110 protein-coding genes, 2 tRNA genes and 3 pseudogenes (2 of these 115 only partly in view) are annotated in these 110,509 nt (G+C 68.4%); 75 read left to right on the top strand and 40 right to left on the bottom strand.

All coding sequences use genetic code 11. From position 1 onward, the window contains the following. Nucleotides 1–504: the 3' portion of an ADP-glyceromanno-heptose 6-epimerase gene (gene rfaD / locus ACLQ7T_RS00600; protein ID WP_420477644.1), read on the top strand. Its footprint begins 498 nt before the window's first position; the window shows 504 of its 1,002 coding nt (coding positions 499–1,002); the start codon falls outside the window, past its left edge; it ends in the stop codon at nucleotides 502–504. Further along, nucleotides 501–1,625, top strand: coding sequence for a DUF3089 domain-containing protein (locus ACLQ7T_RS00605; protein WP_420477645.1), 1,125 nt, complete (start codon nucleotides 501–503; stop codon nucleotides 1,623–1,625). The genes rfaD and ACLQ7T_RS00605 overlap by 4 nt, the downstream gene beginning before the upstream one ends. 16 nt (nucleotides 1,626–1,641) lie before the next feature. On the opposite strand, the gene ACLQ7T_RS00610 is transcribed toward ACLQ7T_RS00605, so the two are convergent. The 7 genes from ACLQ7T_RS00610 to ACLQ7T_RS00640 all read right to left on the bottom strand — a co-directional run bounded on the left by ACLQ7T_RS00610 (nucleotide 1,642) and on the right by ACLQ7T_RS00640 (nucleotide 7,266). Then, complete coding sequence (locus ACLQ7T_RS00610) at nucleotides 1,642–2,226, bottom strand: hypothetical protein (protein WP_420477646.1); 585 nt, start codon at nucleotides 2,224–2,226, stop codon at nucleotides 1,642–1,644. A 175-nt stretch (nucleotides 2,227–2,401) separates the two neighbouring features. Beyond that, entirely contained in the window at nucleotides 2,402–3,034 is a 633-nt protein-coding gene (locus ACLQ7T_RS00615) for a methyltransferase family protein (protein WP_420477647.1), read from the bottom strand. 11 nt (nucleotides 3,035–3,045) lie between these two features. Further along, on the bottom strand, nucleotides 3,046–3,693 hold the full coding sequence (locus ACLQ7T_RS00620) for a tetratricopeptide repeat protein (protein ID WP_420477648.1): 648 nt from the start codon (nucleotides 3,691–3,693) through the stop codon (nucleotides 3,046–3,048). Nucleotides 3,694–3,715: 22 nt separating this feature from the next. After that, the gene (locus tag ACLQ7T_RS00625) at nucleotides 3,716–4,468 is read right to left on the bottom strand and encodes an SDR family NAD(P)-dependent oxidoreductase (protein WP_420477649.1); all 753 of its coding nucleotides are present in this window, start codon (nucleotides 4,466–4,468) and stop codon (nucleotides 3,716–3,718) included. Beyond that, a complete protein-coding gene (locus tag ACLQ7T_RS00630) occupies nucleotides 4,458–5,135 on the bottom strand; it encodes an iron-containing redox enzyme family protein (RefSeq protein WP_420477650.1) in 678 nt (225 codons plus the stop codon). Before ACLQ7T_RS00630 ends, ACLQ7T_RS00625 begins: the two co-directional genes overlap by 11 nt. An 8-nt stretch (nucleotides 5,136–5,143) precedes the next feature. Then, nucleotides 5,144–6,580 (bottom strand): AMP-binding protein, encoded by a 1,437-nt coding sequence (locus tag ACLQ7T_RS00635; protein WP_420477651.1) that lies wholly within the window; start codon nucleotides 6,578–6,580, stop codon nucleotides 5,144–5,146. After that, the gene (locus tag ACLQ7T_RS00640) at nucleotides 6,577–7,266 is read right to left on the bottom strand and encodes a thermostable hemolysin (RefSeq protein ID WP_420477652.1); all 690 of its coding nucleotides are present in this window, start codon (nucleotides 7,264–7,266) and stop codon (nucleotides 6,577–6,579) included. The genes ACLQ7T_RS00635 and ACLQ7T_RS00640 overlap by 4 nt, the downstream gene beginning before the upstream one ends. 119 nt (nucleotides 7,267–7,385) lie before the next feature. Here ACLQ7T_RS00640 and ACLQ7T_RS00645 point away from each other — a divergent pair, with 119 nt between their 5' ends. From ACLQ7T_RS00645 to ACLQ7T_RS00695, 11 genes are all read left to right on the top strand, one after another. After that, the gene (locus tag ACLQ7T_RS00645; protein ID WP_420477653.1) at nucleotides 7,386–7,949 is read left to right on the top strand and encodes an RNA polymerase sigma factor; all 564 of its coding nucleotides are present in this window, start codon (nucleotides 7,386–7,388) and stop codon (nucleotides 7,947–7,949) included. Nucleotides 7,950–8,034: 85 nt separating this feature from the next. Further along, nucleotides 8,035–9,006, top strand: a complete 972-nt coding sequence (locus ACLQ7T_RS00650; RefSeq protein WP_420477654.1) for a FecR family protein — start codon at nucleotides 8,035–8,037, stop codon at nucleotides 9,004–9,006. A 22-nt stretch (nucleotides 9,007–9,028) separates the two neighbouring features. Then, entirely contained in the window at nucleotides 9,029–11,401 is a 2,373-nt protein-coding gene (locus tag ACLQ7T_RS00655; protein WP_420477655.1) for a TonB-dependent receptor, read from the top strand. A gap of 363 nt (nucleotides 11,402–11,764) precedes the next feature. Then, entirely contained in the window at nucleotides 11,765–12,496 is a 732-nt protein-coding gene (locus tag ACLQ7T_RS00660; RefSeq protein WP_420477656.1) for a helix-turn-helix domain-containing protein, read from the top strand. Between the two features lie 11 nt (nucleotides 12,497–12,507). Next, nucleotides 12,508–12,804: a nucleotidyltransferase family protein gene (locus ACLQ7T_RS00665; RefSeq protein ID WP_420477657.1), complete on the top strand. Its 297-nt coding sequence runs from the start codon at nucleotides 12,508–12,510 to the stop codon at nucleotides 12,802–12,804. Nucleotides 12,805–13,154: 350 nt separating this feature from the next. Continuing rightward, entirely contained in the window at nucleotides 13,155–14,561 is a 1,407-nt protein-coding gene (locus tag ACLQ7T_RS00670; protein ID WP_420477658.1) for an SEL1-like repeat protein, read from the top strand. A gap of 267 nt (nucleotides 14,562–14,828) precedes the next feature. Next, entirely contained in the window at nucleotides 14,829–15,209 is a 381-nt protein-coding gene (locus tag ACLQ7T_RS00675) for a hypothetical protein (protein ID WP_420477659.1), read from the top strand. Nucleotides 15,210–15,513: 304 nt separating this feature from the next. Beyond that, nucleotides 15,514–15,981 carry a peptidase S1 gene (locus ACLQ7T_RS00680; protein WP_420477660.1) on the top strand — a complete coding sequence of 156 codons (468 nt, stop codon included), beginning with the start codon at nucleotides 15,514–15,516 and terminating at the stop codon, nucleotides 15,979–15,981. A 123-nt stretch (nucleotides 15,982–16,104) separates the two neighbouring features. Beyond that, nucleotides 16,105–17,088, top strand: a complete 984-nt coding sequence (locus tag ACLQ7T_RS00685) for a hypothetical protein (RefSeq protein WP_420477661.1) — start codon at nucleotides 16,105–16,107, stop codon at nucleotides 17,086–17,088. A gap of 52 nt (nucleotides 17,089–17,140) precedes the next feature. Next, nucleotides 17,141–17,581 (top strand): hypothetical protein, encoded by a 441-nt coding sequence (locus ACLQ7T_RS00690; protein ID WP_420477662.1) that lies wholly within the window; start codon nucleotides 17,141–17,143, stop codon nucleotides 17,579–17,581. 2 nt (nucleotides 17,582–17,583) lie between these two features. After that, nucleotides 17,584–17,787 (top strand): hypothetical protein, encoded by a 204-nt coding sequence (locus ACLQ7T_RS00695; protein ID WP_420477663.1) that lies wholly within the window; start codon nucleotides 17,584–17,586, stop codon nucleotides 17,785–17,787. A gap of 429 nt (nucleotides 17,788–18,216) precedes the next feature. Here the strand turns inward: ACLQ7T_RS00695 and ACLQ7T_RS00700 are convergent, their stop codons facing one another. After that, nucleotides 18,217–19,548: an MFS transporter gene (locus ACLQ7T_RS00700; RefSeq protein ID WP_420477664.1), complete on the bottom strand. Its 1,332-nt coding sequence runs from the start codon at nucleotides 19,546–19,548 to the stop codon at nucleotides 18,217–18,219. A gap of 199 nt (nucleotides 19,549–19,747) precedes the next feature. Here ACLQ7T_RS00700 and cyoA point away from each other — a divergent pair, with 199 nt between their 5' ends. The 6 genes from cyoA to ACLQ7T_RS00730 are packed head-to-tail and all read left to right on the top strand — an operon-like array spanning nucleotide 19,748 to nucleotide 25,064. Beyond that, entirely contained in the window at nucleotides 19,748–20,794 is a 1,047-nt protein-coding gene (cyoA, locus tag ACLQ7T_RS00705) for a ubiquinol oxidase subunit II (protein WP_420477665.1), read from the top strand. A gap of 15 nt (nucleotides 20,795–20,809) precedes the next feature. Then, a complete protein-coding gene (gene cyoB / locus ACLQ7T_RS00710) occupies nucleotides 20,810–22,816 on the top strand; it encodes a cytochrome o ubiquinol oxidase subunit I (protein ID WP_420477666.1) in 2,007 nt (668 codons plus the stop codon). Further along, the gene (gene cyoC, locus ACLQ7T_RS00715) at nucleotides 22,813–23,505 is read left to right on the top strand and encodes a cytochrome o ubiquinol oxidase subunit III (RefSeq protein WP_420477667.1); all 693 of its coding nucleotides are present in this window, start codon (nucleotides 22,813–22,815) and stop codon (nucleotides 23,503–23,505) included. The genes cyoB and cyoC overlap by 4 nt, the downstream gene beginning before the upstream one ends. Further along, on the top strand, nucleotides 23,502–23,876 hold the full coding sequence (gene cyoD, locus ACLQ7T_RS00720; RefSeq protein WP_420477668.1) for a cytochrome o ubiquinol oxidase subunit IV: 375 nt from the start codon (nucleotides 23,502–23,504) through the stop codon (nucleotides 23,874–23,876). Before cyoC ends, cyoD begins: the two co-directional genes overlap by 4 nt. Continuing rightward, nucleotides 23,804–24,589, top strand: a complete 786-nt coding sequence (locus ACLQ7T_RS00725; protein ID WP_420477669.1) for an SURF1 family protein — start codon at nucleotides 23,804–23,806, stop codon at nucleotides 24,587–24,589. The genes cyoD and ACLQ7T_RS00725 overlap by 73 nt, the downstream gene beginning before the upstream one ends. After that, entirely contained in the window at nucleotides 24,579–25,064 is a 486-nt protein-coding gene (locus ACLQ7T_RS00730; protein ID WP_420477670.1) for a group III truncated hemoglobin, read from the top strand. Before ACLQ7T_RS00725 ends, ACLQ7T_RS00730 begins: the two co-directional genes overlap by 11 nt. Nucleotides 25,065–25,459: 395 nt before the next feature. Here the strand turns inward: ACLQ7T_RS00730 and mobA are convergent, their stop codons facing one another. The 6 genes and pseudogenes from mobA to ACLQ7T_RS00760 form a co-directional block, all read right to left on the bottom strand. Beyond that, entirely contained in the window at nucleotides 25,460–25,888 is a 429-nt protein-coding gene (mobA, locus tag ACLQ7T_RS00735; protein ID WP_420477671.1) for a molybdenum cofactor guanylyltransferase, read from the bottom strand. Nucleotides 25,889–26,321: 433 nt separating this feature from the next. Continuing rightward, nucleotides 26,322–26,974: pseudogene (locus tag ACLQ7T_RS00740) on the bottom strand (IS6 family transposase). Nucleotides 26,975–27,050: 76 nt separating this feature from the next. After that, a complete protein-coding gene (locus tag ACLQ7T_RS00745) occupies nucleotides 27,051–29,354 on the bottom strand; it encodes an ABC transporter permease (RefSeq protein ID WP_420477672.1) in 2,304 nt (767 codons plus the stop codon). Further along, nucleotides 29,351–30,301, bottom strand: coding sequence for an HlyD family secretion protein (locus tag ACLQ7T_RS00750; protein ID WP_420477673.1), 951 nt, complete (start codon nucleotides 30,299–30,301; stop codon nucleotides 29,351–29,353). The genes ACLQ7T_RS00745 and ACLQ7T_RS00750 overlap by 4 nt, the downstream gene beginning before the upstream one ends. Before the next feature lie 104 nt (nucleotides 30,302–30,405). Next, nucleotides 30,406–31,932: a TolC family protein gene (locus tag ACLQ7T_RS00755; protein ID WP_420477674.1), complete on the bottom strand. Its 1,527-nt coding sequence runs from the start codon at nucleotides 31,930–31,932 to the stop codon at nucleotides 30,406–30,408. Between the two features lie 178 nt (nucleotides 31,933–32,110). Next, nucleotides 32,111–32,446: pseudogene (locus ACLQ7T_RS00760) on the bottom strand (transposase); the annotation flags it as partial. Between the two features lie 749 nt (nucleotides 32,447–33,195). Between ACLQ7T_RS00760 and ACLQ7T_RS00765 the strand changes: the two are divergent. Then, nucleotides 33,196–33,879: a hypothetical protein gene (locus ACLQ7T_RS00765; protein WP_420477675.1), complete on the top strand. Its 684-nt coding sequence runs from the start codon at nucleotides 33,196–33,198 to the stop codon at nucleotides 33,877–33,879. Nucleotides 33,880–34,109: 230 nt separating this feature from the next. After that, on the top strand, nucleotides 34,110–34,736 hold the full coding sequence (locus tag ACLQ7T_RS00770; RefSeq protein WP_420477676.1) for a site-specific integrase: 627 nt from the start codon (nucleotides 34,110–34,112) through the stop codon (nucleotides 34,734–34,736). 4,467 nt (nucleotides 34,737–39,203) lie between these two features. On the opposite strand, the pseudogene ACLQ7T_RS00775 reads toward ACLQ7T_RS00770, so the two are convergent. From ACLQ7T_RS00775 to ACLQ7T_RS00805, 7 genes and pseudogenes are all read right to left on the bottom strand, one after another. Beyond that, nucleotides 39,204–40,364, bottom strand: a pseudogene (locus ACLQ7T_RS00775) (AAA family ATPase); the annotation flags it as partial. Between the two features lie 203 nt (nucleotides 40,365–40,567). Continuing rightward, nucleotides 40,568–42,076 carry a type IV secretory system conjugative DNA transfer family protein gene (locus tag ACLQ7T_RS00780; RefSeq protein ID WP_331047261.1) on the bottom strand — a complete coding sequence of 503 codons (1,509 nt, stop codon included), beginning with the start codon at nucleotides 42,074–42,076 and terminating at the stop codon, nucleotides 40,568–40,570. Beyond that, a complete protein-coding gene (locus ACLQ7T_RS00785; protein ID WP_420477677.1) occupies nucleotides 42,067–43,497 on the bottom strand; it encodes a hypothetical protein in 1,431 nt (476 codons plus the stop codon). Before ACLQ7T_RS00785 ends, ACLQ7T_RS00780 begins: the two co-directional genes overlap by 10 nt. Before the next feature lie 129 nt (nucleotides 43,498–43,626). Then, on the bottom strand, nucleotides 43,627–44,361 hold the full coding sequence (locus ACLQ7T_RS00790) for a hypothetical protein (RefSeq protein WP_420477678.1): 735 nt from the start codon (nucleotides 44,359–44,361) through the stop codon (nucleotides 43,627–43,629). Between the two features lie 14 nt (nucleotides 44,362–44,375). Further along, nucleotides 44,376–45,341 carry a hypothetical protein gene (locus ACLQ7T_RS00795; RefSeq protein ID WP_420477679.1) on the bottom strand — a complete coding sequence of 322 codons (966 nt, stop codon included), beginning with the start codon at nucleotides 45,339–45,341 and terminating at the stop codon, nucleotides 44,376–44,378. Nucleotides 45,342–45,450: 109 nt separating this feature from the next. Further along, nucleotides 45,451–46,209 (bottom strand): hypothetical protein, encoded by a 759-nt coding sequence (locus tag ACLQ7T_RS00800; protein ID WP_420477680.1) that lies wholly within the window; start codon nucleotides 46,207–46,209, stop codon nucleotides 45,451–45,453. 114 nt (nucleotides 46,210–46,323) lie between these two features. Then, nucleotides 46,324–48,984, bottom strand: coding sequence for a protein kinase domain-containing protein (locus tag ACLQ7T_RS00805; RefSeq protein WP_420477681.1), 2,661 nt, complete (start codon nucleotides 48,982–48,984; stop codon nucleotides 46,324–46,326). A 559-nt stretch (nucleotides 48,985–49,543) separates the two neighbouring features. Here ACLQ7T_RS00805 and ACLQ7T_RS00810 point away from each other — a divergent pair. Next, on the top strand, nucleotides 49,544–49,924 hold the full coding sequence (locus tag ACLQ7T_RS00810; protein WP_420477682.1) for a hypothetical protein: 381 nt from the start codon (nucleotides 49,544–49,546) through the stop codon (nucleotides 49,922–49,924). Nucleotides 49,925–50,633: 709 nt separating this feature from the next. Here ACLQ7T_RS00810 and ACLQ7T_RS00815 read toward each other — a convergent pair. The 4 genes from ACLQ7T_RS00815 to ACLQ7T_RS00830 all read right to left on the bottom strand — a co-directional run bounded on the left by ACLQ7T_RS00815 (nucleotide 50,634) and on the right by ACLQ7T_RS00830 (nucleotide 52,953). Beyond that, a complete protein-coding gene (locus tag ACLQ7T_RS00815; RefSeq protein WP_420477683.1) occupies nucleotides 50,634–51,065 on the bottom strand; it encodes a flavodoxin family protein in 432 nt (143 codons plus the stop codon). Beyond that, on the bottom strand, nucleotides 51,062–51,727 hold the full coding sequence (locus ACLQ7T_RS00820; protein WP_420477684.1) for a flavodoxin family protein: 666 nt from the start codon (nucleotides 51,725–51,727) through the stop codon (nucleotides 51,062–51,064). The genes ACLQ7T_RS00815 and ACLQ7T_RS00820 overlap by 4 nt, the downstream gene beginning before the upstream one ends. 3 nt (nucleotides 51,728–51,730) lie before the next feature. Next, nucleotides 51,731–52,624: an SDR family oxidoreductase gene (locus ACLQ7T_RS00825; protein ID WP_420477685.1), complete on the bottom strand. Its 894-nt coding sequence runs from the start codon at nucleotides 52,622–52,624 to the stop codon at nucleotides 51,731–51,733. 65 nt (nucleotides 52,625–52,689) lie between these two features. After that, a complete protein-coding gene (locus ACLQ7T_RS00830) occupies nucleotides 52,690–52,953 on the bottom strand; it encodes a SemiSWEET family sugar transporter (RefSeq protein ID WP_420477686.1) in 264 nt (87 codons plus the stop codon). Between the two features lie 111 nt (nucleotides 52,954–53,064). Between ACLQ7T_RS00830 and ligD the strand changes: the two genes are divergently transcribed. Continuing rightward, nucleotides 53,065–55,650 carry a DNA ligase D gene (gene ligD / locus ACLQ7T_RS00835; protein ID WP_420477687.1) on the top strand — a complete coding sequence of 862 codons (2,586 nt, stop codon included), beginning with the start codon at nucleotides 53,065–53,067 and terminating at the stop codon, nucleotides 55,648–55,650. 3 nt (nucleotides 55,651–55,653) lie between these two features. Here the strand turns inward: ligD and ku are convergent, their stop codons facing one another. From ku to ACLQ7T_RS00850, 3 genes are all read right to left on the bottom strand, one after another. Then, on the bottom strand, nucleotides 55,654–56,556 hold the full coding sequence (gene ku, locus ACLQ7T_RS00840) for a non-homologous end joining protein Ku (RefSeq protein ID WP_420477688.1): 903 nt from the start codon (nucleotides 56,554–56,556) through the stop codon (nucleotides 55,654–55,656). Between the two features lie 149 nt (nucleotides 56,557–56,705). After that, nucleotides 56,706–58,853: an amylo-alpha-1,6-glucosidase gene (locus tag ACLQ7T_RS00845; protein ID WP_420477689.1), complete on the bottom strand. Its 2,148-nt coding sequence runs from the start codon at nucleotides 58,851–58,853 to the stop codon at nucleotides 56,706–56,708. A gap of 64 nt (nucleotides 58,854–58,917) precedes the next feature. Continuing rightward, complete coding sequence (locus ACLQ7T_RS00850; RefSeq protein WP_420477690.1) at nucleotides 58,918–60,033, bottom strand: glycosyltransferase family 4 protein; 1,116 nt, start codon at nucleotides 60,031–60,033, stop codon at nucleotides 58,918–58,920. A 1,228-nt stretch (nucleotides 60,034–61,261) separates the two neighbouring features. On the opposite strand from ACLQ7T_RS00850, the gene ACLQ7T_RS00855 reads away from it, so the two are divergent. Further along, nucleotides 61,262–61,414: a hypothetical protein gene (locus ACLQ7T_RS00855; protein ID WP_291836039.1), complete on the top strand. Its 153-nt coding sequence runs from the start codon at nucleotides 61,262–61,264 to the stop codon at nucleotides 61,412–61,414. After that, entirely contained in the window at nucleotides 61,393–62,487 is a 1,095-nt protein-coding gene (locus tag ACLQ7T_RS00860; protein WP_420477691.1) for a tyrosine-type recombinase/integrase, read from the top strand. Before ACLQ7T_RS00855 ends, ACLQ7T_RS00860 begins: the two co-directional genes overlap by 22 nt. A 28-nt stretch (nucleotides 62,488–62,515) precedes the next feature. Here ACLQ7T_RS00860 and ACLQ7T_RS00865 read toward each other — a convergent pair. Then, nucleotides 62,516–62,605, bottom strand: a tRNA-Ser gene (locus ACLQ7T_RS00865). A gap of 97 nt (nucleotides 62,606–62,702) precedes the next feature. On the opposite strand from ACLQ7T_RS00865, the gene ACLQ7T_RS00870 reads away from it, so the two are divergent. From ACLQ7T_RS00870 to ACLQ7T_RS00890, 5 genes are read left to right on the top strand one after another with little or no spacing between them, the layout of a single operon-like run. Beyond that, nucleotides 62,703–63,503 carry a septal ring lytic transglycosylase RlpA family protein gene (locus ACLQ7T_RS00870; protein ID WP_420477692.1) on the top strand — a complete coding sequence of 267 codons (801 nt, stop codon included), beginning with the start codon at nucleotides 62,703–62,705 and terminating at the stop codon, nucleotides 63,501–63,503. A 37-nt stretch (nucleotides 63,504–63,540) separates the two neighbouring features. Beyond that, a complete protein-coding gene (gene tmk / locus ACLQ7T_RS00875) occupies nucleotides 63,541–64,167 on the top strand; it encodes a dTMP kinase (protein WP_420477693.1) in 627 nt (208 codons plus the stop codon). Continuing rightward, nucleotides 64,164–65,144, top strand: a complete 981-nt coding sequence (locus ACLQ7T_RS00880; RefSeq protein ID WP_420477694.1) for a DNA polymerase III subunit delta' — start codon at nucleotides 64,164–64,166, stop codon at nucleotides 65,142–65,144. Before tmk ends, ACLQ7T_RS00880 begins: the two co-directional genes overlap by 4 nt. Beyond that, nucleotides 65,141–65,929 carry a TatD family hydrolase gene (locus ACLQ7T_RS00885; protein WP_420477695.1) on the top strand — a complete coding sequence of 263 codons (789 nt, stop codon included), beginning with the start codon at nucleotides 65,141–65,143 and terminating at the stop codon, nucleotides 65,927–65,929. Before ACLQ7T_RS00880 ends, ACLQ7T_RS00885 begins: the two co-directional genes overlap by 4 nt. Further along, nucleotides 65,929–66,729: an MBL fold metallo-hydrolase gene (locus tag ACLQ7T_RS00890; protein WP_420477696.1), complete on the top strand. Its 801-nt coding sequence runs from the start codon at nucleotides 65,929–65,931 to the stop codon at nucleotides 66,727–66,729. The genes ACLQ7T_RS00885 and ACLQ7T_RS00890 overlap by 1 nt, the downstream gene beginning before the upstream one ends. 11 nt (nucleotides 66,730–66,740) lie before the next feature. Here the strand turns inward: ACLQ7T_RS00890 and ACLQ7T_RS00895 are convergent, their stop codons facing one another. After that, nucleotides 66,741–67,583 (bottom strand): carbonic anhydrase, encoded by an 843-nt coding sequence (locus ACLQ7T_RS00895; RefSeq protein ID WP_420477697.1) that lies wholly within the window; start codon nucleotides 67,581–67,583, stop codon nucleotides 66,741–66,743. Nucleotides 67,584–67,669: 86 nt separating this feature from the next. Further along, nucleotides 67,670–68,674, bottom strand: a complete 1,005-nt coding sequence (gene hemB, locus ACLQ7T_RS00900; protein ID WP_420477698.1) for a porphobilinogen synthase — start codon at nucleotides 68,672–68,674, stop codon at nucleotides 67,670–67,672. 238 nt (nucleotides 68,675–68,912) lie between these two features. Here hemB and ACLQ7T_RS00905 point away from each other — a divergent pair, with 238 nt between their 5' ends. The 21 genes from ACLQ7T_RS00905 to ACLQ7T_RS01005 all read left to right on the top strand — a co-directional run bounded on the left by ACLQ7T_RS00905 (nucleotide 68,913) and on the right by ACLQ7T_RS01005 (nucleotide 86,094). Further along, nucleotides 68,913–70,052 (top strand): isobutyryl-CoA dehydrogenase, encoded by a 1,140-nt coding sequence (locus tag ACLQ7T_RS00905; RefSeq protein ID WP_420477699.1) that lies wholly within the window; start codon nucleotides 68,913–68,915, stop codon nucleotides 70,050–70,052. Beyond that, nucleotides 70,049–70,339, top strand: a complete 291-nt coding sequence (locus tag ACLQ7T_RS00910) for a hypothetical protein (protein WP_420477700.1) — start codon at nucleotides 70,049–70,051, stop codon at nucleotides 70,337–70,339. Before ACLQ7T_RS00905 ends, ACLQ7T_RS00910 begins: the two co-directional genes overlap by 4 nt. A 73-nt stretch (nucleotides 70,340–70,412) precedes the next feature. Beyond that, entirely contained in the window at nucleotides 70,413–70,679 is a 267-nt protein-coding gene (locus tag ACLQ7T_RS00915; protein WP_420477701.1) for a type II toxin-antitoxin system Phd/YefM family antitoxin, read from the top strand. Next, nucleotides 70,660–71,076, top strand: a complete 417-nt coding sequence (locus ACLQ7T_RS00920; RefSeq protein WP_420477702.1) for a PIN domain-containing protein — start codon at nucleotides 70,660–70,662, stop codon at nucleotides 71,074–71,076. The genes ACLQ7T_RS00915 and ACLQ7T_RS00920 overlap by 20 nt, the downstream gene beginning before the upstream one ends. Before the next feature lie 9 nt (nucleotides 71,077–71,085). After that, nucleotides 71,086–72,138 carry an enoyl-CoA hydratase/isomerase family protein gene (locus ACLQ7T_RS00925; protein WP_420477703.1) on the top strand — a complete coding sequence of 351 codons (1,053 nt, stop codon included), beginning with the start codon at nucleotides 71,086–71,088 and terminating at the stop codon, nucleotides 72,136–72,138. 66 nt (nucleotides 72,139–72,204) lie between these two features. Continuing rightward, nucleotides 72,205–72,993: a class I SAM-dependent methyltransferase gene (locus ACLQ7T_RS00930; RefSeq protein ID WP_420477704.1), complete on the top strand. Its 789-nt coding sequence runs from the start codon at nucleotides 72,205–72,207 to the stop codon at nucleotides 72,991–72,993. A gap of 25 nt (nucleotides 72,994–73,018) precedes the next feature. Further along, a complete protein-coding gene (locus ACLQ7T_RS00935) occupies nucleotides 73,019–73,807 on the top strand; it encodes a class I SAM-dependent methyltransferase (protein WP_420477705.1) in 789 nt (262 codons plus the stop codon). Nucleotides 73,808–73,854: 47 nt separating this feature from the next. Continuing rightward, entirely contained in the window at nucleotides 73,855–74,778 is a 924-nt protein-coding gene (gene mmsB, locus ACLQ7T_RS00940) for a 3-hydroxyisobutyrate dehydrogenase (protein WP_420477795.1), read from the top strand. Nucleotides 74,779–74,953: 175 nt separating this feature from the next. Beyond that, nucleotides 74,954–76,180, top strand: a complete 1,227-nt coding sequence (gene hemA / locus ACLQ7T_RS00945; RefSeq protein WP_420477706.1) for a 5-aminolevulinate synthase — start codon at nucleotides 74,954–74,956, stop codon at nucleotides 76,178–76,180. A gap of 115 nt (nucleotides 76,181–76,295) precedes the next feature. Then, nucleotides 76,296–76,814, top strand: a complete 519-nt coding sequence (locus ACLQ7T_RS00950; RefSeq protein ID WP_420477796.1) for a class I SAM-dependent methyltransferase — start codon at nucleotides 76,296–76,298, stop codon at nucleotides 76,812–76,814. Between the two features lie 48 nt (nucleotides 76,815–76,862). Continuing rightward, nucleotides 76,863–77,042, top strand: coding sequence for a DUF6898 family protein (locus ACLQ7T_RS00955; protein ID WP_420477707.1), 180 nt, complete (start codon nucleotides 76,863–76,865; stop codon nucleotides 77,040–77,042). 100 nt (nucleotides 77,043–77,142) lie between these two features. Then, on the top strand, nucleotides 77,143–78,426 hold the full coding sequence (glyA, locus tag ACLQ7T_RS00960) for a serine hydroxymethyltransferase (protein WP_420477708.1): 1,284 nt from the start codon (nucleotides 77,143–77,145) through the stop codon (nucleotides 78,424–78,426). A 7-nt stretch (nucleotides 78,427–78,433) separates the two neighbouring features. Then, complete coding sequence (gene nrdR, locus ACLQ7T_RS00965) at nucleotides 78,434–78,904, top strand: transcriptional regulator NrdR (protein ID WP_420469826.1); 471 nt, start codon at nucleotides 78,434–78,436, stop codon at nucleotides 78,902–78,904. Continuing rightward, entirely contained in the window at nucleotides 78,904–79,542 is a 639-nt protein-coding gene (locus ACLQ7T_RS00970; RefSeq protein ID WP_420477709.1) for a RibD family protein, read from the top strand. Before nrdR ends, ACLQ7T_RS00970 begins: the two co-directional genes overlap by 1 nt. Before the next feature lie 43 nt (nucleotides 79,543–79,585). After that, nucleotides 79,586–80,176: a riboflavin synthase gene (locus tag ACLQ7T_RS00975; protein WP_420477710.1), complete on the top strand. Its 591-nt coding sequence runs from the start codon at nucleotides 79,586–79,588 to the stop codon at nucleotides 80,174–80,176. Continuing rightward, complete coding sequence (gene ribB / locus ACLQ7T_RS00980) at nucleotides 80,176–81,312, top strand: 3,4-dihydroxy-2-butanone-4-phosphate synthase (RefSeq protein WP_420469823.1); 1,137 nt, start codon at nucleotides 80,176–80,178, stop codon at nucleotides 81,310–81,312. The genes ACLQ7T_RS00975 and ribB overlap by 1 nt, the downstream gene beginning before the upstream one ends. Next, nucleotides 81,306–81,770 carry a 6,7-dimethyl-8-ribityllumazine synthase gene (gene ribH, locus ACLQ7T_RS00985; RefSeq protein WP_420477797.1) on the top strand — a complete coding sequence of 155 codons (465 nt, stop codon included), beginning with the start codon at nucleotides 81,306–81,308 and terminating at the stop codon, nucleotides 81,768–81,770. Before ribB ends, ribH begins: the two co-directional genes overlap by 7 nt. Beyond that, the gene (nusB, locus tag ACLQ7T_RS00990; protein WP_420469822.1) at nucleotides 81,767–82,291 is read left to right on the top strand and encodes a transcription antitermination factor NusB; all 525 of its coding nucleotides are present in this window, start codon (nucleotides 81,767–81,769) and stop codon (nucleotides 82,289–82,291) included. The genes ribH and nusB overlap by 4 nt, the downstream gene beginning before the upstream one ends. 5 nt (nucleotides 82,292–82,296) lie before the next feature. Further along, nucleotides 82,297–83,286: a thiamine-phosphate kinase gene (thiL, locus tag ACLQ7T_RS00995; protein WP_420477711.1), complete on the top strand. Its 990-nt coding sequence runs from the start codon at nucleotides 82,297–82,299 to the stop codon at nucleotides 83,284–83,286. Nucleotides 83,287–83,335: 49 nt separating this feature from the next. Continuing rightward, complete coding sequence (locus ACLQ7T_RS01000) at nucleotides 83,336–83,761, top strand: hypothetical protein (protein ID WP_420477712.1); 426 nt, start codon at nucleotides 83,336–83,338, stop codon at nucleotides 83,759–83,761. 179 nt (nucleotides 83,762–83,940) lie between these two features. Beyond that, on the top strand, nucleotides 83,941–86,094 hold the full coding sequence (locus ACLQ7T_RS01005) for a sodium-translocating pyrophosphatase (RefSeq protein WP_420477713.1): 2,154 nt from the start codon (nucleotides 83,941–83,943) through the stop codon (nucleotides 86,092–86,094). A 231-nt stretch (nucleotides 86,095–86,325) separates the two neighbouring features. On the opposite strand, the gene ACLQ7T_RS01010 is transcribed toward ACLQ7T_RS01005, so the two are convergent. Next, nucleotides 86,326–86,802: an outer membrane protein assembly factor BamE gene (locus ACLQ7T_RS01010; RefSeq protein ID WP_420477714.1), complete on the bottom strand. Its 477-nt coding sequence runs from the start codon at nucleotides 86,800–86,802 to the stop codon at nucleotides 86,326–86,328. An 87-nt stretch (nucleotides 86,803–86,889) separates the two neighbouring features. On the opposite strand from ACLQ7T_RS01010, the gene ACLQ7T_RS01015 reads away from it, so the two are divergent. From ACLQ7T_RS01015 to ACLQ7T_RS01045, 7 genes are all read left to right on the top strand, one after another. Continuing rightward, nucleotides 86,890–87,420, top strand: coding sequence for a ubiquinol-cytochrome C chaperone family protein (locus tag ACLQ7T_RS01015; protein WP_420477715.1), 531 nt, complete (start codon nucleotides 86,890–86,892; stop codon nucleotides 87,418–87,420). Continuing rightward, nucleotides 87,417–87,929: a YceD family protein gene (locus ACLQ7T_RS01020; protein ID WP_420477716.1), complete on the top strand. Its 513-nt coding sequence runs from the start codon at nucleotides 87,417–87,419 to the stop codon at nucleotides 87,927–87,929. Before ACLQ7T_RS01015 ends, ACLQ7T_RS01020 begins: the two co-directional genes overlap by 4 nt. 92 nt (nucleotides 87,930–88,021) lie before the next feature. Then, a complete protein-coding gene (gene plsX, locus ACLQ7T_RS01025; RefSeq protein WP_420477717.1) occupies nucleotides 88,022–89,101 on the top strand; it encodes a phosphate acyltransferase PlsX in 1,080 nt (359 codons plus the stop codon). Beyond that, nucleotides 89,098–90,075 carry a beta-ketoacyl-ACP synthase III gene (locus ACLQ7T_RS01030; protein ID WP_420477718.1) on the top strand — a complete coding sequence of 326 codons (978 nt, stop codon included), beginning with the start codon at nucleotides 89,098–89,100 and terminating at the stop codon, nucleotides 90,073–90,075. Before plsX ends, ACLQ7T_RS01030 begins: the two co-directional genes overlap by 4 nt. A gap of 72 nt (nucleotides 90,076–90,147) precedes the next feature. Next, entirely contained in the window at nucleotides 90,148–90,450 is a 303-nt protein-coding gene (locus ACLQ7T_RS01035; RefSeq protein ID WP_420469813.1) for an integration host factor subunit alpha, read from the top strand. A gap of 8 nt (nucleotides 90,451–90,458) precedes the next feature. Beyond that, complete coding sequence (locus ACLQ7T_RS01040; RefSeq protein WP_420477719.1) at nucleotides 90,459–90,899, top strand: MerR family transcriptional regulator; 441 nt, start codon at nucleotides 90,459–90,461, stop codon at nucleotides 90,897–90,899. A gap of 55 nt (nucleotides 90,900–90,954) precedes the next feature. Beyond that, nucleotides 90,955–91,031 (top strand) — tRNA-Pro (locus ACLQ7T_RS01045). A gap of 106 nt (nucleotides 91,032–91,137) precedes the next feature. On the opposite strand, the gene ACLQ7T_RS01050 is transcribed toward ACLQ7T_RS01045, so the two are convergent. Further along, complete coding sequence (locus ACLQ7T_RS01050) at nucleotides 91,138–91,338, bottom strand: DUF2842 domain-containing protein (protein ID WP_420477720.1); 201 nt, start codon at nucleotides 91,336–91,338, stop codon at nucleotides 91,138–91,140. Then, nucleotides 91,338–91,589, bottom strand: a complete 252-nt coding sequence (locus ACLQ7T_RS01055; RefSeq protein ID WP_420469810.1) for a transglycosylase — start codon at nucleotides 91,587–91,589, stop codon at nucleotides 91,338–91,340. Before ACLQ7T_RS01055 ends, ACLQ7T_RS01050 begins: the two co-directional genes overlap by 1 nt. Nucleotides 91,590–91,723: 134 nt before the next feature. On the opposite strand from ACLQ7T_RS01055, the gene ACLQ7T_RS01060 reads away from it, so the two are divergent. After that, nucleotides 91,724–92,794, top strand: a complete 1,071-nt coding sequence (locus ACLQ7T_RS01060; RefSeq protein ID WP_420477721.1) for a COX15/CtaA family protein — start codon at nucleotides 91,724–91,726, stop codon at nucleotides 92,792–92,794. A gap of 62 nt (nucleotides 92,795–92,856) precedes the next feature. Here ACLQ7T_RS01060 and ACLQ7T_RS01065 read toward each other — a convergent pair whose 3' ends face one another. Together ACLQ7T_RS01065 and ACLQ7T_RS01070 are read right to left on the bottom strand one after the other, a co-directional pair. After that, nucleotides 92,857–94,251 (bottom strand): alkaline phosphatase PhoX, encoded by a 1,395-nt coding sequence (locus ACLQ7T_RS01065; protein ID WP_420477722.1) that lies wholly within the window; start codon nucleotides 94,249–94,251, stop codon nucleotides 92,857–92,859. Between the two features lie 158 nt (nucleotides 94,252–94,409). Next, complete coding sequence (locus ACLQ7T_RS01070; protein ID WP_420477723.1) at nucleotides 94,410–95,072, bottom strand: hypothetical protein; 663 nt, start codon at nucleotides 95,070–95,072, stop codon at nucleotides 94,410–94,412. A gap of 362 nt (nucleotides 95,073–95,434) precedes the next feature. Between ACLQ7T_RS01070 and rplM the strand changes: the two genes are divergently transcribed. From rplM to ACLQ7T_RS01090, 4 genes are all read left to right on the top strand, one after another. Continuing rightward, the gene (rplM, locus tag ACLQ7T_RS01075; RefSeq protein WP_420477798.1) at nucleotides 95,435–95,908 is read left to right on the top strand and encodes a 50S ribosomal protein L13; all 474 of its coding nucleotides are present in this window, start codon (nucleotides 95,435–95,437) and stop codon (nucleotides 95,906–95,908) included. A 2-nt stretch (nucleotides 95,909–95,910) separates the two neighbouring features. After that, complete coding sequence (gene rpsI / locus ACLQ7T_RS01080; RefSeq protein ID WP_420469806.1) at nucleotides 95,911–96,396, top strand: 30S ribosomal protein S9; 486 nt, start codon at nucleotides 95,911–95,913, stop codon at nucleotides 96,394–96,396. Nucleotides 96,397–96,479: 83 nt separating this feature from the next. Next, entirely contained in the window at nucleotides 96,480–97,103 is a 624-nt protein-coding gene (locus tag ACLQ7T_RS01085) for a 2'-5' RNA ligase family protein (protein WP_420477724.1), read from the top strand. Nucleotides 97,104–97,157: 54 nt separating this feature from the next. Continuing rightward, nucleotides 97,158–97,505 carry an arsenate reductase gene (locus tag ACLQ7T_RS01090; protein ID WP_420477725.1) on the top strand — a complete coding sequence of 116 codons (348 nt, stop codon included), beginning with the start codon at nucleotides 97,158–97,160 and terminating at the stop codon, nucleotides 97,503–97,505. A 3-nt stretch (nucleotides 97,506–97,508) separates the two neighbouring features. Here ACLQ7T_RS01090 and ACLQ7T_RS01095 read toward each other — a convergent pair whose 3' ends face one another. Both ACLQ7T_RS01095 and ACLQ7T_RS01100 read right to left on the bottom strand, forming a co-directional pair. Then, nucleotides 97,509–99,728 carry a glycoside hydrolase family 3 N-terminal domain-containing protein gene (locus ACLQ7T_RS01095; RefSeq protein WP_420477726.1) on the bottom strand — a complete coding sequence of 740 codons (2,220 nt, stop codon included), beginning with the start codon at nucleotides 99,726–99,728 and terminating at the stop codon, nucleotides 97,509–97,511. 146 nt (nucleotides 99,729–99,874) lie between these two features. After that, entirely contained in the window at nucleotides 99,875–100,114 is a 240-nt protein-coding gene (locus tag ACLQ7T_RS01100; RefSeq protein WP_420477727.1) for a DUF2188 domain-containing protein, read from the bottom strand. A 227-nt stretch (nucleotides 100,115–100,341) separates the two neighbouring features. Between ACLQ7T_RS01100 and ACLQ7T_RS01105 the strand changes: the two genes are divergently transcribed. The 3 genes from ACLQ7T_RS01105 to ACLQ7T_RS01115 are packed head-to-tail and all read left to right on the top strand — an operon-like array spanning nucleotide 100,342 to nucleotide 101,626. Then, nucleotides 100,342–100,746 (top strand): hypothetical protein, encoded by a 405-nt coding sequence (locus tag ACLQ7T_RS01105; RefSeq protein WP_420477728.1) that lies wholly within the window; start codon nucleotides 100,342–100,344, stop codon nucleotides 100,744–100,746. A 27-nt stretch (nucleotides 100,747–100,773) separates the two neighbouring features. Next, entirely contained in the window at nucleotides 100,774–101,313 is a 540-nt protein-coding gene (locus ACLQ7T_RS01110) for an RNA polymerase sigma factor (protein WP_420477729.1), read from the top strand. Continuing rightward, entirely contained in the window at nucleotides 101,303–101,626 is a 324-nt protein-coding gene (locus ACLQ7T_RS01115) for a hypothetical protein (protein WP_420477730.1), read from the top strand. Before ACLQ7T_RS01110 ends, ACLQ7T_RS01115 begins: the two co-directional genes overlap by 11 nt. Here the strand turns inward: ACLQ7T_RS01115 and ACLQ7T_RS01120 are convergent. Then, the gene (locus ACLQ7T_RS01120) at nucleotides 101,590–102,411 is read right to left on the bottom strand and encodes an endonuclease/exonuclease/phosphatase family protein (RefSeq protein WP_420477731.1); all 822 of its coding nucleotides are present in this window, start codon (nucleotides 102,409–102,411) and stop codon (nucleotides 101,590–101,592) included. The genes ACLQ7T_RS01115 and ACLQ7T_RS01120 overlap by 37 nt on opposite strands. Nucleotides 102,412–102,577: 166 nt before the next feature. On the opposite strand from ACLQ7T_RS01120, the gene ACLQ7T_RS01125 reads away from it, so the two are divergent. The 9 genes from ACLQ7T_RS01125 to ACLQ7T_RS01165 all read left to right on the top strand — a co-directional run bounded on the left by ACLQ7T_RS01125 (nucleotide 102,578) and on the right by ACLQ7T_RS01165 (nucleotide 110,319). Continuing rightward, a complete protein-coding gene (locus ACLQ7T_RS01125) occupies nucleotides 102,578–102,955 on the top strand; it encodes a hypothetical protein (RefSeq protein WP_420477732.1) in 378 nt (125 codons plus the stop codon). Nucleotides 102,956–102,980: 25 nt separating this feature from the next. Beyond that, nucleotides 102,981–103,535: an RNA polymerase sigma factor gene (locus ACLQ7T_RS01130; protein WP_420477733.1), complete on the top strand. Its 555-nt coding sequence runs from the start codon at nucleotides 102,981–102,983 to the stop codon at nucleotides 103,533–103,535. Then, on the top strand, nucleotides 103,525–103,935 hold the full coding sequence (locus ACLQ7T_RS01135) for a hypothetical protein (RefSeq protein WP_420477734.1): 411 nt from the start codon (nucleotides 103,525–103,527) through the stop codon (nucleotides 103,933–103,935). Before ACLQ7T_RS01130 ends, ACLQ7T_RS01135 begins: the two co-directional genes overlap by 11 nt. A 57-nt stretch (nucleotides 103,936–103,992) precedes the next feature. Next, nucleotides 103,993–104,829, top strand: coding sequence for a 3-methyl-2-oxobutanoate hydroxymethyltransferase (gene panB, locus ACLQ7T_RS01140; RefSeq protein ID WP_420477735.1), 837 nt, complete (start codon nucleotides 103,993–103,995; stop codon nucleotides 104,827–104,829). Between the two features lie 94 nt (nucleotides 104,830–104,923). After that, the gene (locus ACLQ7T_RS01145) at nucleotides 104,924–105,694 is read left to right on the top strand and encodes a hypothetical protein (RefSeq protein WP_420477736.1); all 771 of its coding nucleotides are present in this window, start codon (nucleotides 104,924–104,926) and stop codon (nucleotides 105,692–105,694) included. Between the two features lie 23 nt (nucleotides 105,695–105,717). After that, nucleotides 105,718–107,133 (top strand): PQQ-like beta-propeller repeat protein, encoded by a 1,416-nt coding sequence (locus ACLQ7T_RS01150; protein ID WP_420477737.1) that lies wholly within the window; start codon nucleotides 105,718–105,720, stop codon nucleotides 107,131–107,133. 32 nt (nucleotides 107,134–107,165) lie between these two features. After that, a complete protein-coding gene (gene der, locus ACLQ7T_RS01155) occupies nucleotides 107,166–108,788 on the top strand; it encodes a ribosome biogenesis GTPase Der (RefSeq protein WP_420477738.1) in 1,623 nt (540 codons plus the stop codon). Nucleotides 108,789–108,799: 11 nt separating this feature from the next. Further along, a complete protein-coding gene (locus ACLQ7T_RS01160; protein ID WP_420477739.1) occupies nucleotides 108,800–109,666 on the top strand; it encodes a DUF2071 domain-containing protein in 867 nt (288 codons plus the stop codon). 95 nt (nucleotides 109,667–109,761) lie between these two features. Continuing rightward, nucleotides 109,762–110,319 carry a lysozyme inhibitor LprI family protein gene (locus ACLQ7T_RS01165; RefSeq protein ID WP_420477740.1) on the top strand — a complete coding sequence of 186 codons (558 nt, stop codon included), beginning with the start codon at nucleotides 109,762–109,764 and terminating at the stop codon, nucleotides 110,317–110,319. Here ACLQ7T_RS01165 and ACLQ7T_RS01170 read toward each other — a convergent pair. Then, nucleotides 110,243–110,509 carry the 3' portion of a LytTR family DNA-binding domain-containing protein gene (locus ACLQ7T_RS01170; RefSeq protein WP_420477741.1) on the bottom strand. It continues 576 nt past the right edge of the window, so the window shows 267 of its 843 coding nt (coding positions 577–843); its start codon lies beyond the right edge, outside the window — the gene reads right to left on this strand; its stop codon occupies nucleotides 110,243–110,245. The genes ACLQ7T_RS01165 and ACLQ7T_RS01170 overlap by 77 nt on opposite strands.

Consider the following 110,509-nt stretch of genomic DNA (forward strand, 5'->3'; position numbering starts at 1 on the left):
GGCCATGCGCCGGGCCAGTGGGCGGGTCTGAAATTCTTCAACGTCTACGGCCCCAACGAGTACCACAAGGGCGGGATGAAGTCGGTCGTGGCCCAGATCTGGCCCAAGGTGCAGGCGGGTGAGCCGGTCACCCTGTTCCGGTCGCACAATCCGAACTACGCCGACGGCGGCCAGATGCGGGACTTCGTCTTCGTCGAGGACGTGGTCGACATCATCGCCTGGCTGCTGGAGACGCCGTCGGTGTCGGGCGTGTTCAACGCCGGCTCCGGGCAGGCGCGGTCCTTCCTGGATCTGGCCAGCGCCACCTTCGCGGCGGCGGGCAAGGCCCCGCAGGTCGAATACGTCGATACCCCGCTGTCGATCCGGGACAAGTACCAGTACTTCACCGAGGCCCGGATGGAGCGTCTCCGCGCCGCCGGCTATCCGGGGCAGTCCACGCCGCTGGAGGAGGGGGTCCGCCGGTATGTGCAGGACTTCCTGATGACCCCGGACGCCTACCGGTGAGACCGGGGACGCTGACAGCCCGCCAGTGGGTCGGCGTCGTCGGCCTTGCCCTGGTTCTGCTCGTCGTGACGGCCGTGGCGGTGTGGCGGGGCGACATCCTGCGCGCCGGGCTCGATCCCCAGGTGCCGTTCCAGACCTATTCGCCGCCGCCGGCCCCGGACTATGCCGGGGCGGACGACTGGGCCCTGCTCGACGCCCGCGCGCCGGAGGCGGGAGACGCCTCGGTCTTCTTCGTCCATTCCACCACCTATGACGGCGGCCGGGACTGGAACGGTCCGATCGGCGAACGCAAGGGCGAACGCTGGCTGCAGGAAGTGGTGCTCCCCAACTACGCCGGCCCCTTCGCCCGGGCCGGGGCGGTGAGCGCGCCGCGCTACCGGCAGGCCAGCCTCTACACCCGGCTGACCCTGCGCGAGGATGCGCGGGAGGCGCGGGCCTTCGCCTATGCCGACATCGCGGCGGCCTTCGAGGTCTGGCTGGCCCGGCATCCGGCGGGGCCGCTCGTCTTGGCGGGCACTGAACAGGGCGGGGAGCTGGTCGAGCGTCTGGTCCGGGAGAGGGTGGCGCCCGACGCCGCGCTGCGCGCGCGGGTGGCGGCGGTCTATCTGGTCGATGTCCTCGTCCCGGTGGACCGGCTGTCCATCGCCATGCCCGCCTGCGCCCGGCGGGACCAGACCGGCTGCATCGTCGCCTGGTCGCCCGTGGACGACGGCAATGACGGCGCGGCCCGCCGGCGGCTCCGACGGGCCCTGGTCTGGGACGACCGTGGACGGCTGGTCGAGCTGGACGGGCGTCCGGCCCTGTGTGTGAACCCGTTGACCGGTTCGACCGACGGGGCCCCGGTCCCCGCGCGGGCCCAGCGCGGCGCCACCAACGCCACCGGTCTGGAGTGGGGTGCGCGTCCCGCCCTGATGGCCCGCGAGGTCGGCGCCCAGTGCCGCGACGGCCTGCTGCGCCACACCGCGCCCCGGCTGGAGTCCCTGCAGCCCACCGGCAGCTGGGCCGACCGCCGCAAGGCCCGGCCCTACAATCTGTTCTACGGGGACACCGAAGCCGACGTCGAGGCCCGCCTCGCCGCCTGGCGCGTGGCCCATCCCGCCGCCGGAAGCGCCGCGGTCTAGGCCGCGAATGGGCGCCTCAGGCGGGGCTGTCCGCGCGACGCCAGCGCCGGTCGATCGTCCGCGTCACGCCGCAGAGCTGGAGGAAGCCGACCACTTCCGGCCTGCGCCCCGCGATCTCGTCGACGTCGGCCAGGAGAGGAATGACGGTCCACATCGCCGGGAACCTGCGGACATGGACATCCGGGCTGGCGCGAAGGTGAGGGCAATGGCGGAGGGAGCGGTCCACGCAGCGCCTGTGCAGCGGCGCGATGCCGCCGGCGTCCAACAGGACGGTGTCGTCCCCGATGTCGGCCGGAAGCGCGAGCCCCTTCCGACGCAGCGCGCCCGCCGCGACAGGTTTGGCGACCTGGGTCCAGCGATCGTCCTCGCGGGTCGGGTCGCCGCACATCGGGCACAGCATCCGCATGACCGAGAGGCGCTGCCGGACGAGATGGTTTTTGGAGTATTGCGGCTTGCCCCGCCCGGCCGCGTCAGCCTGACAGAGAGCCGGGCGCCCGTTGACCGTGAAGCAGCGGCCGATCCCGAGGTGTTCCTCTCCGGTCCAACTCGTCACCCAGGGCACATCCTGCCCTACCTTCAAAGCCGAGAGCGTACCGGACATTCCTGACCTCCGGACCGGGGCCTGCCCCGGCCTTGAATACAGACCGCTGACGCCGATCCGAGACCGGTTTCAGGCGCGACGCAAGGGCCGGAGGCGCCGCGGTGGCCGGCTGTTGCAAGGCTGCAGCGCGGGGCGGGTCCCGCCCGGCCGGTTCCCCCCTCCCGCTGAAGGTCGGTCAGAACAGTCCGATCCTGAAGCCGATCAGCCCGGTCGATTGAAGATGTTCGATCCCTTCCATGACGGGGATGGCCGCGAGGAAGGTCAGGCCGTCCCGCAAGGTGCGGAGAAAGAAGGCGGGACGGACGGTCAGCTCCTCGGCGTCGCGCCAGCGCGAGACATCGGGCCAGAACCGCGGCGTGCGGGCGCGATAGGCGTCATAGGTTTCGCCGAAATGCTCCGCCAGCCAGGCCTCCTCCCGACCGACCGTCCGGACGAAGACGAGGAAGGTCGCCAGCGCGAAAACGGCGCCCACGACCAGGCTGCCGGTCTGCGCGCCGATCCCGAAGGCGCCGATGAAGCTGAACACATAGAGCGGGTTACGGGTGATGGAATAGGGGCCGCGATCCACGATCTCGGCCTTCTTCCGCCCCCCGATGTAGAGCGAGCACCAGCCGCGACCGACGATCGCGAGGACGATGAGCGCCAGCCCCAGGGCCTCGACGCCCTCGTGCCATTCACCGTCGAAGGCGGTGACGGAGCGCACGCTGGCGGTAACAGCCAGAAGGGCGAGGAGAACGAGGCCGGCGAACCATTTCCGGCGCCGTTGGACGACGTCGAGCGACAGGGCGACAGGTGGATGCATGGTCATTGCGGCTCCGTTCAGTGGTGCTGCTGGGCGCGGGCGAGCAGGGCGCGGGCCTCGGCCTTGCGGCCCCGGTCGGCGACGGCGCGTCCGGGGCGGGCCGGGGCGTCGATGGCCTTCTGCAGGTAACGGGCGGCGCCGTCCCAGTCGTGTTCGCGGACCAGCAGATCGCCCATGAAGAAGTTGGCGTCGATGTCATTGGGCGCCAGGGCCAGACCACGCTGCAGATACTCGCGGGCCCGCTGGCGATTGCCGAAGCCGAGCGGGGCGCCGGGCACCTGGGCGTAGAGCGAGCCGAGGCTGACGTAGGCGGCGCCGTTGAGCGCGCGGGGGTTGATCCGCTCGGCCCGTTCCAGTTCCGAACGGGCGTCACGCACCAGACCGAGGGCGCCGATGCCGCCGCGCAGGCCGGCTTCGGACGCGGTGATGATGGCGTCCCAGATCAGCGGTTCAGCCCTGTTCGGGCACTGGGCGACCACGGCGTCAGCCTGGGTGTTCAGGCGGGCCATCTCGGCGGTGCGGACACCCTCCGGAACCTCGAAATTCACATGGTCCCAGGACTGCTGGAGGGCGCGGACGCGATCGTCGCAGGCGTCGGCATGGGCGGCGGAGGCCACCATCAGCGGGGCGACCATCGCGGCCAGGGCGAGCAGGGCGGGTTTCATGGGCGGTTTCCTCCTTTGATGATCAGCCCGCGAAAAGCGCGCGGGCCTTCAGGTCGTTGGACTTCAGGGCGCCGTCGATCAGGCCGGGCGCAACGGCGTTGAGCCGGACGAAAAGGGCCTCGGGGAAGCCGAGATAGACGTCGCGGCGGTTCTTCCGGATCGCGGCCACGATCCGGCGGGCGATGCGGTCGGGATCGTCAACGGCCATGCCGGTGAGACGGGCGAACTCATTGACCCTGTCCGAGTTGAAGGGCGTCGCCACGGCGCGCGGAGCCACATAGGTGACGTCGATCCCCGTACCGGTCAGCTCTCGCCGAAGGGACTGGCTGAGCGCCCTCATCCCGGCCTTCGCGCTGGAGTAGGTGGCGAAATGGGCGAAGTTGATGGAGCCGAAGATCGAGCCGACGTTGGCGATCTGGCCCCGCCCACGCCCCTTCATGCCGGGCAGAACCGCCTGCGCCAGTCGGGCGGGAGCGATCAGGTTGACCATGTAGCTGGCGAGCAGATGTTCGGGCGTCTGCTGCTCCAGCGGCCCGAAATGCTGGATCCCGGCGATGTTGACCAGCAGGTCCCACGGACGCCCGGCGACCGCCGCGGCCACGGTCTCGAGACCGTGCGCGGTCGACAGGTCGCCGACGAGGGTGTTCCGGCCGTCCACGGGGGCGCGGGCGATGACGGTCACGCGGCCGCCCTCCCGTTGCATCTGTTCCAAGACGCGGCGTCCGAGCGCGCCCGAGCCTCCGGTGACGAGGATGTCGCGATCCTTAAAGCGCATCGGCCGTCTCCCGCGTGGCGACATGGGGGATGGAGGCGAAGACGCCGCCGAACAGGCCGAACATCACCCTGGCCATATGGACGATGGCCGCACGGTCGTCGGGGCTGGAGACGCCGTCGAGCAGTTGTTTGAGGAACAGGATGTGGTCCTGGTCCAGCGCGCCGTGAGAGACGAGATATGAAAACGCGGCGGGGGGCAGGCCGAGGCTTTTCTGAACCGCGTCCGCGCCGACGCTGGCCAGCTGGATGCTGGTGCCCTCCAGCACATAGACCATGCCGAAGAAGGCCATGGGGTTGATCCGCTGGATGGTGTCGTAGGCGTAGGCGACCATGACCTCCGTCGCGACGTTGGGGCCGTCGCGGACCGTCCGGTCGGGATCGCCGCCTGCGGCGCGGATGTCGTTCAGGATCCACCTCTCGTGGCCGGTCTCCTCGGCGATGTAGTCGTCCAGGGCGCTTTTGAAGACCGCGTGGTCGTCATCAAGCCCGGCCCGGGCCGCCTGCATCAGGGGCACGGTGTGCCGGACGTGGTGATAGGCCTGGGCCAGGTAGGCGACGTAGGTGTCGCGGCTGATACGGCCGGCCAGACCGTCACGGATTTGCGGGATGGCGGCGAAGGCCGCGCGTTCCGCAGCGGTCGCGGCGACCAGCTCATCGAAAAAGGACATGCGAACTCTCAGGCGGCTTGGGAGGGAGAAGGAGGCGGGGCGTAGGTCCGGCGCAGGACCTCGCGACGCGGACGGCCGTTGGCGGTGACCTGTCCGGCGGCCGGATCAAACGGGGCGACCAGCCGCCAGTCGGCGATGCGGGCGTAGTCCGGCAGGCGGCTGTTGGCGCGGGCGACGGCGGCCTGGACCTGTGAGGGATCGGCGCCCGGCATGGGCACGAGGAGGGCCGACAGGGTCGCCGCGGCTTCGCCCATCACCATGGCCTGCAGTATCTGGGGTTCGGCCAGAAGCTCGCTCTCGACCCATTCAGGGGCGACGTTGCGGCCGAAGGCGGTGATCAGGGTGTTGGACTTGCGGCCCTCGACCTTGAGGCGGCCCTCGCTGTCGAAGACGCCGATGTCCCCGGTCGCCACGACATCCGGGCCGCCTTGTCCGCCCACGTAGCCGAGGAAGGGGCGCGGCGAGACGAGAATTTCACCATCGTCGGCCAGGGTGACCGTCAGATGCGGCAGGGGGCGGCCGACCGTTCCGGGGCGGGCGTCGTCCGGCGTGTTCAGGGCGACGACGGAGGCGCATTCGCTCAACCCGTAGCCCTCGACGACGGGAAGGCCCGCGGCGGCGGCGGCGGCGAGCAGGGCCGGGGCGACGCGCGCGCCGCCGACCGCGATCATCTCCAGCCGATGATCCAGCTTCAGGGCCGCCTGCGCCGCGATCAGTCCTCGCAGCAGCTCCGGCACCAGGATCAGGGTCGTGACACCGGTCGCGGCGACGGCGGTCAACAGGCGGGCGAAGTCCGGACGGAAGGCCTCGCCCATGCCCGCTTCAGCGAGGCCGACGGCATGGTAGCGCCCGCCCGCCAGAAGCGTCGCGTACAGGCCGGCCACATTCTCGAGCAGCACGGCGAGGGGCAGAACCGGCATGTGCAGTCCGGCGCGGTCACGGCCCAGCACGCTGACGAGCGAACCCGCAACGGCGTCCATCTGCGCCTGCGACAGACAGACGCCCTTGGGGGCGCCGGTGGAGCCGGACGTATAGGTGATCTTGGCCGTGCCCGGGTGAAGGGGGCGCGCGGCGATGCCGGTGCTGTTGAGACGGATACGCCCGCCGCCCGGGACACACGGGTCGTCATCGCTGTCTCCGGCGCCCACCAGCAGGCCGGCGCCGGCGTCCGCAAGCGCGTGGTCGCGCTGGGAGGCGGTGAAGAACGGCGGGATCGGCACGGACGGCCGACCCGCCAGGATCAGCGCCAGATCGGTGACGACCCAGGCCGGGCCGTTGTCGAGCGCGACGCCGACCGGCGAGACGTCGCCGGCGAACCGGGCGGCGAGGCCGGACACCGCGGCCGCCAGCCCGGCGGCGGTGAGCGCGCCGTCCGTCCAGCTCAGCACGATCTCGTCAGGCGTCGCCCGGGCGCGCTGCATCAGCGCGTCGATGACGGCGCTCATCGGCGATCCTCGTAGTGCAGGCGGGTGCGAACGGCGCGGCCGACGGACGCGGTTCGGGAGAACTGGTCGAGGGGGGCCGTCGCCGCGGAGATACAGCCCGCCAGAACCACCGGATCGGTCTGGTAGTAGGCGCCCCAGGCCCCGCCGCCGTCGTCCAGGCGTCCCGGATCGGCCTTGGCCAGTTCGAGAGCGCCCAGACCCGCGCGACTGAAGATCCGGCGCAACTCACCGGTCGCGGTCGCCACCGCGAAACCCAGACCTTCGCGCTGAAGGTGATGCGCCATGGCGGCGAACAGGAAGACGGTCGCACCCTGGCCGCTGGAGGCCAGGCCGCCGATCTCCACGATCTGCGCGCGGGCGACCGTCGCGCCTATTGCACGGCCCAGTACATCCTCGACGGGCGCCGTGAGATACTGTTCGAGGAACAACCGCTCCTCGGCCGCCGGGCGGAAGCCGACGACGGCATAGATGACCCCGGCCTCGTCCTGCACGCTCATCAGGGTCGGATAGTGGCCGGGGATGCGGCTGCCGTAGGCGTCGGCGTAGGCGTCCTCGATGAAGCGCTCCACGCGCCGTCGCTCGGCCTGACGGGGGTCGTCGAAACGGATGATGCTGGAGGACAGGGTCCGGCGCTCGCGCGAGGACGGCGGAGCGGGGTCGGGGAGGGTGAGCCGGGCAGGAAACATGAGCGCCTCAGGAACAGTCTGTGGGCCTGAGACGACACGGCGTGTCCGGCCCCACAAAAAAATCTTCGGGAGAGGCGAACCCCGTTGCCCGGGGGCGCGGCGCGACCCACGATGCGCCGGTGATCCCGCCGCCCGAGCTCTCGCAGGACGACCCCGACGCTGTCGCTCGACAGGCGCTTGTCGATGTCTGGCTGGAGGTGCGGCCGGCCCTCCTGCGGTTCCTGACCGCCCGCACGGGCTCATCGGCGACTGCGGAGGACCTTGTTCAGGATGTCTGGCTGCGGCTGCAGGCGCTCACGGGGGAGGCGGCGGCCCAGGTGCGCCATCCGCAAGCCTTCCTGTACCGGATGGCGGCGAACCTGGCGCTGGACGGTTCGAAGGCGCAGCGGCGGGCGGGGGCGCGTGATCTGGAGTGGCGCCGGGCGCAGGGCGCCGATGCGGCGGGAGACGCGGCCGACGCGCCGTCGGCCGAGGACGCGACCTGGGCCCGGCTGAAACTTGAGAAGGTGATGACGGCGATCGGTCGGATGCCCCCGAAGGCCGCCGAGGCGTTTCGCCTGCACAAGCTGGCCGGTCTGAGCCAGGCCGAGGTCGCCGACCGGATGGGCGTCTCGCGCAGCGCGGTGGAGAAGTACATCTCCGGCGCCCTGAAGGAGCTGTTGCTCAAGGTGGGCTGGCCATGATGACGCGGTTTCGCCTTTTTTTGTTGAGGATGGGACGCGTCCGCGTCGTCTCTCCCTCAAGGCCCCCCGGGGCGCGGACAGGACCATGACCCGAAACGACATCATCAGGGACGAGCAGATCGCTGCCCAGGCCGCCGCCTGGGTCGTGCGTCTGCGCGCCGACGATGTCACGGTCGCGGACTGGGATGCGGCGGCGGTCTGGCTGGACGCGGACCCCGCGCACCGGCGCGCCTTCGACGAGGCGGAAGGTCTCTGGAGCGCGGCCGACGCGCTCTCGTCCGTTCAACGCGCGCCGGTGTTCGATCTGGCCGCGCACCGCGAACGGCGCAGGGGGAAGGACCGCCGATGGCTGATCGCCGCGCCGGCCATGGCGGCGGCCGTCGCCGCGGCGGTGCTGCTGGCGCCCCTGCTCCGATCGTCGCCTGACGTGGTCTATCAGACCGCTCCGGGAGAAACCCGCACGGTGGTGCTGGAGGACGGCTCGAAGCTGCAGATCAACGGCGGATCCACCCTGTCCGTAAGGATGGAGCGGGGGCGGCGACGGGTTCGCATGGATCAGGCCGAGGCCGTATTCGACGTCGCGCATGACGCCGGGCGGCCCTTCCTGATCGATGTCGGCGAAAGTCAGGTCCGCGTCGTCGGCACGGCCTTCAACATCCGCCGCTCCGGGGGCGAAACCGCGGTGTCGGTCCTGCGCGGCGTGGTGGAGGTTTCCGATCTCGACGCCCCGGCCCGACGGGTGCGGCTGACGGTCGGGCAGGCGGTCCGCCGCGCCGATGCTGACGACCGGATGGCCGTGACGTCGGTCGATACGCGCAACGCGGCCGCCTGGACGGAGGGGCGGCGGGCGTATGACGATCGGCCTCTGAGCGAGATCGCCGCTGATCTCAGCCGCGCCTTCGCCGTCCCGGTGACCGTGACGCCGGACGCCGCGAACCTGCGCTTCTCCGGCGTTCTGCTGCTCGACGACGAGTCCGCCGTCATCGACCGGCTTGAGCGCTTCCTGCCGATCAAGGCCACTCGCGGGCCGCAGGGGGTTCGGCTAGAACGGCGCTGAACCTGCTTCGGACGTCGCCCTCTTGGTAAGAGCTTCCCTCAGCGCCCTGGCCGCCGTCCTGACCGCTTCGGTCCCTGTGGCGGCCGAAGCCCAGGACCGGTCGGTCGTGGATGTCTCCGTCGCCCCGCAACCCCTGCGGAGCGCCCTGCTCGATTTCGGGCTGCAGGCCGGCGTCACCATCGACGCGGCCGGGAGCGAGCGGTGCGGCCCTACCCGGGGTGTTCGGGGGCGAATGCCGGTCGAGAGCGCCCTGTCCCGCCTGACCCTGGGCACGCATTGCGCCGCCCGTCCGATCGGCGGCGGCGCCTGGCGGATCGTGCGCCTCGCTCCGCCCGCGCCCGTGGCGGCTCCGGTCGCGCCGGAGCGGGAGACAACGCGCCCGACCGTCCTCGACGAGGTCGTCGTGACGGCCGCGCGCTCGGACAATCTTCTGTTGTCGCGCGCGCCCTACGGCCTGTCCTCGCTGGACGGCCTGACGCTGGACCGGGCCGGTGTGACGGACCTGCAGGGCGTGGCCGGCCGGGTCGCGGGCCTGACGATGACCAATCTCGGTCCCGGACGCGACAAGCTGTTCATTCGCGGCCTGGCCGACGGCCCCGTGGCCGGTCAGGCCCAGGCGCTGATCGGCCTCTATCTGGACGATGTCCGCCTGACCTACGACGCCCCGGACCCGGCGCTGCGGCTGGCCGATATCGAGCGGGTCGAGGTGCTGCGGGGGCCCCAGGGCGCTCTGTATGGCGCGGGCTCGATGGGCGGGGTGGTGCAGGTCGTGACGCGCGCACCCGATCCGACGGGCTTCTACGGCCGCGCCATGGTGGAGGCGACCGCGACGGACGGAGGCGGGCCCGGCCATGCGGCCGAACTGATCCTCAACCTGCCCGTTCTGACCGACCGGCTCGCCGTGCGGCTGGTCGGCTATGACGAGACCGCTGGCGGATACGTCGATGATACGGCGCTGAACCTTGAGGACAGCGGAGACATGCGCCGTCAGGGGCTGAGGCTCTCCACCCTGTGGCGCGTCAATCCGGCCTGGACCCTGAGGGCGGGCTTCCTCGCCCAGACCATCAGCGTCGACGACACCCAATATGCGACCCTGGGTCCGGATGCCCCCTACGCGCGACGCCGCAGCCTGAGCGAGCCCAGCCGGAACGACTTCGACGGCTTCTGGGCCGCGGTTGACGGCGATCTGGGCTGGGCGCGGATACGGGCGTCGTCGAGCATCCAGTCCCACGGTCTCGACGCCCGGTATGACGCCACGCCCTCGGCGGGCGTGTTCGGCCTGGCCGGCACGGCCGCGCTGGACCAGTCCGACGACCTGTCCGCCGCGGTGCATGAGATCCGCCTGAACGGCGCGCTCGGGAGCCGGTTCAGCTGGAGCGCCGGCCTGTTCTTCTCCGAGTACACGCACAACCGGACCGTCGCGGTCTCGGACGGGCAGGGCGGGGCGGCCGCGCTTTTCCGGCGCCGCCGCGACCATGTCGATGAGGCCGCCCTGTTCGGCGAAGGCGTCTATGCCCCCGACGACCGGCTGAGGATCACCCTGGGCGCGCGCCTGTTCCGCATCGGCGTGGAGCACCGCAGCGAAGCCGGCGGTTCTCCGGACGTCGTCGCGGGAGACGACGCCCTGGTGGGCGTCGCGCCGCGTCTGGTCGTGGAGTACGATCGGGGGCCCTTCGTCTTCTATGCATTGGCGACCGAGGGCTATCGCGGACCGGGCTTCAACGCCGGAACGACCGGGGTCGGCGGGGCGCAGCCGTATCGCGCCGTCCGCCCGGACGAGATCGTGGCCGGCGAGCTCGGGGCGAGGTTCAGCCTGCGCGATGGCGCGCTGCGGGGTCGCGTCGCCGTCTTCGTGGCGGACTGGAGCGACATCCAGTCCGACCGGTTCGACGCGCGCGGCCTGCCGTTCACCGCCAATCTCGGCGACGGCCGGAACCGCGGGGTCGAAGGCGAGGTGGAGTGGCGGCTCGGACACTGGACCCTCGACGGCCATGCGGTCGTCAACGACCCCGAACTCTCGCGTCCCGATCCCGGATTCGCCCTGGGGGCGGACAGCCGTCTGCCCGGGGTGGCGGACTTCAGCCTCCAGGGCGGACTGGTGCATGAAGCCCGGCTGGCGCAGGCGGTGGTGCGCTCCGAACTCCGCCTCGGCTATGTCGGGCCGACGGACATCGCCCTGTCCCCGACCTCGAACAGCGCGTCCGCCGGCTATCTCACCAGCCAGATCGGCGTCAGCGCGGAAGTCGGCCGATGGAGCGTCCGGGCGTCCATCGACAATCTGTTCAACCGGGATGACGACACCTTCAGCTTCGGCAACCCCTTCTACGCCCCGGCCGACATCAGTACGCCGCAACGCCCGATCAGCGGCCGCCTGGCGCTGACGGCCCGTTTCTGAACACCTCTGCCGATCGGCCGGACAGGCCGGGTCCGGGGCGCCGGTTCGCCCCTCTTCCGCTGGCTCCGGGACCGGTCCGTCCATGGCGCGGGCCCGGGGCTTCACCATGAAGGTGGCGGACAGGGTGGGGCTCGGCTCCATCCGTATTCTCAGAGACTTGGGCTGTCTAACCGGGTGTCGGACGCCGATTGAAATCCCTGGAGATTTCGGGCGTTTGGCTACCCGGTTCCGTCGGAAACCCGAAACGAAAAACCCCGCCGGCGTTGCAGCGCGCGGCGGGGTTCAAATGGGCTTGGTTCAGCAAACAAGGCCGACGCCTTTCTACCGCCTCACGGACTCTGCTGCAACGCGGGAGGCGCTGGCATGAGCCGCTTGCTCGATCCTGAAAACTTCGTCGCTGATAAGCTGGCCTGGCATCAGCGCATCGTCACCGACCCGACGCTGTCTGTCGGCGCCAAGGCCGTCGCCGGGCTCCTGCTGCACGACCTGAACAGCGCTGCCGGGGGCGCGTGGCGCGGGCAGGGGAGCATGGCCGCCAATCTCGGACAAAGTGATCGCCAGCTCCGCCGTCACCTCGCTGATCTTCAGGAGGCCGGGTACCTCGAGATCGACGTCCGCAAAGGGCGTTCCCGCACCAACATGTATCGTGCGATGGTCCCCGAGGTCGTGGCCGAGGTCGCCGAAAAGCGGACACCCACGACCGCTCAAACGGTGCAAAACAGGACGCCCGCGTCCGGTCAAACTCCGAAAAACCGGACATCAGCGGCCGGAAAACCGGACATGGGTGTCCGACAATTCCTTTATGACCCCATTAGAAAATTTCCCGCGCCCGCGCCGCGCTCGACTGGGCCGTCGATGCGACCTCGCTTTCCGTGCGCCGATCTGCGGCGCCTCGTGGTCTCACTGGGCGGGGAGGGGGCGGCCGTGAGCTACCTCGATCAGGCCGGCTGGGACCCGGTCGATAACCGGATCCTCTGCGCCAGCGACACAGCCGTAACCCGCTTGACTGAGCTCGCCGGCAGGCTGCTCCGCGAGCGAGGGGTGTCGCTGGCGAGACGCGCCGCCGAGCCTTCCCAACACCGGATGGCGGCGTAGGATCGGGTCACATGCGCCGTGATGACGCCCTCGCGAAACTGCGAAGCCTCGAGCCTTTCCTGAGAGCCCGAGGCCTGGCGCACGTCTACCTGTTCGGATCGGTGGCGCGCGACGAAGCCGGGCTGGGTTCTGACGTCGATGTGGCGTTCGACATCGCCCCGGGCGCTGATTTCGACGCGTTTGATATGGGCGGGGCCTATCTCGACCTTGTCGATGCGCTGGGCGTGGAAGTCGATTTCATCGAAAGGCGTAGCCTCCTCAGTGGGAGGGGCCTCCGTGTTGAGAAGGATTTGATCAGGGTGTTCTGACGGCTGCTTCTGACTCATTGCGGCTGTTGGGGAAGGTCTGCTCTCAGGCGTGCTGCCAAGCAGCGCGGCTCCGCCCAGATCTCACCCGCCAGCTGCACTGGGAACGGGGCTTTTCGGCCGGCGTCGAAGCGAAGGCGGCGCCGCGGCCCCGAGGAGGGCGGAAACCGACCTTGGCGAAGCCGCCCATGACGCATGTTGGCGAGCCTCGAAGCGCCTATGGCGTCGCAGGTCTCGTTTTTTGTCGGAATGTAACTGGTCGCACCCGAAGGCGGCGCGCCGATGAAAGCAATTGCTCCACCCGCGGTTATGCGCCAGCTTCACGTTACACCGTTTTGGGAGAGGGTTTTGGTATGCGCGCATGGCGTTCGACAGTGGCGTTTCTAGCTATGGTGGCCGGGTTTGCGGCCGGTGCGGCACAGGCCGATCCCGCGACAGACGAACGCAATCGCCAGGCGATGATGGCGTCGATGCGGGCACAGGATGCGAGCAACGATCGCGCCGCAGCTGATCGCGCGTTCCAGGCCGGACTGGCGCAGCAGCGTTCGCTAGGCGGCAGCAGCGGCTCACCCGCTCCTTCCTCGGCTGGGTTGGACGCCATGGGCACCCCGTTGGACGGGCTGGCGGCTGCGCTGGGCAGCGGCGGTCAGTCGATCGGGGGGCCGCAGTCCGTCGTCGATCGCCGCAGTTACATCATCAATCGGCAGGAAACGGCTGAGCAGGTGGTTGCCCGGCTATTCGCCGAGGCGGAAGAGGGCAATCCCGAAAGTGCATGGAACCTGGGCCGGCTTTATTACACCGGGTATGCCGGGGTCCGACGGGATGACGCCGAGGCGCGCCGCTGGTTTGCTACGGCCGGTGAGCGCGGTCACGCCGACGCGCTCGCAAACCTGGGCTATTTCGCGCACGAGGGGATCGGCGGTCCGCAGGATGAGGCGCTAGCGCTCGACGCTACGGCCCGGGCGGCGGCGGCAGGCAGCACCTACGGCGCGGGGCTGAACGGGCTCTATCGACTCAGCCGCCTGGCTGACGGGCAGCACGATCCTGATGCCGTAGCGAATCTGGAGCGAGCGGCCGATGCGGGCGAACTGTTTGCCCAGGCCGCTCTCGGCACGATCGTTTACGAACTGGGCGTCGGCGCCGCGGAGAACTGGGAACGCGCGGCGCATTACGCCCGCCTCGCTGCCGACCAGGGCCACGGTCCATCAATGACCGAACTGGCGCGCATGATGTTCGTCGGCCGGGGTGTGGCGCAGGATGAACGCGGCGCCGTTGCCATGTTCCGCCGTGCGGCCGAAGCCGGTGACCCTGCAGGCATGTCGTTTCTGGGGCAACTGTACATGACCGGCCAAGGGGTCCCCCGCGACATCGCTGCGGGCATGGACTTATTCCGGCGTGCAGCCGACCTGGGCCATCCCGAGGCGCAGGGCGTCTACGGCCTTTCGCTGGTGCTGGGCCAGGGCGTGGAAGAAAACGTTTCCGAAGGGCTGCGCTACATCCGCCTCGGAGCCGCCCGCAACGATCCGCAAGCCTTGACCGTGCTCGGCAAGATGACCTTTGTGGGCGAAGGCGGCATCACCACCGATGAGCGGCAAGGGATCGAACTGTTGCAGGCGGCCGCAGCGCTGGGCTACCAGGACGCCATCGAAACCCTGGCCATGGACGAGGTGCAGGACGCGATGACCCGCCTCGGCTTGGCATCGACGAGGGCGCCGGCGTCCGGCAAGGGCGTGGACACGGTGGCAAGGTCCAAGGGGTGACGACCTGGTCAGGCAAACACCTGGCTCGTCGCTTGCCAATCGGAAGGTGTCGGTTCTATTGCTGATCTGCTGAAACGGCAGACGGCATCCAGTTCAAATCCTGGAAGTTGCCCGATAGGCGGGGAGGCAGCCGATAGCGCTGCCGAGGCTCTCCTGAGGCTCCGGTTGCAGTGCACAGCCAGGTTGAGCTGATGGGTGCATCTCGGCTCCGGACTGTTGTTTCCGACGGCTTGGGGCGGTCGGGTCGTGAGGAAATCAGGAACGAATATGCTCGCAACAGTCTTCGCTGCGGCCGCCCTCCTCCAGTACGGCTCTTGTCAGAGCAGTGGCCCCGATCGGTCGCGCACAGCGGCGGAGGCCGCCGAAGCTTATGTTCAGGGAGTGGCGGCGCGCGACCCCGGCGCGATCAGATGGGTGACCCGGCCCGGAACACTCTGGCGTTCGCCCACCGAAACCATGACGGACGCAGAGTTCTACGAACGTCTTCAACCGAGCGATCTCCCGAACCAGCACCTCGTGATCACCGGACTCATCGGGACCGCGAGACAGGTCGCGATCGCCTCCCGGGTGAAGGGGATCGAGGGCAGCGAAGCCTTAACGGTGCTGACCGTTGAAGACGGATGCATAGTGAACGTCCAGCTTTTCTGAACTTCTGGACCGAGGGGCGCGGACGTGTACAGCCGCGCTGTCGACCTCTTGGGACGGTCTCTGCGCCAATGGCTCGTGGCAACCGTGCAGGTCTCGGGCGCACCGGGTCGAAATAGCGCCTTCATGGCGCATCCGGTCGCGGGCTGATGTCCCTTGTTCGAAGCGCATCAGTCGAAAGGCATCCGGCGCTGTCCATTCGGCAACGCGGCCAGATAAGGCGACCGCGGTCGACCAACTCTATTGACGACCGATGTTTTGCGGGTAAAACGCTATAAATCCGGCGCTTTGGCTGGGGGGAACCATCATGAAGTCCGTCGTTTGCGGCCTCGCCCTCGCGGCCGCCGCCCTGTCTCCGGCCGTCGCCCACGCCCAGAATGCCGGCCTGACCGCCAACTTCGGCGAGATCCGCCTGAACGCCGGCTTCACGCCGGACCCGTATCGCGTCTCGATCACCGCCGGCGGTTCGATCGACGCCTACACCGACACGGACCTGCCCGGCGCCTGCGTCGGGAAGATCAGCGCCGCGCCGGACTTCGAGGTGACCTATAGCGCCGGCGGCCTGCCGCTGGTGTTCCGCACCCGCTCCTCGACGGACACCACCCTGATCATCAACGGCCCGGACGGCCGCTGGTACTGTGACGACGACAGCTGGGGCGACGGCGACGCCGAGGTGCGCTTCAACCGTCCGCAGAGCGGGACCTATGACGTCTGGGTCGGCACGTTCGGCGGCGGCACCGCGGCCGCGAACCTCCTGATCACCGAGACGCCTTAGGCGCTGACTGCCGCAGGGAGACTACAGCATTCCGGGAGCTGAGCAGCGCCGTTTGATCGCCGCATGCCGGCGTCTGCGGCGTCTCCTCTCATGGAACCTCGGAGGCCGGATTGGGAGGGGGCGATGTTCGCCAGATTACGTGAGACAGGACCAGGAGTGCTGGTCGGCCTCTGCCTTGTCTTGTCGCCCGGCGCTGTTGCCGCACAGGAGCCCCCTTCAGGATTCGTCTGGTATGTCCTGGACGAACTCAATCGGGTGTCCTTTGACATCGAGGACCCCACCAATCGCCCGGTCAGGCTGACGGAACCGCCTCCCGGCGTGCTGATACCCGTCGACGTCAGCAGGGATGGCGTCGAGGACTGGCTGATCCGCTGGCCGGAAGGCGGAAACTTCTGCGGGACCGGAGGCTGTCGCCTCAGCCTGTACGTCAGCGAGGCCGACCATTACCGGCGCGTATTCGACCGTCAGGCTTGGGACATGGATATTCGTCCAGTCGGAGGCGAAGTACGCCTGGAGGCGTCGTTTCACCACCTGAACTGCCCGTCCGCCCGGGAGGTCTGTCGCCTTGCATGGGCCTGGGACACGGTATCCGGTAGCCTCACCGAGCGTCCGAGCGCAGATGGTGAAGCTGTGATAAGCGGCTTCGGCGAGGCGACCGTGGACCTTGGCGACAGCGAGGGGCGGCCCGTACTACCGGCCGGCATTCCGGCAGCCGTCCTTGACCGCTATCTTGCCGGCCGCCGCGCCTGCGGTTCCCCCGATGAGGCCGACGATTTCACCGTATCCTACCCCGCCGTGGCCTCGACGCCCGATGTGAACGGCGATGGAAAGCGGGACTGGGTTCTTGAGGCGCCGAGCGCCTGCGAAGGCTTTCCGGAGTATGGCTACGAGGTCTGGGTCACCAACGAAACGCAAGATGCGACGCGAGCCTTCGTTTCGGCGCCCGGTCGATGGCCGCGGTTGAAGGTTGACCACGCGCCTGCGCAGCTTCTGGACGGTCCTGCATGTGTTCCGGGCGCTGCGTGCGAAACCGTTATTCTCGAATGGGACGGAGCCGCCGGAGCGTTCCGACCCGCCCCATCCCAGGGCACGCCATCACAACCCTGAGGCCTTTGGCCACCTCGACCGGCGGTCGCCGAGCCGCAGCATGGAGCGAACGATGATCTCGACTCTGGCCCTTGCCATGGCGCTCCTGATCCCTGTTGGGCAGCAGTCGGCGCCGCTTGGCGGGAGGGTGTATATTCTCAGTCAGAGTGAAGGCCGGGGAGATTATCTCTCGGCGCCAAGCCAGACCGGGCCGAACACAAGAACCGCCTGGTCATGGTCGGTCTCCGCGACACGGGACGGCCCCGCGCTGATTGACGCCTTTCTCAACGAGTACGATTGCGAGACATCCCAATTCCGGCGAATCCGCCAGGAGCGATACCGGGCTGACCACCTCTACGACACTCGGGTATCGGACGCGGGTTTCCGGTCGCCGCACTTGCTCGAGATGGAGGGCCGGATCGTGGGAGAGATTTGTCGACGCGGGTACCAAGCCTTGCCACAGGCGGAGAACATTCTCGTCGCAGCAGCCCGGCTGTCCTCCGAACGTCCCTGACCATGAAGTTTCTGCTCGGGGTGCTGTCCCTCGCCATCGGACTGGAAGGCCTGTGGTCGGCGATCCGGCACAGGCGACTGCGGGACAAGTCCGGGTGGATATACGCCCGGGTGGAGAGGCAGCCGCTCTATTTCTGGGTGATGACGGCCGTCTTTGTCCTGATGGTCGGGACCGGCTGTTTGCTCCTGTTCGCGGCGATTATGTAAACTTCGTGATTTCTCGGAAGTAATCTCGGCTTGCTGCGTGGACGACCATCGGGGTCAATGCCTCCAGGCGGATATCGTTTTCGAGAAAGCTCCGGTCGCTCGGGGTCACGTAGCCCCCGGTCATCTTGGAGGCAGACCGATGCAGCCCATAAGCCCGGTCACGAACTCCTTGCTATCGTCCGCAACAGGGCCAGCGCAATCACTCAGCGCGACACCCTCGAAAGCTCGGATTCCATGGAGGCATCAATGACCGCTAGTGGCGCGAAACGGCCGCTCGAATTTCGCACAAGCTCCGCGAGGCGCAACATGGAGCGGCCGCGCTCGGAATGAGCGCCAATCTGCGATGCCCCCACGGGGCGCGCAGCGCCATGTCGACAGCTTGGTGCCGCGGGAATAGCGCAGATGTCCGCTACTTTCCGATGCAGGGGACTAAACTTCCCTGCGGCCCCACTCACGATTGATCCCCAATGCCGCGAGCGTGCAGAGTACGCCCGACAGCAAGTACAGTCCGACTGACCACAGACCAAACTGGTGCGCCAGGAAAAGTGCGACGAGAGGCGCGAAACCGGCGCCCACGAGCCATGCTGTGTTTGCCACAATCGCTGCGCCTGTATAGCGATACTGGATGGGCAGGCGGTCGTCGATCAGGCCGCTGGATTGGCCGAAGGCCAGACCGAGAAGGGCGAACCCAACCAACATGTACGTCGTCTCGCCCACGGTCCCGGCGTTCAGGAGCTGCGGGGCAAACCCGCTATAGGCGCCAATCATCACAGCCGAGACCGCCAGGAGGGCGCGCCGTCCGATCCGGTCGGCCAGAACGCCTGACCCCATCATCGCCAAGATCCCAACCCCGGCCCCGATGAACTCAATGATAAGGAAGCGAACCGGCTCTTCATGCGCGGTTAGCGTCACCCACGAGAGGGGGAATACCGTGACGATATGGAAGAGGGCGAAGCTTGCCAGCGGGGCCAGAGCTCCCAGTGCAATGGTGCGCCAGTGTCGGAATACCGTCTCAAAGGGAGGAGAGGGCTGCAGCTCCTGGTTCTCGAACAGGCGGCCGTACTCAGGCGTCGCAACGATCCTGAGTCGGGCAAACAGGGCGACCACATTTATGGCGAGGGCCACGAAGAAGGGATAACGCCAGCCCCAACTCAGAAAATCGGCCGGCGATAGGACAATCAGGAAATAGGCAAAGAGAGCAGCGGCGACCGCCAGCCCAATCGGCGCGCCTAGCTGTGGAATCATAGCGTACCAGCCCCGGCGATCACGGGGGGAGGTTAGGGCCAGCAGGGTAGGCAAGCCATCCCATGCTCCTCCCCAAGCGACCCCTTGGCCGATCCGAAACGCTGCTAGGAACCAGACTGACAGGGCCCCAATCTGAGCGTGGCTCGGCAGCAGAGCGATGGCGATCGTGGATCCGCCGAGAAGAAAGAGTGCGATGGTCAGCTTGACGCCGCGGCCGTGGTTCCGGTCGATCCACATGAACAGGAGCGTGCCAAACGGCCGCGCCACGAACGCCAGGGAGAAGACGGCGAACGACATCAGAGTGGCGGTGACGGGATCCAGATAGGGAAACACCACAGCCGGGAAGACCAGCACCGAGGCCAGCGCGTAGACGAAAAAGTCGAAGAACTCGGATGTCCGACCGATGATCACTCCGATGGCGATCTCGCCGGGCTTAGCCCCGTGGTCATCAGCGTGGATGAGACGAGCGTCCTTTTCCAGCGGCGTCGAGGTGGAAGCGCCCTTGGTCGCGCGCATGGCTCAGCTCCTGGTGCCAATAGGCCGGCGGCCGGTTAGTCTTGGTCGTCTTTCTGCGACACCCCCCGCTCCGTGACAAGGCCGCTGGGCTTACGTAGTATCTCGGACCTGCCTTTTGCGCGCGCGCCGCCCTAGGGTAGAAGACGTATCGGGCAAGACGTCCGTGCGACCTCAATGAAACGCAGAATTCGGGCGGAACATGCGTGAAGAACCCTCCCAAATAGGACGCCTCTCGAGGGTCGTGGCGCTATGTCTCACTGGGCTTCTTGTGGGATGCGAGCGCGCGGTCCTAAATCCCGCTGGCGACGTCGCCCTTCAGCAGCGCGATCTGATCTACTTCTCGACTGGGATCATGCTCCTGGTGATCGTACCGGTCATCATCATGGTGATCCTGTTCGCGTGGAAGTACCGCGCCTCCAACAAGAGCGCCCGGTACGACCCCAAATTCCATCATTCGACGGCGCTCGAGCTCGCTATCTGGTCCATTCCGCTGCTTGTGATCATTTGCTTGGGTGCGGTTACGTGGTCGAGCACTCACCTTCTGGATCCCTTCCGCCGGCTCGACCGCATCGCCGAGGGGCAGCCTGTCAACACCACCGAGGCGCCGATGGTGGTTCAGGTCGTGGCGATGGACTGGAAGTGGCTGTTCATCTACCCTGAACTCGACATCGCAACCGTCAACGAACTGGTCCTGCCGGTGGACCGCGAGGTGCGGTTCGACATCACCTCGACCAACATGATGAACACCTTCTACGCGCCGACCATGGCCGGGATGATCTACGCCATGCCCGGCATGCGCAGCCAACTGCACGCGGTGCTCAATCGTCCCGGTGAGTTCGAGGGCTTCTCGGCCAACTACAGCGGAGCCGGCTTCTCGCACATGCGCTTCCAGCTCCGCGCGGTCGGGTCGGGTGAATTCGATCAATGGGTGCGGCAGGTCCAGGCCGTCGGCAGTCCGCTCACCACGCCCGGCTATCTGGAGTTGGAACATCCGACCGAGCGACACCCGGTCGAACTCTACAGCTCGGCGCCGGCCGGTCTGTTCGAGCGCGTGGTCAACCGGTGTGTCGCGCCGGGGACTGTCTGCATCTCCGACCACATGGCCCAGGCTGGCCACGTCATGCCCGTGAACGATGAGCAGGCGCGATCCGGGGAGCGCGGACCGCAGGGTGACGCTCACGCCCCTGCGCCGTCCGCGCACGCCGCGCCGGTCACCGGCAGTACCACCCACGGCGGCCATCAATAGGTTCAGCGAAGACCCATGTCCCACGCATCCTCACCCGCAGCGCTGAATCCCGTTTTCGGGCGCCTGAGCCTCGAGTCCTTCCCGATCCACGAGCCCATCCTGATCGGCACCTTCGCCGTGGTGGCGCTGCTGGGCGTGGGAATCCTCGGCCTGATGTTCCGCTTCCGGCTGTGGGGCTGGCTCTGGCGCGAATGGCTGACTAGCGTCGACCACAAGAAGATTGGGATCATGTACATGATCCTGGGCATCGTGATGCTGCTGCGCGGGTTCGCCGACGCTCTCATGATGCGGCTGCAGCAGGCCATCGCCTTCGGTGGGGCCGAGGGCTATCTCAACGCCCACCACTACGATCAGATCTTCACCGCCCACGGCACGATCATGATCTTCTTCGTGGCGATCCCGCTGATCGTGGGCCTCGTGAACTACGTCATGCCGCTGCAGATCGGCGCGCGTGATGTCGCCTTCCCCTTCCTGAACAGCCTCAGCCTGTGGCTCACCGTGGCCGGCGCACTGCTGGTCATGGCGTCGCTGTTCATCGGCGAGTTCTCGACCGCCGGCTGGCTGAACTATGTGCCGGTCGCCAACATAGAGAACAGTCCGGGCGTCGGGCCGGACTATTACCTATGGGCGCTCCAGATCGCCGGGGTCGGCACGACCCTGTCGTCGATCAACATGGTCACGACCATCTTCAAGATGCGCGCCCCGGGCATGACCTTGATGAAGATGCCGGTCTTCGTCTGGACTGCCTTGTGCTCGAACGTCCTGGCCCTGGCGATCTTTCCGGTCCTAACCGGCGCCTTCGCGCTGCTGATGCTCGACCGCTACGTCGGCACCAACTTCTTCACCAACGACCTTGGCGGCAACGCCATGATGTACTGGAACCTGGTCTGGATCTGGGGCCATCCCGAGGTCTATGTCCTGATCCTTCCGGTGTTCGGAATCTACTCGGAAATCACCTCGACCTTCTCGGGCAAGCGGCTGTTCGGCTACTCGTCGATGGTCTACGCGACGGTCGTCATCACCATCCTCAGCTACCTCGTATGGCTGCACCACTTCTTCACGATGGGGGCGGGCGCCAGCGTCAACAGCTTCTTCGGCATCGCGACGATGGTCATCGCCATCCCGACCGGCGCCAAGATCTTCAACTGGCTGTTCACGATGTACCGGGGCCGCATCCGTTTCGAACTGCCGATGGCCTGGGTGGTCGCCTTCATGATCACCTTCGTGGTCGGCGGGATGACCGGGGTGCTCCTGGCTGTGCCGCCGGCCGACTTCGTTCTGCACAACTCGCTGTTCCTGGTGGCGCACTTCCACAACGTCATCATCGGCGGCGTGGTGTTCGGCCTGTTCGCTGGCATGACCTACTGGTTCCCCAAGGCCTTCGGCTTCAAGCTGGACGGGTTCTGGGGCTGGGTGTCGTTCTGGGGCTGGGTGATCGGCTACTGGGTCGCCTGGACGCCGATCTACATCGTCGGCCTGATGGGCACGACGCGCCGGGTGCGCCTGTTCGAGGATCCCACCCTGCAGCCGTGGTTCATCGTCGCGGGCATCGGGGCTCTCATCATCCTGGTCGGGATCCTCGCCTTCGTCATCCAGATCGCGGTCAGCATCAAGAACCGCGACAAGCTGAGCGACACCACGGGCGACCCGTGGGAGGGCCGGACGCTGGAATGGTCCACCGCCTCGCCGCCGCCCTTCTACAACTTCGCCTTCACCCCGGTCGTGCATGACCTGGACGCCTGGTACGACATGAAGGACCGGGGTCACGAGCGGCCGGCGAAGGGCTTCAGGCCCATCCACATGCCCAAGAACACCGGGGCGGGGGTCATCATGTCGGCCCTGTCCATGATCCTGGGCTTCGCCATGATCTGGTACATCTGGTGGCTCGCGGCCGTCAGCTTCCTGGCCCTGATCGCCTATGTGATCTGGTTCACGTTCGACTACGACCGGGAGTATTACGTTCCGGCCGACATGGTGGCGGCCGACGAGGCCGCGCGTCGCGCTCTGGAGGCTCGGGCATGACCAAGGCTCTCGGCAAGGCGACCCGCACGGTTCGTAAGCCCCGCACGTCCCAGAGCGTCGCGGCTGCGCCCGCGTCCCCGACCTTCTATCTGGTCGAACAGGAAGAGGGCGCGCACGGCCACGGCGCGGCTCACGCCAGCCCGACGCCGCTCGGCTTCTGGATCTATCTGATGACCGACGCGCTCATCTTCGCGACTCTGTTCGCGACGTACGGCGTGCTAGCCACGGCCCATGCGGGCGGCCCGACCCAGCTGGAGTTGTTCGACCTTCCGCTGGTGGCGCTGAACACAGCCTTCCTGCTGATCTCCTCCATCACCTTCGGCATGGCCATGCTGGACATGTACGAGGGCAGGAAGCGGGGGACCCTGGGCTGGCTGGTCGTGACGGCGCTGCTCGGCATGGCGTTTGTGGGGGTTGAACTCTACGAATTCGGCCACCTGATCCATGAGGGCGCCACGCCCCAGAGAAGCGCCTTCCTGTCGGCCTTCTTCACGCTGGTCGGCACGCACGGCCTTCACGTCACCTTCGGCATCCTCTGGATCGGGGTGATGGTGGTCCAGGTCGCCCAGCGCGGCCTGATCGAGGCCAATCGCAGGCGTCTCATGTGCCTGGCCATGTTCTGGCACCTGCTCGATGTCGTCTGGATCGGCGTGTTCACCTTTGTCTATCTGCTGGGAGCTCTCCAGTGAGCGCACATGACACGGATCCGGGCGCCCACCCGGTCGCCCACGACCACGGCACACGGCGCAGCTATCTGATCGGCTTCCTGATCGCGGCGGTCCTGACCGCCGTTCCCTTCTGGCTGGTGATGTCGGGCGTGCTTGCCCCGACGACGACGGCTGTCGTGGTCACCTTACTCGCCGTCCTTCAGATTGTCGTTCACACGATCTACTTCCTGCATGTGAACACCCGATCGGAAGGAGGCTGGACGCTCGTCGCCCTGGTGTTCACCGCCATCATGGTGCTGATCGTGATCTTCGGATCGCTGTGGATCATGTTCCATCTGCACGGGAACATGATGCCCATGGCGCCGCCGCCGGTGGAGGCCGGCGGGGTCTGATCCGCGCCGCTTTCCTCGGACTCTGTCTCGCCCTGGCCGCGGGCTTCGCGGCGCTGGGCGTCTGGCAGGTCGAGCGGCTGCAATGGAAGCGGAACCTGATCGCCACGGTGGAGGAACGTCTCGCGCGGACTCCCGTGGAGGCCCCGGCGGTATCGGTCTGGTCCGCGGAAGACGCCTATACGCGCGTGACCGCAGAAGGCGTATTTCGCCATGACCGGGAGGTCCTGGTCCAGGCAGTCACTGAAGAAGGGGCGGGCTTCTGGGTCATGACTCCGCTCGAGACAAGCCAGGGCGTCATCCTGATCAACCGCGGATTTGTCCCACCCGAACGCCGCACGCCCTCCACTCGCATGGCCGGACAGACGACTGGCCTGGTTCGTGTGACAGGTCTCTTGAGAATCAGCGAACCGGACGGCGGCTTCCTGCGGGCCAACGCACCCGACGAGGGGCGTTGGTATTCGCGCGATGTGTCGGCGATCGCTGAAAACCGCGCGTTGGGTGATGCCATCGCACCGTATTTCATCGATGCGGATGCCGCCCTGAACGAGGGCGGCTACCCCATCGGGGGCTTGACCGTCGTTCGCTTCCGCAACAGCCATTTCAGCTACGCCCTGACGTGGTTTGGGTTGAGCATCCTTTCATTGTTGGGCGGGGCGATCGTTCTGAGAAACCGGCGCGGACCCGGCGTCGCAGAGGCGCGTCATGACAGTTGATGCGCGGCGGGCCGATATCATCTCGGCCATCCAGGCCGAGACCGGTATCGACGACCAGATGATCCAGACTCTGGTCCATGGCTTCTATGGGCGGGTTCGGCAGGATCCGCTGCTCGCGCCAATTTTTACGGCCCATGTCGCTGACTGGGAAATCCATCTGAAGACGATGTGTGAGTTCTGGTCTTCGGTCGCGCTGATGAGTGGCCGGTATCACGGCCGCCCAATGGCCAAGCACTCACCGCTCGAGATCGACGCTCGACATTTCGATCGGTGGCTTCACCTATTTGAAGAGTCGGCTGCAGACCTATGCCCCCCGGCCGCGGCGACCCATTTCATTGAACGCGCCAGGCGGATCGCCGAAAGCCTGGAGCTGGGAGTCGCGGCGGCCGGGGGCTTGATCCTACCCAAGGGAAGTCGGCTGCACCGGCCCGAACTCGATCCGAGTATGCGCGATGGGGCCGGGACCTCCTTGTGAATTCCGTCGCCCCGATCAGAGGCTCAGAGCTCATCTTTCCTCCTCTTCAGTGAGGCTGCCGCAACAACTTCGTCCGGTCAGAAAACAATGATCAAGGGGGATGGGCCCTCGCCGTGCCAAGCTCCTACATCGTGGACACCGACTCATCATTGAAACAAAGCGCCTCGCGGCTGCGGGAGTTGGCGGCCGGTGAGCACCCGACGCTAGCGCAAAGCCTGCTGGAGTTGGCGGACCTATTCGAGGCTCAGGCTTCCGAACTCGGCTGTGGGCTTTCCTGGTCCGAACGGGGCCGCTTGGCGCTGTGCAATCCACGGATGACTTGCGAGGCCTGTTTGGCATCGCGTCCCAACGGTTCCTGATCATACTTCCACCGACATGGCGCAGTGGGCTGCCTTTCAGATTTCGTGGGCGATCTGCCTTTCGGCCTGAGCTATATCCTCGGGCGAGTTGACGTTGAAAAAGGGATCGATCGCGAGAACGGGCCACGAAACCTCCACGCAGCCGGCATGATCCGCCACGCCATGCAAGGAATGCCGGCCTAGCCCCGCCCGTATTTCGATGGCGCTGAGCACGCCGGGTCGCCACAGGCTGCAAATCGGATGTCTTCGTTCCCCACTAGCCGCCATCGCGACCGCATGACCTTCAGTCAATTGAGCCGCCAAACGCCAAGGCAGGTCGTCTGGAAGGAAAGGCATGTCGCATGGGATCGTCAGGACGGCGTCAAGGTCAGAGTCCCTTGCCCAGCATAGCGCCGCGCAGAGGCCGCCCAGCGGCCCCGGAACTTCGGCCGCGTCGCAGAGTGTCCGTAGGGGTGCAGGTCGCACGCGATCCGTGGCTGTTCAGGATTGTGGACATCGAGCCTGAGTTCCATGAACTGGCTGATCAAGATCCGCCCATGCGGTGGCCAATCCCTGTAGGGTTGGCGGAGCGGATGTGGGGTGAAATCCAGGCCGGCACCCCTTAGATCGCTTGTAATCGCGGCTTTGTCGCGGTGCACGCCTTGCGCGAAGCCTGACGCGCTCCGGACTGCCACACTTAAGGTCTGCGCTGCGTAAGAAGCGGACATTAGCTTCCGCTGGGCGGGTTCTCGGACCGTAAGGGGGCTCGAACGGGGGAGCCGCCGATGTCCGCTCCTGACTCTTAGCGGATACCCAGCAGGCCCGCTTCCCGGCGTCTCCTGAAGCACAAATGCGACCTCAGGGCGCTGTCAACTCAACTGGAAAGTAGAGACGCAGCGATCTGAAAAGTCTGCTGATTTCAGTCACAAGGCGCATGCGCCCTTCGCGGCCCTCGTGCCGCTCGGGTTCGTCGTGATCGGGAGCCGCCTAGGCGTAAGTATCTGTTTTGACGGCAACTCGCGCAACGGGCTCCAACTCTACCGGCGACTACTCGCAAGTTAAGTTGACAGCACCGGCGGAAGCGCTGCATGGCCCGCTCTCGTCGTCGGAATGGAAGGTTTGAGTTCTCGACCCGGTTGTTCAACCAGCGGCCCATTTCCTGCTTTCCGGCCACCTTCAAGTCCTTCAAGGCGGCCCGATAGGACTTCAAGCCATCCGTGACGATGGCCTTCGGCGCGCCATGGTGACGCATGGCTTTCTTCAAGAATTTCAGTGCTGCGGCCTTGTCACACGTCCTGGTGACGAAGGATTCCAGGATCTCGCCCTCATGTCGACGGCGCGCCAGAGGTAGTGGCGCTCGCCGTTAATTTTCACGAACACCTCGTCGAGATGCCAGCGCCAGTGGGGGAAGGAGCGCATCGCCTGAACCCGCTTTTTGCGGATCTCGCCGGCGAACATCGGACCGAACCTGTTCCACCAGAGCCGGACCGTCTCGTGGCAGATGTCGATGCCGCGTTCGGCCAAAAGGTCCTCGACCTGGCGCAGCGACAGCGGGAACCGGACGTACATCATGACGACCGTTCGGATCACCTCAGGCGAGCTGTCGAACCATCGAAACGAGGTTATCGGACTTGGCCATCTGACCACGCTATCCGACCCGATCAGGGGTGCAACCCGTTTGGGCTGACAAGACCGCTCCAAGCCATAAGCTGCCGTAGATGACCGTCAGAACGCATAGCATCACGGCTTGAGGCGCGACTTCCCCCAGGCTGGCCCCCATGGCGTTCATCCGGACGAAGGCCTGGACGGCGGCGGTCGAGGGCGACAGGTGCGCCAGCCAGACCAGGGGCTGGGGCGTCATGAAGTGCGGCCAGGCGACGCCCGCCAGAAAGAACAGGGGGGTAGACGTCCCCACCAGCACCTGCAACACCCGTTCATGCCGGTCGAACAGCCCGCCCAGCAACAGTCCCAGGGCCGAGACCCCGGCTGAAAAGATCGGCGTCAGCAGCAGAACGCCCCCCAGATCGCCTGCACGCGGATAGTCGTGCAGCCAGAAGACAAAGCCGAAATAGAAAAGCCCCGACGCCGTGCCGATCGCCGTCAGGGCCATCCATAGCCCCAGTCTCGCGCTGACCTTCAGCGCCGCGGCGCCGGTCTCGCGTCGGATAGCGACAATGACCGCCGCCCCCAGCAGCAAGGTCTGTTGCAGGATGATTAGGCTGACCGCCGGGACGGCGTAATCGCCATAACCCTCGGTCGGATTGAACAGCGACACCTGCTTCAGTTCGGGCGCCAGACGCGCCGCGCGCGCGGCTTCGGGCAGACCTTCGAGCCGCGCCTCGGCCACGTCGGCGGCGACCGCTGCGACCGCCTTGCCGATCGAGGTCACCCGCACCAGATAGCCACCGTTCAGCCAGACCGCGATCCCGTCTGCGGAGCCGCGCGCCAGATCAGCCTCGAACCGTTCCGGCAGGATGACGACCCCGTCGACGACCCCGCGCCGCATCAGTTCACGCGCCTGTTCCGTCGAGGGCACGACCGCCGCCACCTCTACCGCATGGGGGGCGCCCAGGTCCTCGACCAGTTTGCGTGTCAAGGGGGCGTGGTTCGACGACACTACCGCGACCGGCAGGCCCGCCGCCGCCTGACCCGCATAGGCCGATGGATAATAGAAGGCGTACAGAACCGCCGCCAGGATCAGCAGGCTGCTGACCGGGCGTGTCTTCGGCAGGTTGCGGAAGGTCGCCACAAAGGCCGCCCCCACCCCGGCCTGCGGCAGGGGAAAGGCCAGCCTCTCTGAACTGGGCGCTCGCCGCGCGCGCAGTCGTATGGCGACTGATGCGGCGATCAGGGCGAACAATGTGACCCCGCCGAGAACCGCCAGATCGCGCCATGCGCCGCCGGGCGCGGCGCCGGTGACCATCTGACCGGTCTGAAGCCTCAGATAGTGGGTGTAGGGCAGGATCTCGCTCCACACCCGGGCGAAGCGCGGACCGTGATCCAGCGGGAGGGTGCCGTTGGAAAAGGCGATGGCCGCCCCGGAATAGATGGCGGTCGCCGAAAAGGCCGTGTCCGCATCGCCCAGGGCCGCGACCAGCAGGGCCGACAGGGCGACGCTGACCGCCATCAGGGCGACGACGCCCAGGATCAGCAGCGGCAGTGATCCCGCCACGCCCCAGCCGCGAAAGCCGCACAGCCACGCGATCCAGGCCAAACCCCACAGGGTGAAGACAATGAAATGCGGCGCCAAACGCCCGATCAGGGCCGCCGTCGTCTGTCCGCCGGTCGCCGCCCTGTAGCCCTGGAACGACCCGCCCTGCATCAGCCGCCCCACCGCCAGCACGGCGGAACAGGCGGCCAGAAGATGCAGCACCCCCGGCGCCAGCAGTCCTCCCAGGAACAGCTCGAAACTCAGTTCCGGGTTTCCGATGATCGACACCTGAACCGAGGGCGGCGCCAATGTCGTCTGCGGCAGGCCCATCTGATGCGCCCGCGCCTCCAGTCGGGGCGCCGCCGCCTCGGCGATCGCTGAGGTCTGGCTCAGGGCCGCCAGGGCGCCGACGGTCTGGAAGGCACCGTTGAAGGAGACCACCACCTGTTCCGGGCGGCGGAAGGCCCCGGCGGTGAAGCCCGGCGGAAAATGAGCGATGCTGTAGACCTCGCCGCGCCGCATGGCGGCGACCGCCTCGTCCATGGTCGCGGATGCGCGCACCACCCTGATGCCCGGCGCCGCCTGCATGTTGAGGATGGCTGCGCGGCTGAAGGCCGAATGGTCCTGATCGACCACGGCCACCGGCGCCTGACGGATGACGCCCGACATCAGCAGGGTCGCAGTCAGAACCAGCAGGATCAGCGGCAGGCCGAAGGCGACGAAGGCGTCCCAGGGTTGCGTCAACAGACGCCGCGTCTCCGCCCGGACGGCCGCGCGGAAGACGGCCGCGCCGGTGGTCATTGGGGCGAACCGTCGAACAGGACGCTCATCCCCGGCCGCAGTCGCGCGATCGGCTGGACCGGGCGGGCCTTCACCTTGAAGCTGCGGACGTCATAGCCGCTGGACTGGCGGGTCGAGCGCCAGGTGGCGAACTCGCCCTGGGGGCTGATGGCGGTTATGCGGAAGGCCGCGCCCTTCAGTCCCAGCGCTGGGACATCGCCATGCAGGACCGATCCGATCCGAAGATCGCCCAACTGGTCCTCGCGCAGGCTGAAGGCGACCCAGGGGGCGGCGGTGTCGACGATAGTGAAGACCGGGACCCCCGTCAGCACCAGTTCGCCCTCATTGGCGAAGCGTTCGGACACCTCGCCGCCGTGTGGCGCGATCAGGCGGGTCTCGCCCTTCAGGCTCTCGGTCTCGGCCACGGCGGCGCTGGCGCCGCTGACATTGGCGTCGGCCACGTCGCGTTCCTGGGGACGGGTTCCGGCCTGGGCCTTCAGATACTGCTGGCGCGCGGCCTCGCTTTGGGCGGCGGTGGCGGCGCGGGCGGCCACCGCCTCGTCGCGGCGCTGGGCCGAGATGACGCCCTCGGCGAACAGGGTCTCGGCCCGGCGGGCCGACTGGTCGGCCAGACGCGCCGTCGCCTGCGAGGCGCGCCAGATGGATTCGACCGAGCGCACGTCCTCGGCCCGCGCCCCCTCGCGGCTCATCGACTGGATGGCCTGGGTCGACTGCAGCAGGGCGCGGGCCTGGGCCTCCCGGGCCTCGACCTCGGGACTGCTGAGCAGGGCCAGTTCCTGCCCGGCCGCGACCTGGGCGCCTTCCTCGGCCAGGAAGCGCTCGACCCGGCTGGGCACCTTGGTGGCGACGGTGAAGGTCTCGGCCTCGACCATGCCCTGAATTTGCTCCGACGCAGGGCGCGCGGCGAGATACAGGCCCACGGTGATGAAGACGATCAGAGCGGCCAAGCCCGCAGCGACCGCCCCTTTCAGCCAGGAGGGCCGTTTCCCGGCGTTCGGCCCGGCGTGCGGCTCGGGGGGGAGCGGCGGGAGGTCCGGAGAGGTCGTCTCGCTCATGGGGCGCTGATCCGGTCTTCGCGTTGCAGATAGTCGCTCAGGCTCTGATCCCCGCCGGACGCCGTCAGAAGGGCCGCCAGACTGAGAACATATTCATAGGCGGCGGCGGCGCGTTGCAGCCGCGCCGTCCCCAGCAGGTTACGCGCATCGATGACCGAGGCGGCCGTCGCTTCGCCTTCGCGGAAGCCGACCTCCTGAACCCTCAGATTCTCGCGCGCGGCCTCCAGACTGCTTTCCAGGCTGAAGAACTGCCGCCGCGCCAACTCTGCCTGATTATAGGCCCGGGTGACCAGCAGCCGGGCGTCGTCGTGCGCCTGACGTTCGGCTTCTCCGGCGGCCGAGGCCTGGGCGCGGGCCGCCCCGACCATGCGCCGTCGGTCCAGCGACGACATCAGGGTGTAGCGCGCGCCCACCCCGACGGCCCAGTCCGGCTCGGTCGGCAGGGCGCTCTCGCGGCGCAGATTATAGGTTCCGAAGGCGAAGACCGAGGGCCGCAGCCGCGACGTCGCCAGATCCACCCCCGCCTCGGCCAGATCCCGCCCCGCCCGCGCCTGGGCGATACGGTCGTTCGACCGGGCCGCGCGTTCCAGAAACACATCCAGAGGTCCGACAGAGGCGCGATTGACGAACAGGGCTGTGACCGGCGCCACCCCGGCTTCGACATCCGTCACGCGGACGAGAGAGGCCACGGCGTTCTCATGCTCCAGTTCGGCCCGGTTGACCTGCCGCTGGGCCGCGTCGCGCGCCACAGCGACCTGCAGGACCTGGGCGCGGCTCAAGACGCCTTCGGCTTCCATCCGCCGGGCGTTGGCCAGATGCAGATCGAAACCCTCGCGGGTGTCCACGGCGATCCTCAGCGCCTCGGCCGCCAGCACCTGTCCGAAATAGGCGCGGGCCAGATTGACGTCTTCCAGACCCAGGGCTTCCTGCCTCCGCGCCTCGGCCAGATCGACATTGGCCGCCGCCGCCCGCCGCAGGGCCGGAATGGCCCCGCCCGTATAGATCGGCTGCAACGCCATCACCGTGGGCCGGAACGCCGTCTCATCGGTCTGAAGCCGGATGTCGCTGGGCAGGGCGGTGAAGATCTCCGGCAGGGCGGCCTGAAGTCTCTGCCCCACCACCGTCAGCACATCCCCCGGCACGCCCGGCAGATCAGCGATCAGGCCGGGCAGGGCCGCGCCCAGATCGGATTGCGCCCGGTCAAGCGCATCAGACAGGGACAGATCGAAGGTCTTGCGATAGCGGATCACCTGGGCGTCCAGCGATACCGTGGGCCGGTTCAGCCCGGCCGCTACCTGGGCCTGGGCCTCGGCCGCCTCGACGGCATGACCGGCGGCGCGGCTCAGGCTGGACGTCGCCCGCAAACGGTCGGCGGCCTCGTCATAGGTCAGAGGAAGCGCGGTCGATGAAGTTGCGGACGCCTGCGCCCCGTTCGCCTCCCGCGGGCCGGTCTGCTCCGGCGTCTGGGAAAGCGCGGCGATGGCGACGCAAAAGGCCTGCAATCCCGTCCAGCCCGCCGCCATGTCATAACTCCAGCCCGTCAGCACCCAAACCTAACCTCCCGCCCTAACGTCAAGCAAGCGAATCAGTGCTGTCATCGGTACTGGCAGTCTAACGATCAAATGTCTCCAGTCAGGTGGTTAGGACTGGAGGCGGGATGAAGCCGATATCGTTCAAGCGTCACCGGTTCCCGCCGGCGGTGATCCTGCAGGCGGTGCGCTGGTAGGCGGCCTGGAGATGGCCAGCCGCCTCCCGCCAGCCGGCGGGCGTCACCACTTTTTTCCCAGCAGGTCCTTCAGCGCCACGTTGTCCAGCATCGCGTCCGCCAACATCCGCTTGAGCCGAGCATTCTCGTCCTCGAGCGCCTTCAGCCGCCGAGCCTCCTCCACATCAAGCCCCGCCGAACTTGGCCTTCCATTTTTAAAAGGTCGCAGAGCTGACCCCGTGCCGCCGGCACACCTCCGCCGTCGCCAAACCGGCCTCCTGCTCCCGCAAGATCCCGATGATCTGCTCTTCCGTGAACCTTGATCGCTTCATTCTGTCCGTCCTTTCGAGGGGCGGACTCTAGCTATTCCTGGAGGAGTTTCAGGGGGTCACGTCAGCACGGATGCGCAGACTACCAGCGAGCAGCTTCTCCTCGACGCACAGACGGCGAGCCATTGAGACCGGGGTGCGCTTTCTTTGAATGGCCGTTAGGCGCGGGGAGGGAAGCATCGTCCGCTTTCGGCAGAGTAGCGAACGTCTGCGTTCGACGGTGCCCGTGTAGCCGATCTGACGGTAGGCCTCGGTCAAAGAGCCGAACCGATCATAGTAGGCTCCAGCACAGAGGGTGTTGGAGCTCTCGTTGACCACGTTGACAGACAGGTAGGGCCCGCGAAGCTGCCGCTTATACGTCCGCTTCACGGAAGCAAGGGAACGACCGCTTATGGCGCTCACCTGCCTAAAAGCAGGCCTCACAGATCGGCGTGTCTGGGGTGCGATTCTGGTGCGAAGGGAACTGCAGATTGCAGATCATGCAGAACGGGTCATCGGCCGCAGGCCGGTAGGCCTGAGCGCTTCGAAACCTGTCGTCCCTCTCTACCTGCTCCGCTGAGCGTCGGGCGGCATCTGCTTGCCGCTCTTCGTCGGTAAATCCAGACATCGTCTGCCTCCATCAGCTGGTGGCAGAATGTCGGAAATCCGGAACTAGGCAAATGTCCGCACCTGGCGCACTGTTGCGGCTCGATCGGCTCAGCGTCAGGTTCCGACTTGTTGCAGGCGTTGGGGAGTCGGGGCAACGTCCGACCATGATCCGCGCCTTCCGTTTCGCCCTGTTCGTCTGCCTGCTTGCAGGGCCCGCGCGGGCCGCCTGCGAGGATCTGCACTGGGAAAGCCCGGACCGCGCCGAGGCCGTGACCTGGCATGCCGCGGCAGATCTCGCGCTCGTCCGCATTCGCCCGCTGTCGCAGGGCGGCGCGGGCGACCGGGCCGGGGACGCCGAGATGTCCCTCGCCTTCACACCGTTGACCGAGGGCGATCCGGAGGGCCGGTTCTGGGTCCGCGACACCGTACGCCTCAGCGTATCGCCTCCGCCGGTCTTTGATCTGTTCAGCTTCACCAATGTCGAGCAGCGCATCGGCTACGGGGACGGCCGCCCGCGAGAGGTACGCGAGCCGCGCAACGACCCTTTTTCGATGGGGCCTGACGGTCGGATTGCCGACCGCTGGTGGACCGACCTGCGCGATCACCGCGTCTCCGTCCTCAGCCGTGGGGGCGCTGCCTCGGATGCTCTCGAACGCATGCGCCGCGAAGGCTCGATCCGCGTCGAGCAGATCGGCCGGCGCGACGGGCACCGCGAAGTGATCACGTTCGGCGCATTCGGATTCGGCGGGTTCGCAGGGCTGTGGACACGCCTGCAGGCCCATCGCGCCGCCTGCGAAACCTCGGCGGACGGATACCTGTCAGGAACGAGTAAGGGTGCCGATGATTGACCCGACCGGAACCCGCGAGGCGCCGGCCAGTCATCCGCGCTACGAGGTGCTGCGAGAGATCAACTGATCTACAGCGTCGTCGGCTGGGGAAGAGGCGAGGGGCCGGACGTCGGACTTGGATGCCAAGGTCTGATGTGGGGCACGCCGTGAAAGTCTGCTTCTGGTGCGGAACAGATGCAGAGAGCGTAGGCTGGGCCACGGACAGGGAGGCGACCTCAAGGAGGTTGGCCATGCGCCAGTCTGACCTGTTCAAACAACCGAAGCGCCCGTGGAATGCCGGCCGTCTGATCGGCCCCAAGGCGCCGCTGAAGCCAAAGCACATCTGGGCCATTCGACAGCAGTTGAAGGTCGCGAAGAAGGTTCGCGACCTTGCGATGTTCAACTGCGCCTTGGATACCAAGCTGCGAGCCTGTGACCTGGTTCGGCTCCGGGTCAGTGATGTGGCTCCCGGCGGCGCGCTCCGACAACGGTCGATCGTTATCCAGCAGAAGACCGGAAGGCCGGTGCCGTTCGAGATCACCGAACCCGCGCGCGACGCGATCGCGGCCTGGCTTAAGGTCCGCGGCGAGCTTGAAGATGACTGGCTGTTCCCGAGCCGCAGCCGGCCGGGCCAGCATATCGGCACCCGGCAGTACGCACGGCTCGTGGATCAGTGGGTTCGGATGATCGACCTGGAACCGCAGGGCTACGGGACCCACAGCCTCAGGCGCACGAAAGTGTCGCTCGTCTACAAGAAGACCGGCAACCTTCGCGCCTGTCAGCTCCTGCTCGGCCACAGGAAGCTGGAGAGCACCGTCAGGTACCTCGGTATCGAGGTGGACGACGCTCTGGAGATGTCAGAACAGATCGACCTGTGACTCATGGCCGGGCCCGAAAGCGGGCCCGGCCATCGTCGCCTAAGGGTGGGTAATGGACGTTGCCTCGCTAGCGGGATGCCACAGCGTCGTCGTAGTCCTCGATTGGGAACTGAGGCCGCGAGCATGATCCCGTGTGCAAACGGCCCTCAAATCGAGAGGCCAGGATTGTGTAGGTCCGCCCGGGACGAAACGCGGCTACCCCACACATTCCGGGCGCCACCGTGTGCTCGATCATTTGCGTTGGTCGAACGTCGCCCTTGATGGTTCTCTGGACGACAAATTGCGTCACCGACCTCGCGCCTTCGTTCTGCGTCTGGACGGCGCGACCAATAAACATCACGTCGGTGCGCGCTAGCTGATCAACGGCGCTTCGGAAACGCATACAACTGCAGGCGATCGCAGTACTCACCGCAACTGTGGCGGCCAGGAACAACGATAGAGCTAAGCCGCGCAAAATCATTAGGCGAACCTACCTTGCCGTCTCGTGGCGACAAGGTAGCCGACAACGCCCGCACTGGGTCGGAAGCGGACTTCTGATCCGTTGTGTCCTGACGTCCGCTTTTCGGCGGCAGTTCAACGTCCGCTTCTGGCGCTCTGCTGACCCTGATTGGCTTGGGAGGCAAAAGGCCGCTGAGGGCGGAAAGCTGTCGCCGAAGCTCCACTAGACGAATTCGACTGGGATCGTCGAACAGGTTCCGAAGTCGCCGAATGTGATCGCGGCGCGGTCGGCGAGCCCGCCCCGCCGCCTGATCGCCCATATCGTGGACCGATCCATTACATCGGAGATCCGGGACCAGTCGTCTGGTGCAGGCGATCCTGCTGCCGCGCCGAACGCGTCCTGCGACCATGCGGTGCGACGCATCGTCCGAAGTCTGTCCGCTCGACGGCCGGCGGCGCCGGTCACCAGCCCGGGGCGTCGGACGGCGGTGGTGGCGCGTCCGACCCGTCCCAGCGGAAACGCCAGAGCCGGGACCCGAAGACATAGAGGCCGTCGGCCACACACGCCACGTGACGAATCTCATCGGGCACGACCAGGGTGTCGTCCAGTGCCGCGGGGCCTGACCAGATGTGAATGATGTCGCCGGGCGCCCAGCTCAGCAGCCGCCCGTCAGACAGGAGCGTGACGGCCAGATCGCCCGCATGGGCCAGGACCGAGCGGGCCGCTGTAGCCGGACCCTCGGGGACGTCGGTGAACCAGTGCAGGCCGGACGCCAGATCCCCCGCCGCCAAGCCGTCGGCCAAGGGGGTCAGGCCGATCAGCGCCTCGGGCAGGCTGTGCTCGCCCAGAAGCGTCCCGTCCGCGTTCCACACCGTCAGGGCGCCCTCGCCGTCGTCGACATACAGGCGTCCGTTCCGCGAGATCCATCTGGCCGGCCTGGACCCGCCGGCGAAGGGGTAGCGGCGCGCCCGCATGCCGCCGTCGGCGGTCCAGAAGGCGACGCCGCCGGACTGTTCGAAGGTGGCGAAGCCGGGCGAGAGATCCGCCGCTCCCAGGACGGCGCCGGGCGTCGAACGGATTATCCGGGGCGGGCCGTCGATGTCATCCACGGCCCAGATCCGCAGGCTCGAGCCCAGAGTGATCACGACATCGCGGCCCGAGACCGTTAGATCGGGGAAGCCGGCTTCGGTTCCGCGCGGCGCGTTTCCTGTCCGCAGGCCGTCGAACCGGGCCAGGGCCGGCGCGCCAACGGGATTGACCAGCACGACCCCGTCCTCCACGGCGGCGACCTCCCGGATCGGACTCGCGTCTCCCCACACATCGGCGCTCCGTGTTCTGATCCGGCCCTCCAGGTCGATCAGGAGTAGCGCTTGGTCGCCGGTCGCCGCGCAACCGCCCGGGAAGGGCGTCAGCCGGCCGGCGTAGACACCCGCGTCGCGGCCCGTGAGGGCGTCGTCTTGGGCGAGGCGCTCTCCCGTGCGCGTGAAGACATGCACCCTGTTGTCGCGTTCGAGAACGATGACGACCTCGTCCAGCAAGACGGCTTCCGCGACCGCGGTGTCCAGAAGGACTTCGCTCAGCAAGACGCCGTCGGCGGACCAGAACAGCAGGCGTCCGTAATGGTCCCAGCTGACCGCGCCGTCGGGGCCGGCGGCGCCGTGGCTGGTCGCTCCATCGACCGGATCGGGCTCGACCAGGTCGAAGGCGCCGTTCAGGGCGCTCACCCGCCAGAATTTGATCAGGCCGTCGCCGCCGTAGCTGACCAGGCGATCCTCGACCTCCAGCAGACCGCGCACCCCGTTGCTGGCCGAAGCGTGCAATTCCGGCGGGAAGGGATGGGACAGGAGGTCGCCCGTGGTGGACCACAGACGAATGCGGCCTTCCAGATCGCCGGTGAGGGTCAGGCGGGGTCGCGCCAGACAGGTGGTGACCCGGGGACACACCTCCGGAACGGACAGCACTCGCCCCTCGAGCGAGACGATGGCGGAAGCGCCGCCCCAGAAGCCGGCGATCAGCCAGCCGCCCGTGACCGGCCAGACGCCGGCGCTGTCCTCGAACCCAAGGGCCGGGGTGCGGCCAATGAGGCGGCCGCGAAAATCCCGCACCTCGGCGGCGCCAGCGGCGTCCACGACCAGGAGCCGGTCGCCGTTGGCGCTGGGCGGGCCGACCCGGGCTGCGGTGTCGTCGACGGCCTCCTCAAGCGCCGTCCCGTCAGGCGTCCAGAAGGCGAGCCGATGGTCCGTGGTGCGACCGGCGACCCCGTTCTGATGCACGAGACACTCTCGCAGCCCTGACAACCGCCCGGCGGATTCCGCGGCCGGGCGAAGACGTCCTTCCCGGCTCCAGAAGACGGGGGGACTGTTGAAGCTCCAGCTGACGAAGCCGTCGGGAAGAGCGGCGGCCGAAGCTGCCCCCGGGGACTGGGCGAGGATCGACGGTCGAAGAGGCTCGGCCGGGGCGCCGGTGACCTCGCGAAGGGCGCAGCGACCATCGTCACAAGTCAGGAAAACCCTGTCGTGGGCGATGACGGCCTGCCGCACCGCGGCGGCGAATGTCTCTCGGGCGCGCTGACGGCCGTCCGGCCCCCAGAAGACCACGATCCCGTCCACGTCATGGGTGACCAGGCCACCGTCGGGCAGCGGGCGGGCGCCTAGCGGCGTATCCGCATGCGCGGGTGGCGGGAGGGTGTCATGGCGCGGCCGGCCATCATCGGTCCAGAACAGCACCCGGCCGTCCTCGCCGATCGAGGCGAAGCCGTCGTTGAGGACGACGAGTCGGCAAACCTCGGCCGAATGGCGGATCGGGCCGTCGGGTTCGCCGCGCGCACGACCATCCACATCCCAGAACAGGACATCGCCGCGCCGGCCGCCGGACATGATGAGGCCGTGGCCGGAGATCGCCTCGGCGAGACCCGGATGGAGCGCGGCACGCGCCAGGACGGATCGGGCCGGAGGATGGGCGATCACGGCGCGGCCCGGCTCGCCGTCGAACAGTCCGGCGTCGGCCAGGGCGTTCAGAACGACCCGGCCGTAAGGCGTCCTCGCCGCGGCGACCGGTCTCCAGGCCTGCTTGAGCCGTTCCCCATGGAGCGCCCAGAAGGCCGCGTGAGGCCGTCCCGCCCCCTCATGTCCGTCGGCGGCCAGGCGGCGCCAATCCTCGATCGTACGGCGCGCGCGATCCAGCGCGGTCTCGTGACGCTCGAACCGGGCCGCCAGGAAGGCGCTGTCGGTCAGCAGTCGCACCGCGGCGTCCGGCACGGCGAGCTCGCACAGCTGCCGCGGACCCCAGTCGAGCGCATAGGGCGCGCCCGGCCGGCGCGGCCGCGGCCGCCAGGCCTGGGCGAGCCAGAGCGTCAGGGTCTCGGCGGCGACGTCGGCGTCCGTTCCCAACTGTTCGGAAAACGCCGCGGCGAGCCGGGGATGGTGGAAGGCGAAGGTGCGTTCTGAGCCCTCGCCGCGCGTCACGAACCAGCGGGCGATCCGCGGGTCTAGGCTGTTGAGCTCGATGGAGAGCCCGCCGGCCATGACGGCGAAGAGGTCCTCGATCTCCCATTGACGCAGCGGCGCATGGGCCAGCCCCAACAGGGCGAAGAGCCTCCGGTTAGACAGAGCCCAGACGTCGCCCGCGCCTTCCAGTTCCGCCAGGCGCGCGCGGACGTAGGCGCCGAAGCTGTCCGGCGCCGCGGCGACGGCGCGGGCGCCCTCGGCGGCGGGGGGCAGGGTCGACAGCACCTCGGACAGGAAGAGCGGCAAGCCCTCCAGGTTGCGGTGCAGGTCCGCCGCCAGGCGGTCTCGCGCCTCTCGCGGCATCAGGGGCGCGACCTCGGCGAGCCACCGGCACACGTCCGGCAGGTCCAGCCCGGACAGGTGCAGACGGATTCCCGCATCCGGTCTCTGATCCAGGACATCTAGCCACGGCCTCAGGACGCGGGGCGCGTCCGTGTCCGAGGCGGCGCGACAGCCGATGACCACGAACACGCCCTCGGGGAGCGGAGCGGGGATGAAGGATTCGATCCGGGCGGCCGCCTCGTCCAGGCCGTCCAGGACGATGACCAGCCGGCTTGTCGCCGCGGACGGCGTGAAGGCGGCCAGCCGCTGGTAGATGCGCTCGCCCGCGGGCTGGTCATCGGCCGGGATCGCCGACGCCGTGGCCAGCAGGGTGTCGAGCTGGGCCGCGATGTGACCTTCGATCGCCTCCGGCGAAGTGGTCGCCGGCAGGTCCGCGCTGATGAAATGGCGGACGGCGTTTGTCGGCGCCGCGCTTTCCAGCCAACGGGCGAGCAAGGAGGACTTTCCCGCCCCGGCCGCGCCGGTCAGGATCAGCAGGCCGCCGGGTCGGTCGCAGAGAAAGGCGTCCAGGGCCGAAAAGGCGTCTTCCCGGCCGAACATCGGGCGCGCCAGCAGCCGCGCCTGACGCAGCCGGACCGCGGCGGCGGTTCGAGACCAGCGCGGGCTCGTGGCCAAGAGGCGCTGCAGCTCGGTGGCGATGTCGCTCGCCGAGGCCCCGCGCGCGGCGAGCCGCCCGGGGTCCGGGACGTCCGCCTCCGCCGCGCCGACGGCGCGAAGGGCGGCCTCGATGGCGTCCAGACGGGCGTGGATCGCCGTGTCGCTGGCCGCCAAGGCCCGCTGAATGCCGGCCAGTTGCAGGTTCAGGCCGCGAAACTGATCCAGCTCGAACGCCGCCCTGAGGGCGACGGCCTTCTCGTCCTTCAACCGCGCGGCGAAGAAGGCGTTGGTCGCCGCCAACCAGCCCGCGTGGGCGGCTTCGCCGCGGAAGCGGCGTTCGAAGGCGTCGGGCTCGTCGATCGGCCAGCCCCGGACCTCGCCCGCCGCCCGCAGCTCCGCCAGCATGGCGTCCTCGGCCATCGCCGGAACGGCGCCCGGCGCGGGGAGGCGCGCGCCGATGTCCTCCAGCACGGCGGCGAGGTCGGTCAGGAGCGCCCCGTCGTCGGGGGTTTCGAGGAAGTCGGGGGCGGCCGCCTCGCGTCGGCCGGCGTCGGTCCAGTCCCGGACCCGGCGCGCGAACCGCGCGGCGCCGTGCGCCTGGGCGTGCAGGGTGACGATGAAATCGAGCGCATCCAGCTGGGAGAGCCGGATCGCCCGGGCGAGGTCATGATTGAGCGGGAGCTCGCCCGGCTTGGGGCCGCCGCGCGAGAGCCAGGAAGACAAGGCCTCGCGGCCGCCGTTCATGATCAGGTCGCCACCGCTGTCGCCCAGGAAATTGCCGAGCGCCTTGGCGGCGAGGCCGCCGACCGCGGCGCCGACAGGGCCGGCGACGAGCCCGCCCGCGGCGGCCGCTGCACCGGCCGCGCCGTCCTGCGACAGGGCCTGGCCGATAACCGTGAGACTGACGCAGGTCAGGCCGCCGGCCAGGGTACGCCAGACGCCTGCCTTCACGGGTTCGCCTTCGCCTTGAGGGTCGCCAGCACCTCGGCCGGCGTCTCGACCGGATGCGCCGCTGGCCGGGCCGCCGGCGCCCTTTCGAACACCCGGCGCACCCGCTTCTGCACCGGCCGCGCCGGATCGTGGAAGGGATTGGCGTCGAACAGGCGGGAGAACACCGGGTCGGCGCGGTAATTGGGCAGGCGGGCGATGACGGGCAGGTCGCCGGACAGCTGCAACAGGATTTCATCATCTTCCAGGTCGAGAAGGTGCTCGGGTGAACCGAAGCCGACGAGGCGCGCCATGGCTTCGGCGGCGAGCATGGTATTGGCGCCGAAGCACTGGATGGCGCGGCAGTTGTTGACCATCGTCTGCCAGTCGCGCGGATAGAGGGTCATCAACTGGCTCGGGTCCTGCCAGAAGCTCCACGTCTGAAGCCCATAGCCGCGCAGCAGGGTGATCGCTCGACGCAGGTCGTCGAAGGCCCCCAGCTGGGCGGCCTCGTCCAGGATGAACAGGGTGGATTTCTGCGGACGGCCGCTGCGGCCGGAGATCTGGGTCATCAGCACATGGACCCAGAGGCGCAACAGCCGGCCATGGCTTTCCAGCATATGGGGCGGCAGAACCAGATAGATGGACAGCGGTTCACCGCGCTGCACCGCGCCAAGGTCGAAACTGGTCGTGCGGATCGCCGGGGCGATCATGCCGGACCGGACGACATCGACGATGTTCTGCGAGAAGGACAGGATGCCGCCCAAGGTCGAGACGGCGCCGATGCGCAGCATGCGGCCGATGTCGCGGGCCTCGGCGTTGCGGGACGCTTCCAGCGCGTGGAGGACCGTGCCGGCCAGGGCGCTCTCGCCTTGCGGGCGTTCGACCGCGGCGCTGTAGGCGCCGACCTCGCCGACGGCCTGGTTGACCAGCATGCGGACGGTCTCGAGGTGTCGTTGGGCCGGCGGCAGATCGCTCATCACATGCAACAGGACGCCCAGAACGAAGGTCGAGCCGCGTTCACGCCAGTACCCGCCGTCGCTGACGTCCGCGGCGACATTTGGAGCGGACAGGGCCGACACGATGGCCATGGCGTCGTCGACGAAGGTCGGGCTGTCCGGATCGAGGACGTCGAGCGGGTTGAGGGACGCCGCGTCCAGGCCGGTGACGCCCATGGGGTCGATGATCGCGACCGCCTGCCCGAGCTCGCGGCGCCGGCGCGCGGTCATCAGGGCGTTCTCGCCCTTGGGGTCGATGACGATGACCGGGCCGTCGAACCGCAGCAGCGCGGGCACGATGCATCCGGTGCCCTTGCCGGCTCCGGTCGGCGCGATGGTCATCAGGTGCCCTTCCCGTTCCATCAGGATCGGGGCGAGGGTGTCGACGCCCAGGTCGGTCGCCGCCTGGCCGAAGGTGAAGCCGATCGGCCGGCGGCGGTGTTCGCGCTCCAGCGACCAGCCGACGATCAGGCCCTCGTCCTCGACCTGGTCCGGGAGCCTCAGTTCATTCTCGACAGGAATTAGGGGCATGGCGCGGGCGTCTCCAGATCCGCGGTGACAAACAGGCCTTCCATGCGTTCGGATCGCACGGGGAGGTCTTCGAGCAGAAGGTCGTCGCCGACCATTTCCAGGAGCCCGTCCGGCGTCAGGGCCAGCTTGGCCTCGAAAAGGGCCTGACGATAGCAGACGGTCAGCGCGAACAACCAGCGCCCCTCCTCGTCAAAGCCGGCCGGCGTGATCGGTCTGGCGTAGGACCCCAGGAGATCACCCAGGGTCTGCGGTCGCACACTGCGGTGCGCCAGCGCCTCGACGGCTTCCAGCGGCTGGAACAGCTCCCCCTCATGGCGAACAGAGTTCATGAAAAGCCGGACGTAGTCCATCCGGGCTTCGGGGGTCCGTAGATGAGAGCCGGCGAGATCGTTCAGGTCGTGAATCCAGGTGGAGCCGCCGTCGACGGCCACGACTTGGTCTCCGGTCACGACGAAGGCGGCGATCCCGGTCACGCCGCCGGTCAGACGCCCTTGGGTCTCGATGAGCATCGCGCCGTCGAAACAGACCAGGGGCCGGGAGCGGACGCGGTCGCAGAAGGCGGCGAGCGGCAGGGGTGTGCGGTTGGCGCCGACGCGGTGGTGCACGCCGATGAGCCGCAGCACGCTCGCCCCGGTGTCCGGGTCCAGATCGCGCCAGTCCCCGGCAAGCAAGGGCGCGCGGCTCCATGGTCCCCGGGGCTGGTCCAGGGCCTGGCGGATGCGGGCCGCCTCGTCGCCCGTCAAAGGCTGGCCCGTGTCGCGCATTTTCAGCCAGGCCAGGGCCAGTTTTCCGGACCAGACCGCCGCGGCCATCGCGGGAAGGTCTTCGAGTTCGCGGCCGACGACGATGCGGTAGGCGTCCTGGGCGGCGGCGTGGAAGACCGGGTCGGCCGTGACGCCGTCGATCAGCAGAGGCGGGAAGGGGCGTTCGCCGTCCGTCGGCCGCTCAAGGCGGCGCAACAGGGGAAGCAGTTCGTCCAGGCGCGCGCCCAGCGTCGCGTTCGGCGCGACGCGAAGAAGCCGCTCTACCTGCTGAAGCGCGCGGGCCTGCGCCCGAAGCTGATTGGCGAGCGTACCGTCGGCGGCGGGAAGCGCCTGCATCAGGCCGGCGGCGTGATCCAGCAGGTAGAGCGCCACCTCGGCGTTGGTCACCACGCGCTCGGTGCGCGTGAAGAAGCGGCCGTCCAGGTCGTCCGGCTTCAGCACGCGGTAGGCGTCGCCCAGGGGGGCGCGCGCAACGGCCCCGGCGACCGCGCGGCAAACCCGGGCTTCGTCGCGCGTCCGCCGACGGCGGTCCGCATCATCGGTGCGGACCGACACCAGAAAGTCCGCGGCGAGTTCCAGCGCGTCGCGGGCGAGCGCGCCGACGGTGTCGCCCGCGCGGCGGCGGGGATCGAGAGGGGAAACGGGGTCTGCCTGCATCCGAAACTCCGATTGTCGTCGCTCGCGCTGTCGTCAGCCCTGACCGCCCCAGGCGGCGCGCCGGCGCGACGACGCGGCGATCGCCAAGGGGCCGGGCCTCGCGCCCGCCCCCGTCGCCGACCGCCCTCGTCAGGGCGCGACCTGCACGCGGCCGATGACGCCCGCGGACCGGTCGCGAACCTCATAGGACAGGACATTGGCCGTCAAGGACCCCCCGTCCGTGGCGGGCTGGACGCCGGTGATCTGCAGGACCACATCGATCTGGGCGCCCTGGAGATAGGGAACGCGATCCTTGATCCGTTGCGCCTCGGCGGCCGGCACGACCCAGCGCTGGGCCTGCTGGCCGTTGGCCAGCCGCAGGGTCACGGTCCGGGAAAAGCCCCGGAAGGTGTAGGTGGATCCCGGAGCCAAAGCCTGGACGATGAACTCCCCGTAGGCCGGGTCATAGTCGCTCAGATTGGAATTCACGGTCAGCCGCAGGCGTCCGATGCCGCGCACGCTCGCCTGGGCCGCGGCGTAGGCCGCGCGGAGTTCCTCGCGGCGCGCGGGCTTCTCGTCGGCAGAGCCATACCGGACCTGGCTGTCCTGGCCGATCCAGGTCTCGATCGGCGGCGTCAGCCCGGCGAGGTCATAGTAGAGAAAGACCATCGTCTGTTCGTCCGGATTGACCAGCTCTCCGGTGCGGCCCGCCAGGGCGGGCGAAGGGGGCTGCGCGGCGGCCTGGGGCAGGGCCGAGGGCGCGCCGGCGGCGGGAACCGCGTCTTTGGGCGAGGCCGGGTCCGGCCCGTCGCCGTTTCCGGCGGGCCGGTCACAACCGGACAGGATGAGGGCCAGGCCGGCGATCAAGGTGATGCGAGTGTTCATGGTTCAGTTCTCCCCTAGAGTTTGGGCTCGGCGCCCTGGGTGGCGGCGCGCGCGACTTCGGCGTCCCGGCGCGCCTGGTCCCGGTTGGCCCAGGCCTGTTCGACCTCGGTCAGCAGCCGATAGCCGCCGGCCTGATCGATGACCCCGACCGAGAGGCTGTCGGCCAGCGCCGGGTTTTCACCCGAGGCGACCAGTTCCGCCTGCACGACCACGCCGCAGTTCGGGGACAGGTTGCTTCCGGAATCCGGATTGGCCGGCGCCGAACAGCTGAAGAAATAGGGCGAGGTCTCCAGGATCCGTCGCCCGGCGGGGTCATAGGCCCATTTCAGGACCCTGCGGCCGCCTTGGTCGTCGTCCGCGGTCGGCGCGCCGTACTTGCCGGTCAGGGCGGCGACGACATTGGCCATCGTCGGCCTGGCGGCCTCGTCGTATCGCTCGCGTCTGGACGCGGAAATCACCCGCTCCTGCCCCGGCAGGCCGACGGTAGAGACATAGACGCGCGACTGGCCGGGATTGACCGCGTCGGGCTCACGCGCGCCGGCGCTGCGAGCGCTGGCCCGGCGCAGGCTGTCCTGCATCTGCTCCTCGGGCGTGAGGGTGGACTCGGCCTGGGCGAAGGCGCCGGTGAACCCCTTGCGCCAGCTTTCCCCGCCGCTGTCGACATCGAAGCCGCGATATTTTTCCTCGGTCACGACCATCAACGGATTGTCGCAAAGGACGATGTTGGCGGCCTCGTCATAGGTGAGGCCCGGCCGCAGACCGATGACGTCAACGGTCGGAGATCCGGCGGGCGCCGCAGGGGTGGCGATGCGGGCCGGGCATCGCACCCGGCCGCGTGCGGTCTGGGCCACGGCCGCGGCGGAGCCGGGCTCGGCGGCGGCGAGACCGCCGCCTTCCGGAGCGGAGCCGTCACCCGAGCCGCAGCCGGCGAGACTTGCGGCCAGCAGGGCCGCGATCGAGATTGAGGCGTTCAAACGCATGGCTTTCATCCTTCGTGGAACAGCGGGGGCGCAGGGTGTCGCGCGCCGGGCCCCGGCGGTGTGGGGGACGTCCGGAGCGGGCCTTGAGGCCGCGCTCCATTGGATCGGGTCAGCCCGCGCTTCGGGCGGCGAGCGGATTCTTCAGCACGCCCATCCCTGCGGCGATGAGGGCGGCGCCGGCGATCAGGCAAAGCCAGGCCCCGGGGCCGACCTCCAGAAGGGCGTCGAGCGAGCCGCTCATGGCCGAGCCGAAGCCGGAGGATTTGACCTTGTCGATGATCGCGCCCTTGAGGAGGAAGGGCAGGGCCCCCGCGAACAGGGCGGCCGCTCCGGCGATGATCGGCGACGGGCCCGCCGGGCGCCCGGTCAGGATCAGGAAGATCACGCCGATGGCCGCCAGCGGCGCCGCGAAACGAAGCCACAGCAGGGACCCGGCCAGACCCAGCCCGCCTTCCTGGCCCATCAGGGCGCCGGCGGAGGCCATGAGCTTGGGCACCTTGTCGATGTTCACCAGCGTGGTGGTGAGCTCGGGCGCCGTGAGCGCCGGCAGCAGGAAGGCGACGAGCACCACGGCGGCGGCCGCCGCCGGGACGGCCGCATGCTGGCGCGCAAGGGATTGAAGGCGGTTGGCGGCGCCGCTCGTCTTCAGGGCGTCCAGATCGACCGCGGCGCCCAGACCGCCCATGGCGGAGATGGCGGGATAGATGTCCCGCGCGCCGTCTTCAGCCGCGTCGAAATCCACCGCCGCGCCGGCGGACGGTCGGCGCTCGCCGCGCCAGTCCGCCGGACCGAACCGGAAGCGGCTGCCCGCCTCATTCACAATGACGCCCGATCCGTCGGCGTCCACGCACAGAACTCGACCCCGCATGCGCTAGCCCTCCATGAGCCCGGCCGCCCCGATGGCGGTCCGGATGCGCTGGAGGATGGGCCGCCGGCGCGCGCGGGGTCCCAAAGCCGATCTAAAGAAAAGCTGAAGCCTGGCTCAGCCCCGCAGGGCGGCCTTCAGCCGTTCCTGCCGCTGCAGGGTGAAGCGATCCCGATTGTCCGTCAGGCCGGGCTCCGCGCGCGCTAGCAAGGCCCGGGCGTCGTCGCGGCGTCCCTGCGCCCAGGCGATCTCGGCCAGCAGCAGGTCCAGTCCCGCCCCCCAGTTCGGATCGCCGACCAGCTGGGCGACCGCGGTGCGATCGATATCCGTCAGGAGCGGCGCGGCTTCCCGGTGTCGGCCGGCGATGATCAGACAGTCCGCCAGGGCGGCGCGCACGCCGTTCTCCAGCGCGGGCGCGCCGGTCCCTGACACCCTCACGGCGGCATGGGCGGCGCGGATCAGCGCGAGTCCTTTGGTGGTGGCGCCGGCCCGGCAATAGTTGACGCCCGTGTCGGTGCGGCCGGCCACGGCGGTGAAGGACCCCGCCCCGTCCTTGGCCTCGGCGGCCCGCCATAGCCGGTCCCCGTCCGCCGCGGCCTCGGCGTACAGGCCGAGGGATCCCAGCGATTGCTGCCGCGCGGCCAGCAGCAGAAGCGTGTGCCGGTGATCGCGCCCCAGTCGCCGCTCCATGGCGGGCAGAAGCGCATTGAAGGCGTCCACCGCGGCCTCGTAGCGGTGCATCAGCATTTGGGTTTGGGCCAGGTTCAGGCGCAGCAGAAGCGTGTCGGGGTGGTCCGGACCCTGGATCGCGGCCATCTCGCCCACGAGCCGCCGGAAGATCGGCTCGGCCTCGGCGGCTTCGCCCATTCGCAACAGCATGAAGGCGTGCCGCTGGGCGATGTTTATCCTCTGGACGGGGGTGAAACGGGTCGGGTGGGCCTCCGCCCAGTGATGGGCGGCGGCGAAGCGCGCCAGGGCCTCGGGACCGTCGCTCTTCGCCAGGGCGATGTGGCCGAGGGCGGCGTCGCGCCAGAATCTCAACTCGTTGTCCGGACCGGTCGCCTCGATCCGGGCGTCCTCGGCCCCGACCCGGCGCTCGGCGCTGTCCAGGCTGCCTTCGCGGGTGGACAGTGCTTCCGCCGTCGCCCATTGCAGGCGGTTGATGATGGCGTCGTCGCTGTGCGCCTGCCCGGCCCGGCGGTACTGGCCGTCGGCCGAACTGTAGAAGTTGAAGGCGCGGGGGTAGTCTGATCGCTGGTCGAAGGCGCGGGCCAGCGAGGCATGCAGGCGCGCCGCGATCAGCGGCTGGCCGGCGAAGCGTTGGTCGATGACGCCGCTAGCCCGGACGATGGCCTCGACCAGGGGCTCTTCGGCCTGGGCGGCGCGAGTCGGATCGGGACTGCCCAGAACGTCGTCCGCCAGGAAGGCGTAGCTGGCCTCGCTGAGCGCCAGGGCTCGACGCGCTTCGTCGCGTTGCTGCAAGGCCAGGGCGCCGCCGCCCACGGCCAGAACCAGCCCGCCCGCGACGGCGCAGACGGCGGCGATCACCGCCGGACGCCGCGCCCGCCGCGCGCTTTCGCGAGCCTCCAGCGTCTGCAGCCTGGCGGCCGCCTCGACACGCTCGGCCTCGGCCGAGCGTCGGTCCGGCAGCGTCGCCAGCCTGTCCGCCAGCGACCCGGCGTCGCGCAGGCGCTGGGCCGGATCGCTGGCGCTGGCCTCGGCGATATCGGCGCGCAAAAGGTCATCGTCGATCCGGTTCTCCCAACCGGGCGCGAAGGTCTGGTCGAAGTCCCGGGTTGTCAGCTGGAGAATGATCAGGCCCAGGGCATAGACGTCCGAGCCGACGCTCGGCGCCTCGCCCCGGAGCAGTTCGGGCGCCATGTAGGCGCGCGTACCGCCGCGGCTGGAACCGTCCGCGTCATCGTCGAGATCTCCGGTGATGTTGAGGCGCGCCAGGATCGCCGCGTCGAGCAGCCGCCCGTTGCCGAAGTCGGCCAGGCGCACGACCGGCCGCCCGTCGGGAGCGGGGGACACCAGGATGTTCGACGGTTTCAGATCCTCGTGCAGGACGCCGGCGCCGTGGGCGGCGGCGACAGCGCGACAGAGCTTCTCGGCCAGATCGAGGCGGAGCGCCCGGGTGTCGGCGTCGGCGTCAAGTCCTGACAGGAAGGACTGAAGATCCTCGCCCGCGTCCCGGCTCTCGATCCAGTAGGGTCGGTGATCGAAATTCCATTCCAGTAGCTCCACGGCGGGTTGGGCGTCGCCCAGAGCCCTGCGCAGCACGCGGTACAGGGTCGCTTCCCGGCGCAGCGCGGCGAGCCGGTCGCCGCTGTCAGCGAATTTGAAGACCCGGGTTTCGCCGGATTTTTCATGGACCGCGCGCCAGACGTCGCCGGCCTCGCCGTCGCCGAGCGATTGTTCCAGACGCCATTGAGGTCGGCCGGGCGCGGGGTCTCCGGGGGCGAAGTCGAACCGGACGGCCGGCTGGACCGGGGCGTCAACGATCTGGACCGCCGAGGTCAGCCTGTAGCCGATCTTGGGGACGGTCTGGATCAGCCGGCCGCCGGTGTCGTTCAGCGCCTTGCGCAGCTTGGAGACGGCGGTGGTCAGCGAGGCCTCGACCACATGGACCTCGGGCCAGACCGTGTCGAGGAGCTCCTCCCGCGTCAGGGTCTCGCCCGGATGCAGCAGAAGTTCCAGCAGGACGAGGAGCGGCTTGCCCTCCAGCTCGACCTCCTGTCCGCCGACGATGAGCTTCCAGCCCGGTTCGTCGAACACCGCGTCGGCGAAAAGCCAACGCCGACGCCGGCCGCTTCTGTTCTGCGCGTTGGTCTGCACCGCCATCCCTGCCCTGCCGCGATCTCCCGGTCCCTGAGGTGACTGTAGCCGCAAACCCCGGGCCGGCGCCAAGAGCGGGTCCTCTGGCCCCGGACTGCGCAACACCGACAGGCACGGAGCGCTACGCTTGCGCCGTTCCTACGCTCAAGGGAGCCACGGCGCGCGCGGGGCTGCCGTGCATTCCCGGAGGCCGAAGGCGGTCCGATGATCCCCGCGCAAGGCTCCCTTGCCGTCGCGTCGGGCCAAACGACCGATCTATGAGTATCAGAGGTCCTTCGACACCTGACGGTCGCGCGATCCGGAGGTCGGACCGCCGTCCAACGCGCCGTTCATGGGCGCGTCGCGGGTCAAGTCCCCAAGATGGACGCCTGGACAGGCCCAATGACGGGACTGTCCCGCGGCGTCAGGCGACCCGGGTGCCCGGCTGGGCGTAGACCATGTAGCGATAGATGAAGTCCTCGACGCCCTCGATCGAGGTGTCCGCGCCGGTGACCGGGGCGTGGATATCGCTGTACTCGACCCCGCAGGGATCGTCCGGGCCGAGGCCGAGGTCGTCTCGCTTGCGCTGGCTGCAGGGCGTGCCGCGTCCGATCCGCGTGGTTGCGACACTGATGGTCGTCGGCGTGCGCTGACCGATGTATTCGGCCAGAAGACCTACGGTGTCGCCAGTTCAAACCGCGGCGTCATGGTGGCCGACGACGTGAACCTGGTGGTGACCGCCGCATGGATGCAGGACACCCAGGGACGAACCTGGCCGGACGGCGTCGTTCCGGACGAGATGATCCAAGGGAATGCCGAGGCCGTACTCGACGCCGCCATCGCCTGGTTGAGGGCGCAACGGACCTGCGCAACGACTGCGGACGCGGGCGTTGATCCGTGATCAGCGCCCTCCTGGCCGTGGCGCTGGCGGGCTTGGCCGCTGCCCTTGGCCGCGCGTTCGCAGGAGACCCTGCGGCCACGACCCACGACGCTCTGTAGACGTCGGAAAGGCTGGATGCTGAATGGATCCGTCCGGCGCGAGCGGCCACGCCCATTCCGGCCTGTTCGACAAGCGCTGCGTCGGGACCCTGGCGTCCGACCCGGCCGGCGATCTCGTCGTCGGGGCGCGGCGTTACCAACGGCCGCGGCTGGGGTTGGAGCGATCCAGTTCTGGGTGATGGCCGATAGATTGGCCGGTGCCTGGTCGTCCGCAACGGGTGGGGCGCGGACCATGGACCGAGTGGCGGCGACCCGCTCTCTACCCCCACGCAAAGCCTGTCTTGGCCCCGCTGGCGCGCCGTCCTGACCTGGCCCGAGGCGTGTCCGCCGTTTCGAGCACGGCGACGGTGAGCCACCGCCTCGGTCTCTCTAGCTTAGTCTGGTGTTCAAACGGCAGTTGGGCGCTTGTGAAGCGAACCGGCCGCGGTCGGCGCATGTCTTCCGGTCCGGGATGGCCGGTGTGAAGTCAGGCAGAACAAGGCCCGCCTTAATGTCCCAACCAGGCTACGCTGCAAATGTCCGCTCTTGGCGCCAAGCCGCCATTCAGTTCGGGTTTGGAAAATTGATCCCCGAATGTTGCAACCCGACAGGGTGATCGACATCGGAAGGTTCTATTTCTGCCGTGGGCTGGCGAGCCCCGCGTAGGTTGAGACCAACTTCCCCATTCGGCGCGCCTTGATGGCGCGGGCCAACTCTTCAGCGGCGATCCGGACCTCGGCCTGCATGTCCGTGTCGCGATCCAGGGCCTCGTGGCTGGTCGCATAGGGCTCCCAGTAGCCGATGTAGCGATCGATCTCGGCGTCCGGCCCGGCGGGGGTGAATTTCATGGACGTGAGCCAGTCCGATACCGATCGGCGGACGGTCTCGGCGCCTTCGACATCGCCGTGGACGACCACGGAGAAAATCCGGCCCTGCAGGTGCCGGGGATAGGCCCAGCCCTTCAGCTCCTCCGCCTTGGCCCGCTTGGCGTCCTTGCCCTGGGTGAGGGTCGGGTCCGGGTTGCCGCCGTCCGCGCAGACCAGCCGGTCCATCATCAGCTTCATCGGGAAACCTGGTACCAGTTGACCGGGGTGACGATGAAGACGCCATGCGCCTCCACCCACATCGGGTAGATATCGTTCATCCAATCGTGAACCTGCCCCAGCGAATAGTTGGGATAGCAACTGCACGGCCAGTGGCAGAGGGCCGCCGCGGTCGAGAAGCAGGCCTTGCAGGGGTGGATGTCGCGTCCGTACTCGCTGGCCAGCCGGGACAGGTCCAGCACCCGGGTCTCGATCCCGGCGTCCCGCAGGGCCTGCTCCGCGCAGGACACCAGCCGGAAGCTCTTGGACATCTCGCCCGGGCAGGTGTGCTCCGAACGGGATGAGCCGTTGATCAACAGCACCCGCGGCGGTCCGGACGCGTCGTCGAACCGCGCTTGGGCGTCATCGACCATGGCCCTGGCGTTGATCCAGTCCTCCGCCAGGTCGTAGTCCGGGTCCGCATAGCCCTCGCCGGCCTTGCGGGTCACGGGCGACTTGCGGCCTTCGCAGTAGGCGTCCCAGGCGACGGCGGCCACCTGGTCCAGCGCCGACTGCATGGGGGTGAAGGCCGGGTCCTTGAACTGGCTGAGGTAGCGCTCGGTGAACTCCGCCCTTGTCAGGGTCGGGGACGGCATGCCCTTGCGCGGCTCCGGCGCGGGGCCGGCGGCTTTAGACTTCGCCATGCGTCAGGCGATCCCGGCGCCGCCAGTGACGCCATAGACCTCGCCGGTGGTGAAGCTGGCGGCGGCCGAGGCGAGCAGGACATAGACGGGTGAAATCTCCACGGGCTGGCCGGGACGGCCGAAGGCGCTGTGTTCACCGAACGACTGCACCTTCTCCATGGGCTGGCCGCCGGAGGGTTGCAGGACGGTCCAGAAGGGACCCGGCGCGACCGCATTGGCGCGCACGCCTCTCTCGATCAGCTGTTTGGCCAGGGCCTTGGTGTAGGCGACAATGCCGGCCTTGGTGGTGGCGTAGTCCAGCAGGATGGCCGACGGCTCATAGGCCTGAATGGAGGCGGTCGTGATGACGGCGGCGCCCGGCTCAAGATGCGGCGTGGCCGCCTGGACGATCCAGTGCAGGGCGTAGAGGTTGGTCTTCATCGTCCGGTCGAAGTCCTCGGTGGTGACCTCGTCCACGCTCTCCCTGAACTGCTGGCTGGCCGCATTGACCACCAGGGTGTCCAGGCCGCCGAAGGTGGAGACCGTCCGCGCGACCATCTCACGGCACCAGCTTTCGTCAGTGACGTCGCCGGGCAGGGCGAGGGCCTTCCGGCCGGCGGCCTTAATGAGGGCGATCACCTCGGCGGCGTCCGCCTCCTCGGACGGCAGGTAGCCGATGGCGACATCCGCCCCTTCCCGCGCATAGGCGATGGCGACGGCCCGACCGATGCCGGAGTCGCCGCCGGTGATCAGGGCCCGGCGTCCCTCGAGCTTGCCCGAACCGACATAGCTGTCCTCGCCGTGGTCCGGCCTGGGCTCCATCTTCCGGGCGAGACCGGGCGCAGTCTGGGGCTGCTCCGGAAAGGGCGGGGCGGGATACTGGCGGCGCGGGTCCTGCAGGGCGGGGCGGTCGGTCATGGCGAATCCTGTCTCCTGTACGGACCGGATCAACCGCAGCGCCTCCCAGCCGTTCCCGCCGGCCCTCAGCGAAACCGCCATTTCATCAGCAGAACTAGGCCGGCCATGACCAGGGCGCTGGCGTTGGACAGGATCAGCGGCCAGGCCTTGATCAACACGCCGTAGGCCACCCAGAGGGCGAAACAGGTCACGGTCAGGGAATAGGTCTTCAGGGAGACCGCCGAGGCGTCCTTCTCGCGCCGGATCTTGATCGCCTGGGGCGCGAAGCTGGAGATCGAGCACAGGGCGGCGAGGGTCCCGATGACGTTGGCGGCGAGTTCCGTGGACATCCGCCAGAAACCGGGCCGGCCGGCGTCTGTTCCGGCCGCCTCTGGTTCGGCCTGTCTGATCCAACCGCCGCAGTTCGCGTTGAGTCCGCCTTGGCCCTTGAGGACGACCGGATGCGCGGGGAACTGGAGACCTACCGGAAGAAGCGGCGGTTCGAGGCGACGCCGGAGCCGAAGGGCGTCAAGGCGCGCACGGCGAAGGGCGCGCCCCTGCGCTATCTGATCCAGCGCCACGCGGCGACCCGGCTGCACTATGACTTCCGCATCGAGGTCGACGGCGTGCTCAAGTCCTGGGCGGTGACCAAGGCGCCGTCACGCGATCCGGCGGTCAAGCGACTGGCGGTCGAGGTGGAGGATCATCCGCTCGACTACGGCGACTTCGAGGGGACCATCCCGTCAGGCAACTACGGCGCCGGCACGGTCCAGATGTGGGACACCGGGACCTGGACCCCGCAGGCGCCCGAAACGCTGGAGGCGGACTTCGCCAAGGGCTCGGTGAAGATGTGGCTGGAGGGCGAGCGGCTGAGAGGCGGCTGGGCGCTGGTGCGGCTGAAGTCGGATCGGGGCAAGCCGTCCAAACGGAACAACTGGCTGCTGATCAAGGAAAAGGACGAGCAGGCCGTCCCCGGCGAGGGCGACGCCAATATGGAGATCGACGCCTCGGTCACGACGGGCCGCAGCCTCGCCGAGATCGCCGAAGGCCCGAAGCAATGGACGGCGTCCAGGCCGGTCGCGCGCAAGGGGCCGGCCAGGCCGAAGGCGCGGGCGGCTGTGACCTCGAAGGCGAGGAAGCCGCACGCCTTCGTGCCCCCGCAGCTGTGCAAGCCGGTCGACTATCCGCCCGGCGGCGCCGGCTGGGTGCATGAGATCAAGTTCGACGGCTACCGGCTGCAGGTGGCCACGGGCGGCGGTCGGGCGACGGTGCGAACCCGCAAGGGGCTGGACTGGTCGGCGAAATTCCCCGAGCTGGCCGCCGATGCGGCCGCCTGGCCGGATGCGGTGATCGATGGAGAGCTTTGCGCCGTGGGCCGCGAGCACCGTCCCGACTTCTCGGCCCTGCAGGCGGCGATCTCGGAGGAGAAGACCGGGGGGCTGATCTATTTCGCTTTCGATCTGCTGTTCGAGGGGGCGGAGGACCTGCGGGGCCTGCCGCTGTCACACCGCAAGGCGCGGCTGCAGGCCTATATCGACCGCATTGCGAAGGGCGCGCGGCGGCGCATTCGCTACGTCGATCACTTCGGCTCGACCGGGCAGGCGGTGTTGCAGAGCGCCTGCCGGATGGATCTGGAGGGGGTGATTTCCAAGAAGCTGGACGCCCCTTATCGCGAGGGCCGGTCGTCCAGCTGGGTGAAGTCGAAATGCCGGGGCGGAGATGAGGTGGTGATCGGCGGCTGGACCGCCGAGGGCGACCGCTTCCGCTCCCTGATCGTCGGCGTGCGCGATAAGGGCGGCCTCCGTCATCTGGGGCGGGTGGGGACGGGCTATTCCGCCGCCGTACTGAAGACGCTGGAGCCGGCGCTGAAGGCGCAGGCGACGGACCGCAGCCCCTTTATTGGCAAGGCGGCGCCGAAGCGGCGATCCGGGCCGCACACGGTGCATTGGGTGAAGCCGGTGCTGGTCGCCGAGGTTGAACACGGCGGCTACACCGACAGCGGGACGCTGAGACAGGCCGCGTTCAAGGGGCTGCGGCAGGACAAGCCCGCCGCCGAGGTGACGGAGCGGCCGCAGGTCCCGGTCAAGCCGAAGACGGGCGGGAAGGCCGCGCAGATCACCGTCCCGGGGGAGACGCAGCCGAAAGGCCGGGTGATCGTCGCCGGCGTGACGATCTCCAGTCCGGACAAGGTGCTGTGGCCCGCGTCCGACGACCGGCCGGCGATCACCAAGGCCGATCTGGCGCGATACTATGAGGCCGCGGCGGCGCGGATCCTGCCGCATGTGGCGGACCGGCCGGTCTCGATTGTGCGCGCGCCGGACGGGATCGAAGGGCAGCGGTTCTTCCAGCGTCACGCCATGCCCGGTTCCAGTCCGCGCCTGACCCTGATCGATGTGAAGGAGCGCAAGCCCTACGTCGGCGTGGCCAACGTAGGCGGGCTGGTCGCCATTGGTCAGTCCGGCGGGCTTGAGTTGCACCCCTGGGGTTGCCGCCCCGGCGATCCGGAGACGCCGGAACAGGTCACCTTTGACCTCGATCCGGATGAGGGCCTCGATTTCGCGGACGTCATCGCGGGCGCCAAGGCCTTGAAGGCGAAGCTTGAGGCGCTGGGCCTGACGCCCTTCGTCAAGACGACCGGCGGCAAGGGGCTGCACGTCGTGGTTCCCATCCGGTCGGACGGTCGCAGCCGGGTGGAGTGGGACGAGTGCAAGGCCTTCGCCAAGGCCGTCTCCGAGGCGGTGCGCCGCGACGATCCGGACCGCTTCACGACGACGCTGGCCAAGAAGGCCCGGGGCGGGAAGATCTTCCTCGACTATCTGCGCAACGGGCGGATGGCCACGGCCGTCGCCCCTTGGTCGCCCCGCGCCCGGCCGGGCGCCGGGATCGCCTTGCCCCTCTCCTGGGGGCAGGTGCGCAAGGGGCTCGACCCTCGCGCCTTCACCCTGCACGACGCCGCCGCCCAGCTGAGGAAGCCGGACCCTTGGGCTGACTTCCGCAAGGCGGAAGCCTCTCTCAGGCCGCTGCTGAAAAAGCTGGGCGTGGACTGAGCCTCAGGCGGCCTTCTTCCGCGACGCGGTTTTCTTCGCCGGAGCCTTTCTGGTCCTGGTCGTCTTGGCCGCGGCCTTGGCCGGAGCCTTCTTCGCGCTTGCCTTCCTGGTCGCCGTCTTCGCCCCCGAGGCCGAGCCCTTCAGGCTGTTGCGCAGGGCCTCCATCAGGTCGATGACATTGGACTCTTCCGGCTCCGGAGCCTCGACCAGCCGTTTGCCGCCCTTGGTCTTGGCCTTGATCAAGGCCTTGAGCGCGTCGTCGTAGCGGTCCTTGAAGGTGGTCGGATCGAAATCGGCCTCCTTCTGGCCGATGATGCGAGTGGCGATCTCGACCATGTCGGCGTCCGCCTTCACCTTCGGAATGTCGTCGAAATAGTCGCCAGCGTCGCGTACCTCATCGTGGGCGCGCAGGGTCCAGGCGACCAGCCCCTTGTCCCGCACCTCCAACGCCAGCTGGCGCTCCTTGCCGCGCAGGACCAGCGACCCCAACGCCACCTTGCCCTGCTTCTTCATCGCGTCGCGGATGACGACGAAGGCTTCGATGCCGGCGCCCTTCTCGGGCATGACGAAGAAAGGGTCGGCCCAGTACAGGCGGTCGATGTCGGCCTCGTCCACGAATTTGTCGATGGCGATGACCTTCGTGCTCTCCAGCTTCACCTTGTCGAAATCGGCGTCGTCGAACAGTACGTATTCGTCCTTCGAGACTTCGTATCCCCTGACCAGATCGGACCGTTCGACCGGTCCCGCATCCGGGTCGGTCGGGACCATGCGAATGCGATTGTGGGTCTCGGGGTTGATCAGGTGGAAGCGCACATCATTGGCGCTGGTCGTCGCGGTGTAGAGCGCCACCGGGCAGCTCACCAGCGACAGCTTCAGATGTCCTTGCCAGGTAGGGCGGGCGACCATGGTTCTTCTCCGGACGGTGTCAGGATCCTAACGTCGGCCGACAACAGGTGTTGCAGCCGACCGCGGCGCCCGAGCGCGGGGCTGACGGTCCGGGCCGCCCGATCGGAACAGAGGTGGGGTTGCAGGCGAGGGTGCGGAGGCGGCGAGGGTCAGCCGAAGGTACGCACCCTCATCCCACCCCGGCGGTGGCGCGGCATCACGACCGTGCGTTGGCCCATCTGCTGGAAGGCGAGGTCCACGACGGCGTCGCCGACCTGCAGGCCGGTGACGTTCAGGCGGTCGATGCCGGCCGGGAGGACCGGGTCGTCGATCTCGACCACGCCCGCCGCGGCGTCGATGTCCACGCCCAGCGCGGCCTGCAGCATCAGGAAGACCGACCCGGCAGCCCAAGCCTGGGGAAGGCAGGCGACCGGATAGGCGATGGGCGGCTCGCCGGCCAGGCGCTCGAACCCGCAGAACAGTTCGGGCAGGCGCATCTGGAAGTGGCTGGCGGCGGCGTAGATCTCGTTGAGCAGCAGGGCCACCGCCCGACGCTCGCCGTATCGCGCCATGCCCGCCGCGGCCATGGCCGTGTCATGCGGCCAGACCGAGCCGTCGTGGTAGCTCATCGGATTGAAGCGTGCCTGCCCGAGAGCCAGGGTCCGTACGCCCCAGCCGGAGCGAAACTCGGCGGACAGCAGTCGCTTCGTCACCCGCAAGGCGCGGTCCTTCGAGGGCAGGCCGGTGAATAGCAGATGTCCGGCATTGGAGCCGATCGCCCGGCATTGGGCGCCTTCGCCGTCCAGGGCGATGGCGTAGAAGCCCTCGTCCTCCATCCAGAACCGCGCCTCGACCAAAGCGCGGGTCGCCTCGGCGCGGGCGGCCCACTCGGCTTGTCGATCGTCGCCCAGCATCCGGGCCAGGTCCGCCATCGCGCGCCAGGCGGCGAAGGCGTAGCCCTGCACCTCCAGCAGGGCGACGGGACCTTTCGGAAAGCGTCCGTCGGCATGAAAGATGGAGTCTTCGGAATCCTTCCAGCCCTGGTTGGACAGTCCGGTCTCGGCGCCGCGCTGATAGCTGATCAGCCCGTCGCCGTTGAAGTCGCCGTGTTCGATCATCCAGTCGGTTGCGGCGATGAGGTTGGGCCAGATGTCCCGGATCAGGGCGAGGTCGGCGGTTCGACGGGCGTAGGCGCCGGCCAGGGCCACGAACAGGCAGGTTGTGTCGACCCCGCCGTAGTAGAGGCCGAAGGGCACTTCGCCGAGCGCGCTCATCTCGCCGCCGCGGGTCTCGTGCATAATCTTGCCGGGCGCGCTGTCCTGGAAAGCCGACACCGCTGTGGCCTGCCGCCGGGCCAGATAGGTCAGGACGCCCCGGGCCAGGGACGGATCCAGCCACAACATCTGCCAGGCGGTGATGATCCCGTCGCGGCCGAACGGGGTCGAGAACCAGGGCACGCCGGCGTAGGGGTAGGGACCGGTCGGCAGGTCGGTGGTCAGCAGGGCGACGTCGGCCCGGCTCTGGTCCAGCCAGTCGTTGAAGCGGGGACTGCGCGGTCCGCGCAGGGTGGCGCCGCGTCGCCGCCGCCGCCGCATCGACAGCCGGGCCTGCAGGGCGTTGAGACGGAAACGGGTCTCATCCGGCTGATCGCAGCTGTCCGGCCCGCATTCGATATACAGATCCACCCGCCGGCCCTGGGGCAGGCTGAACATGAACTCGGCCTTGTGGGAGCCGAGACGGGCCGGGGGCTCCGAAAAGGCCAGGCAGGCGTCGCGCTGGACGCCGTCCAGGCCCGTGTAGCCGAACCGGACCCGGCGCCCGTCGGAGGTCGGGGGAGCGAGGGTCCCCCGCTTCGGCCGCGGCGTGCCGCGCACCTGGAAGATGTCCGCGAAGTCCGCTGCGAACTCGAAGGCCAGGGGCAGGAGTACGTCCTCCACCCCGTGATTGACCACGCGGACACGTTCGAAAAGCCGGCGATCCCACAGGAAGCGCCGCCGCTCGATGTGCAGGACCCCGGCCGGGGCGGAGCGACCGCCCATGGGCGGCAGGGGGCGGTTGGTGGTGTGACAGATGAAGAAGACATTGTCCTGGCTCACGCCGGAGCTCAGCCGCGATGGGCGCACCCCGCCGACGGTCATGACGAGCCGGGACAGTAGGCGGGTGTCGTGGTCGAACAGGCCGTCCGCGCCGCCCTTCAGGTCGCCCCAGGGGTCGGCCACGCAGAAGGTGTCGGCGTCCTTCAGCGCCATCAACTGCTCAAGGCCGTCGACCTCGCCGCTGTCGGCCGCCGTGGTCTGCACCGAATAGGCGTCGTCCATGAGGGCTCCCTTCGATGCCGCCGGTCTCTACCGCAGAGGCGAACGCCTGATGGCCGAAGCGGGTTCAGGCCCTGGCCGCGAAACTCCGGGCCTCGTCCAGCGGGCGAAGGGGTGTGACCACTTGGCTCAGCGGCGCCTCGGCGAAGGGACGGCGGGCCAGCAGGTCGCCGTAGACGTCCAGGTAGCGGCGCGCCATGGCGGTCGAGGAGAAGCGCAGTTCGAAGCGGGCGCGGATCGCTTCGCGGTCCAGCAGGGCGGCGCGGCCGGCGGCGGCGACGGCCTGCTCCAGGGTTTCGACCAGGAAGCCGGTCTCCCTATCCTCGATGATCTCGGGCGTCGAACCGCAGCGGAAGGCGACGACCGGCGTGCCGCAGGCCATGGCCTCGATCATCACAAGGCCGAAGGGCTCGGGCCAGTCGATGGGGAAGAGCAGGGCCTCGGCGCCGCCAAGGAACGCGGACTTCTGGTGATCGCCGATCTCGCCGACGAACTCGATCAGCGGATTGGTCTCCACCATCGGCCGGATGACCGTTTCCCAATAGGCCTTGTCCGCGGCGTCGACCTTGGCGGCGATCTTTAGAGGTTTGTTGAGCAGGGTGGCGATCTCGATGGCCCGGTCGGGGCGCTTCTCCGGCGAGATGCGGCCGAGGAAGGCGAGATAGCCGCTCGATTGCGGGCTGAACGTGTACAGGTCCGACGGCATGCCGTGATGGACGGTGGCCTTCCAGGTGGCGAAGGGCAGGGGACGACGCTGGTCATCCGAGATCGAGACCAGGCCGTAGTGCGGCCAGCGTTCGTAGACCCCCGGAAGGTCCTTCAGGTCGAGCCGGCCGTGGAGGGTGGTCAGCGTCTTGTCCGCATGCCGTTCGAAGAACGGGAAGTGGATCATGTCGGTATGGAAATGGATGACGTCGAAGTCATCGGCGCGCTTCAGCACCTCGGCCAGCATCGACATATGGGCGGCGAGGTCGGACTTGAGCGGGGCAGGGTCCAGCCGGATGGCCTGGTCGCGCACCGGGATCAGGCGGGCGCGGGTCTCGGCTTCGGCGGAGGCGAACAGGGTGACGTCATGGCCCAGATCGACCAGGGCGTCGGTCAGATGCGCCACGACCCTTTCGGTGCCTCCGTAAAGCCGGGGGGGAACAGCCTCGTACAGAGGGGTGACCTGCGCGATCTTCATGATGATGCTCCCGACGCACGCACCCGCGTGACGTCCGAGTCGCCCAACCTGCTCGCATAAGCGAAGTTCCGCGCCCTCTGAGATTTTGCCCGAGATTGTTTGGCGGTTTCAGAGGGCGGGCTTGGAACCCAGACGCGGATGGGTTCAGCCGATAACGCGTCTCGTCGAAGGTCAACCACTCGCGCTCTAGCGCGTGAAATCAAGGCTTCGTGCACATTCACCCGAAAGCACTGCGCAGAGTGCATTTTCAGACAAACGCGCTGGACGAGGGGTTGCGTTGGATTGCGACCGTTGGGATCTGGCGGGAAAGTTGCAAACTGGCGCGATTGGGCCACCAGGGTCTCAAACGGAACTCTCGCTGAAAAGAGAGTCCCGGCCGTCCGGCCCTGTGGCGATCTCGGCGAGCCTGGTGATGCGAGTTGATCGGGGTTGGCGCGATGCGCCCCAGGTGCGCAATCTATCCAAGATCGGCTTTTTTGGTTCCCAATATACTGAAGCGGCCGCCCGCCCTTCGGACTTCGGTTCGCGATCCACCGAGAATGGTCTGGCCAGCCAGCGATCTACCAAAACAACCGTTCGGACTCGATGCCCGGGCTCGAATAGATGCTGATCCCGTACATTAAGCCGCTTCTGAGGTTCGCGATCCACCGAAGATTTGTCGCTTCGGTTCGCGATCTACCGAAACGACCGTCGCGTTCTGGCTTTTGGGTTCGCGATCCACCGAAACGAACTTTCACCGAAAGCGGGCAGAAGAGCCGGTCCCGTTGAACGAGGGGCGTTTCAGGGACACCTCGATAGGCATGGCCCCGCCACTCGCCCTGCGCCTTCAGGTTAGTCCCGCCGACTGCTCTGTACATGCAAAACGACGCAAAGGCGTGCAACTCACCGATAGCAAACCGGCCACCTGATCGGTCTGCCGCACTCACACATTCATACAAATCAGTCCGTTGCTCGGCGTTAGCCAAGCATTCGTGCCGGAATGTCGCTTTCGTGCATCAGTACCGAGTAATCTGACTTGCGCATTTTTGCGCATTTTTGCCTCTAGTTCGGAGGCAAGATGTGTATTGTAGGCCTACAATACGGCCTTACTCGCCAGCTCGACGAATAACGCGCTGTTCCATCGCTTGAGAGGCGCTGCCGCACCTGTCTAACGTTGCCGGAGTGGCAGCGTGGACTGGAGAGTTGAGTGGCCAGGCAGGGCATAGTTCGGAAGGCGGATCTGCGTCGGGTGATCGACACCTTGCAGGAACGCGGCGTGCCTCTGGGTGCGCTGGAACTGCTGCCCGGGGGCGAGGTCCGGCTGCATCTGGCCGCGCCGGGTACGGTGATGGCGAGCAGCCTCGATAAGGAGGTTCTGTCGTGGGACGAGGCCTTAAGCTGATCGGCTTTCCCTACGTCAGCAGTTTCAGCGACCGGCACGGCAAGGTCCGCTACCGTTACCGGCGGACCGGTCAGAAGGCCATCTATCTGCATGGCACGCCGGGCTCGCCGGAGTTCGCCCTGGAGTACGACGCGGCGGTTTCGGGTCGCACGACCGCGATCGTACCGGGAGCCAGCAGGACCGTCCCCGGGACGATCAACGCCCTGGCGGTCGCCATCTACGCGTCCGCGGAATGGCGGCTGCTTGAGGCGTCGACCCGGGACACATATCGCGGGATCATCGAGCGTCTCCGGAACGACTATGGCGGTCAGTCGGTGCGCGCGATCCAGCCGCACCACGTCCTGAAGATGCGGGACAAGCGGGCGGAGACGCCGTGGGCCGCCAACAAGATGGTGCAGGTGCTGCGCTGGATGATGGCGTTCGCGGTCGCGCGACAGTGGCGGGCGGACAACCCGGCCGCGGGCCTCAAGCCGCTGAAGGCGCCGTCGGTCGGGTTCCCGGCCTGGACGGAAGCCGATATCGCCCGGTTCGAGGCGCATTGGGCGGTCGGGACGCGGGAGCGGCTTGCCTTCGACCTTCTGCTCTACACCGCCCAGCGCTCAGGCGACGTCCGACAGATGGGGCGCCAGCAAATCCGCGATGACGCGATCTTGGTCCGGCAGGAGAAGACCAAGACCTTCCTCGAACTCCCCATCCACCCGCAGCTGAGACCTTCATTGCAGAGTGTTCCGGCCGGGCAGATGCTCTTCCTGACGACAAAATCCGGCGCGGGCTTCACCGCCGGCGGCTTCGGCAACTGGTTTCGGGATGCAGCCCGCGCCGCGGGAATCGAGGACCGCTCGGCGCACGGGCTGCGGAAATCCGCCGCGACGCGGCTGGCCGACGCCGGATGCACCGAGGCGCAGATCAAGGCTGTGACCGGTCACACGACCTCGAATGAGGTTGAACGGTACACCAAGGCCCGTGACCAGAAGCGACTTGCGAAGGACGCCTTCGCGCTGATCGGCGGCACGCAAGGCGAACAGAATTTGGCTAACTCCGCGAGCGGATTAGCCAAATCGAACTCTAACTGACTGAAAACTGGAGGCTTCACCATGAAGGTGGCGGACAGGGTGGGATTCGAACCCACGGTAGGCTTCCACCTACGGCGGTTTTCAAGACCGCTGCCTTAAACCACTCGGCCACCTGTCCGTGCCTTGTGAGCGGACACGCCGCATACCCTCAAACGGGCCGTTAACCAAAGCGGAAATGTCCGCGTGGCATGTCGATCTCCACAAGGATCGGGATGATGACGGCAAGACTTCTCAAGGGCGCCTGTATCGTGGCGCTGCTGCCGCTGATGGCGGCGTGCGCCACGGGCGCGCGGTCAGGGGGCGGGCCGCGCCTGCCCGTGGTCACCGATCCGGCCCCCATCGTGTCGGGCACCATGCGGCCGTACCAGATCCGCGGACGCTGGTACCGCCCGGCGGAGCAGCCGGACTATGACGAGACCGGAACCGCCTCCTGGTACGGCGACCAGTTCAACGGCCGGCCGACCGCGACCGGCGAGCGGTTCGACATGTACGCCCTGACCGCCGCCCACAAGACCCTGCCCCTGCCGGGGCTGGTCGAGGTCACCAACCTGTCCAACGGGCGCAGCCTGGTGGTGCGCATCAACGATCGCGGGCCGTTCGTGGATGGACGGATCATCGATCTGTCGCGCGGGGCGGCGGACCAGCTGGGGCTGCTGCAGCAGGGCGTGGGCGAGGTGAGGGTGCGCTATCTGGGGCCGGCGCCGCGCCTCGGCTCGGCCCAGCCGGTCCGATACGCCGCCGCCGTCGCCCCGGCGCCCGCGGCGCCGCGTCCCGAGCCGGCGCCCGAGGTCGGCGCCTATTGGATCCAGGCCGGATCGTTCAGCGACCGGCGCGCGGCCCGGCAGGTCGCCGGCCGTCTGGGCGAGCGGGCGACGGTGGATGTCACGGGGCAGGGCGATACGCCGCGTTATCGGGTTCTGGTGGGGCCGTGGTCCGATCCCGACGCCGCGGAACACGCCCGACAGGCCGTCGTGGCGCGCGGATATGCCGACGCCCTGTTGATATCGGGCCGCTGACCCTTGCACCCCGGGCCGGCGTCGCCATTGTGCGCCGGTGACCCAAGGTCGATTCATCACGTTCGAGGGCGGCGAAGGCGCCGGCAAGTCGACCCAGGTCGCCCGACTGGTCGACCGGCTGCGCGCGTACGGCCTCGATGTGGCGCGCACCCGCGAGCCCGGCGGCTCGACCGGCGCGGAGGAGATCCGCAACATCGCCCTGAACGGCGACGCGGGCCGCTGGTCGCCCCTGACCGAAACCCTGCTGATGTTCGCCGCACGCAGCGACCATCTGGAGAAGACCATCCGCCCCGCGCTGGATGAGGGGCGGTGGGTGGTGTGCGACCGGTTCGCCGACTCCAGCCGGGCCTACCAGGGCGCCGGCGGCGGGGCGCCGGCCGACTTCATCGAGAGCCTGGACGCCGCCATCGTCGCGGACACCCAGCCGGACCTGACGCTGATCTTCGACCTGCCGGTCGAGGTGGGGCTGGAGCGCGCGTTCGGGCGGGGCCTGTTCGAGACCCGCTTCGAGTCCAAGGGGCTTGAGTTTCACAAGAGGTTGCGCGAGCGATTTCTTGAAATCGCGAAGGAAAATGCGGATCGCTGCGTGGTGATCGACGCGACCGGCGATGAGGCGGCCGTGGCGGCGCGGGTGTGGGCGGCGGTCGAGGGGCGGCTGCTGTGAGCGAGCACCCGCGCGACCGGTTCGACCTGGTTCCGGACGCCGCCGCCGAGGCCGCCTTCGTGGACGCCCTGTCCCGGGGGCGACTGCATCACGCCTGGCTGCTGTGCGGGGTCGAGGGCTCGGGCAAGTCCACCTTCGCCTATCGCGCCGCCCGCCGTCTGCTGGGCGCCGCGCCCGATCCCTCGCGCGGTCCGTTGGGCTCGGCTCCGCATGACCCGATCTCGCGCCAGATCGCGGCCCAGTCGCATCCGGACCTGCTGGTGCTGGAGCGGCTGGTCGAGGGCGGCAAGACCCGGAAGTCGATCTCGGTCGACCAGGCCCGCGACCTGCCGGAGTTCTTTTCCAAAAGTCCGTCCCAGGCCCGGTATCGCGTCGCCATCATCGATGCCGCAGACGATCTGAACCTTAACGCCGCCAATGCCTTGCTGAAGGTTCTTGAGGAGCCGCCCGAGCGCGGCGTGCTGTTCCTCGTCACCCATGCGCCGGGGCGTCTTCTGGCCACCATCCGCTCGCGCTGCCGTCGTCTGGCCTTCCCGGTCTGGCCGCAGCATGCGCTGGAGGAGCTGGTGCGCAATCGCACGGGCGTGTCCTCGGCAGAGGCGGCGCGAATCGCCGGCATGGCCGGCGGTTCGCCCGGTCAGGCGCTGGCCCTGGCGTCCGGCGCCACGCTGGAGGCCGACCAGATCGCCCAGGACTGGGTGAACGCCGACACGGTCGACCGCGCCGAGGCCCTGGCCATCGCCGACAAATTCCGCGGCGCCGAGGGGCAGGAGCGCTTCGAGACCCTGATGGACCGGCTGATCGCGGCCGTGAAGGTGCGGGCGCTGGAAGAGGGCGCGTCCGGCGCCCGATGGGCCGACCTGTGGACCCGCCTGTCCGAACTGCCTGATCGCACCGCCGCCATCAACCTGGATCGCGCGGACGTCCTCGCCGGCGCGCTGGCGGACCTGCAACGCACCAAGGCCGCCCGCGGATGATCATCGACAGCCACGTCAACCTGCACGCCCCCCAGTTCGATGAGGACCGGGACGCTGTCATCGCCCGCGCCCGCGAGGCGGGGGTGCAGATGATGGTCGAGATTTCGGACAGGCTGTCGACCTTCGAGGCGACGCACGGCCTGGCCATGGCCCATGACGACATCTGGTGCACGGTCGGGGTCCATCCGCATGAGGCGAAGGACTATACCGACCTGACCGCCGCCCGACTGGTCGAGCTGGCGCAGCGGCCCCGCGTGATCGGGATCGGTGAGTGCGGACTGGATTTCCACTACGATCTCAGTCCCCGCGAGGAGCAGGCGACGGTCTTCCGGCAGCACATCGAGGCGGCGCGCCTGACCGGCCTGCCGCTGGTGGTCCACACGCGCGAGGCTGACGACGTCATGGCCGCCATTCTTGAGGAGGAACAGGCGAAGGCGCCGTTCAAATTCCTCATGCACTGCTACACCAGTGGTCCGGAACTGGCGGAAAAAGCGGCGAAACTCGGAGCATGGTTCTCGGTCTCCGGCATCGCCACCTTCAAGGCGGCGCAGGAGGTTCGCGACATTGTCGCCGTCATGCCGGCGGACCGGATCATCGTCGAGACCGACTGCCCCTATCTGGCGCCGGTCCCGCAGCGCGGCCGACGTAACGAGCCCGCCTACGTCGGCCACGTGCTGGACAAGCTGGCCGAGATCCGGGGCTGGTCCCGGGACGAGGCGGAGGCGCGCACCACCGACGCCTTCTTCGCCCTGTTCGACCGCATCCCGAGGCCGGCAGGGCAGTGATGGACGCGCTGGAAGTCGTCATCCTGGGCAGCGGCTCCTCCGGGGGCGTGCCGCGCGGCGACGGCGACTGGGGCGCCTGCGATCCGGCCGAACCGAAGAACCGGCGCACCCGCTGCTCGGCCCTGATCCGGCGGCATGGTCCCGGAGGGGTGACCAGCGTCCTGATCGACACTTCGCCGGACCTGCGGGCGCAGATGCTGATGGCGCACGTCCGCCATGTGGACGCCGTCCTCTACACCCACGACCACGCCGACCAGACCCACGGAATTGATGATCTGCGGGTCTTCGCCATGCGGGCCCGCCGACGTATTCCGGCCTTCATGGACGCCCCGACGCGCGCGGCCCTGACCGCGCGGTTCGGCTATATCTTCGAGACGGTTGAAGGCTATCCGCCGATCCTCGACGTGCACGACATCCCGCCGCATGGGACGGCATGGTCGGTGGACGGGGCGGGCGGGACCGTGCCGGTCGTCACCTTCGACCAGACGCACGGGCCGATCCGCTCGGTCGGCTACCGACTGGGCGGCCTCGCCTATTCCAGTGACGTCTCGGATCTGGATGAGGCGGCCCTTGAGGCGGTGCGCGGCTGCGATCTGTGGATTGTCGACGCCCTGCGCTGGACCGCCCATCCGACCCACGCCCATGTCGACCGGGCGCTGGACTGGATTGCGCGCGCCCAGGTGAAGCGCGCGGTCCTGACGAACCTGCATATTGATCTGGATTACAACGCCTTGTCGGCGGTTGTTCCGGAAAACGTCGAAGTGGCCTACGACGGCTGGAGCGCCCGTCTGGCGCTCTGACGCCGAATATCTCAGACGGGGGCAGGCTCAGGGCTGTGGGCGTGACCCTGCCCCTCGTCCGCATGGTCTTCGGCGGCGCGGGCCCCGGCGGGCTCGTCCGGCCCGGGCGCGTCTTCGTCGAGGAAGTCCACCCGACCGGTCGCCATGTCCTTCACCGCGGCCACCACCCTGATCCGGCCGGCGTGCGCGGCCTCGGCCAGGGCCGTATCCGCGGTCAGCAGACGGGCGACCACGCGACGGGCGTTCTCCTCGACCGCCAGCCGGGCCTGGTCCGGTCCGCCCGCGTGCCGCGCCGGCAGGACGGCGGGCAGGATCGGCACAATCATCTCTTCCAGAGACGGATCGAGTTCGGCCCGGCCGTCCACCACGGCCTCGGCCGCCGCCACGGCGCCGCAGCCGGTGTGGCCCATCACCACCACCAGCGGGCAGGCGAGGTGTTTCACCGCATAGACGATCGAGGCCAGGCCGCGCCGGTCGACGGTGTTGCCCGCCACGCGGATGATGAACAGGCGGCCCAGACCCTGGTTGAACAGAATGGTCGGCGGCGTCCGGCTGTCGGCGCAACCCACGATGGTCGCGATCGGACTCTGGCCGCCCTGCAGGGCGTCGAGGTCCTGTGCGGTGACGTGCCCCAGCCGGGTGTCGCCTCCCAGGAAGGCGGCGTTGCCGGCCTTCAGCAGGGCGAGGGCTTCGGCCGGCGTCGGCGGCGCCGCCGGCTCCGGCGTCGACGCGGGGGCGGGTTCGACTTCCGGCGCCGCCGCAGCCTCCCGCGCGGCCAGAACCTCGGGCTCCGCCACCGGCGCCACGACGGTCACGGACCGGGCCCTCTTCCGACCGAACCAAAGAAACCCCATGGCCCCAACTCCCCCGAGCGCTGTCTCCCGTTAACCTTTCTGGAGAACCCGGGTCTTTGCCGCAAGGGGGATGCGGCGACGGCCGCTCAGGCGCCCAGAAGCCGCGCCGCCTGCGGGGCGAAATAGCTCAGCACGCCGGCCGCGCCCGCGCGCTTGAAGGCGTGCAGGCTTTCCAGAATGGCCCGGTCTTCCTCCAGCCAGCCGTTGGCCATGGAGGCGCGCATCATCGAATATTCGCCCGACACCTGATAGGCGAAGGTCGGCAGGCCGAACGTCTCGGAGACCCGACGCACGATGTCGAGATAGAGCATGCCCGGCTTGACCATCACCGCGTCGGCGCCTTCCGAGATGTCCATCGCCACCTCGCGCAGGGCCTCCTCGGTATTGGCGTAGTCCATCTGGTAGGTCTTCTTGTCGCCGCGCAGCGCCTTCGACGAGCCCACGGCGTCGCGATACGGACCATAGAAGGCCGAGGCGTATTTGGCGGCGTAGGACAGGATCAGGGTGTCGTGGAAGCCGTTGGCCTCCAGCGCCTCGCGGATCGCCTGCACCCGGCCGTCCATCATGTCCGACGGCGCCACGATGTCGGCTCCGGCGTGGGCGTGGATGAAGGCCTGTTCGGCGAGCCGTTCCACCGTCGCGTCGTTCAGGATCCGGTCGCCCTCGACGACGCCGTCGTGGCCGTGATCGGTGTAGCAGTCCAGCGCCACGTCGGTCATGACGCCGATCTCGGGGGCGGCGTCCTTGATCGCCTTGATGCAGTCGGGGATCAGCCCGTCCGGATCGGTCGCGCCCGTTCCGACGCCGTCCTTGATCGCGCCGTCGACGTTCGGGAACAGGGCGACCAGCGGGATGCCCAGATCGCGGGCCTCCTTCGCGGCCTCGGCGGCGGCTTTCGGCGACAGGCGGGACACGCCCGGCATGGACGCGACCGGAACCCGGTCTTCCTTGCCGTCGTGCACGATCAGCGGCCAGACCAGATCGGCCGGCGTCAGCGTGGTCTCGGCCACCAGACGGCGCACCCAGGGGCTGGAGCGCAGGCGGCGCGGACGGGCGTAGGGGAAGGCGGCGGGCGGGAAGGGCTGGGTCATGGCGGCCTCTTAGACCCGTTGGCCGATCGGGTGAAGGCGGCCGCGTGGGTGAAGCGTGCTCGTGAATGGTGAGCGGATGCGTCCGAGGCTGACGCTGTGGCCACTCACTATCCACGAGCACGCTTCACTCCGCGGCTCTCCGGACGACCGGGCCGCTGCCTCTCCCCACGGCTGAGGGGTTCGGCTAGAAGCGGCGCGAACCGGCCCGTCAGAGGCCGACAGACTTGAGGAAACACACATGGACTTCGCCCTCACCGACGACCAGCGCGCCATCCAGGACGCCGCCCGCGCCTTCGCCGAGGCTGAACTGGCCCCGCACAGCGCCGAGTGGGACGAGACCAAAACCTTCCCGGTCGACGTCATGCGACACGCCGCCGAGATGGGCTTCTGCGGCATCTATACGGGCGAGGAGCACGGCGGCATGGCCCTTGGCCGCGTCGAGGCGGCGCTGATCTTCGAGGAGCTGTCGCGCGGCGACGTCTCCACCGCCGCCTTCATCTCGATCCACAACATGGCGACCTGGATGATCGACAGCTTCGGCTCGGCGGAGCTGCGCGCCCGCTATGTGCCGTCGCTGGTGACGATGGAGAAGATCGCCAGCTACTGCCTGACCGAGCCGGGTTCGGGCTCCGACGCCGCCGCCATGCGCACCACGGCGGTGCGTGACGGCGACCACTACGTCCTGAACGGCTCCAAGGCCTTCATCTCGGGCGCCGGGACCTCGGACGTCTATGTGGTCATGGCCCGTACGGGCGAGCCGGGCGCCAGGGGCATCTCGGCCTTCGTGGTGGACCTCGGCACGCCGGGCCTGTCGTTCGGCGCCCAGGAGAAGAAGATGGGCTGGAACGCCCAGCCCACCGCCATCGTCAGCTTCGACGACTGCCGCATCCCGGCGGAGAACCTGCTCGGCAAGGAGGGCGACGGCTTCCGCTACGCCATGATGGGGCTGGACGGCGGCCGCCTGAACATCGCCGCCTGCTCGCTGGGCGGCGCCCGCCTGGCCCTCGAAACGGCGCAGGACTACGTCTCGACCCGCAAGCAGTTCGGCAAGGCCCTGGCCGAGTTCCAGAACACCCAGTTCAAGCTGGCCGACATGGCCACCCAGCTGGACGCCTGCCGCCTGATGGTCCTGCGTGGGGCCTGGGCCATCGACACCGGTCACCCGGAAAAGACCAAATGGTGCGCCATGGCCAAGCGGTTCACCACCGACGCCTGCTTCCAGATCGCCGACGAGGCCCTGCAGCTGCACGGCGGCTACGGCTATCTGAAGGACTATCCGCTCGAGCGCATCGTCCGCGACCTGCGCGTCCACCGCATCCTCGAAGGCACCAACGAGATCATGCGCGTGATCACCGCGCGGGAGATGATGCGGCAGTGAAGACCGAACTGCCAGTCGCAAAGCGTTTCAAGCATCCGCTTGGTGTGGCGGTGCATGAGATTCTCTGGCGCGACTGGGACCCCATCGGAGTATTCGATTGGGGGCCGAACGACGAGTACGACGCCTACGTCTGGCCCGTCATCGGCAAGGTGATGAGACGCGAAACTGCTGAAGAGGTCGCGGCCTACCTCGCTTGGGCCAGTGATGAACACATGCAGTGTCCGCAGCCTGAGGGGCGCAATCTGGAGATCGCCCGCAAGCTGGTCAGGCTGAGGCCGGGGAGCTGACCTTTGGGTCGCGGTGGTCGCCATTGCTTTCAAAGAGTGCTATTCTGACCAGAAATCTGGTCAGGACATTCTCATGCGCACCGTCGGCGTTCTCGAAGCCAAGACCAACCTCTCGGCCCTCCTCGATAATGTGGAGGCGACCGGTGAGGTAATCGTCATCACGCGTCATGGCAAGGCCATAGCCCGACTGTCGCCCGAGCCTGCCGCGCGTCAGTCCAGCGCCCCGAGTGTGGCCGAGCGCGCGCGGGCCTTCCGGGAGAAGCAGGCGCCGGATCCCGAATGGGCCTCTCTCTCGTGGGAGCAACTGAAAGCGATTGCGCGTGACGAAGCTGGTCGTTGACGCCTCGGCGGCGGCATCTTGGCTGCTTGCCTCGCAGGCGACGCCGTCCGCCATGGATTTGCTGGATCGCATCGAGACTTTCGAACTCACCGCGCCTCATGTTTTCCAATGGGAGATAGGAAATCTGCTTGTCCGCCAGACCCGTCGTGAACCGGATTTCGATCTTTCGGGCGCCTTCGCCGTTCTCGACAGCTTCAAGATTGTATCAGCGCCTCCGGTTGGGCGTGAGGGTGTTCAGGCCTTGGCCCATATCGCGGCCAGCCGGGGCCTGAGTCTATTTGACGCCGGTTACCTCTGGCTGGCCATGGAACAGGATGCGGCGGTCGTGTCTCGTGACGGTGAGCTTCTCGCCGCCGCGACCGCCGCCGGGCTTCCCGTCTTCGATCTTCGCGGCTAATCCCGGCGCATGACCGACGAAGCCGAAATCCTCACCCGCGTCTCCTCCGGCGTCGGGATCATCACCCTAAACCGGCCCAAGGCCCTGCACGCGCTGAACAAGCCGATGTGCGACGCCATGATCGCGGCCCTGCTGGCGTGGCGAGAGGATGAGACGGTGAAATCCGTCCTGATCGATCACTCGGGCGAGCGCGGCTTCTGCGCCGGCGGCGACATCCGCATGATCGCCGAGAGCGGGGCAGGGGATGCGTCGGAGGCCAGGGCCTTCTTCCGCACCGAATACCAGCTCAACCACCTGTTGTTTGACTATCCCAAGCCGGTCACCGCGATCGTGGACGGCATCGTCATGGGCGGCGGCGTGGGCATCTCCGAGCCCGCCACCGTCCGCATCGCCACCGAGCGCACCACCTACGCCATGCCGGAGACGGGAATCGGCCTGTTCCCGGATGTGGGCGGCGGCTGGTTCCTGCCGCGCCTGCCGGGGCAGACCGGCGTCTGGCTGGCCCTGACCGGCGCGCGGCTGAAGGCGGCGGACACCGTCTTCCTGGGCATTCACACCCACTATCTGCCGACCGATGCGCTGGAGGCCTTCCGCGCCATCCTGTCCGCCGACCCGGCCTATCCGATCGACGTCGCCGACGGGCTGGAGGATGATCCGGGCGAGGCCCCGATCGAGGCCCATCTGGAGGCCATCGACCGCCTGTTCGCCTTCGACACGGTCGAGGAGATCTTCGCCGCCCTGGAGGCTGACGGTTCGGAGTGGGCGCTGGCCCAGCTGGCGATTCTCAGGACCAAATCGCCCCAATCTCTGAAGGTGTCGCTGCGTCAGATGCGGCTGGGCGCGAAGATGGACAGCTTCGCCGACAACATGGCGATGGAGTTCGCCCTGGGCGGCCGCGTGGTCTCGACCCACGACTTCCAGGAGGGCGTGCGCGCGGTCATCGTCGACAAGGACAATGCGCCGAAATGGTCCCCCGCTGATCTGTCGGGCGTCACGGATGCGAGCCTGGACGCCCTGTTCGCGCCGCTGCCCGAGGGCGAGGCCTGGACGCCGCTGCCCTGATCGCGCGACGCCCTTGCATCGGGCGTCGCGAGGCGTAGCCTGCGCCGCGCCATTGAGGGGTCATTCATGCTGAGAACCGCCGCCGTCGTCGCCTGCGCCGTCGCCCTGTCGGGCTGTATCATCATCGCCAGCGACACGACGGAGCGGACGGTGGTTCATGCTGCGCCGGCGGCTGCGGGTCAGACGGCTGAAGCGCGCTATGCCGCCGCCCTGTCCGACGACCGCCGCCTGCCGGAGGAGGTCGCTCGCGACCCGCTGCGCAAGCCCGCCGACATGCTGGCCCTGATGAACCTCCAGCCGGGCCACGCCGTCGCCGACATCCGGCCCGAGGAGGGCTATTTCACCCGTCTGTTCGCCCCCGTCGTCGGCGCCGGCGGCCATGTCTACGCCTTCGTGCCGAACCAGACGGCGGGCCGCGAGAATGCCTTCGCCGACACCCTGGCCTCGACCTATTCCAACACCAGCCGCGTCACCGGCCAGCTGGAGACCATGACCTTCGACCAGCCGCTGGACGTGGTCTTCATGGGCGAGGAGTACCACGACTTCACCATCCCCCGGTTCGGCGTGGACGTGGCGGCCATGAACCGCCGGGTGTTCGAGGTGCTGAAGCCGGGCGGGCTGTACGTCATTCTGGACCACCAGGCCGCCGACGGCGCGGGCATCTCCGTGTCGGGCAGCCTCCACCGCATCGAGGCCGCCGAGCTGCGGCGTCAGGTCGAGGCCGCGGGCTTCGTCTTCGACGGCGAATCCAGCGCTGTTCGCGTCCCGTCCGACGACCACAGCCTGAGCGTCTTCGACGCCTCGATCCGGGGTCGCACCGACCGCTTCGTCTACCGGTTCCGCAAGCCCCGCTGAGACGGGGATCACAGGAGGAAAGCCCATGCGTCGTTCCCTGATCCTCGCCGCGGTCGCGGCGCTCGGCCTGACCGGTCCGGCCCTCGCGCAGCAGGCCGTGCCGATCCCGACCCCGGTGCGCACCCTTCCGTCCGCCGGCGGCCCCGACTACGCCGCCGTTCTGGCCTCGCCGATCCGCACGGATGAGGACCGGGCCCGCGACGAGGCCCGACAGACGGCGCTGATCGTTGACTTCGCCGGCGTCCGCCCGGGCTGGAAGGTCGCCGACATGATCATCGGCGGCGGCTATTTCACCCGCATCTTCTCCGCCGCCGTCGGCCCCGAGGGCCATGTCACGGCCTGGCAACCGGACGAGTTCATCGGCTTCCAGGCCTCCTACGGCGAGGCCCTGACGACCGCCGACGCCCTGCCGAATGTGGAAGGGGTTCACAGCCCTATCGGCGCCCCGGTCTTCCCGGCGGGGCTTGATCTGGTCTTTACCGCCCAGAACTATCACGACCTGCACCTCCAGCCCTTCCCCGCTGACACGGCGGCGAAGGTCAATGCGGCGGTCTTCGCGGCCCTGAAGCCGGGCGGCTCCTACGTGATCATCGACCACCACGCGGTCGACGGGTCCGACCTGTCGGTGGCCCAGACCCTGCACCGGATCGACGAGAGTACGGTCATTCGTGAGGTCGAGGCCGCCGGGTTCGAGTTCGCCGGCGCGGCCGCGGCCCTGTGGAACGACGACGACCCGCGCACCGCCAACGTCTTCGACGCCTCGATCCGGGGCCACACCAGCCAGTTCACCCTGCGGTTCCGCAAGCCGGACTGACGGCGGCGCTGGCCTTCCACGCCGACCCCCGCTAACCCTCCCTCAAAATCAAAGGGAGACGCGCCATGACCACCACCATCGCCTTCATCGGTCTGGGCAACATGGGCGGGGGCATGGCCGCCAATCAGGCCAAGGCCGGGCACACGGTGCTGGCCTTCGACCTGTCGCAGGCCGCGCTGGACCGCGCCGCCGCCGCGGGCTGCACCCCGGTCGCCTCGGTCGCCGAGGCGGTGAAGGGCGCCGACATCGTCATCACCATGCTGCCCGCCGGGCCGCACGTGCTGAAGGTCTATTCGGAGCAGATCATCGGCGCCGCGCCGTCCTCGGCCCTGCTGCTGGACTGCTCGACCATCGACGTCGACACGGCCCGCAAGGTCGCGGGTTTGGCGAAGGAGGCGGGCTACGCCTTCGCCGACGCCCCGGTCTCGGGCGGCACCATGGCGGCGGACGCCGGGACGCTGGCCTTCATGGTCGGTTGCGACGAGCCGGAGTTCGCCCGCATCGAGGCGGCGCTGGAGCCCATGAGCCGCGCCACCTTCCGCGCCGGCGACCACGGGGCGGGGCAGGCGGCCAAGATCTGCAACAACATGATCCTCGGCATCACCATGCTGGGCACCTGCGAGGCCATCGGTCTGGCCGAGAAGCTGGGCCTCGACCCGGTCAAGATGTTCGACATCGTCGCCAAGTCCTCGGGCCAGAGCTGGTCGACCACGACCTACTACCCCTGGCCCGGCCCGGTGCCGACCGCCCCGTCCAACCGCAACTATGACGGCGGTTTCGCCGCCGCCATGATGCTGAAGGACCTGAAGCTGGCCCAGGACGCCGCCGCCAAGTCCGGCGCCTCGACCCCGCTGGGCGCCCAGACCGAAGCCCTGTTCCAGATGTTCAACGGCCTCGGCTACGGCGACCGCGACTTCTCGGCCATCCTCCAGATGCTGCGCGGCAAGCTGGACGAGCTGCCGAAGGCTTGATCCATCTCAAGGCGCGGGAGGATCTGTTCGCCGATGCTGGCTCATGCGCACGAACAGTTCTGAGAACCGTTATCAATTCGCGGGTTGCGGCGATTTAACCCGGCTGTCGGATAGACTTTCGCCGGTTGGGGGCGCACATACGCGCCAATTGCCAAAGACCAGACGAGCCGCAGGGTTGTTCGACTACAAGGCCGCTTTCGAGACCGCCGTTGAGCAGGTGAAGGGCGAGGGACGTTACCGCGTCTTCGCCGACCTCAAGCGCGTGCGCGGTCAGTTCCCGCTGGCGAAGCGTCGCCGCGAGGACGGAACCGAGCAGGACGTCGTGGTCTGGTGCTCGAACGACTACCTCGGCATGGGCCAGCATCCGGCGGTGCTGGAGGCCATGCAGGTCGAGATCGATCAGGTCGGCGCCGGCGCCGGCGGCACCCGCAACATCTCGGGCACGACGCGCTCCGCCGTGGACCTGGAAGCCGAGCTGGCCAGCTGGCACCAGAAGGAAGCCGCGCTGCTCTTCACCTCGGGCTACGTCGCCAACGAGGCCGCGCTGTCCACCCTGCAGAAGATCCTGCCGGGCCTGATCACCTTCTCCGACTCGCTGAACCACGCCTCGATGATCGCGGGCATCCGCCACGGCGGCGGCGAGCGGCACATCTTCGCGCACAACGACCTCGAACACCTCGAAGCCCTGCTCAAGGCCGCGCCCGCTGATGCGCCCAAGCTGATCGCCTTCGAGAGCGTCTATTCGATGGACGGCGACATCGCCGACCTGGCCGGCACCATCGCCCTGGCGAAGAAGTACAACGCCCTGACCTATCTGGACGAAGTCCACGCCGTCGGCCTCTACGGCCAGACCGGCGCGGGCGTGGCCGAGCGTGACGGCGTGCTGGCCGACATCGACATCATCGAGTGCACCCTGGGCAAGGCCATCGGCGTCATGGGCGGCTATATCGCCGCTGACAGCGTGATCGTCGACGCCATCCGCAGCTGGGCCTCGGGCTTCATCTTCACCACCAGCCTGCCGCCCGCCCTGACCGCCGGCGCCCTGGCTTCGGTGCGTCACCTCAAGGCCCACCCGGAACTGCGCGAAGCCCATCAGGAGCGCGCCGCCGCCCTGAAGGCCCGCTTCGCCGCCGCCGGTATTCCGGTCATGGACTCGGTCAGCCACATCGTGCCGGTGCACGTGGGCAACCCGGTCCACTGCAAGATGATCTCGGACATGCTGCTCGAGCAGCACGGGGTCTACGTCCAGCCGATCAACTATCCGACCGTCCCCAAGGGCACGGAGCGCCTGCGCTTCACCCCGTCGCCGAACCACACCGACGCGATGATGGACGATCTGGTCAAGGCGATGGACGCGCTCTGGACCCACTGCAACGTGGTCCGCCGCCCTGCCGCGGCCTGAGGCTGACGAAGGCGCTGTCCGGCGCTTCATCCTCGACAATCTGACCCTGACGCCCGCGCCCGCCCGGCCGGACATCCGCCTGTACACGGCCCATGCGACCAGCGGGCTGGACCGGCTGTCCGCCGGTGAGGACGCGCCCGCGCCCTACTGGGCGTACGCCTGGGGCGGGGGCGCCGCGCTGGTGGTCTGGCTCAGGGCTCATCCGGAAGCCGTCGCGGGCCGTCGCGTGCTCGACCTCGGCTGCGGGTCGGGGCTGGTCGGAATCGCGGCCCTGAAGGCGGGCGCCGCCTCCGTCCTCGCCGTGGACATCGACCCGCACGCCCTCGGCGCCACGCAGCTGAACGCCGAGGCCAACGGCGTCGCGGTCGAGACCCTGTGCGCCGACCTGCTGGACGGCGCGCCGCCCGCCGTCGAGGTCGTGCTGGCCGGGGACGTCTTCTACAGCCGCGCCCTGGCCCGCCGGAGCTTGCCCTTCCTGCAACGGTGCCGGGACGCGGGGCTGTCGGTCCTGATCGGCGACCCCGGGCGGGCCAGCCTGCCGCGCACCCGCCTGACGCAGATCGCCGCCCTCGAGGTCCCGGATTTCGGCTCCCTCCGCCCGACGCCCGCCGGGGTCTGGCAGCTGCGCGGTTGACGGGCCGCGCCGGCCCTTCACACTGCGGCCGAACGAAAGGGCAGGGGCATGAGCGACGATCCGGGCGAGGTCATCTTCGAACTGACCCGCAACGGCCCCTGGCTGAAATGCTCGGCCATCCACGTCGCCACCGGACGCGAGGTCTCGGCCATGGGCCCCGTCAATGAGCCGGAAGGTCTCAAGCGGGTCGCCCTGGCCAAGCTGAAGCGGACGCTGGCCACGCGATAGTCCGGGTGAATGACGGTTACTCTGGCCCCCTGACCACAAGATGTTGTGGTTGCCCCCTCACGGGCCTAAATGGAGCGCCGCCAAATTCCGGGGATTCCCAGTGACCGCCTTCACCCACGCCGACTACTTCTCCAAGTCCCTCGCCGACGCCGATCCGGATATCTTCAAGGGCATCCAGGGTGAGCTGGGCCGTCAGCAGGAGCAGATCGAGCTGATCGCGTCCGAGAACATCGTCTCGAAGGCGGTGCTGGACGCGCAAGGGTCCGTCCTGACCAACAAATACGCCGAGGGCTATCCGGGGCGCCGCTACTACGGCGGCTGCGAGTATGTGGACGTCACCGAGGACCTGGCCCGCGAGCGCGCCAAGGAACTGTTCGGCGCGGCCTTCGCCAACGTCCAGCCGCACTCGGGCGCCCAGGCCAACCAGGCCGTCTTCTTCACCCTGCTGCAGCCGGGCGACACCTTCCTGGGCATGGACCTGGCCTGCGGCGGCCACCTGACCCACGGTTCGCCGGCCAACCAGTCGGGCAAGTGGTTCCGCCCCGTGACCTACAAGGTCACTGAGGACACCCACCTCATCGACTATGACCACGTCGCCGAGATGGCCGAGCGTGAGAAGCCCAAGCTGATCCTGGCCGGCGCCTCGGCTTACAGCCGCCAGATTGATTTCAAGCGCTTCCGCGAGATCGCGGACAGCGTCGGCGCGTACCTCATGGTCGACATGGCCCACTATGCGGGCCTGATCGCCGGCGGCGTCTATCCGGACCCGATCCCCTACGCCGACGTCGTCACCACCACGACCCACAAGACCCTGCGCGGTCCGCGCGGCGGCATGATCCTGTCGCGCGACGCCGACCTGGGCAAGAAGATCAACTCGGCGGTCTTCCCCGGCCTGCAGGGCGGCCCGCTGGAGCATGTCATCGCCGCCAAGGCCGTCGCCTTCGGTGAAGCGCTCAAGCCCGAGTTCAAGCTCTACGCCCAGCAGGTCGTGAAGAACGCCCGGGCCCTGTCGGCCGTGCTGATCGACCGCGGCCTGGCCATCGTCTCGGGCGGCACCGACAGCCACCTGATGCTGGTCGACCTGCGGCCCAAGGGCGTCACCGGCAAGGCCACCGAGCACCAGCTTGAGGCGGCCCTGATGACCTGCAACAAGAACGGCGTGCCGTTCGACACCGCGCCCTTCACCGTCACCTCGGGCGTCCGCCTCGGCACCCCGGCGGGCACGACGCGCGGCTTCGGCGTGGCCGAGTTCGAGCAGATCGGCCACTGGATCGCCGACGTGGTGTCCTCGATGAACGGCGGGGACGAGGCCGATCCGGCCGTGGTCGCCTCGGTCGCCGCCCAGGTGCGTGAACTGACCGCCCGCTTCCCGATCTACGGATAAGACGCACATGAAGTGCCCCTTCTGCGGAAACCCGGACACCCAGGTGAAGGACAGCCGACCGTCGGATGACGGCGCGGCCATCCGTCGCCGCCGGTCCTGCCCGCAGTGCAACGGGCGCTTCACGACCTTCGAGCGGGTCCAGCTGCGCGAGCTGGTCATCCTCAAGCGCAACGGCCGCCGCACGCCGTTCGACCGGGACAAGCTGGAGCGTTCGCTGGGCATCGCCCTGCGCAAGCGTCCGGTCCAGCCCGAGCAGATCGAACAGCTGGTCAGCCGGATCACCCGCCAGTTGGAAAGCCTGGGCGAGACCGAGATCCAGTCCTCGACCGTCGGCGACTTCATCATGAAGGCCCTGAAGTCGGTGGATGAGGTGGCCTACGTCCGCTACGCCTCGGTCTACAAGGACTTCCGCCACACCGGCGATTTCGCCCGCTTCCTCGGCGATGAGGGTCTGGACGACGAGACCGGCGGCCGCTGATGCGCCCGTCCGTCACCCTTAAACTCGCGACCTCCCTCGACGGGCGGATCGCGACCGGCTCGGGCGAGTCGAAATGGATCACCGGCGAGGCGGCGCGGCTGGAAGGCCATCGCCTGCGCGCCGCCCATGACGCCATCCTCGTCGGCGTCGGCACCGTTCTGGCGGATGATCCCGAACTGACCGCCCGCCTGCCGGGCCGTCCGGTGGACCAGCCCCTGCGCGTGGTGCTGGACAGCACCCTGCGCACGCCCGCGACGGCGAAGGTGGCGTCCGGCGACACCCTGATTCTCACCGTGTCGGAGCCCGCGCCTGTCGGAACCGCCCGTGTCGAGGGCGTCGCGGCCGAGGACGGCCGGCCGTCACCCGTCGCCGCTCTGGCCGCCATTGCCAAGGCCGGCGCGGCGTCCGTGCTGATCGAAGGGGGAGGGCAGGTCGCCGCCGCCTTCCTGCGCGCCGGTCTGGTGAACCGGATCGATTGGTTCCGGGCGCCGATCCTCCTGGGCGGTGACGGATTGCCCTGCGTGGCCGCCCTGACCCTTGCGAAGCTGGCCGACGCCCCCAAGTTCCGGCGTCTGTCCGTCGAACCGGTCGGCGACGATCTGTGGGAACGCTACGATGTTTCGCCCGGGTCGGACTGACCGGACTCACCGTACTCTGTTTTTTTCGCCCAAGGCCGCCTGAATGTTCACCGGAATCGTCACCGACATCGGCCGTGTCCGGAAGGTCGAGCAGACCGCCCGCGACCGCCGCTATGAGGTCGAGACGGCCTGGGACACGGCGACCATCGATCTGGGCGCCTCCATCAGCCACGCGGGCTGCTGCCTCACCGTCACCGAAAAAGGGCCCGGCTGGTTCGCGGTCGAGGTTTCAGGCGAGACCCTGTCGAAGACCAATCTCGGCGACTGGGCCGAAGGCCATCGGGTCAATCTGGAGCGCGCCGCCAAACTGGGCGACGAACTGGGCGGCCACATCGTCTCGGGCCATGTCGACGGGCTCGGCAAGGTGGTCTCGATCACACCGGAAGGCGGCTCGCACCGCATCGAGATCGAAGCGCCGGCCCCGTTGCACCGCTTCATCGCGCCCAAGGGCTCGATCACGGTCGACGGCGTTTCCCTGACCGTGAACGCGGTCGAGGGTCAGGTTTTCGGCCTCAACATCATTCCCCATACGTGGGACGCGACCACGCTCGGCGGCCTGAAAGCCGGCGAGGCCGTGAATCTCGAGATTGACATGCTGGCGCGATACCTCGCGCGGTGGCAGGAGACGGCCTGATGCAAACGGCAGCCGCAAACATGAATGACAGCCCGATCAGCCCCATCGAGGACATCCTCGAGGACGCCCGCAACGGCAAGCCCTACATCCTCGTCGACGCCGAGGATCGCGAGAACGAGGGCGACATCATCATTCCGGCCCAGTTCGCCACGCCGGACCAGATCAACTTCATGATCAAACAGGCCCGCGGCCTGGTCTGCCTCGCCCTGACCGGCGACCGCGCCCGCCAGCTGCGCCTGCCCCCGATGGCCGCCGACAACCGCGAGAGCATGAAGACCGCCTTCACCGTCTCGATCGAGGCGAAGGACGGCGTCACCACCGGCATCTCGGCCGCGGACCGCTCGCGCACCATCCAGGTCGCCACGGACCCCACAAGGACGGTCGACGACATCGTCACGCCCGGCCATATCTTCCCGCTGGTCGCCCGCGACGGCGGCGTTCTGGTCCGCGCCGGTCACACCGAGGCCTCGGTGGACATCAGCCGCATGGCCGGCCTGACCCCGGCCGCCGTGATCTGCGAGATCATCAAGGACGACGGCGAGATGGCCCGCATGCCGGACCTGATCGCCTTCGCCCAGCTGCACGGACTGAAGATCGGCACCATCGCCGACCTGATCGCCTATCGCCGCCGCACCGAACGGTTCGTCGAACGGGTCATGGATACGCCCTTCGAGAGCGTCCACGGCGGTCCGTTCCGGCTGATGCTCTACAGGAACACCATCGAGGGGAACGAGCACGTCGCCCTCGTCCATGGCAAGATCGAGCCGGGCAAGCCGACCCTGGTGCGCATGCATCAGGTGGATTTCGCCGCCGATCTGCTGGGCCACGTCGAGGCGCGTCAGAGCTATATCCCGCAGGCGCTCAAGGCGATCAGCGGCCATGACGGGGCGGGCGTCACCGTCTTCCTGCGCGACCCGGACCTGCAGGGTCTGGCCGAGCGTCTGGCCGGGGTCGAAAAGCCGAAAGCCGTCGACCGGTCGCTGCGCAACTACGGCGTCGGCGCCCAGATCCTGCTGGACCTCGGCGTGCGCGACATGATCGTGATGAGCTCGACCCGCCCCAATCCCACCGCGCTTGACGGCTACGGCCTGCGCATCGTCGGCTGGCGCGACATGGATGGAGAAGACCAATCGTAACGACCCCCACCCGCGTTCTCGTCGTCGAGGCGCGTTTCTATGATGAACTGGCCGACGCCCTGCTGGACGGGGCGACGGACGTCCTGCGCGCGCAAGGCGTCGAGTTCGATGTGGTCTCGGTTCCGGGCGCGCTCGAAGTGCCGACCGTGATCGCCATGGCCGAGGAGGCCGGCCGTTTCCCGACCGCTCCGCGCTACGACGGCTATGTCGCGCTGGGGACGGTGATCCGCGGTGAGACCTATCATTTCGAGATCGTGTCGGATCAGTCGGCCGCCGGAATCACCCAGCTGGGACTCAAGGGGCTGGCCATCGGCAACGGCATCCTCACCACCGAGGATGAGGACCAGGCCTGGGCCCGCGCCCGCCGCAGCGAGGGCGACAAGGGCGGCGGCGCCGCCCGCGCCGCGCTCGACCTCATTGCCTTGCGCAAGCGCCTGCGCGTAGGACTGGGCGCGTGACCGAACCGAACAGCCTCAAATCCGTCCTCGAGCAACTCGCCGAGGCCGAAAAGTCCCGCGCCGAGCCGGCCCTGACCTCGCGTCAGCGTCGGGCCCGCACCGTCGCCCGCCTCGCCGCCGTCCAGGCGCTCTACCAGATGGAGCTGGCCGGGGAGGGGGTCGACACCGTCATCACCGAGTTCTCGAACCATCGCTTCGACGCCGATATCGAGGGCCAGCCCCTCGCCGAGGCGGATGAAGGCTATTTCGCCGACATCGTTCGCGGTGTGGTGGGGCAGCAGCGCGAGATCGACGAGGCCGTGAAGGCCCGTCTGGCGTCCAACTGGCGGATGGAGCGTCTCGACTCGACCCTGCGCGCCCTGCTGCGCGCCGGCGTCTGGGAGCTCACGGCCAGCCGTGACGTGCCCAAGGAGATCATCATCGACGAGTATGTCGAGCTGGCGAAGGCCTTCTTCGACGACTCGGAGGCCAAATTCGTCAATGCGGCGCTGGACGGCGTCGCCCGGGACGTCCGCGGCTAGCCCGCATGCCCGCGATCGACGTCGCCGGTGAGTTCGAGACGATCCGGCGGCTGTTCGCGCCCCTGGCCCATCCCGAGTGGGGCCGGGAGCTTCGTGACGACGTCGCGGTCCTGCCCGGCCACCCCGGCCATGATCTGGTCCTGACCAAGGACGCCATCGTCGAAGGCGTCCATTTCCTGCCGACCGATCCGCTCGACACGGTGGCCCAGAAGCTGCTGCGGGTGAACCTGTCGGATCTCGCGGCCAAGGGCGCAGAGCCGTTCGGCTATCTGCTGGCGTGCGGCTGGTCCGAGCGCTGCGGCTGGCCCGAGCGCCAGTTGTTCGTCGAGGGGCTGGCCCGGGACCAGAAGACGTTCGGCGTCTCCCTTCTGGGCGGCGACACCGTTGTGACGCCCGGGCCCGCGACCTTCTCGGCCACCCTGATGGGCTGGACGCCCAGGGGGCGGACCGTGGGCCGGGCCGGCGCCCGGCCGGGGGACCTGGTGTTCGTGACCGGCTTCATCGGCGACGGCTGGCTGGGCCTGCAGGCGGCGCAGGAGAAGCTGGTGCTGGCGCCCGAGCGGCTTGCGGCGCTGGTGGACCACTACCGCGCGCCCACGCCCCGGCTGACCTTCTCCGAGGTGATCCGCGAGACGGCGACCGCCGCCCTCGATGTCTCCGACGGCCTGATCGCGGATCTGGGCCATATCGCCGAGGCGAGTGAGGTGGGGCTGGACATCGACCTGGAGGTCACGCCCCTGTCGCCGGCCGGGCAGGCCTGGTTCTCGACCCGCGTGGACGAGGAAGCGGCCCTGGTCCGTCTGGCGACCGGCGGCGACGACTATGAAATCGCCTTCACCGCCCCGGCGCGGGATGAGGCCGCCCTGCGGCGGGAGGCGGAACGCCGCCATATCTGGCTGACCTGCATCGGCCGGGTGACGGAGGGGCGCGGCGTCACGGTCCGGCATGGCGGGAAGCCGGTCGAGATCGCCACCCCGGGCTTCAGCCACCGCTGATCCGCCGCGACGCAACGAAATCTCAAGGCGTGGCTGCTAAAGCCCGAGCATGCGCCGTCGCGACCTCCTCACTGCCGCCGCCGTCATGCCCGCCGCCGCCGCGGCGTCGACCGCCGTGGCCTCCGAGGACGCGCCGGATTCAGCGCCGTCGGTGAACATCTCGGGCGTCGGCCTGCCGGTGATCGCGGAGGGGCGGCTGCGGAACTACGTCTTCGTCTCGATGCGCCTCCACCTCGGCGGTTCGGCCACGGTGGAGTCGATGCGGGGCAAGGAAGCCTATCTCCGGGACGCCCTGGTCCGCGCCGCGCACCGCACCCCCTTCACCGTCGCCGATGACTGGACCCGGATCGACGGCGCCGCCATGTCGGCCAGCCTGATCCGCGCCGCCGGCTCGATCTGCGGCCGCGGCTCGGTCCGCCGGGTCGAGATCATCAGCCAGGCTCCGCGCTGGCGGACCGGGCTTCGCGCAAGCTAACAACGTTCACCTTACCCCGTTGCGTCACTCCGACGCATTTGGCAGGCTTCCATCCGTTATCCCCAAGGGTCGCCCTTGAGGCGACCGTTCGCGCACGGGGGGACCGGAAGGCGGAGAGAGGCGAAAACGCCCGCCGCGCCAAGGGTCCGGGCGCCCTACACACAGGGTTTGGAAACGCCATGTCTAACTATCTGTGGCTTGTCATAGCCGCAGGCGGTCTGGGGATTCTCTACGGAGCGATCCAGACGGCCGCCTTGATGAAAGCTCCCACCGGCAACGACCGCATGCGTGAAATTGCGGCGGCCATCCAGGAGGGGGCCTCCGCCTATCTGCGCCGCCAGTACACGACCATCGGCATCGTCGGGGTCGTCATCCTGATCGCCGCCTGGCTGCTGATCGGCCCGTGGGCCGCGATCGGTTTCCTGATCGGCGCGGTCCTGTCCGGGGCCGCCGGCTTCGCCGGCATGCTGATCTCGGTCCGGGCCAACGTCCGCACCGCGCAGGCGGCGTCGGAGGGCCTGTCGAAGGGGCTGGATCTCGCCTTCCGCTCGGGCGCCATCACCGGGATGTTCGTGGCCGGCGGCGCCCTGCTGGGCGTGGCGGGCTACTATGCCTTCATGACTCTGGGGCTGGGCATGGACGCCACCGACCGTCACGTCATCGATGGTCTGGTCGCCCTGGGCTTCGGCGCCTCGCTGATCTCCATCTTCGCCCGTCTGGGCGGCGGCATCTTCACCAAGGGCGCCGATGTCGGCGGCGACATGGTGGGCAAGGTCGAGGCGGGCATCCCCGAGGATGACCCCCGCAACGCCGCCACCATCGCCGACAATGTGGGCGACAACGTCGGCGACTGCGCCGGCATGGCCGCCGACCTGTTCGAGACCTATGCGGTGACCACGGTGGCGACGATGGTGCTGGCCGCCATCTTCTTCCGCGGGACCGACTATGTCGGGGCCATGATGCTGCTGCCGCTGGCCATCTGCGCCATCTGCATCGTCACCTCGATCATCGGCAGCTTCTTTGTCCGTCTGGGCAAGTCGAACAACATCATGGGCGCCCTGTACCAGGGGCTGATCGTCACCGGCGTGCTGTCGGTCGGGGCGGTCTGGTGGATCATTGACCAGATCGCGCCGGCCAGCGTCACCACCTCCGGCGGACTGGTCATCAGCTCGATGTCGCTGTTCTGGTCCGGCGTGGTGGGCCTGGTGGTCACCGCCGCGATCGTGGTGATCACGGAGTACTACACCGGCACGGGCTTCCGGCCGGTGAAGTCGGTGGCCAACGCCTCGGTGTCCGGACACGGCACCAACGTCATCCAGGGCCTGGCCATGTCCCTCGAGTCCACCGCCCTGCCGGCGCTGACCATCATCGTCGGCATCGTCGTCACCTATCAGCTGGCCGGCCTGTTCGGCATCGCCATCGCCACCACGACCATGCTGGGCGTGGCGGGGATGATCGTGGCGCTGGACGCCTTCGGTCCGGTGACGGACAACGCGGGCGGGATCGCCGAGATGGCCGGTCTGCCGCCGGAAGTCCGGCACTCGACCGACGCGCTGGACGCCGTGGGCAACACGACCAAGGCCGTGACCAAGGGCTATGCCATCGGTTCGGCCGGGCTCGGCGCCCTGGTGTTGTTCGCCGCCTATACCGAGGACCTGAAGTTCTTCTCCGAGCCTGCCCAGGCGGCGGGGACCTTCTTCGAGGGCATGGGGACGGTCACCTTCGACCTGTCCAACCCCTATGTCGTCGTCGGCCTGCTGTTCGGGGGGCTTCTGCCCTTCCTGTTCGGGGGGCTGTCGATGACCGCGGTCGGTCGGGCCGCGGAATCGGTCGTGGCCGAGGTGCGTCGCCAGTTCCGGGAGAACCCGGGCATCATGACCGGTCAGGTCAAGCCCGAGTACGGCAAGGCCGTCGACATCCTGACCAGCGCGGCGATCCGGGAGATGATCGTGCCGTCGCTGCTGCCGGTGCTGTCGCCGATCGTGCTGTTCACGGTCATCCTGTTCATCCAGCCGGAGAAGGCCAACGCCTTCGCCGCCCTGGGCGCCATGCTGATGGGCGTGATCGTGACCGGCCTGTTCGTGGCCATCTCGATGACCTCCGGCGGCGGGGCCTGGGACAACGCCAAGAAGGTCATTGAAGAGGGCTTCACCGACAAGAACGGCGTCGTCCACGGCAAGGGCTCGGAGGCGCACAAGGCGTCGGTCACCGGCGATACGGTGGGCGACCCCTACAAGGACACCTCCGGTCCGGCGGTGAACCCGATGATCAAGATCACCAACATCGTCGCCCTGCTTCTGCTGGCGGTGCTGGCGAGCGGCAAGATCGGCTGATCGGACTGTTGCATCGAGCTTGAGGGCGGCGCCGGAAACGGCGTCGCCCTTTTGCCTCCCGGAGCAGGACGGTGACCGGTGACGGGGGGGCGGAGCTGGGTCCAACGGAAGAGCGCCGCAGGTCGCCGGGAGCCTTCAGCCGCCAACCGTCAATCACTTCCCACGCCTCCAACAAGAAAGGCCCCGGAGATCGCTCTCCGGGGCCTTTCAGCTTCCGTCGGGCCCGAAATCCTAGTCCGGGCGGCGTTGTCCGGGGACGTCTTCCTCGGTGCGCGGCAGCTGGCCGCGCGCCACGTTGCCGAGCAGCTGTTCGAGAATGGTCAGCTGGCGGCCGCGCGTCGGGGTCTCGCGCCCGTTCATCGCGATCGTCTCGCCGTCCGCGAGGCCGAGGGTCCGGACGCTGGCGACCTGGCCGGCGTCGTTGAAGGTGATCTCGGTCACGCTGCGCTGGGTCACGCGGGCGACGTTGTAGGTGTATTTCTCGGTCACCTGGCTGACGTAGTACCAGATGGTGTCGCTCTCGAAGGCCGAGGTGGTCGACGGCGAGCCCAGCTTGGTCAGGACCGTTTCACGGGTGTCCGTGCCGGCGACGATGTCGGTCGGCCGCGCATCAATGGCCTGGAAGCCGTTCTGGCCCACGACGGGAGCGCATCCGGCGGTCAGGATGGTGGCCGAAACGGCGGCGAGGAGAAGCTTCGAACGGAGCATTGGCGGCGCCTGCGACAAAACAAGGTCTTTGACCTAACCGGAGCCGAGCCTTAGTTCAACGGCGCGGCGGAAAAGGGGCCGTGAAACATGCTTCAGAATCTTCTCCGATCCCTGCGACGCGAACGTGTCGGCGACGGCCTGTATGAACAGGTCGTGCGTCAGGCGCGCAATCCGCGCTTCTACACCACGCTCGGGGTCGCCGACCGGATCGACGCCCGCTTCGAGCTGTACACCCTGCACATGCTGTTGCTGACCCTTCGCCTGAAGGAGGAGGGGACCGAGCAGGGCGCGGACGCCGGCCAGCAACTGTTCGACACCTATGTTTCGGCGCTGGACCACACCCTGCGCGAGCTCGGCGTCGGCGACGTGTCGGTGGGCAAGAAGATGCGCAAGCTGGGCGAGTCCCTCTATGGCCGGATGTCGGCGTATGAAGCCCCGCTGAAGGCGGCGGACGCCGGTCTGCTGGCTGAACGCCTGGCGCGCAATGTGCTGGAAAGCGAGGCGACGACGGACGGCGCGGCCCTGGCGGCCTACGCCCTGGACAGCCGGGCGCGGCTGGCGGCCCAATCGCTGGGTGACGTGATGACGGCCCCCGACTGGGCGGAGGTGAAGGCATGACCGTTCCCGAACTGCCCTACAGCGAGCCTGTTCGCCTTCACCAGATCGGCACGGGGGTGAAGCGCACCCTGAAGCCGGACGTCGAGGCCCTGCGCCGTATCGCCAGGGCGCTGGACCTGGCGTCGCTGCAGGCCGTCGAGGCCGACGTCGATCTGACGCCCACGGCGACCGGCTGGACCCTGGCCGGCCGGGTGCGCGCGGAGCTGGCCCAGACCTGTGGAATCACCCTGGAGCCGCTGCCCCTGAGCATCGACGACGGATTCGTCGTCCATCTCGCCGAGCCGGTCGATGAGGAGAGCGACGAGATCGTCATCACCCTGGAGGACGAATCGCCGGACGTGGTCGAGGACGGCCAGATCGATCTGGGGCAGTACGTCGTCGAGCAACTGGCGCTGCGGCTGGACCCGTTCCCGCGCAAGCCCGGCGCCGAGTTTGTGCAGCCGCCGGAGCCCGCCGAAATCTCGCCCTTCGCCGTTCTGAAGACGCTTCGCCCGTCCGACGAAGGTTGACGCCGCGTCCGCCCGGTTGCATCCCCTCCGCGCGGCGCTATCGTCGCGCCTGACCAGCGCCGAGGCTTCCGGCGCGACGGAGTCGTAGCGGCTTGCCTTCCCCAGTTCTGATCTCGCTTGACGCCATGGGCGGGGATCACGGCCCGCCGGTCGTGGTCGGCGGCATTGCCGAATACCGGAAACGGCATGGCGGAGACGGCGTTCGCTTTCTGCTGAACGGCGACGAGGCCGCGATTCGCGCCGAGATCACCCGTTGCGGCCTGCCGGATGACCTGTTCGAGGTCCGACACACCGACAAGGTCGTGTCCATGGACGAGAAGCCGGCCACGGCGATGCGTCGGGGCAAGGGCTCCAGTCTCTGGAATGCGATCGAGGCCGTGAAGACCGGTGAGGCGGCCGCGGTCGTGTCCGCGGGCAATACCGGCGCCCTGATGGCCATCTCCAAGCTGATCCTGCGCATGTCCGCGCCGGGGCTGGAGCGTCCCGCCATCGTCGCCAGCTGGCCGACGAAGCGCGGCGTCACGGCGGTTCTGGACGTCGGCGCCAATGTCGAGAGCGACGCGGCCCAACTGGTCGAGTTCGCCATCATGGGCGAGGCCTTCATGACCGCGGTCCACGGCGTCGCCCGGCCGACGGTCGGCGTTCTGAACGTCGGCTCGGAGGACATGAAGGGCCACGAGGAGGTCCGCGAGGCGGCCCGGCTGCTCCGCGAGGGCGGCCTCGGCCTGAGCTATCACGGCTTTGTCGAGGGCGACGACATCGCCAAGGGAACGGTCGATGTGGTCGTCACCGACGGCTTCACCGGCAACATCGCCCTGAAGACGGCCGAAGGCGTCGCCAAATTCATCGGCGGACTGACCCGGGATGCGCTGACGTCCAGCCTGCTGGCCAAGGCCGGCGCGGCCCTGGCCTATGCGGCGCTGAAGCGGATGAGCGCCCGGATCGACCCGAACGCCATCAACGGCGGCCCTCTGCTGGGCCTGAACGGCATTGTGGTGAAGAGCCACGGCGGCGCGACGCCCGACGGGTTCGGCGCGGCCATTCGCATCGCCGTCGATCTGGCCCGCAGCGACTATATGACCAAGGTCGGCGCCAAGCTGCAGCGCCTGACCACGGTGCTTGAACAGCCGCCCGCACCGGATGCGGACACGGCCAAGGAGTCTTCCCAGTGAGCGTCATCCGCAGCGCCGTCACCGGCGTCGGTTCCTACCTTCCGGAGCAGGTCGTCACCAACGCCGACCTTGCTGTCACCGTCGACACCTCCGACGAGTGGATCCAGGAACGCACCGGGATCAAGCAGCGCCACAAGGCGCGGGACGATCAGCCGACCAGCGATCTGGCGGTCGAGGCGGCGAAGCGCGCCCTGATCGACGCCGGGAAGTCGGCGGCCGACGTCGATCTGATCATCGTCGCGACCACCACGCCCGACATGACCTTCCCGGCGACGGCCTCGATCGTCCAGCGCAAGCTGGGCGCGCCGGTGGGCATCGCCTTCGACGTCCAGGCTGTCTGCTCGGGTTTCGTCTATGCGCTGAGCGTCGCCGACGGCTTCGTGGCCCGCGGCCTGGCCAAATGCGCCCTGGTCATCGGCGCCGAGGAAATGACCCGGCTAATGGACTGGACGGACCGCACGACCTGCGTGCTGTTCGGCGACGGCGCCGGGGCGCTGGTGGTCGAGCCGCGCGAAGGGCAGGGGACCAAGGCCGACACCGGCCTGCTGGGCTTCGCGCTGCGTTGCGACGGGTCGAAGACCGATCTTCTCTATGTGGACGGCGGTCCGGCGACGACCGGAACGGTCGGCCACCTGCGCATGGCCGGCAACCAGGTGTTCCGCCATGCGGTCATCAACATCGCCGAAGCCATCACCGCCGCCTGCGACGCCTCGGGGATCACGGTGCCCGACGTGGACTGGTTCGTGCCCCATCAGGCCAATCAGCGCATCATCCGCGGCGTCGGCGAGCGTCTGGGGCTGGATGAGAACAAGGTCATCTCGACGGTGGCCCTGCACGCCAACACCTCGGCCGCCTCGATCCCGCTCGCCCTGGACGCCGCTATCAGGGACGGCCGGATCAAGCGCGGCGATCTGGTGGTGATGGAAGCGATGGGCGGCGGTCTGACCTGGGGCGCCTGCGCGATTCGTCTGTAACGCGATTTCGGCTTTCCATTTGACGACGCTTGCCCTTTTATGGACCCCGCACTGACGATTGAGGGGGAGTGAGTGACGCAGACCCTGACCCGCGCCGATCTTTGCGAGGCCGTCCACGAAGAGGTGGGACTGTCGCGCCAGGAATGCTCGACCATGGTCGAACGGACCCTGGAGCTGATCGTCGAGTCGCTGGAGCGCGGCGAGACCGTGAAACTGTCCGGCTTCGGCGTGTTCCAGGTGCGTGAGAAGCGCGCCCGCATGGGCCGCAATCCGAAGACGGGCGAGCCGGCGGCGATCAACCCGCGTCGGGTCATCAGCTTCCGCGCCTCCCAGATCATGAAGGGCCGGGTGCACGACGCCGTCGTGGACGCCTGATCCGCGGCATGGCCAAGAGCCCGAACGCGTTCCGGACGATCTCGGAGGCCGCCGATGAAATCGGCGCGCCCCAGCATGTCCTGCGCTTCTGGGAGACAAAGTTCACCTTCGTTTCGCCGCTGAAGCGGGCGGGCGGCCGACGCTTCTACCGGCCGCAGGACCTGGTGGTGCTCAAGGCCGTGAAGCGGCTGCTGCACGACGAGGGCATGACCATCAAGGGCGTGCAGCGGCTGTACAAGGAACAGGGGATCAAGCGGATCGCCGCCTGGGGCGACCCGGAGGGCGTGGTCAGCTTCGAGCCCGAGGGCGTCGCGATCGAGGCCTCCCCCGCGCCGGCGGTCGCCCCGTCGACGACCGCGCCCGTCTCCACGGTCCGCCTGCGTCAGGTGCTGGCCCAGCTGGAGGGCGCCAAGGCGCGTCTGGAGGCGGCGCTTTCGCGATCGGCGTGACAGCTGCTTTTTTGGGTTTGCGCGACGCGCGACGCCGTCTATAGGGAGCGCCTCTCGGAGCGTGGCGCAGCCTGGTAGCGCACTTGACTGGGGGTCAAGGGGTCGCAGGTTCGAATCCTGTCGCTCCGACCATTTTCGAAAGAAAATCGGTTGGTTGAAGGGGTCGTCTTCGGACGGCCCCTTTGCAATTGGGCCACTCGACCTGCGCCGTGATCGATCCCCGCTCCTGAGCGGGGCGTCAGTCCTTGCCGCTCTCGGCCCATTTGAACAGCGGGTAGAGGGGCACGCCCCAGCCGATGCCGCCGATGGCGAAGAAGAGCAGGTCCAGTAGCATGCCGGGCCTGAACAGGCCGCGCAGGGCGATGACGCCCCAGATCCAGAAGACCAGGAAGGCCAGAACGCCCAGCATGGCGATGAACCGTCGCGTGCTGCCGTTCATCAGCGTTTGCTGCGGAAGAGGAAGAAGGCGACCAGGGCGATCACCGAACCGATCAGGGACCACAGGACCCAGCCCCATTCGTCCATGGTGTAGGCCCCGAACACCCGCACCGCGAGGAAGGCGCCGGCGACCGCGCCCGTGCCCGAGACCAGCGAGGTGGCGAACAGGCCCCTGCGGCCGGTCAGCAGATCCGCCAGCCAGGCCAGGGCGAAGGCGGCCACGAGGGCGGTGACGATATCGGCGTGTTGCAAACGGCCTCTCCCCATGCGGCGACGATGCGCCGAAAAGCGACTCGCTCTCGCCTTCGTGCACGGGCATACCGCACAGGTCCGGACGCGGCGAGTTTCGTGTCGGGCAGTGTAACGTTCGGAACGGCAGGCGTCGAATGAAGCGTTTTGGCGGAAGGGATCAGAGCCGGTCGGTGGCGATCTGGCTCTGGCTGGTGGCGGCGATGGTGTTCGCCATGGTCGTCGTCGGCGGCGTGACCCGCCTGACGGGCTCGGGCCTGTCGATCACCGAGTGGAAGCCGATCATGGGCGCGCTGCCGCCGTTCAGTCACGCCGACTGGATGGAGGCCTTCGAGAAGTACAAGGCCATCCCGCAGTACCAGCAGGTCAATGCCGGGATGAGCCTGGACGAGTTCAAGGGCATCTTCTTCTGGGAGTGGTTCCATCGGGTTCTGGGGCGGCTGATCGGCGGCGTCTTCGCCGCGCCCTTCCTGATCTTCCTTGCGTTCCGGAAGCTGCCGCGGCGGCTGATCGGGCGCTGCGTGGTCCTGCTGGCCCTGGGTGGGCTGCAGGGACTGATCGGCTGGTGGATGGTGACCAGCGGGCTGAGCGAGCGGATCGACGTGGCCCCCGAGCGGCTGGCGACCCATCTGGGGCTGGCCCTGATCATCTTCATGGGTCTGATCTGGACCGGGCTGGAGGCCTGGAACGGGGAGGAGCATTCCCGATCGCCCGAGGGCTGGAGCCGGGGCGCCGGCCTGCTGCTGGGCGCGGTCTTCATCCAGTGCCTGCTGGGCGGGCTGGTGGCGGGAGCCAAGGCCGGCTTCGTCTATACCGACTGGCCGCTGATGAACGGCGCTGTCCTGCCGCCGGTGGAGTGGAGCAAGGGCGGCCTGGCTTTCCTGCATGACCAGGCGCTGGTGCAGTTCAATCACCGCCTGTGGGCCTATGGGCTGCTGATCGGGGGCACGGTCTATGCGGTGCAGGCCTGGCGCTGGCGACTGGCCGAGGGGCTGGGGACGAGCGCCTTCGCCGTGGCGGTCGCCCTGTGGCTGCAGGCCGCCCTGGGCGTGATCACCCTGATCCACGCGGTGCCGATGTGGCTGGGCGGGCTCCATCAGGCGGGCGCCGCCGTGGTGCTGGCCCTGGCGACGATCAACCTGTGGATGGTGCGCCGGTCGCAGCCCCGCCTGTTCGTGTCGGGGCCGCGGGTGAGTTCACTGTTCTAGGAGGCTGCGCGCGGCTCACTTCCCCATCGCCTTGAGGGCGAATGGAGAGGGGAGCCGGAGCCCTAGCTCCGCACACTCTCCCACGGGCCCCGGATGGCGAGGGTCATGCCGGGGTACATGATGTTGACGAACAGCACCGCGCCGTCGGGCGAGAAGCAGGCGCCGGCGAATTCGGAGTTTCCGCGGAAGACGTTGCGGGCGATCGTGTAGATCTGACCGTCCGGGGTGACGCCCTTCAGGTGGTTGCGGATCTCGGACGAGTAGTTGTCCTCGCAGACCACCAGATGGCCCCAGGGCGCGACCGTGATGTTGTCGCCCATGTTCAGGGTCTTTTCGTCCGTGCTCTCGACGAACAGCTGAAGGCGGTCGGCCGCGCCGTTCAGGCCGGGGACGAGGCGGAGGATCTGGCCGCGACGGATCGGGCCGCCCGAGGTGGCGGTGAAATACATCTCGTCATCCCCCCACCAGATGCCTTCGCCCCGGGCGATCAGGGCGGCGCCGGCGCGGTGGCCGCGGATGCGCAGGTCGCCGGCGGGATCCTCGACGTCCTCCAGATCGATCCACTCGACTTCGCGCCAGTCGCCGACGGCCCAGCTGCGTTGACCGTCCTGATTGCGGGTGTCGGCCGAGGGCGCGCCCTTCCACGCCAGCGCCTGAAGCTTGCCGCCCTCGACCAGCTTGCCGGGGACGTCGGGGATGAAGCGGTAGAAGAGGCTGTCGTTCACATCCTCGGTCAGATAGGCGACGCCCGTCCGCGGATCGATGCAGACCGCCTCGTGGTCGAAGCGGCCCATGGCCTTGAGCGGCACGGGGTCGACCGGGCCGGTCGCCGAGGCGGGCACCTCGAAGACCCAGCCGTGGGCCCGGGTCACGTCGGCGTCGGCGGGGGTCTCGATGGTTTCCTCGCAGCTCAGCCAGCTGCCCCAGGGCGTGGGACCGCCGCAGCAGTTGGTCGAGGTGCCGGCCAGCGTCAGATGGTGGCTGACGGCGCGGCGGGTGGCGAGGTCATAGATCAGGGTCGAGCAGCCGCCGGGGAGGGGGCGGCCGTCCTTGTAGGTGTCGAAGGCCTTCGACACGTCCAGCCGGTCCAGCCGTTCCTGATGCAGGCCGCCGGGGCCGAGGTTCCGGTGCAGGGCGCTGGAGCCCTTGAGCTCGTGGTTCATGACCAGGGCGACCTGCGAGCCGGTCAGGGGGAAGCAGGCCATGCCGTCCGGCTGGCCGGGGACGAAGAGGCCGTCGTCCATGGTGTCGCCGCCCTGGGCGATGACCTGGTAGGTGAAGCCCTCGGGCAGGTCGAGAAGACGGTTGGGGTCTTCCTTCAGCGGGCCATAGCCGTGGATCTGGTTGAGGTAGGTCTCTTCCCCTGCGGCCGTCTGGGCCGCGGCATGGCGGGCCAGACCTGAGAAGGCGAGGGCGGCGCCGCCCGTTCCCATGAGGTGACGACGGTTCAGACGCATGGACGGGCGCTCCGGGAGGGACAACTGCGGCGCTTATGGCGGGTGTCCGTCAGGGTTCTGTGACAGTGGGCGCGACGGAATGTCCGGGTGCGGGGGGCGGGGTGTCGGGTGTCGGGCGTCGGGTGTGGGGTGTGGGGTGTGGGGCGCGGGACGCCCCTTCACGGCGCGCCCCCGAGCGCGGCGCCGCCGGGGAGGCCGGCGAGGATGGCCGGAGACGCCCCGGACCGCGGAGACGGTGAAAATACACCGTCCATGCCGTCTATACCGTCTATGCCGTCTATCGGACCGGTGGCGTCCGTCTCCATCAGGGAGGCGGCGTAGTCGGCGCGGGCGCCCTGGATGACGGCGTCGGCGAAGGCGCGGTCGCGGCGGCCGGCCGCCTTGAGGCGCTCGGCCTCGGCGGCGCGTCGGCGGCGCTGAACCTCGGCGGCCTCGGTCTCGATCATCCTGTGGACGCGGCGCCAGCGGAGGGCCTCGATGGCGTTGCCGTGCAGGACCGCCCGCATCATGCGCTGGAACGCCACCAGCGACAGTTCGCCCAGAGGGATCCGGTCCAGATCGCCGTCGAACTGTTCCTCAAGCGCCAGTCCCTCGTCATCGCGCTCCAGCCCGTTGGGCCGGGTCCACGGCTGGTCGGTGCGTCGCCAGCCCTCCTCGGCGGCTCGCTTGCGCAGGGTGCTGAGCCCCACGCCGTGACGCCGGCAGCAGGCCGGGGCGGACCAGCCGGCCAGATAGTCCTGCCGGACCTGCTCCCAGACTTCGTCCGGGGCGGAATGGACGCCGGCGTCGGCGGGGTCTGTGGGGGATGTGGTGTCGGTCATCGGCGGCTCTCGCAGGGTGCGAGGCGCAGTATGGAACGACGGTACGTCAATTCTGGACGTAGGGGGTGTCGGGTGTCGGGGGTCGGGCGTCGGGTGTGGGGCGTCGGGTGTGGGGCGTAGGGGGAAGAGGGCCGGTGCAGAGACCCCACACCCCACACCCGACACCCCCGAGCAGCCGAAAATCATGCGGTATTTTAATACCGTTTCGACTTTTCCGTTATTTTACAGATGTGTAGTGCGAGTTGGGCGTGCAGAACGGCATTGACCGCCGATCCGCCTTCCTCTATCAGCGCGCCTTCCGTTCCTCCGGTCCGCCGGAAGAGCACACCGTTTCGCCCGTCTCCCAAGGACTCCTCGTTATGCTGAAGAGCACCACGGCTTCGCTGAAGCCGGCCGAGGTCGAGAAGAAGTGGATCCACATCGACGCCGAAGGCGTCGTGGTGGGCCGTCTCGCGACCTTCATCGCCAACCGTCTGCGCGGCAAGCACCGCGGCGACTACACCCCGCACGTCGATTGCGGTGACTATGTCATCGTGACCAACGTCGACAAGGTCGTCTTCACCGGCAAGAAGAACACCGACAAGGTGTACTACCGTCACACCGGCCACCCGGGCGGCGTCAAGGAAACCACCCCGGCCAAGGTGCTGGGCGGTCGTTTCCCGGAACGCGTCCTGGAGAAGGCTGTTGAGCGCATGCTGCCGAAGGAAAGCCCGCTGGCCCGCAAGCAGATGACGCACCTGCGTCTGTTCGCCGGCGCCGAGCACACCCACGCCGCCCAGTCGCCCGAAACCATCGACTTCGCCTCGAAGTCGGCCAAGAACACCCGGAGCGTCTGATCATGACCGACGTCACCACCGAAAACACCGGCTTCGACGCCCTGAAGGGCCTGTCGTCCGCTGCTGAAGACGCCGCTCCCGCCGTCCAGAAGCTGGACGCGCAAGGCCGCGCCTATTCGACCGGCAAGCGCAAGAACGCGATCGCCCGCGTTTGGGTGAAGCCGGGCACCGGCAAGTTCACCATCAACGGCAAGGACCAGGAGCAATATTTCGCTCGTCCGGTTCTGCGCATGATGATCGCCCAGCCGCTGGTCGTCGCCGAGCGCGAAACCCAGTTCGACGTGATCTGCACCGTTGAAGGTTCGGGCCTGTCGGGCCAGGCCGGCGCCATCCGCCACGGCCTGTCGCACGCCCTGACGCACTACGAGCCGGAACTGCGCAAGGTTCTGAAGCCGCACGGCTTCCTGACCCGCGACAGCCGCGTCGTCGAGCGCAAGAAGTACGGCCGCGCCAAGGCCCGCCGTTCGTTCCAGTTCTCGAAGCGCTAATCGCGTTTCCACAGTCTGGAAAAGGGGCGCTTCGGGAAACCGGAGCGCCCTTTTCTTTTGACCGGGACGGGGGAGGCCTGCTTTTGAAGCGGCTTCGGGCCGAAGGGATGACGATGACGGCGCAGGCGACCCAGGGCGGCTTCGACTTCGGAACCGCGCAGAGCATCGAACGGCTGTTCGTGGGCCTGATGCTGCCTGCCGCGCAGGCCGGACAGGCGGTGGAGGTTCGCCGTCGGTCGCAGGAGCTGTACGGACTGAAGGAGGGGCGCAACGAGGTCCGGTCGGATCGGCTGCATGTCACCCTGATCCATGTCGGCGACTATGCGGGCAGCATTCGCGCCGACGTCGCGGCCGAGGTGTCGGCGGTGATCGCCGCGATGGAGCGGCCGTCGTTCGTGGTCTCGTTCGACCGCGTCGGCAGTTTCGGCGGCGCGCCGGGCCGGCATCCGCACGTCCTGCTGGGCGAGGCGGGCGTGGAGGCGCTGAAGGCGTTCCGCCTGAGCCTGTGGGAGGCGATCCACCGCCGCCTGAAGAAGACGCTGTCGAACCCGCAGTTCAATCCGCATGTCACCCTGATGTACGGCGAGGCCCGTTTGCCGGAGCGGGCCGTGGCGCCGATCTCGTGGCGGGCGACGGAGGTGGAGCTGATCCACAGCGAGGTGGGCCGCTCGACCTATCACACGCTGGGGCGCTGGCCGCTGGGTTAGGTCTTTGTCCCGAATTGTGGGAGACGCGGGGCCTGACATGGCGAGGCTCCGACGATGACCATCACCCTCTACGGCATTCCCAACTGCGACACGGTCAAGAAGGCGCGCGTCTGGCTGGACCAGAACGGGCAGGCGTTCGCCTTCCACGACTACAGGAAGGCCGGGATTGATCGGGAGACGCTGGCGGCATGGGTGGCGACGCACGGCTGGGAGGTCGTGCTGAACCGCGCGGGGACGACGTTCAGGGCCCTGTCGCCCGAGGACAAGGCGGACCTGACGGCGGACAAGGCCATCGGCCTGATGCTGGCCAATCCGTCGATGATCAAGCGTCCGGTGCTGGACGTCGACGGCCGCACGACCGTGGGCTTCAAGCCCGAGATCTACGCGGCCGTCTGCGGCTGAGGATCAGACCAGGGTGAACTGGGCCGGTTCACCCGACTGGGCGCTGGGCGCCAGCCAGACATCGAACAGGCCCGGCTCGACCGTCGGGGTCAGGTCGCGTCCGAGGAAGAGCAGGTCGCCGTACTTCAGCGTCATGGTCACCTCGACCGAGCCGCCCGCCGGGACCTCGACCCGCCGGAAGGCCTTGAGCAGGCGCACGGGCTGGGTGATCGAGGCGGCGCGGTCGCGGATGTAGAGCTGGACCACTTCCGAGGCGTCGCGTTCGCCGTCGTTGGTCAGGGTGACCGAGGCCGTCAGCTCGCCGTCGCGGGCCATGGTGGGAGAGGAGACCGTCACCGCCGAATAGCGGACCGGCGCATAGGTCAGGCCGTGCCCGAACGGATAGAGGGCCTCGTGCGGCGCATCGCGGAATTTGGAGGTGAACTCCCGATCGGTGGGGCGCGACGGGCGGCCGGTCGACTTGTGCGCGTAATAATAGGGCGACTGGCCCGAGCGATACGGGAAGCTGACCGGCAGGCGGCCGGTCGGGGCGTGGTCGCCGAACAGGACGTCGGCGATGGCGTTGCCGCTCTCCGAGCCCAGGAACCAGGTCACCAGGATGGCGTCCGCGTCGTTCACCGCGTCCGACAGCTCCATCCCGCGACCGTTGCGCAGCAGGACGACGACCGGCTTGCCGGTGGCGGCGACGGCCTCGGCCAGCGCGCGCTGGGGGGCGGGAATGGTGATCTCGGTGCGGGATTTGGATTCCGCCGACATCTCGCTGGACTCGCCGATGGCCAGCAGGACCACGTCGGCTTCGCCGGCGGCCATGACGGCCGCCTCGATGCCGCCGGCCAGCGGGGCCTCGACGTCCGAGCCCTTGACCACGGTCAGGTGGGCGTCGTCATCCATGGCGGCGCGCAGGCCGTCCTCGAGCGAGACCGCCAGCGCCATGTCCTTGAACACCGACCAGGGACCGAAGACGTCGGTCTTGTCCGCGCCGAACGGGCCGATCAGGGCGATGCGCTTGCCGCTCTTCGGCAGGGGCAGCAGGCCGCCCTCGTTCTTCAGCATCACGATCGACTTGCGGCCGGCCTCGCGGGCCAGCTCGAGGTGCGCTCGGCTGCCGGTCACGCGGCGCTCGGTCTGCACGTCCGAGCCGCGATAGGGGTTGTCGAAGAGGCCCAGGGCGGCCTTGGTCATCAGCACCCGGCGCACGGCCTGGTCGACCCGTTCGATCGGCACGTCGCCCGACTGGACCAGTTCGGGGATGTGGGTGATGTACAGGCCGCTCTTCATCGACATGTCGACGCCGGCCATCAGGGCCAGACGCGCCGCGTCCCGGCCGTCGGCGGCGAAGCCGTGGGCGATGAGCTCCTGTTCGGAGGTGTAGTCGGACACCACGAAGCCCGAGAACTCCCACTCGCCGTGCAGGACGTCGGTGAGCAGCCATCGGTTGCCGCTGGTCGGCACGCCGTTCAGGTCGTTGAAGGCGCTCATCACCGACAGGGCGCCGGCGTCGAAGGCGGCCTTGAACGGCGGCAGATAGACCGAGCGGAGCATCTGCTCGCTCATGTCGGTGGAGTTGTAGTCCATGCCCGCCTCGGCGGCGCCGTAGGCGGCGAAATGCTTGGGCGTGGCGACCAGGGAGGACCAGTGGGTCAGGTCCTCGCCCTGGAAGCCCTTGGTCCGCGCGATGGCGAACAGGTTGTTGAGCAGGACGTCCTCGCCGGCGCCTTCGACGACGCGGCCCCAGCGCTGGTCGCGGGCGACGTCGACCATCGGCGCATAGGTCTGGTGCACGCCGGCGGCGCCGCCCTCGACGGCGGCCGCGCGGGCGGTGCGCTCGGCCAGGTCCAGATCCCAGCTGGCGGCTTCACCGAGCGGGACGGGGAAGGTGGTCTTCAGGCCGTGGACGATGTCCGCGGCGAACAGCAGGGGGATGCCGAGGCGGCTTTCCTTGACCGCCATGTCCTGGACATAGCGGGTGCTGGCGGCGCCGACGCCGTTGAACAGGGCGCCGATTCGGCCCGCGCGGATATCGGCGGCGGTCCGGGACTGATCCGAATCGAAGGTGTCGCCGGGATTGATTCCCTCGGGACGCCAGCGGAACGGGTCGTTCATCAGATTGAGCTGACCGGCCTTCTCCTCGATCGTCATCCGGGCGATCAGGGCGTCGACACGCGACAGGTTTTCCTGGGCCTTCGCCGCTGCAATGCGGGGAGCCATCATCATTCCAGCCATCATGGCGCCTCCTGCGAGCAGTCTTCGACGGGAAGGGGCTGAGCTGCGAAGCTGATGCATGTAACCGGTTCCACTGAAGTCGGTGCACGACTAGCGGCCATGGACCGTCTCGCCTAGCCCGAAACTGCCAAAACCGGTTGCGGCAATCAGCCCTCGACGCTCGTTTCGGGACGATCGTGACCGTCTGCGCGCTCGGTGATCCACTCGCCATCGGTGTTTTCCCACTCGATCCAGGCGTCCTGGTCCGACACCTTCTGCTCGCGCGAGGCGGCGACGGCGGCGGCGCGGGCGGCGTCGTGGCTGGTGAAGGTTTCCGAGAAGGTGTCGCCCAGCTTGTAGGCCCAGCCCCCGTCATGCTCGACGATTCGGTAGGTGACCTGGACCATGGTTCGGCTCCTGGGAGACGGGGAGGGGATGGAGGGTCGCCAACGCCTGCGGTTGCGACACGATTGCCGATTGGTACGCCGTGGAAAGCGGTTCGGCTAGCCTGAGGTTGGATTCGATCCGTCGGCGGGTTGTTGAAAATATTCCGCACCCTGCATCCGTCCGGCCGGGCGGCGGCGACCACTCGATGAAGGCGCGGAAACGGACCGCGCGACAGAGGATGAGACCGATGGAACATTTCTTCTACAGCTTCTGGTGGCTGGTCTTCCCGATCGGGTTCGGCCTGCTGGGCGCCTACAACAGCTGGCTGGGCTACCGCCGCCAGAAGGACGCGATCAACCTGCTCAAGAGCTATGCCGAGAAGGGGCAGGAGCCGCCGGAGGCCCTGCTGAAGGTGCTGCAGCGTCCGCTCGACGAGGACGGCTGGGACGGGCGCTCCGCCGGCCCGCGCCAGCCGACCAACTACTGGTCGCTGTTCGGCCTGTTCACCGCCCTGGGGCTCGGCTTCTTCGGCGCCGCCACCTTCACCAATCTGGACGGCGGGACCGACGCCTTTCTGGTGGTGTCCTTCGTGATGGGGGCGGTCGCGGTCTGGGCCCTGATCAGCGCCCTGACCTGCCGCCGGAACCGGTGAACCGGACGGACGGGGGGAAACCGGATCGTGAACGGCGCAGAGACCGACGTCGAACTGGTGCGCCTGGCGCGCGCCGGTTCCGACCGGGCCTTCTCGCGGCTGGTCGAGCGGCATCAGGCGGCGGTGCGGGGATTCGTGCGCCGGTTTCTGGGCAGCGGCTGGGCGGAGGCGGACGATGTCGCCCAGGACGCCTTCGTGGCGGCCTGGGCGTCGCTGCGGACCCTGCGCGATCCGGCGGGCGTCCGGCCCTGGCTGTGCGGCATCGCCTGGCGCAAGGCGCAGGACCGCATCCGCGGGGCGCGGCGCGGCGCGGCCCGGGACGCGGGCTGGCTGGAGACGGTGAGTCTCCCCGCGGGCGTCGCGACCGAGGAGAAGATGGCCCTTCAGGACGCCATGGCGGACCTGCCGGCCGATGTGCGCGCCTGCGTGGCCCTGTGTCTGGGCGACGGCTGGTCGCACAGCGAGGCGGCGGAGGCGCTGGGCTTGCCTCTCGGGACGGTGAAGTCCCATGTTGCGCGCGGACGCACGCGCCTGCTGAAAGCGCTCGGAGGGTCCGATGACGCCTGAACAGAAACTGGCCGCCCTGCTGGCTGTCGAAAGTCCGCCGCGGCGCGACTTCGTGTTCGAGGCCGGGGTCGCCGAGCGGATCGCGCGGCGTCGGGCCTGGCTGGCCGTCGCCGCCCTGCTGCCGTGGATGCTGGTCAGCGGCTGCATCTTCTGGGCGATGGCCCCGATGCTGGAGCAGCTGTTCGCCGCCCTGCCGGGCCTTGTGTCCCCGATCGCCCTGGTGATGGGGCTGACGGCCGTGGCCGGCGGCGCGGCGATGCGCCTGGCCGGCCTGGGTCAGCGCAGGGTGAGGGTGGCGGCGACGCCGAAATGATCTGACGGATATTCGCCGCCGGTCGGCTGGGCCCCCAGCAGGGTCCAGGCGTCGGCCGTGAAGGCGGCCCGCTCGGCGAAGATGTGGTCGATGACCCGCTCCGGGTGGCCCTTGGCCGGGTTCAGCGTGGTCGGGACCGAGCCGCGCGGCATGGCGCTGATGAAGCGGTCGCCCGTCAGGACGTTGAGACCGGCGTCCTCCTGGACCGCATTGAAGTCGCCCATGACCACCAGGGGGGCGCCGTCCTGCGGCAGCCAGTCGAGCAGGTCGGCGATCTGGCGCGCCCGCACCGCCTGGGCGTCCTGCTGCCAGGCGAGGTGGGTGTCGACGATGTCCACCGGGCGGCCGTCCAGGTCGACACGGACCCGCAGGGCGGTCCGGTAGTCGTCGAGCGGCTCCAGCTTCCTCGAGTCGTGGGCGAGAACCGGCAGGCGGGTCAGGATGGCGTTGCCGTAACGGCGCGGCGCGCCTTCGGGATCGGTGGAGACGAAATGCATCTCGTAGCCGCCCCCGGCGCCCGAGAGGGCGTCCGCGAGGGTGCGCGCCTGGTTGGGCAGATTGACCGCCGCATCCTCCAGCACCTCCTGCAGGGCGATGACGTCGGCGTCGGCGGCGCGGATCGCCTCGATCAGGAGGGGCCGGCGTGCGGTCCAGTCCCCCTGATTGTGCCAGATGTTGAAGGTCACGACCTTGAGCCGGCGCGGCGTGGTCGGGGGCGCCGTCGTGGCGCAGGCGGCGAGGGGGGCGGCGGCGAGGCCGGCCAGAAGCATGCGACGGTCGATCATGAGCAGGTCCTCTTCCCGATTCCGGTCCTGCTTGTAACCGGTTTCATCCGCCTTACGAAAGTTTCACGCGGCGCTTCGCATCCGTGCGGCCCCATCGCCGCCTCTTGTCGTCAGAAGGCCGGAACGTCAGGCTCCGGTCCAACGTCAGAGACGAGAGGTAACCCTCATGAACGCCGAACTGCTGATCCCGCTGTCCCCCTTCATCATGGTCATCGCGATCGTGGGCTTCCAGACGATGCAGAAGATCAAGGCCCAGAAGCAGATGCAGGAAACCCTGCGTGCCGCGATCGAGAAGGATCAGTCCCTCCCGACGGACGTCATCGAGGCGATGAGCGCCTCGATCCATCGGCCGCCGTCGGCCAACCGCGACATGCGCCTCGGCGTCATCCTGCTGGCGGTCGCCGCCGGCGTGAGCCTGTGCGGGACCGCCCTGTCGCAGTTCGCGGATGAGATCTTCTACGCGATGCTGGCGGTGTCGGCGGTCCCGGCTACCGTGGGCGTCGCCTTCCTGGGCCTGAGCTTCTTCAACAAGAACAAGGACTGAGGTCGGGCAGGACAGGGGAATCCTCATGGCCCAGGCCCTGGTTGACCGGCACGACGTCGAGCTCGCCGCCCTCGCGGCGGCGGGCGGACGTCGGGAGTTCGGCGAGCTGGTGCGTCGTCACGGCTCGGCCGTGCGCGCCCTGCTGCGCCGGATGGGAGCCCAGCCCGCGCTGGCGGACGACATCGCCCAGGACGCCTTCATCCAGGCGTTCGAACGCTGCGCCGAATTCCGTGGAGACGGGACCTTCGCGGCGTGGGTGAAGCGGATCGCGGCGCGGCTCTACATCAAGCGGGTGGCGAAGGAGGCGCGCTATGTCGCTGAAGTCGAAAGCGAAGAGGTCGCTCCGGCGACCGATCCCGGCGGGTTGATGGACCTCGATGAGGCCCTGAAGACCCTGAGCGAGGCGGAGCGGCTCTGCGTCTCCCTGTGCCACGGCGCGGGGATGGCTCATCCCGAGATCGCGACCGCCCTGAATTTGCCACTCGGCACGGTGAAGTCTCATGTCAAACGTGGTCTGGATAAACTCCGCGCGCGCCTTCGGGCCGCAGAACCCCTGGGGAGGACGCAGCATGTCGGCTGACGAGTTCGATCCCGAAATCGAGCGCCTGTTCGCCCGAACGCCGCCGATGGCGGACGCCGCCCTGTTCACCGCCGATGTGGAGGCGAAACTGCAGCGAGGGTCGCGTCTCCGCTACGGCGTGCTCGGCGTCGCGGGTCTTGTGGGCGGCTTGGTGGCGGTGCGCGAGGTCTTGACGGTCCGGTTCTCCGCCGACGCCGGCGAGCCCGCCGTTCTGGTGGGCCGCGGGCTGGAAGCCGCGACGGTGAACGCCCAGACCGCTCTCGGAGACGGTCTGGAACGGCTGGGGCTGGGCTCGGTCGACCTGGCCTCGACAGGCGGAATGCAGATGTTCTGGGTGGTGGCGGCGGCGCTGATCGCGGTCGCCTCGGCGGGGCTGATGCGCCTGTCCCAGGAAGTGTAACGTGACGATGAGGCTCCGTCGGCCTATTCAGGCCGGGTTCTGAAGCGGAGCCTCCCCATGTCCAGCCAGAAGCAGGAAACCATCCGTCGTCTCGCCGCCCCCGATATCCGGGCGCGAAAGGGGGGCGAGCCGCTGGTCTGCCTGACCGCCTACGACGCACCCACGGCCGAGATCCTCGACGCGCACTGCGACCTGCTTCTGGTCGGCGACAGCGTGGGAATGGCGGTGCACGGCTTGCCGAACACCGTCGGCGTGACGCTGGAGATGATGATTCTGCACGGGCAGGCCGTCATGCGCGGCGCCAAGCGGGCGATGGTGGTGATCGACATGCCCTTCGGCAGCTACGAGGGGTCGAAGGAGCAGGCCTACGAGAACTGCGCCCGGGTCATGAAGGAGACCGGCGCCCAGGGCGTGAAGCTGGAAAGCGGTCCAACGGTCGCCGAGACCATCGCCTATCTGGTCCAGCGCGGCATTCCGGTGATGGGCCATGTGGGGCTGCGCCCCCAGGCGGTGCTGACCGACGGCGCCTTCAAGGCCAAGGGGCGCACGGAAGAGGAACGGCTGCGGGTGATCGCCGAGGCCGAGGCCACGGCCGACGCCGGCGCCTTCGCGGTCGTCATCGAGGGGGTGGCCGAGGGGCTGGCCCGCGAAATCACCGAGGCGATCGACAAGCCGACGGTGGGCATCGGGGCGTCGGCGGCCTGCGACGGGCAGATCCTGGTGGTTCCGGACATGCTGGGCCTGTTCGACTGGACGCCGAAATTCGTGCGCCGCTACGCCGATCTCCGGGGCGAGATCGACCGGGCCGTGGCCGGCTACGCCGCGGACGTCCGCAGTCGCCGTTTTCCTGCCGAAGTCGAGACCTACTTCTCGAAAAAGCCGGTCGCGCAGTAAAGCCTGCGTTGCGGGGGCGTGGCTGACCCATTAGGGTCCGGCCGGATTGAAATTAAACGGCTCTGGTCGCCGTTCTCTTGGGGGCGATTGTTCCGTGTCTGATGTCTTCGAGCAGGTCGAGGAGGAGCTTCGCTCCGAGCGCTACAAGCGCCTGGCCCGCACCTGGCTGCCCGTCGTGGGCGGTATTCTGCTGGTCGCCCTGATCGCCGCCCTGTCGTGGTGGGGCTGGCAGTCGTGGGAAACCTCGAAGGCGGACAAGGCCTCGATCGCCATGGAGCGCGGTCTCGATTCGCTTCAGCAGAACAACCCGGTCGGCGCCGACGCGGCCTTCGCCCAGGCGGCGAAGGAGGGCAATGCGGCCTACAAGTCGCTGGCGCTGCAACAGCGGGCCGGGATCGCCCTGGACGCGGGTCGCGACGCCGAGGCCCTGGCCTATCTCGACGAGGCGGCGCGCGCGACGCGTGACCCGCTGATCTCGGGACCGGCCGCCTACAAGGCCCTGCTGCTGGCGATGGATATCGAGACCCTGGACCAGGTGAAGGCCCGGGCCGACGCCCTGATCGGCGACGACAAGCCGTTCAACGCCTTCGCGCAGGAAGCCCTGGCCATGGCCCTGCTGCAGCACGGCAAGACGGAGGAGGCCAAGGGGATCCTGGTCGTCCTGAAGAACGATCTCGACACGCCTGAACAGGTCAGCCGGAACGCCCAGATCGCGATGGACGCGATCGACGCGGGCGGCGTGGCCAATATTCAGGCCGTCATGACCCAGATGGCGGCCGCCCAGGCCGCCGCGGCGCAGGCGCGGGCCCAGGCGCCCGCGCAGCAGGCCGCTCCCCAGCAGCCCGCCGCCCAGACACGCCCGTGATTTCGGCTTCCAGGACGTTCGCCATGAACCGAGTGCTCAAAGTCGCCCTGCTGTCCGGGCTCGCCATGACCGCCGCGTCCTGCGCCTCGGTGCGCAACGCCCTGCCGTTCGGGCTGGGAGGCTCCGATGCCCCCGCCGCGACGGCGAGCGAGGGGCAGCGGATCTCCGTCCTGGAGTTCGAACAGCAGCTGGCCCCGTCCGCGGCCCTGTCCGGACGGGACTTCTTCGTGCCGGGGCCGCAGGCCGCGGTGGCGTGGACCCAGCCCGGCGGCACCGCTGAAAACGCGGTCGAGCACGTCATCGGCGCCGCCGACTTCACGGTCGCCTGGCGGCGCGATATCGGAGCCGGCTCGTCGCGCGTGCATCAGGTCATGGCGCCCATCGTCGCGGACGCCGGCCGCGTCTTCGTCATGGACGGCGAAGCCACGGTGTCGGCCGTGGATGCGGCGACCGGCGCGATCAGCTGGAAGACGGACATCAAGCCTGATGAACGGGAGGCCCGCCGCGGCTTCTTCGGCATCGGCGGCGGCTCGGCGGGCGGCGGTTTCGGCGGCGGCGTGGCCGTCGGCGGCGGCAAGGTCTTCGTCTCCTCGGGCTATCGCTCCGTTTCGGCGCTGGACCAGGCGACCGGCGTGGTGCTCTGGAGCACGCCGGTCGATGTGCCGATCCACGGCGCGCCGACCTTCGCCGGCGGCCGGGTCTTCGTGGTCGATGTCGAAAACCAGATCATGGCCTTCGACGCCGCCAGCGGCCAGCAGATCTGGTCCTACCGGGGGATTCCGGAACCGGCCCGGGTCATGCGCGCCTCGAGCCCGGCCGTGACCGGCGACACGGTCATCGCGCCCTTCTCCTCGGGTGAAATCACCGCGCTGCGCGCCGCCACGGGCCAGTCCCTGTGGACCCAGACGCTGTCGCGCACCAGCCGCACCAACGCCCTGTCCGAAATCCGCGATATCGCCGGCCGCCCCGTGGTCAGCCGCGGCGTGGTCTATGCGGTCGGTCACTCGGGCGTCCTCGCGGCCACCGAGCTGCGGACGGGACAGACCAAGTGGGAACTGCCGGTCGCGGGCGTCAACGCGCCGCTGCCGGTCGGCGAGGTGGTCTATGTCGTCTCCAAGAACGGGGAACTGACCGTGATCAACCGCGACAGCGGCGACGTCTACTGGACCCGCAACCTCAACGAGGGCCGCATTCGTCAGGAGGGCGGCTTCCTCGGGTTCTGGGACCGGACGGTCACCCCGGAATGGTCGGGCCCGCTGCTGGCGTCCAACCGGCTGCTGCTGACCAATTCGGACGGCGAACTGATCGCCCTGGATCCGAAGACCGGCGCCCAGACCGCCTCGATCAGGCTGGGCGGCCCGGCCTTCATCGCCCCGGCCGCCTACAACGGCGCGGTCTATGTGCTCACCGACAAGGGTGAGCTGATCAGCATTCGCTGACGGAATCCCTCGAACTGCGTTAGAAGGCCGACATGGCTCTGAAGATCGCCATCGTCGGCCGCCCCAATGTGGGCAAGTCGACCCTGTTCAACCGCCTCGTCGGCAAGCGCCTCGCGCTGGTCGATGATCGCCCCGGCGTGACGCGCGACCGTCGCTACGCCGACGGCAACATCGGCGACATGGACCTGACGCTGATCGACACCGCGGGCTATGAGGACGTCACCGACGAAAGCCTCGAGGCGCGGATGCGCGAGCAGACCGAGGCGGCGATCGAGGATGCCGAGGTCATCATGTTCATGATGGATGCGCGTGAGGGCGTGACCTCGCTGGACCGCATCTTCGCCGACCGGCTGCGCAAGGTGCACAAGCCGATCATCCTGCTGGCCAACAAGTCCGAGAGCCGCGAGAGCGGCGGCGGCGTCGGCGAGGCCCACGCCCTGGGCTTCGGCGAGCCCGTGGCCATTTCCGCCGAGCACGGCGAGGGCATGGCGGACCTGTACCAGGCCATTCTGGCGGCCTCGGCCGACATCTTCATCGAAGAGGTCGAGGAAGCCGACAAGCCGATCCGCATCGCCGTGATCGGCCGTCCGAACGCCGGCAAGTCGACGCTGGTGAACCGCCTGCTGGGCGAGGATCGCCTGCTGGTCGGTCCGGAGGCGGGCATCACCCGCGACTCCATCTCGGTCGACTGGGAATACGAAGGCCGCGCCATCCGCTTCGTCGACACCGCCGGCATGCGTCGCAAGGCGCGCGTGCAGGAGAAGCTGGAGAAGCTGTCGGTCGCCGACACCATCCGGGCCATCACCTTCGCCGAGGTGGTCATCCTGATGATGGACAAGGACAACGCCTTCGACATCCAGGACCTGCAGCTGGCCGATCTGGTCGAGCGCGAGGGTCGCGCGCTGATCTATGTCGCGTCCAAATGGGACCTGGAGGAAGAGCCCCAGTCCCGCATGGCCAAGCTGAAGACCATGGCCGAGGACAAGCTGCCCCAGCTGAAGGGCACGCCGTTCGTGGCCCTGTCCTCGCACTCGGGCCGGGGCGTCGAGCGCCTGATGCCCGCGGTGCTGCAGGCCTATGACACCTGGTCGGTCAAGGTGAAGACCAAGGACCTGAACACCTGGCTCAGCATGGCGACCCAGCGGCACCCGCCGCCCGCCGTCGACGGCAAGCGCATCAAGCCGAAATACATCGCCCAGACCAAGGCCCGTCCGCCGACCTTCGTGCTGATGGCCAACCGCGCCGAGGCGATGCCGGACCACTACAAGCGCTATCTGGTCAACTCGATCCGCGAGAGCTTCGACCTGCCGGGCACCCCGATCCGCCTGACGGTCAAGTCGAGCGGCGCGAACCCCTATGCCGAGGGCGGCGCCAAGTCGGGGCCGGAACGCTACAAGGGCGACGCCAAGACCGCGCCGCGCCGCGTGAAGAAGGCCAAGGAGGCCGAGGAGCGGCTGTCCAACCTGCCCGGCAAGGCGCTGGAGCAGAAGAAGACCCGCAAGCACCAGCCCAAGATCGTTTCGGGCGTGAAGGCCAGCTCGTCCAAGAAGGCCGGCTCCTCCATCGCCGTCCAGAAGGGCGCGCGCGGCGGGGCGCGTCAGGTCTCGCGTTCAGGCCGGATCCGCACGGGGCAGAAACACGCCCCGAAGAAGTAGGGGCGTAACGGATGTCGTCCGGGGGGCTGGACAACCACTACCGATCTCCGTCGCGTGGTCTGATCGGTCGCATCGAGACCGCGATCGCGAATTGCGAGCCTCTGCGGATCCTGCGCCGCGGCACGCTGTCCCGGCTGCCGTTTCCGGTGATGGCCAGCGATGTGCGGTCGGTGATCTACGCCAACTGGCTGATCCCTGCCCACGTCGCTGCAGAACTGACGCCGCCGGGTGTCGAGCTGGAAGTGTTCGACGGGAAGGCGGTCCTCACCGTGCTGAGCTATGTGCACGGCGGGTTTGGTCCGGTTCTGGCCGGGCCGTTGCGTCGGCTGTTTCCCTCACCGCGCCAGAGCAACTGGCGGCTCTATGTGCGCGGGATCGACGGCGCGGCGCCGGATCGGGCGACGGTCCTGTTTCTGGGCAATGTCTTTGACAGCGCGCTTTACGCCATCGGCACGCGGCTGGTCAGCGATGTCATGCTGTCCCATCGGGCCGGGACGTTTGTGCTGGATGCGGCTAGCGACCGGGTTCGCCTCGTGATCGGGGGCGCGGGGAGCGCGCCGGGCCTGACGCTGGACGCTGTGCAGGGCGAAGGCGATCTGCCCGCCGATTTTCAGGCGATCTTCGGGAGCTGGCCTGAGGCCATGGCGGCGCTGACCTTGCAGGACAGGGCGATTGCGCCGCTGGCCCGGGGGACTGATCTGGCGCTGGCCGATATCGACCTGCCCATCGACACGGCCGCCATCGTGCCGCTGGAGGTTACAGCGTTCGAGCCCGGCGCCGCGCTGAATGCTTTGGGTGCGACCGGCGCGCCATTCTGCTTCCTTGTGCCGGAGGTGCCATTCCGGGTTCTGGGCGAGCGGATTCTCCGGCGGCCTTGAACCGCCTTGGCAGATCGCCCCGATCACCGGAACTCGGGAGCGCTCGACAAAGGCGAGGCGGGCTCTAGCTTTCTGAAGTCCACTGGATCCCTTCGATGATTCTTGCCGTCGCGTTGTCGCTTGCCCTGCAAGTCGCGCCTTCCCCGCAGGCCGAGTCCCTCTTCGGCCCACCGGAGCCGGTTCAGGCGTATACAGACGATGAGCCGCGTTGTGTCCGGGACGGCAGTACGCTGGAACTCAACGTTTGTGTGCTGGAAGACCTGAGAGCCGAAGAGGCCCGGATGCAGCGCTATTTTGATGTGGCGATGACCCGGGCGTCGGAAGGGGATGCTGAATCCGGCCAGTTCGGCGGAGAGCGAACCCAACAGACGGCGTGGTTACAGGCGTCCCAGACCGCATGGGTTGCTTATGTCGAGAGCCGGTGCGCCGGTGTGTTCGATCAATGGAAGGATGGCACCATCCGGACGATAGTGTCGTTCGGTTGCCGGATTGAGGCGACCCGCCAACGGACGCACGACATCTGGGAAGATCACCTGACCTACTGGGACAGCACGCCGCCGCTGCTGCCGGAGCCGGTCAGGACGGTCTGGGAAGAGGCGCAGGGCGAGGCGTCTTCAGCCGCGCCAGCAGCCCGTCACGATACGACCGGCTGACGACCAGCTCGGTTCCGCTGTCCAGCGTCAGCCGCCACGCCCCGTCTGACAGGGGCTTCAGCTCCCGCACCCGCGCGAGGTTCACCAGGGTCGAACGATGGCTGCGGGCGAAGCCGTGGGGCGTCAGACGGGCCTCCAGCGTCTGCAGGGTCTCGCGCAGCAGGCCCTCGCGGTCGCGCCAGTGGACGAC

Source organism: Brevundimonas sediminis (genome assembly GCF_048799765.1).
Classification (GTDB): Bacteria; Pseudomonadota; Alphaproteobacteria; order Caulobacterales; family Caulobacteraceae; genus Brevundimonas.

What these genes read in the sequence shown, in the direction of transcription:
- ACLQ7T_RS00615 (WP_420477647.1), bottom strand. Translation starts at nt 3,034, where the DNA reads ATGACCATGCATCCACCTGTCGCCCTGTCGCTCGACGTCGTCCAACGG.
- ACLQ7T_RS00830 (WP_420477686.1), bottom strand. Translation starts at nt 52,953, where the DNA reads ATGTCCACGGAACTCGCCGCCAACGTCATCGGGACCCTCGCCGCCCTG.
- ACLQ7T_RS00675 (WP_420477659.1), top strand. Translation starts at nt 14,829, where the DNA reads ATGCTCGCAACAGTCTTCGCTGCGGCCGCCCTCCTCCAGTACGGCTCT.
- ACLQ7T_RS01125 (WP_420477732.1), top strand. Translation starts at nt 102,578, where the DNA reads ATGAACGCCGAACTGCTGATCCCGCTGTCCCCCTTCATCATGGTCATC.
- ACLQ7T_RS01105 (WP_420477728.1), top strand. Translation starts at nt 100,342, where the DNA reads ATGGAACATTTCTTCTACAGCTTCTGGTGGCTGGTCTTCCCGATCGGG.
- ACLQ7T_RS00825 (WP_420477685.1), bottom strand. Translation starts at nt 52,624, where the DNA reads ATGACCGACCGCCCCGCCCTGCAGGACCCGCGCCGCCAGTATCCCGCC.
- ACLQ7T_RS00665 (WP_420477657.1), top strand. Translation starts at nt 12,508, where the DNA reads ATGCGCCGTGATGACGCCCTCGCGAAACTGCGAAGCCTCGAGCCTTTC.
- hemB (WP_420477698.1), bottom strand. Translation starts at nt 68,674, where the DNA reads ATGACCCAGCCCTTCCCGCCCGCCGCCTTCCCCTACGCCCGTCCGCGC.
- ACLQ7T_RS00660 (WP_420477656.1), top strand. Translation starts at nt 11,765, where the DNA reads ATGAGCCGCTTGCTCGATCCTGAAAACTTCGTCGCTGATAAGCTGGCC.
- ACLQ7T_RS00625 (WP_420477649.1), bottom strand. Translation starts at nt 4,468, where the DNA reads ATGCGCTTTAAGGATCGCGACATCCTCGTCACCGGAGGCTCGGGCGCG.
- ACLQ7T_RS01060 (WP_420477721.1), top strand. Translation starts at nt 91,724, where the DNA reads ATGAAGCGTTTTGGCGGAAGGGATCAGAGCCGGTCGGTGGCGATCTGG.
- ACLQ7T_RS00820 (WP_420477684.1), bottom strand. Translation starts at nt 51,727, where the DNA reads ATGGCGAAGTCTAAAGCCGCCGGCCCCGCGCCGGAGCCGCGCAAGGGC.
- ACLQ7T_RS01135 (WP_420477734.1), top strand. Translation starts at nt 103,525, where the DNA reads ATGTCGGCTGACGAGTTCGATCCCGAAATCGAGCGCCTGTTCGCCCGA.
- ACLQ7T_RS01120 (WP_420477731.1), bottom strand. Translation starts at nt 102,411, where the DNA reads ATGATCGACCGTCGCATGCTTCTGGCCGGCCTCGCCGCCGCCCCCCTC.
- ACLQ7T_RS01130 (WP_420477733.1), top strand. Translation starts at nt 102,981, where the DNA reads ATGGCCCAGGCCCTGGTTGACCGGCACGACGTCGAGCTCGCCGCCCTC.
- ACLQ7T_RS00745 (WP_420477672.1), bottom strand. Translation starts at nt 29,354, where the DNA reads ATGACCACCGGCGCGGCCGTCTTCCGCGCGGCCGTCCGGGCGGAGACG.
- ACLQ7T_RS01015 (WP_420477715.1), top strand. Translation starts at nt 86,890, where the DNA reads ATGCTTCAGAATCTTCTCCGATCCCTGCGACGCGAACGTGTCGGCGAC.
- ACLQ7T_RS00610 (WP_420477646.1), bottom strand. Translation starts at nt 2,226, where the DNA reads ATGTCCGGTACGCTCTCGGCTTTGAAGGTAGGGCAGGATGTGCCCTGG.
- ACLQ7T_RS01000 (WP_420477712.1), top strand. Translation starts at nt 83,336, where the DNA reads ATGCGCCGTCGCGACCTCCTCACTGCCGCCGCCGTCATGCCCGCCGCC.
- ACLQ7T_RS00685 (WP_420477661.1), top strand. Translation starts at nt 16,105, where the DNA reads ATGTTCGCCAGATTACGTGAGACAGGACCAGGAGTGCTGGTCGGCCTC.
- ACLQ7T_RS01095 (WP_420477726.1), bottom strand. Translation starts at nt 99,728, where the DNA reads ATGGCTGGAATGATGATGGCTCCCCGCATTGCAGCGGCGAAGGCCCAG.
- ACLQ7T_RS00905 (WP_420477699.1), top strand. Translation starts at nt 68,913, where the DNA reads ATGGACTTCGCCCTCACCGACGACCAGCGCGCCATCCAGGACGCCGCC.
- ACLQ7T_RS00755 (WP_420477674.1), bottom strand. Translation starts at nt 31,932, where the DNA reads ATGGCGGCGGGCTGGACGGGATTGCAGGCCTTTTGCGTCGCCATCGCC.
- ACLQ7T_RS00795 (WP_420477679.1), bottom strand. Translation starts at nt 45,341, where the DNA reads ATGCGTTTGAACGCCTCAATCTCGATCGCGGCCCTGCTGGCCGCAAGT.
- ACLQ7T_RS00935 (WP_420477705.1), top strand. Translation starts at nt 73,019, where the DNA reads ATGCGTCGTTCCCTGATCCTCGCCGCGGTCGCGGCGCTCGGCCTGACC.
- ACLQ7T_RS01040 (WP_420477719.1), top strand. Translation starts at nt 90,459, where the DNA reads ATGGCCAAGAGCCCGAACGCGTTCCGGACGATCTCGGAGGCCGCCGAT.
- ACLQ7T_RS00670 (WP_420477658.1), top strand. Translation starts at nt 13,155, where the DNA reads ATGCGCGCATGGCGTTCGACAGTGGCGTTTCTAGCTATGGTGGCCGGG.
- ACLQ7T_RS01065 (WP_420477722.1), bottom strand. Translation starts at nt 94,251, where the DNA reads ATGCGTCTGAACCGTCGTCACCTCATGGGAACGGGCGGCGCCGCCCTC.
- ACLQ7T_RS01115 (WP_420477730.1), top strand. Translation starts at nt 101,303, where the DNA reads ATGACGCCTGAACAGAAACTGGCCGCCCTGCTGGCTGTCGAAAGTCCG.
- ACLQ7T_RS00620 (WP_420477648.1), bottom strand. Translation starts at nt 3,693, where the DNA reads ATGAAACCCGCCCTGCTCGCCCTGGCCGCGATGGTCGCCCCGCTGATG.
- ACLQ7T_RS00885 (WP_420477695.1), top strand. Translation starts at nt 65,141, where the DNA reads ATGATCATCGACAGCCACGTCAACCTGCACGCCCCCCAGTTCGATGAG.
- cyoC (WP_420477667.1), top strand. Translation starts at nt 22,813, where the DNA reads ATGACCAAGGCTCTCGGCAAGGCGACCCGCACGGTTCGTAAGCCCCGC.
- ACLQ7T_RS00700 (WP_420477664.1), bottom strand. Translation starts at nt 19,548, where the DNA reads ATGCGCGCGACCAAGGGCGCTTCCACCTCGACGCCGCTGGAAAAGGAC.
- ku (WP_420477688.1), bottom strand. Translation starts at nt 56,556, where the DNA reads ATGGTCGCCCGCCCTACCTGGCAAGGACATCTGAAGCTGTCGCTGGTG.
- panB (WP_420477735.1), top strand. Translation starts at nt 103,993, where the DNA reads ATGTCCAGCCAGAAGCAGGAAACCATCCGTCGTCTCGCCGCCCCCGAT.
- ACLQ7T_RS00930 (WP_420477704.1), top strand. Translation starts at nt 72,205, where the DNA reads ATGCTGAGAACCGCCGCCGTCGTCGCCTGCGCCGTCGCCCTGTCGGGC.
- ACLQ7T_RS01150 (WP_420477737.1), top strand. Translation starts at nt 105,718, where the DNA reads ATGAACCGAGTGCTCAAAGTCGCCCTGCTGTCCGGGCTCGCCATGACC.
- rpsI (WP_420469806.1), top strand. Translation starts at nt 95,911, where the DNA reads ATGACCGACGTCACCACCGAAAACACCGGCTTCGACGCCCTGAAGGGC.
- ACLQ7T_RS01050 (WP_420477720.1), bottom strand. Translation starts at nt 91,338, where the DNA reads ATGAACGGCAGCACGCGACGGTTCATCGCCATGCTGGGCGTTCTGGCC.
- ACLQ7T_RS01165 (WP_420477740.1), top strand. Translation starts at nt 109,762, where the DNA reads ATGATTCTTGCCGTCGCGTTGTCGCTTGCCCTGCAAGTCGCGCCTTCC.
- ACLQ7T_RS00640 (WP_420477652.1), bottom strand. Translation starts at nt 7,266, where the DNA reads ATGTTTCCTGCCCGGCTCACCCTCCCCGACCCCGCTCCGCCGTCCTCG.
- ACLQ7T_RS01005 (WP_420477713.1), top strand. Translation starts at nt 83,941, where the DNA reads ATGTCTAACTATCTGTGGCTTGTCATAGCCGCAGGCGGTCTGGGGATT.
- ACLQ7T_RS00765 (WP_420477675.1), top strand. Translation starts at nt 33,196, where the DNA reads ATGATCCGCGCCTTCCGTTTCGCCCTGTTCGTCTGCCTGCTTGCAGGG.
- ACLQ7T_RS01010 (WP_420477714.1), bottom strand. Translation starts at nt 86,802, where the DNA reads ATGCTCCGTTCGAAGCTTCTCCTCGCCGCCGTTTCGGCCACCATCCTG.
- ribB (WP_420469823.1), top strand. Translation starts at nt 80,176, where the DNA reads ATGCAAACGGCAGCCGCAAACATGAATGACAGCCCGATCAGCCCCATC.
- ACLQ7T_RS00695 (WP_420477663.1), top strand. Translation starts at nt 17,584, where the DNA reads ATGAAGTTTCTGCTCGGGGTGCTGTCCCTCGCCATCGGACTGGAAGGC.
- ACLQ7T_RS00970 (WP_420477709.1), top strand. Translation starts at nt 78,904, where the DNA reads ATGCGCCCGTCCGTCACCCTTAAACTCGCGACCTCCCTCGACGGGCGG.
- ACLQ7T_RS00635 (WP_420477651.1), bottom strand. Translation starts at nt 6,580, where the DNA reads ATGAGCGCCGTCATCGACGCGCTGATGCAGCGCGCCCGGGCGACGCCT.
- ACLQ7T_RS00915 (WP_420477701.1), top strand. Translation starts at nt 70,413, where the DNA reads ATGCGCACCGTCGGCGTTCTCGAAGCCAAGACCAACCTCTCGGCCCTC.
- ACLQ7T_RS00845 (WP_420477689.1), bottom strand. Translation starts at nt 58,853, where the DNA reads ATGGACGACGCCTATTCGGTGCAGACCACGGCGGCCGACAGCGGCGAG.
- ACLQ7T_RS00870 (WP_420477692.1), top strand. Translation starts at nt 62,703, where the DNA reads ATGACGGCAAGACTTCTCAAGGGCGCCTGTATCGTGGCGCTGCTGCCG.
- der (WP_420477738.1), top strand. Translation starts at nt 107,166, where the DNA reads ATGGCTCTGAAGATCGCCATCGTCGGCCGCCCCAATGTGGGCAAGTCG.
- ligD (WP_420477687.1), top strand. Translation starts at nt 53,065, where the DNA reads ATGCGCGGGGAACTGGAGACCTACCGGAAGAAGCGGCGGTTCGAGGCG.
- nrdR (WP_420469826.1), top strand. Translation starts at nt 78,434, where the DNA reads ATGAAGTGCCCCTTCTGCGGAAACCCGGACACCCAGGTGAAGGACAGC.
- ACLQ7T_RS00785 (WP_420477677.1), bottom strand. Translation starts at nt 43,497, where the DNA reads ATGCAGGCAGACCCCGTTTCCCCTCTCGATCCCCGCCGCCGCGCGGGC.
- ACLQ7T_RS00770 (WP_420477676.1), top strand. Translation starts at nt 34,110, where the DNA reads ATGCGCCAGTCTGACCTGTTCAAACAACCGAAGCGCCCGTGGAATGCC.
- ACLQ7T_RS01160 (WP_420477739.1), top strand. Translation starts at nt 108,800, where the DNA reads ATGTCGTCCGGGGGGCTGGACAACCACTACCGATCTCCGTCGCGTGGT.
- ACLQ7T_RS00815 (WP_420477683.1), bottom strand. Translation starts at nt 51,065, where the DNA reads ATGAAGCTGATGATGGACCGGCTGGTCTGCGCGGACGGCGGCAACCCG.
- ACLQ7T_RS00800 (WP_420477680.1), bottom strand. Translation starts at nt 46,209, where the DNA reads ATGCGGGGTCGAGTTCTGTGCGTGGACGCCGACGGATCGGGCGTCATT.
- thiL (WP_420477711.1), top strand. Translation starts at nt 82,297, where the DNA reads ATGCCCGCGATCGACGTCGCCGGTGAGTTCGAGACGATCCGGCGGCTG.
- ACLQ7T_RS00790 (WP_420477678.1), bottom strand. Translation starts at nt 44,361, where the DNA reads ATGAACACTCGCATCACCTTGATCGCCGGCCTGGCCCTCATCCTGTCC.
- ACLQ7T_RS00925 (WP_420477703.1), top strand. Translation starts at nt 71,086, where the DNA reads ATGACCGACGAAGCCGAAATCCTCACCCGCGTCTCCTCCGGCGTCGGG.
- ACLQ7T_RS01020 (WP_420477716.1), top strand. Translation starts at nt 87,417, where the DNA reads ATGACCGTTCCCGAACTGCCCTACAGCGAGCCTGTTCGCCTTCACCAG.
- ACLQ7T_RS00890 (WP_420477696.1), top strand. Translation starts at nt 65,929, where the DNA reads ATGGACGCGCTGGAAGTCGTCATCCTGGGCAGCGGCTCCTCCGGGGGC.
- ACLQ7T_RS00690 (WP_420477662.1), top strand. Translation starts at nt 17,141, where the DNA reads ATGATCTCGACTCTGGCCCTTGCCATGGCGCTCCTGATCCCTGTTGGG.
- ACLQ7T_RS01070 (WP_420477723.1), bottom strand. Translation starts at nt 95,072, where the DNA reads ATGACCGACACCACATCCCCCACAGACCCCGCCGACGCCGGCGTCCAT.
- ACLQ7T_RS00955 (WP_420477707.1), top strand. Translation starts at nt 76,863, where the DNA reads ATGAGCGACGATCCGGGCGAGGTCATCTTCGAACTGACCCGCAACGGC.
- ACLQ7T_RS01090 (WP_420477725.1), top strand. Translation starts at nt 97,158, where the DNA reads ATGACCATCACCCTCTACGGCATTCCCAACTGCGACACGGTCAAGAAG.
- ACLQ7T_RS00630 (WP_420477650.1), bottom strand. Translation starts at nt 5,135, where the DNA reads ATGTCCTTTTTCGATGAGCTGGTCGCCGCGACCGCTGCGGAACGCGCG.
- ACLQ7T_RS00780 (WP_331047261.1), bottom strand. Translation starts at nt 42,076, where the DNA reads ATGCCCCTAATTCCTGTCGAGAATGAACTGAGGCTCCCGGACCAGGTC.
- ACLQ7T_RS00730 (WP_420477670.1), top strand. Translation starts at nt 24,579, where the DNA reads ATGACAGTTGATGCGCGGCGGGCCGATATCATCTCGGCCATCCAGGCC.
- ACLQ7T_RS00895 (WP_420477697.1), bottom strand. Translation starts at nt 67,583, where the DNA reads ATGGGGTTTCTTTGGTTCGGTCGGAAGAGGGCCCGGTCCGTGACCGTC.
- cyoB (WP_420477666.1), top strand. Translation starts at nt 20,810, where the DNA reads ATGTCCCACGCATCCTCACCCGCAGCGCTGAATCCCGTTTTCGGGCGC.
- ACLQ7T_RS01100 (WP_420477727.1), bottom strand. Translation starts at nt 100,114, where the DNA reads ATGGTCCAGGTCACCTACCGAATCGTCGAGCATGACGGGGGCTGGGCC.
- ACLQ7T_RS00680 (WP_420477660.1), top strand. Translation starts at nt 15,514, where the DNA reads ATGAAGTCCGTCGTTTGCGGCCTCGCCCTCGCGGCCGCCGCCCTGTCT.
- ACLQ7T_RS00850 (WP_420477690.1), bottom strand. Translation starts at nt 60,033, where the DNA reads ATGAAGATCGCGCAGGTCACCCCTCTGTACGAGGCTGTTCCCCCCCGG.
- ACLQ7T_RS00975 (WP_420477710.1), top strand. Translation starts at nt 79,586, where the DNA reads ATGTTCACCGGAATCGTCACCGACATCGGCCGTGTCCGGAAGGTCGAG.
- ACLQ7T_RS00650 (WP_420477654.1), top strand. Translation starts at nt 8,035, where the DNA reads ATGACCCGAAACGACATCATCAGGGACGAGCAGATCGCTGCCCAGGCC.
- cyoA (WP_420477665.1), top strand. Translation starts at nt 19,748, where the DNA reads ATGCGTGAAGAACCCTCCCAAATAGGACGCCTCTCGAGGGTCGTGGCG.